General features: G+C 66.0%; 103 protein-coding genes (2 of these 103 running past the window's edge). 49 read left to right on the top strand and 54 right to left on the bottom strand.

The window, feature by feature from the left end; translation table 11 throughout:
• The 7 genes from SR870_RS01065 to hpaR all read right to left on the bottom strand — a co-directional run.
• Window positions 1-520, bottom strand: partial view of a transglutaminase family protein gene (locus SR870_RS01065; RefSeq protein ID WP_322516207.1) — the 5' portion only. The gene continues 359 nt to the left of window position 1, outside the view; the window shows 520 of its 879 coding nt (coding positions 1-520); its start codon is at window positions 518-520; the stop codon falls past the left edge of the window.
• Window positions 517-3,030 (bottom strand): circularly permuted type 2 ATP-grasp protein, encoded by a 2,514-nt coding sequence (locus SR870_RS01060; RefSeq protein WP_322516206.1) that lies wholly within the window; start codon window positions 3,028-3,030, stop codon window positions 517-519. Before SR870_RS01060 ends, SR870_RS01065 begins: the two co-directional genes overlap by 4 nt.
• A gap of 10 nt (window positions 3,031-3,040) precedes the next feature.
• Window positions 3,041-6,385 (bottom strand): transglutaminase family protein, encoded by a 3,345-nt coding sequence (locus tag SR870_RS01055; protein ID WP_322516205.1) that lies wholly within the window; start codon window positions 6,383-6,385, stop codon window positions 3,041-3,043.
• Between the two features lie 427 nt (window positions 6,386-6,812).
• A complete protein-coding gene (locus SR870_RS01050; RefSeq protein WP_322516204.1) occupies window positions 6,813-8,336 on the bottom strand; it encodes an altronate dehydratase family protein in 1,524 nt (507 codons plus the stop codon).
• Between the two features lie 165 nt (window positions 8,337-8,501).
• Complete coding sequence (locus SR870_RS01045; protein ID WP_322516203.1) at window positions 8,502-9,278, bottom strand: HpcH/HpaI aldolase family protein; 777 nt, start codon at window positions 9,276-9,278, stop codon at window positions 8,502-8,504.
• A 154-nt stretch (window positions 9,279-9,432) separates the two neighbouring features.
• Window positions 9,433-10,518, bottom strand: coding sequence for a malate/lactate/ureidoglycolate dehydrogenase (locus SR870_RS01040; RefSeq protein ID WP_322516202.1), 1,086 nt, complete (start codon window positions 10,516-10,518; stop codon window positions 9,433-9,435).
• A 96-nt stretch (window positions 10,519-10,614) separates the two neighbouring features.
• Window positions 10,615-11,172 carry a homoprotocatechuate degradation operon regulator HpaR gene (gene hpaR / locus SR870_RS01035; protein ID WP_416221113.1) on the bottom strand — a complete coding sequence of 186 codons (558 nt, stop codon included), beginning with the start codon at window positions 11,170-11,172 and terminating at the stop codon, window positions 10,615-10,617.
• Window positions 11,173-11,354: 182 nt separating this feature from the next.
• On the opposite strand from hpaR, the gene hpaH reads away from it, so the two are divergent.
• From hpaH to SR870_RS01005, 6 genes are all read left to right on the top strand, one after another.
• Window positions 11,355-12,161 carry a 2-oxo-hept-4-ene-1,7-dioate hydratase gene (gene hpaH, locus SR870_RS01030; RefSeq protein WP_322516200.1) on the top strand — a complete coding sequence of 269 codons (807 nt, stop codon included), beginning with the start codon at window positions 11,355-11,357 and terminating at the stop codon, window positions 12,159-12,161.
• Between the two features lie 19 nt (window positions 12,162-12,180).
• Window positions 12,181-12,579, top strand: a complete 399-nt coding sequence (locus tag SR870_RS01025; RefSeq protein ID WP_322516199.1) for a 5-carboxymethyl-2-hydroxymuconate Delta-isomerase — start codon at window positions 12,181-12,183, stop codon at window positions 12,577-12,579.
• Window positions 12,572-14,131: a 5-carboxymethyl-2-hydroxymuconate semialdehyde dehydrogenase gene (gene hpaE / locus SR870_RS01020; protein ID WP_322516198.1), complete on the top strand. Its 1,560-nt coding sequence runs from the start codon at window positions 12,572-12,574 to the stop codon at window positions 14,129-14,131. The genes SR870_RS01025 and hpaE overlap by 8 nt, the downstream gene beginning before the upstream one ends.
• Window positions 14,132-14,299: 168 nt before the next feature.
• The gene (hpaD, locus tag SR870_RS01015; protein ID WP_322516197.1) at window positions 14,300-15,277 is read left to right on the top strand and encodes a 3,4-dihydroxyphenylacetate 2,3-dioxygenase; all 978 of its coding nucleotides are present in this window, start codon (window positions 14,300-14,302) and stop codon (window positions 15,275-15,277) included.
• 125 nt (window positions 15,278-15,402) lie between these two features.
• The gene (locus SR870_RS01010) at window positions 15,403-16,278 is read left to right on the top strand and encodes a fumarylacetoacetate hydrolase family protein (RefSeq protein ID WP_322516196.1); all 876 of its coding nucleotides are present in this window, start codon (window positions 15,403-15,405) and stop codon (window positions 16,276-16,278) included.
• Window positions 16,279-16,308: 30 nt separating this feature from the next.
• Window positions 16,309-17,934 (top strand): thiamine pyrophosphate-dependent enzyme, encoded by a 1,626-nt coding sequence (locus tag SR870_RS01005; protein ID WP_322516195.1) that lies wholly within the window; start codon window positions 16,309-16,311, stop codon window positions 17,932-17,934.
• A gap of 221 nt (window positions 17,935-18,155) precedes the next feature.
• On the opposite strand, the gene SR870_RS01000 is transcribed toward SR870_RS01005, so the two are convergent.
• The 3 genes from SR870_RS01000 to SR870_RS00990 form a co-directional block, all read right to left on the bottom strand.
• Entirely contained in the window at window positions 18,156-19,406 is a 1,251-nt protein-coding gene (locus SR870_RS01000) for an MFS transporter (RefSeq protein WP_322516194.1), read from the bottom strand.
• Window positions 19,407-19,467: 61 nt separating this feature from the next.
• Window positions 19,468-20,118: a DNA oxidative demethylase AlkB gene (gene alkB, locus SR870_RS00995; protein ID WP_322516193.1), complete on the bottom strand. Its 651-nt coding sequence runs from the start codon at window positions 20,116-20,118 to the stop codon at window positions 19,468-19,470.
• A gap of 24 nt (window positions 20,119-20,142) precedes the next feature.
• Window positions 20,143-21,042, bottom strand: coding sequence for a LysR family transcriptional regulator (locus SR870_RS00990; protein WP_322516192.1), 900 nt, complete (start codon window positions 21,040-21,042; stop codon window positions 20,143-20,145).
• 109 nt (window positions 21,043-21,151) lie between these two features.
• Between SR870_RS00990 and SR870_RS00985 the strand changes: the two genes are divergently transcribed.
• Both SR870_RS00985 and SR870_RS00980 read left to right on the top strand, forming a co-directional pair.
• Window positions 21,152-21,772 (top strand): pyridoxamine 5'-phosphate oxidase family protein, encoded by a 621-nt coding sequence (locus SR870_RS00985; protein ID WP_322516191.1) that lies wholly within the window; start codon window positions 21,152-21,154, stop codon window positions 21,770-21,772.
• A gap of 73 nt (window positions 21,773-21,845) precedes the next feature.
• Window positions 21,846-22,172: a YkgJ family cysteine cluster protein gene (locus tag SR870_RS00980; protein WP_322516190.1), complete on the top strand. Its 327-nt coding sequence runs from the start codon at window positions 21,846-21,848 to the stop codon at window positions 22,170-22,172.
• A 13-nt stretch (window positions 22,173-22,185) separates the two neighbouring features.
• Here the strand turns inward: SR870_RS00980 and SR870_RS00975 are convergent, their stop codons facing one another.
• Window positions 22,186-22,596: a hypothetical protein gene (locus SR870_RS00975; RefSeq protein ID WP_322516189.1), complete on the bottom strand. Its 411-nt coding sequence runs from the start codon at window positions 22,594-22,596 to the stop codon at window positions 22,186-22,188.
• A 233-nt stretch (window positions 22,597-22,829) separates the two neighbouring features.
• Here SR870_RS00975 and SR870_RS00970 point away from each other — a divergent pair, with 233 nt between their 5' ends.
• On the top strand, window positions 22,830-23,213 hold the full coding sequence (locus tag SR870_RS00970) for a hypothetical protein (RefSeq protein WP_322516188.1): 384 nt from the start codon (window positions 22,830-22,832) through the stop codon (window positions 23,211-23,213).
• A gap of 37 nt (window positions 23,214-23,250) precedes the next feature.
• Here SR870_RS00970 and SR870_RS00965 read toward each other — a convergent pair whose 3' ends face one another.
• From SR870_RS00965 to SR870_RS00950, 4 genes are all read right to left on the bottom strand, one after another.
• Window positions 23,251-25,515: a diguanylate cyclase gene (locus SR870_RS00965; RefSeq protein WP_322516187.1), complete on the bottom strand. Its 2,265-nt coding sequence runs from the start codon at window positions 25,513-25,515 to the stop codon at window positions 23,251-23,253.
• 165 nt (window positions 25,516-25,680) lie between these two features.
• Window positions 25,681-26,085: a DUF3307 domain-containing protein gene (locus SR870_RS00960; protein ID WP_322518373.1), complete on the bottom strand. Its 405-nt coding sequence runs from the start codon at window positions 26,083-26,085 to the stop codon at window positions 25,681-25,683.
• Between the two features lie 217 nt (window positions 26,086-26,302).
• Window positions 26,303-27,190, bottom strand: coding sequence for a DUF6537 domain-containing protein (locus tag SR870_RS00955; RefSeq protein ID WP_322516186.1), 888 nt, complete (start codon window positions 27,188-27,190; stop codon window positions 26,303-26,305).
• Window positions 27,191-27,207: 17 nt separating this feature from the next.
• Window positions 27,208-27,882, bottom strand: a complete 675-nt coding sequence (locus SR870_RS00950; RefSeq protein ID WP_322516185.1) for a cyclic nucleotide-binding domain-containing protein — start codon at window positions 27,880-27,882, stop codon at window positions 27,208-27,210.
• Window positions 27,883-28,205: 323 nt separating this feature from the next.
• On the opposite strand from SR870_RS00950, the gene SR870_RS00945 reads away from it, so the two are divergent.
• The gene (locus SR870_RS00945) at window positions 28,206-28,988 is read left to right on the top strand and encodes an enoyl-CoA hydratase/isomerase family protein (protein WP_322516184.1); all 783 of its coding nucleotides are present in this window, start codon (window positions 28,206-28,208) and stop codon (window positions 28,986-28,988) included.
• 57 nt (window positions 28,989-29,045) lie between these two features.
• Here the strand turns inward: SR870_RS00945 and SR870_RS00940 are convergent, their stop codons facing one another.
• Entirely contained in the window at window positions 29,046-30,056 is a 1,011-nt protein-coding gene (locus tag SR870_RS00940) for a pyridoxamine 5'-phosphate oxidase family protein (RefSeq protein ID WP_322516183.1), read from the bottom strand.
• 139 nt (window positions 30,057-30,195) lie between these two features.
• On the opposite strand from SR870_RS00940, the gene SR870_RS00935 reads away from it, so the two are divergent.
• Entirely contained in the window at window positions 30,196-31,038 is an 843-nt protein-coding gene (locus SR870_RS00935) for a helix-turn-helix transcriptional regulator (protein WP_322516182.1), read from the top strand.
• Window positions 31,039-31,043: 5 nt separating this feature from the next.
• On the opposite strand, the gene SR870_RS00930 is transcribed toward SR870_RS00935, so the two are convergent.
• The 8 genes from SR870_RS00930 to SR870_RS00895 form a co-directional block, all read right to left on the bottom strand.
• The gene (locus tag SR870_RS00930; protein WP_322516181.1) at window positions 31,044-31,745 is read right to left on the bottom strand and encodes a nitroreductase; all 702 of its coding nucleotides are present in this window, start codon (window positions 31,743-31,745) and stop codon (window positions 31,044-31,046) included.
• A 168-nt stretch (window positions 31,746-31,913) separates the two neighbouring features.
• Complete coding sequence (locus tag SR870_RS00925; protein WP_322516180.1) at window positions 31,914-33,158, bottom strand: acyl-CoA dehydrogenase; 1,245 nt, start codon at window positions 33,156-33,158, stop codon at window positions 31,914-31,916.
• 147 nt (window positions 33,159-33,305) lie between these two features.
• Window positions 33,306-34,553 (bottom strand): acyl-CoA dehydrogenase, encoded by a 1,248-nt coding sequence (locus tag SR870_RS00920; RefSeq protein WP_322516179.1) that lies wholly within the window; start codon window positions 34,551-34,553, stop codon window positions 33,306-33,308.
• 142 nt (window positions 34,554-34,695) lie between these two features.
• A complete protein-coding gene (locus tag SR870_RS00915; RefSeq protein WP_322516178.1) occupies window positions 34,696-35,823 on the bottom strand; it encodes an acyl-CoA dehydrogenase family protein in 1,128 nt (375 codons plus the stop codon).
• A gap of 170 nt (window positions 35,824-35,993) precedes the next feature.
• Window positions 35,994-37,868 carry an AMP-binding protein gene (locus SR870_RS00910; protein WP_322516177.1) on the bottom strand — a complete coding sequence of 625 codons (1,875 nt, stop codon included), beginning with the start codon at window positions 37,866-37,868 and terminating at the stop codon, window positions 35,994-35,996.
• Window positions 37,869-37,918: 50 nt separating this feature from the next.
• Window positions 37,919-38,725, bottom strand: coding sequence for an enoyl-CoA hydratase/isomerase family protein (locus tag SR870_RS00905; protein ID WP_322516176.1), 807 nt, complete (start codon window positions 38,723-38,725; stop codon window positions 37,919-37,921).
• 225 nt (window positions 38,726-38,950) lie between these two features.
• Entirely contained in the window at window positions 38,951-39,709 is a 759-nt protein-coding gene (locus tag SR870_RS00900; RefSeq protein ID WP_011440580.1) for an SDR family NAD(P)-dependent oxidoreductase, read from the bottom strand.
• Window positions 39,710-40,405: 696 nt separating this feature from the next.
• Window positions 40,406-41,089, bottom strand: coding sequence for a TetR family transcriptional regulator (locus SR870_RS00895; protein WP_322516175.1), 684 nt, complete (start codon window positions 41,087-41,089; stop codon window positions 40,406-40,408).
• 127 nt (window positions 41,090-41,216) lie between these two features.
• On the opposite strand from SR870_RS00895, the gene SR870_RS00890 reads away from it, so the two are divergent.
• The 4 genes from SR870_RS00890 (at window position 41,217) to SR870_RS00875 (ending at window position 47,158) form a co-directional block, all read left to right on the top strand.
• Window positions 41,217-42,392: an acetyl-CoA C-acetyltransferase gene (locus tag SR870_RS00890; RefSeq protein WP_322516174.1), complete on the top strand. Its 1,176-nt coding sequence runs from the start codon at window positions 41,217-41,219 to the stop codon at window positions 42,390-42,392.
• Window positions 42,393-42,565: 173 nt separating this feature from the next.
• A complete protein-coding gene (locus tag SR870_RS00885; protein ID WP_322516173.1) occupies window positions 42,566-44,110 on the top strand; it encodes an acyl-CoA synthetase in 1,545 nt (514 codons plus the stop codon).
• Between the two features lie 147 nt (window positions 44,111-44,257).
• Window positions 44,258-45,133 carry a hypothetical protein gene (locus SR870_RS00880; protein ID WP_322516172.1) on the top strand — a complete coding sequence of 292 codons (876 nt, stop codon included), beginning with the start codon at window positions 44,258-44,260 and terminating at the stop codon, window positions 45,131-45,133.
• Window positions 45,134-45,685: 552 nt separating this feature from the next.
• Window positions 45,686-47,158, top strand: coding sequence for an amidase (locus tag SR870_RS00875; RefSeq protein ID WP_322516171.1), 1,473 nt, complete (start codon window positions 45,686-45,688; stop codon window positions 47,156-47,158).
• A gap of 78 nt (window positions 47,159-47,236) precedes the next feature.
• Here SR870_RS00875 and SR870_RS00870 read toward each other — a convergent pair whose 3' ends face one another.
• Together SR870_RS00870 and SR870_RS00865 are read right to left on the bottom strand one after the other, a co-directional pair.
• Window positions 47,237-47,848: a GNAT family N-acetyltransferase gene (locus SR870_RS00870; protein WP_322516170.1), complete on the bottom strand. Its 612-nt coding sequence runs from the start codon at window positions 47,846-47,848 to the stop codon at window positions 47,237-47,239.
• Between the two features lie 30 nt (window positions 47,849-47,878).
• Window positions 47,879-48,094 carry a DUF1127 domain-containing protein gene (locus tag SR870_RS00865; RefSeq protein WP_322516169.1) on the bottom strand — a complete coding sequence of 72 codons (216 nt, stop codon included), beginning with the start codon at window positions 48,092-48,094 and terminating at the stop codon, window positions 47,879-47,881.
• Window positions 48,095-48,193: 99 nt separating this feature from the next.
• Here SR870_RS00865 and SR870_RS00860 point away from each other — a divergent pair, with 99 nt between their 5' ends.
• Window positions 48,194-49,105: a transcriptional regulator GcvA gene (locus SR870_RS00860; RefSeq protein WP_322516168.1), complete on the top strand. Its 912-nt coding sequence runs from the start codon at window positions 48,194-48,196 to the stop codon at window positions 49,103-49,105.
• On the top strand, window positions 49,105-49,593 hold the full coding sequence (locus SR870_RS00855; RefSeq protein ID WP_322518372.1) for a CinA family protein: 489 nt from the start codon (window positions 49,105-49,107) through the stop codon (window positions 49,591-49,593). Before SR870_RS00860 ends, SR870_RS00855 begins: the two co-directional genes overlap by 1 nt.
• A gap of 6 nt (window positions 49,594-49,599) precedes the next feature.
• On the opposite strand, the gene crcB is transcribed toward SR870_RS00855, so the two are convergent.
• The 3 genes from crcB to SR870_RS00840 all read right to left on the bottom strand — a co-directional run bounded on the left by crcB (window position 49,600) and on the right by SR870_RS00840 (window position 52,144).
• Complete coding sequence (crcB, locus tag SR870_RS00850) at window positions 49,600-49,974, bottom strand: fluoride efflux transporter CrcB (RefSeq protein WP_322516167.1); 375 nt, start codon at window positions 49,972-49,974, stop codon at window positions 49,600-49,602.
• Between the two features lie 164 nt (window positions 49,975-50,138).
• The gene (locus SR870_RS00845; protein ID WP_322516166.1) at window positions 50,139-50,735 is read right to left on the bottom strand and encodes a superoxide dismutase; all 597 of its coding nucleotides are present in this window, start codon (window positions 50,733-50,735) and stop codon (window positions 50,139-50,141) included.
• 173 nt (window positions 50,736-50,908) lie between these two features.
• Complete coding sequence (locus SR870_RS00840) at window positions 50,909-52,144, bottom strand: MFS transporter (RefSeq protein ID WP_322516165.1); 1,236 nt, start codon at window positions 52,142-52,144, stop codon at window positions 50,909-50,911.
• Between the two features lie 453 nt (window positions 52,145-52,597).
• On the opposite strand from SR870_RS00840, the gene SR870_RS00835 reads away from it, so the two are divergent.
• Window positions 52,598-53,971, top strand: coding sequence for an MATE family efflux transporter (locus SR870_RS00835; RefSeq protein ID WP_322516164.1), 1,374 nt, complete (start codon window positions 52,598-52,600; stop codon window positions 53,969-53,971).
• Window positions 53,972-54,093: 122 nt separating this feature from the next.
• Entirely contained in the window at window positions 54,094-54,537 is a 444-nt protein-coding gene (locus tag SR870_RS00830; protein ID WP_322516163.1) for a DUF2147 domain-containing protein, read from the top strand.
• A gap of 37 nt (window positions 54,538-54,574) precedes the next feature.
• Here SR870_RS00830 and SR870_RS00825 read toward each other — a convergent pair whose 3' ends face one another.
• The 6 genes from SR870_RS00825 to SR870_RS00800 form a co-directional block, all read right to left on the bottom strand.
• Window positions 54,575-55,726, bottom strand: a complete 1,152-nt coding sequence (locus SR870_RS00825) for a DUF3095 domain-containing protein (protein ID WP_322516162.1) — start codon at window positions 55,724-55,726, stop codon at window positions 54,575-54,577.
• 75 nt (window positions 55,727-55,801) lie between these two features.
• A complete protein-coding gene (locus SR870_RS00820) occupies window positions 55,802-55,936 on the bottom strand; it encodes a hypothetical protein (RefSeq protein WP_322516161.1) in 135 nt (44 codons plus the stop codon).
• Between the two features lie 146 nt (window positions 55,937-56,082).
• Window positions 56,083-57,279, bottom strand: coding sequence for an amidohydrolase family protein (locus SR870_RS00815; protein ID WP_322516160.1), 1,197 nt, complete (start codon window positions 57,277-57,279; stop codon window positions 56,083-56,085).
• 110 nt (window positions 57,280-57,389) lie between these two features.
• On the bottom strand, window positions 57,390-58,163 hold the full coding sequence (locus SR870_RS00810; RefSeq protein WP_322516159.1) for a ferredoxin--NADP reductase: 774 nt from the start codon (window positions 58,161-58,163) through the stop codon (window positions 57,390-57,392).
• Window positions 58,164-58,362: 199 nt separating this feature from the next.
• Entirely contained in the window at window positions 58,363-61,914 is a 3,552-nt protein-coding gene (locus tag SR870_RS00805; RefSeq protein ID WP_322516158.1) for a molybdopterin cofactor-binding domain-containing protein, read from the bottom strand.
• Window positions 61,911-62,444, bottom strand: a complete 534-nt coding sequence (locus SR870_RS00800) for a (2Fe-2S)-binding protein (protein WP_322516157.1) — start codon at window positions 62,442-62,444, stop codon at window positions 61,911-61,913. Before SR870_RS00800 ends, SR870_RS00805 begins: the two co-directional genes overlap by 4 nt.
• Before the next feature lie 295 nt (window positions 62,445-62,739).
• Here SR870_RS00800 and SR870_RS00795 point away from each other — a divergent pair, with 295 nt between their 5' ends.
• The 10 genes from SR870_RS00795 (at window position 62,740) to SR870_RS00750 (ending at window position 72,536) form a co-directional block, all read left to right on the top strand.
• A complete protein-coding gene (locus SR870_RS00795) occupies window positions 62,740-64,236 on the top strand; it encodes a 6-hydroxynicotinate reductase (RefSeq protein WP_322516156.1) in 1,497 nt (498 codons plus the stop codon).
• 4 nt (window positions 64,237-64,240) lie between these two features.
• The gene (locus SR870_RS00790; protein WP_322516155.1) at window positions 64,241-65,173 is read left to right on the top strand and encodes a UPF0280 family protein; all 933 of its coding nucleotides are present in this window, start codon (window positions 64,241-64,243) and stop codon (window positions 65,171-65,173) included.
• Window positions 65,166-65,750 carry an amino acid synthesis family protein gene (locus SR870_RS00785; protein ID WP_322516154.1) on the top strand — a complete coding sequence of 195 codons (585 nt, stop codon included), beginning with the start codon at window positions 65,166-65,168 and terminating at the stop codon, window positions 65,748-65,750. Before SR870_RS00790 ends, SR870_RS00785 begins: the two co-directional genes overlap by 8 nt.
• The gene (locus SR870_RS00780) at window positions 65,747-66,331 is read left to right on the top strand and encodes an amino acid synthesis family protein (protein ID WP_322516153.1); all 585 of its coding nucleotides are present in this window, start codon (window positions 65,747-65,749) and stop codon (window positions 66,329-66,331) included. Before SR870_RS00785 ends, SR870_RS00780 begins: the two co-directional genes overlap by 4 nt.
• Window positions 66,332-66,429: 98 nt before the next feature.
• The gene (locus SR870_RS00775; RefSeq protein ID WP_322516152.1) at window positions 66,430-67,626 is read left to right on the top strand and encodes an ABC transporter substrate-binding protein; all 1,197 of its coding nucleotides are present in this window, start codon (window positions 66,430-66,432) and stop codon (window positions 67,624-67,626) included.
• A gap of 108 nt (window positions 67,627-67,734) precedes the next feature.
• Window positions 67,735-69,648, top strand: coding sequence for an ABC transporter permease (locus tag SR870_RS00770; RefSeq protein WP_322516151.1), 1,914 nt, complete (start codon window positions 67,735-67,737; stop codon window positions 69,646-69,648).
• Window positions 69,645-70,427, top strand: coding sequence for an ABC transporter ATP-binding protein (locus tag SR870_RS00765; RefSeq protein WP_322516150.1), 783 nt, complete (start codon window positions 69,645-69,647; stop codon window positions 70,425-70,427). Before SR870_RS00770 ends, SR870_RS00765 begins: the two co-directional genes overlap by 4 nt.
• Complete coding sequence (locus SR870_RS00760) at window positions 70,424-71,128, top strand: ABC transporter ATP-binding protein (protein ID WP_322516149.1); 705 nt, start codon at window positions 70,424-70,426, stop codon at window positions 71,126-71,128. The genes SR870_RS00765 and SR870_RS00760 overlap by 4 nt, the downstream gene beginning before the upstream one ends.
• A gap of 26 nt (window positions 71,129-71,154) precedes the next feature.
• Window positions 71,155-71,616 (top strand): MarR family transcriptional regulator, encoded by a 462-nt coding sequence (locus SR870_RS00755; protein ID WP_322516148.1) that lies wholly within the window; start codon window positions 71,155-71,157, stop codon window positions 71,614-71,616.
• A gap of 2 nt (window positions 71,617-71,618) precedes the next feature.
• Window positions 71,619-72,536 carry an alpha/beta hydrolase gene (locus tag SR870_RS00750; protein ID WP_322516147.1) on the top strand — a complete coding sequence of 306 codons (918 nt, stop codon included), beginning with the start codon at window positions 71,619-71,621 and terminating at the stop codon, window positions 72,534-72,536.
• Window positions 72,537-72,612: 76 nt separating this feature from the next.
• Here the strand turns inward: SR870_RS00750 and SR870_RS00745 are convergent, their stop codons facing one another.
• Complete coding sequence (locus tag SR870_RS00745; protein WP_322516146.1) at window positions 72,613-73,134, bottom strand: RNA polymerase sigma factor; 522 nt, start codon at window positions 73,132-73,134, stop codon at window positions 72,613-72,615.
• A 275-nt stretch (window positions 73,135-73,409) separates the two neighbouring features.
• Between SR870_RS00745 and SR870_RS00740 the strand changes: the two genes are divergently transcribed.
• The 13 genes from SR870_RS00740 (at window position 73,410) to SR870_RS00680 (ending at window position 90,128) form a co-directional block, all read left to right on the top strand.
• Complete coding sequence (locus SR870_RS00740; protein WP_322518371.1) at window positions 73,410-75,191, top strand: IucA/IucC family protein; 1,782 nt, start codon at window positions 73,410-73,412, stop codon at window positions 75,189-75,191.
• Entirely contained in the window at window positions 75,175-76,908 is a 1,734-nt protein-coding gene (locus SR870_RS00735) for an IucA/IucC family protein (protein WP_322518370.1), read from the top strand. Before SR870_RS00740 ends, SR870_RS00735 begins: the two co-directional genes overlap by 17 nt.
• Window positions 76,905-78,173 carry an AMP-binding protein gene (locus SR870_RS00730; RefSeq protein WP_322516145.1) on the top strand — a complete coding sequence of 423 codons (1,269 nt, stop codon included), beginning with the start codon at window positions 76,905-76,907 and terminating at the stop codon, window positions 78,171-78,173. Before SR870_RS00735 ends, SR870_RS00730 begins: the two co-directional genes overlap by 4 nt.
• Window positions 78,170-79,480, top strand: a complete 1,311-nt coding sequence (locus SR870_RS00725; protein ID WP_322518369.1) for a DUF6005 family protein — start codon at window positions 78,170-78,172, stop codon at window positions 79,478-79,480. Before SR870_RS00730 ends, SR870_RS00725 begins: the two co-directional genes overlap by 4 nt.
• 82 nt (window positions 79,481-79,562) lie before the next feature.
• A complete protein-coding gene (locus SR870_RS00720) occupies window positions 79,563-80,468 on the top strand; it encodes a siderophore ABC transporter substrate-binding protein (protein WP_322516144.1) in 906 nt (301 codons plus the stop codon).
• Window positions 80,465-81,442, top strand: a complete 978-nt coding sequence (locus SR870_RS00715; protein WP_322516143.1) for an ABC transporter permease — start codon at window positions 80,465-80,467, stop codon at window positions 81,440-81,442. The genes SR870_RS00720 and SR870_RS00715 overlap by 4 nt, the downstream gene beginning before the upstream one ends.
• Window positions 81,435-82,385, top strand: a complete 951-nt coding sequence (locus SR870_RS00710) for an iron chelate uptake ABC transporter family permease subunit (RefSeq protein ID WP_322516142.1) — start codon at window positions 81,435-81,437, stop codon at window positions 82,383-82,385. The genes SR870_RS00715 and SR870_RS00710 overlap by 8 nt, the downstream gene beginning before the upstream one ends.
• Window positions 82,382-83,140, top strand: coding sequence for an ABC transporter ATP-binding protein (locus SR870_RS00705; protein WP_322516141.1), 759 nt, complete (start codon window positions 82,382-82,384; stop codon window positions 83,138-83,140). The genes SR870_RS00710 and SR870_RS00705 overlap by 4 nt, the downstream gene beginning before the upstream one ends.
• 190 nt (window positions 83,141-83,330) lie before the next feature.
• Window positions 83,331-84,317 carry a FecR family protein gene (locus SR870_RS00700; RefSeq protein ID WP_322516140.1) on the top strand — a complete coding sequence of 329 codons (987 nt, stop codon included), beginning with the start codon at window positions 83,331-83,333 and terminating at the stop codon, window positions 84,315-84,317.
• Window positions 84,318-84,462: 145 nt separating this feature from the next.
• Window positions 84,463-86,679 (top strand): TonB-dependent receptor, encoded by a 2,217-nt coding sequence (locus tag SR870_RS00695; protein WP_322516139.1) that lies wholly within the window; start codon window positions 84,463-84,465, stop codon window positions 86,677-86,679.
• A 146-nt stretch (window positions 86,680-86,825) separates the two neighbouring features.
• Window positions 86,826-87,311 carry a GNAT family N-acetyltransferase gene (locus SR870_RS00690; protein WP_322516138.1) on the top strand — a complete coding sequence of 162 codons (486 nt, stop codon included), beginning with the start codon at window positions 86,826-86,828 and terminating at the stop codon, window positions 87,309-87,311.
• Window positions 87,312-87,391: 80 nt separating this feature from the next.
• Window positions 87,392-89,710 carry a TonB-dependent siderophore receptor gene (locus SR870_RS00685; protein WP_322516137.1) on the top strand — a complete coding sequence of 773 codons (2,319 nt, stop codon included), beginning with the start codon at window positions 87,392-87,394 and terminating at the stop codon, window positions 89,708-89,710.
• 139 nt (window positions 89,711-89,849) lie between these two features.
• Window positions 89,850-90,128, top strand: coding sequence for a DUF2218 domain-containing protein (locus tag SR870_RS00680; RefSeq protein ID WP_322518368.1), 279 nt, complete (start codon window positions 89,850-89,852; stop codon window positions 90,126-90,128).
• A gap of 47 nt (window positions 90,129-90,175) precedes the next feature.
• Here the strand turns inward: SR870_RS00680 and SR870_RS00675 are convergent, their stop codons facing one another.
• The 6 genes from SR870_RS00675 to SR870_RS00650 all read right to left on the bottom strand — a co-directional run bounded on the left by SR870_RS00675 (window position 90,176) and on the right by SR870_RS00650 (window position 96,490).
• Window positions 90,176-91,882, bottom strand: coding sequence for an ABC transporter ATP-binding protein (locus SR870_RS00675; RefSeq protein WP_322518367.1), 1,707 nt, complete (start codon window positions 91,880-91,882; stop codon window positions 90,176-90,178).
• A gap of 84 nt (window positions 91,883-91,966) precedes the next feature.
• On the bottom strand, window positions 91,967-92,806 hold the full coding sequence (locus tag SR870_RS00670) for an energy transducer TonB (protein WP_322516136.1): 840 nt from the start codon (window positions 92,804-92,806) through the stop codon (window positions 91,967-91,969).
• Window positions 92,803-93,258, bottom strand: coding sequence for a TonB system transport protein ExbD (exbD, locus tag SR870_RS00665; RefSeq protein ID WP_011440552.1), 456 nt, complete (start codon window positions 93,256-93,258; stop codon window positions 92,803-92,805). Before exbD ends, SR870_RS00670 begins: the two co-directional genes overlap by 4 nt.
• Before the next feature lie 6 nt (window positions 93,259-93,264).
• Entirely contained in the window at window positions 93,265-94,134 is an 870-nt protein-coding gene (gene exbB / locus SR870_RS00660; RefSeq protein ID WP_322516135.1) for a tonB-system energizer ExbB, read from the bottom strand.
• A gap of 535 nt (window positions 94,135-94,669) precedes the next feature.
• Window positions 94,670-95,695, bottom strand: a complete 1,026-nt coding sequence (locus tag SR870_RS00655) for a histone deacetylase family protein (protein WP_322516134.1) — start codon at window positions 95,693-95,695, stop codon at window positions 94,670-94,672.
• 42 nt (window positions 95,696-95,737) lie between these two features.
• Window positions 95,738-96,490, bottom strand: coding sequence for a GntR family transcriptional regulator (locus SR870_RS00650; protein ID WP_322516133.1), 753 nt, complete (start codon window positions 96,488-96,490; stop codon window positions 95,738-95,740).
• 90 nt (window positions 96,491-96,580) lie between these two features.
• On the opposite strand from SR870_RS00650, the gene SR870_RS00645 reads away from it, so the two are divergent.
• The 6 genes from SR870_RS00645 (at window position 96,581) to SR870_RS00620 (ending at window position 103,413) form a co-directional block, all read left to right on the top strand.
• The gene (locus SR870_RS00645; RefSeq protein WP_322516132.1) at window positions 96,581-97,354 is read left to right on the top strand and encodes a class II aldolase/adducin family protein; all 774 of its coding nucleotides are present in this window, start codon (window positions 96,581-96,583) and stop codon (window positions 97,352-97,354) included.
• A 56-nt stretch (window positions 97,355-97,410) separates the two neighbouring features.
• Entirely contained in the window at window positions 97,411-98,961 is a 1,551-nt protein-coding gene (locus SR870_RS00640) for an ABC transporter substrate-binding protein (RefSeq protein ID WP_322516131.1), read from the top strand.
• A gap of 86 nt (window positions 98,962-99,047) precedes the next feature.
• Entirely contained in the window at window positions 99,048-100,019 is a 972-nt protein-coding gene (locus tag SR870_RS00635) for an ABC transporter permease (protein ID WP_322516130.1), read from the top strand.
• Window positions 100,016-100,855, top strand: coding sequence for an ABC transporter permease (locus tag SR870_RS00630; RefSeq protein ID WP_322516129.1), 840 nt, complete (start codon window positions 100,016-100,018; stop codon window positions 100,853-100,855). The genes SR870_RS00635 and SR870_RS00630 overlap by 4 nt, the downstream gene beginning before the upstream one ends.
• Before the next feature lie 2 nt (window positions 100,856-100,857).
• Complete coding sequence (locus tag SR870_RS00625; protein ID WP_322516128.1) at window positions 100,858-102,474, top strand: ABC transporter ATP-binding protein; 1,617 nt, start codon at window positions 100,858-100,860, stop codon at window positions 102,472-102,474.
• Window positions 102,475-102,477: 3 nt separating this feature from the next.
• Window positions 102,478-103,413, top strand: a complete 936-nt coding sequence (locus SR870_RS00620) for a glyoxylate/hydroxypyruvate reductase A (RefSeq protein WP_322516127.1) — start codon at window positions 102,478-102,480, stop codon at window positions 103,411-103,413.
• Window positions 103,414-103,486: 73 nt separating this feature from the next.
• On the opposite strand, the gene SR870_RS00615 is transcribed toward SR870_RS00620, so the two are convergent.
• From SR870_RS00615 to SR870_RS00560, 12 genes are all read right to left on the bottom strand, one after another.
• Window positions 103,487-104,194, bottom strand: a complete 708-nt coding sequence (locus tag SR870_RS00615; protein ID WP_322516126.1) for an ABC transporter ATP-binding protein — start codon at window positions 104,192-104,194, stop codon at window positions 103,487-103,489.
• Window positions 104,187-104,960 (bottom strand): ABC transporter ATP-binding protein, encoded by a 774-nt coding sequence (locus SR870_RS00610; protein ID WP_322516125.1) that lies wholly within the window; start codon window positions 104,958-104,960, stop codon window positions 104,187-104,189. Before SR870_RS00610 ends, SR870_RS00615 begins: the two co-directional genes overlap by 8 nt.
• A complete protein-coding gene (locus SR870_RS00605; RefSeq protein WP_322516124.1) occupies window positions 104,957-105,853 on the bottom strand; it encodes a branched-chain amino acid ABC transporter permease in 897 nt (298 codons plus the stop codon). Before SR870_RS00605 ends, SR870_RS00610 begins: the two co-directional genes overlap by 4 nt.
• A complete protein-coding gene (locus SR870_RS00600; RefSeq protein WP_322516123.1) occupies window positions 105,850-106,734 on the bottom strand; it encodes a branched-chain amino acid ABC transporter permease in 885 nt (294 codons plus the stop codon). Before SR870_RS00600 ends, SR870_RS00605 begins: the two co-directional genes overlap by 4 nt.
• A gap of 15 nt (window positions 106,735-106,749) precedes the next feature.
• Window positions 106,750-107,871 (bottom strand): ABC transporter substrate-binding protein, encoded by a 1,122-nt coding sequence (locus tag SR870_RS00595; protein WP_322516122.1) that lies wholly within the window; start codon window positions 107,869-107,871, stop codon window positions 106,750-106,752.
• Window positions 107,872-108,056: 185 nt separating this feature from the next.
• Window positions 108,057-108,779 carry a pyrimidine 5'-nucleotidase gene (locus SR870_RS00590; protein ID WP_322516121.1) on the bottom strand — a complete coding sequence of 241 codons (723 nt, stop codon included), beginning with the start codon at window positions 108,777-108,779 and terminating at the stop codon, window positions 108,057-108,059.
• 46 nt (window positions 108,780-108,825) lie between these two features.
• Window positions 108,826-109,716 (bottom strand): carboxylating nicotinate-nucleotide diphosphorylase, encoded by an 891-nt coding sequence (gene nadC / locus SR870_RS00585; protein ID WP_322516120.1) that lies wholly within the window; start codon window positions 109,714-109,716, stop codon window positions 108,826-108,828.
• A 13-nt stretch (window positions 109,717-109,729) separates the two neighbouring features.
• Window positions 109,730-110,986 carry an amidohydrolase family protein gene (locus SR870_RS00580; RefSeq protein WP_322516119.1) on the bottom strand — a complete coding sequence of 419 codons (1,257 nt, stop codon included), beginning with the start codon at window positions 110,984-110,986 and terminating at the stop codon, window positions 109,730-109,732.
• 116 nt (window positions 110,987-111,102) lie between these two features.
• Window positions 111,103-112,563 carry an aldehyde dehydrogenase family protein gene (locus tag SR870_RS00575; RefSeq protein WP_322516118.1) on the bottom strand — a complete coding sequence of 487 codons (1,461 nt, stop codon included), beginning with the start codon at window positions 112,561-112,563 and terminating at the stop codon, window positions 111,103-111,105.
• Window positions 112,564-112,565: 2 nt separating this feature from the next.
• Window positions 112,566-113,297 carry an orotidine 5'-phosphate decarboxylase / HUMPS family protein gene (locus SR870_RS00570; RefSeq protein WP_322516117.1) on the bottom strand — a complete coding sequence of 244 codons (732 nt, stop codon included), beginning with the start codon at window positions 113,295-113,297 and terminating at the stop codon, window positions 112,566-112,568.
• A 125-nt stretch (window positions 113,298-113,422) separates the two neighbouring features.
• Window positions 113,423-114,421: a GTP-binding protein gene (locus SR870_RS00565; protein WP_322516116.1), complete on the bottom strand. Its 999-nt coding sequence runs from the start codon at window positions 114,419-114,421 to the stop codon at window positions 113,423-113,425.
• A complete protein-coding gene (locus tag SR870_RS00560) occupies window positions 114,418-114,897 on the bottom strand; it encodes a CinA family protein (protein WP_322516115.1) in 480 nt (159 codons plus the stop codon). The genes SR870_RS00565 and SR870_RS00560 overlap by 4 nt, the downstream gene beginning before the upstream one ends.
• Here SR870_RS00560 and SR870_RS00555 point away from each other — a divergent pair.
• A protein-coding gene (locus SR870_RS00555) for a PLP-dependent aminotransferase family protein (RefSeq protein WP_322516114.1) crosses the window boundary here: on the top strand, window positions 114,857-115,343 show its beginning. The gene runs 1,292 nt beyond the window's last position; only the first 487 of its 1,779 coding nucleotides appear in the window; its start codon is at window positions 114,857-114,859; its stop codon lies off the right edge, out of view. The genes SR870_RS00560 and SR870_RS00555 overlap by 41 nt on opposite strands.

Below are 115,343 nucleotides of genomic sequence, written 5' to 3'. Positions count from 1 at the left end.
CGAGAGGCGTCGAAATGACCGTCGCCTTCGGATCGTATTTGAACTCGGTGTGGATCCGGCGCATCAGATCGGCGGTCGCAGCCAGAATTCCGCGCGCGGGCGCAAAACTCTTTGCCGCGTAGCGCGTGACGGCATGCTGGATCGGGACCAGCGAACTCGGAAAGACGTAGCCGACCGGCGCGCCCGCATCGAGGCTCGCGCAATCCAGCGCCGCCTCGCGCACCCGCTCCCACGCCGCACTGCCGCTGTCGCGCGCCGGCGGAATGCGGTCCACCTCGACGCGCGAGCGGCTGTCGATCCGCAGCATCTTGTGCGGCGTCTCGATCACGATGCTCTCGGTCGGGATGCCGAAAAAATCCACCCGCGATGCGCGCGTCGCCGGCCGCGGCCTGATCTCGATGCCGTGCGAGATCAGCGTCTGGCTGGCGTCGCTCAGCGGCTTCAGCCGCAGCGAGCAGCGCGCGTAGCTGACCTGGCTGCCGTAACTGTAACTGGTGACGTGACGGATATCGTAGATCAAGCCAGCCCCGTCAGCTTCTCAGGCCGTGTCGCGCTGGCGCCGTGCGGGAAGTAGTGCGCCCCGATCGCGTCGGCCAGCGACAATAGATCCTGTTCCAGCGCGAACAGCCAGCGCGCGTCGAGCGCCGACGCTTCGGCCGTGGTCAGCGTCGCCTGCAGCGCGACCGCGAGCCGCTGCGGCCGCTCGATCAGCCCGCCCTCCTTCAGTGACGGCAGGCCCGCAATGTGCTCGTTCAACTCCACCACCTGGAACGCCACCGAGCGGGGATTGTACGGATCGAGCACCGCGAGATCGCGCACCGGCGCCAGCAGCGGCGCCAGCAGATAGCGCGAACGATAGGTGATCTGGCAATCGACCAGCGTCAGCAGCACGTCGAGATCTTCGGCGCTGGCGTCGTCGGGCGCGAACTGCCGCGCGAACCGCGCGGTGTTGACGGCGCGCTCGATCCGCCGCCCCATCCGCAGGAAGCGCCAGCCGACGGCGCGGTTCATGTTTTCCTGCGACAGGCCGGAGAAACTCGCGAGCTCCTGCAAGGTGATCTCCGCCAGGCCCGTCACCGCCTCTTCGTCCTCGGCGGGCTTGCCCAGCCGCTCGGCGGTCTGGGTGATCACCTGCCAGGCGTCCGGCGACAGCCGTTCACGCAACGAGGAGGCGTTGCGTTGGGCGGCGCGGATCAGCGACAGCGCCGAGCCGAACTCATCGCTCTGCAGGGCGTCGGCGGCGATTTTCGCTGTCTGCGCACGCGCGCCGAGCGAGGTTGCGCCCCAACTGATCAGCAGCCGCTGAATCCGTTCGATCGCGTGATGCAGCGGTCCCTTGCCGGGGTCGCGCTGCGGCGCGCTGAGCGCGCGCACCAGCCGCAGCGTCGCTTCGGCGCGTTCGAGATAGCGTCCGAGCCAGAACAGATTGTCGGCGGCGCGGCTCGGCAGCAGGCCGGTGATACGGCGGATGCGGACGTTGTCGACTGCGGGCAACAGTGAGGCGGTCGAGACCGCGTGATCCGAAACGACCCAGACGTCGGCGGCGCGGGCACCCTCACCCATCGACACCGCGCGCGAATCCAGCCGCTCGGCGATCCGGCAGAATCCGCCGGGCATGATCTCCCAGCCGCGCTCGGTCGCGGCGGCGAACACGCGGAGCACGAACGGGCGCGGCGCGAGCTTGCCGTCGTCCCACACCGGCGTGGTCGACAGCCGCACTTGTTCCTGCGCCACGTAGTCGATGCCGCGGGTGGCGATCGCCTCACGCAGCCGGTCGCGCACCGCCGGCGGCAGTTCCGCGGGCAGCACCGCGCCGCTGTGCGAAAATCCGGGCACGGTCGGACCGTAAGCCCCTTCGATCACGAAATCGTCGAGCCGCGACAGCACCTCTTCGCGCGCCGACTGCTGACCGCACCACCAGGTGGCGATGTGCGGCATCGTCAAATCTTCGTCGAGCAGGCGGCGGCTGAGACTCGGCAGAAAGCCGAGCAGCGATCGCGCCTCGATCACGCCGGCGCCCGGCATGTTGGCGACGACGACGCCGTTCTTTCGCAGCACGTCGATCAGTCCGGGCACGCCGAGTTGCGACGAGGCATCGAGTTCGAGCGGATCGAGCGAATTGGAATCGACCCGGCGCAACAGGACGTCGAGCCGCTTCAATCCGGCAACGGTGCGGATGTGGACGCGGTCGCCTGAGACCGCCAGATCGTCGCCCTCGACCAGCAGGAAGCCGAGATAGCGCGCCAGCGTGGCGTGCTCGAAGTAAGTCTCGCTGAAAGGTCCCGGCGTCAGCACGCCGATCCGCGGCTCGTCGCGGTCGGCGCTGGCGCGCAGGCTGTCGCGAAACGCCTCGAAGAACGGCGCGACGCGCTCGACATTCATCGATTTGTACAGATCGGTGAAGGCGCGCGACAGCACCAGCCGGTTTTCGAGCGCATAGCCCGCGCCCGACGGCGCCTGCGTGCGATCGCCGAGCACCCACCAGCGGCCGTCTGGCCCGCGGCCGATATCTGCCGCATAGAGATTCAGATAGCGCCCGCCCGGCGGCCTCACGCCGGATACCGCGCGCAGATATTCCGGGCTGCCGGCAATCGCCGCCGCCGGCACCGCACCGTCCGCGACCAGCCGCCCGTCGCCGTAAAGATCCTGCAAAACATGCTCGAGCAGCGTCGCCCGCTGGGCGATGCCGGCGGCGATCTGCTGCCATTCGGCATCGTCGATCAGCAGTGGGACGTGGCTCAGCGACCAGGCGCGCTCGGCGGCATCGCCCGGCGCCCGATAGGTGACGCCGGCGTCGCGCAGATGCCGGTCGGCCGTGCGGAAGCGGCGTTCGATCTCGTCGGGCGCCAGATTGGCGAAGGCGTCGAAATAACGCGTCCACACCGCCCGTGGCGCGCCGTCGTCGCCGATGAATTCGTCGGGGATGCCGGGCAGCCGTGCATAATCGCGCGTCCACTGCGCGACCTTGCGGTCACGCGGACGGGCGCGTTTCGCCTGACTGTTCTGCTGCGCCAATCCCTCAACTCCCATGCCCCTCGCATCAATGCAGCAGCGGCGTGCGCAAGTCGAGGGTCAGGGGGAATTCAAGTGTGCGTTCTTCCTGCGGCGGATCGATCCGCCCCGGGGTGTGACCGTGGTCCTGGAAGCGCGCCAGCCGCCGCGCCTCGGCCTCGTAGGAATTCACCGGCTTGGTCTCGTAAGAGCGCCCGCCGGGATGGGCGACGTGATAGACGCAGCCGCCGAGCGAGCGGCCGTTCCAGGTGTCGACGATGTCGAACACCAGCGGGGAATGCACCGGTATCGTGGGATGGAGCCCCGACGCCGGCTGCCAGGCCTTGAACCGCACCGCCGCCACCGCCTCGCCGGAACGCGCGGTCGGCGTCATCGGCAGACGACGGCCGTTGCAGGTGATGACGTGGCGGCCCTCGACGAAGCCTTCGGCCTTGACCTGCAGCCGCTCCACCGAACTGTCGACATAGCGCACGGTGCCGCCGGCGCTACCCTCTTCGCCGAGCACGTGCCACGGCTCCAGCGCCTGGCGCAGCTCCAGCGTGACGCCGCCGTGATACACGCTGCCGAACACCGGAAAGCGGAATTCGAGCTGGGCGGTGAACCATTCCGGCTCGAATGCGTAGCCGGCGCGGCGGAGCTCGGCCAGCACGTCGCGGAAGTCCTCCCACAGGAAATGCGGCAGCATGAAGCGATCGTGCAGAGTGGTGCCCCAGCGCACGAACTTGCCGTCGAGCGGCTCCTTCCAAAGCTTCGCGATCAGCGCGCGGATCAGAAGCTGCTGCGCCAGCGACATCCTCGGATCGGGCGGCATCTCGAGCGCGCGGAATTCGACCAGCCCCAGACGGCCGGTCGGACTGTCCGGGGAATACAGCTTATCGATGCACAATTCGGCGCGATGGGTGTTGCCGGTGATATCGACCAGGATGTGCCGGAACAGTCGGTCGACCAGCCAAAGCGGGCCTTTGACGCCCGGCGGCGGCACATGGGCGAGTGCGATCTCCAGCTCGTAGAGCGAATCGTGCCGCGCCTCGTCGATCCGCGGCGCCTGGCTGGTCGGACCGATGAACATGCCGGAAAACATGTAGGACAGCGCCGGATGCCGCTGCCAGAACAGCACCAGGCTCTTCAGCAGATCCGGCCGCCGCAGGAACGGCGAATCGGCGGGCTTGGCGCCGCCGATCACGACGTGATTGCCGCCGCCCGTGCCGGTGTGACGGCCGTCGATCAGGAAGCGGTTGGCGCCGAGCCGCACCTGCGCGGCTTCCTCATACAGGCCGAACGTGGTCTGCACTGCCTCGCGCCAGGTCTGCGCCGGGTGGATGTTGACTTCGATCACGCCGGGATCGGGCGTCACCTTGATGACTTCGATGCGCGGATCGAACGGCGGCGGATAGCCTTCGACATGCACTTGAATTTGCATCTCCTCCGCGGTCGCCTCCACCGCGGAGACCAGTTCGAGATAATCCTCGATGGTCTCGGTCGGCGGCATGAAGGCGCACAGCACGCCTTCGCGGATCTCGATCGACATCGCCGTGCGCACGCCGCCGCGGCGCAGCTTCTGTTCCTCGACGTTCTGGCTCGTGGCCCCCGCGGGCACGGCCGACTGCTCGAACACCGGGAGCTGATCGGGCTCGGCGGCGGGCGGCGGCGCAAAGCTCGGCGCCGCGTAGCTCGGCAGCGGGCCGCGCTCCTCCAGCGGCTCGCGCTCGCTGATGAACGGATAGTCCTCCTCGGGAATGTGCGGCAGCGATGCGATCGGCAGCCGGAGGCCCATCGGCGAATCGCCCGGCATCAGAAACAAATTGCCCCGCCGGAGCTTCCAACGCTCGCTGCGCCAGCGCTTCTTCGGCGTCGGCGCCTCGGCATTCCACGCCTGGATCGGCAGCACGAAGCCCCTCGGCGTGGTCAGGCCGGAATCGAAGATCCGCGCCATCCGCGCGCGCTCCTCGGGGTCCGCGAGCTTGTTGTCGAGCGGATCCACGTTGGGCGGCAGGGTCGCTTCCTTCTGCAGCCAATGGCTCGGGTCCTCGAACGCCGGCAGCACGTAGTCGGTGTCGATGCCGAGCCGCTTCGCCGTGCCGATCGCGAACTGCTCGGCCTGCTCGACCTTCGCCGGGCGCTGGCCGAACACCGGGGCGATAAGGTCGGCGTTCTTCCAGATCGGGACGCCGTCCTTGCGCCAATACAGGCCGAACGCCCAGCGCGGCAGGCTTTCGCCGGGGTACCATTTGCCCTGGCCGAAATGCAGCAGCCCGCCGGGCGCGAACCGGGTCCGCAGCCGCCGGATCAGATCGTCGGCCAGCATCCGCTTGGCGCCGCCGACCGCGGCGACGTTCCACTCCGGCGATTCCATGTCGTCGATCGACACGAAAGTCGGCTCGCCGCCCATCGTCAGCCGCACGTCGCCGGCGACGAGATCGGCATCGACCTTGTCGCCGAGCGCATCGAGCCGCGCCCATGATTCGTCGGAGAACGGCCTGGTGATCCGCGGCGCCTCACGGATGCGCTTGACGCTCATCTCGAAATTGAAATCGACATTGGCGAAGCCGACCACGCCGGATATCGGCGCCGCGGTCCGATAATGCGGCGTGGCGGCGACCGGGATGTGGCCCTCGCCCGCCAGCATGCCCGACGTGACGTCGAAGCCGATCCAGCCGGCGCCGGGCAGATAGACCTCGCACCAGGCGTGCAGATCGGTGAAGTCGTTCTCGACCTCGCGCGGGCCCTCGACCGGATCGATATCCGGCCGCAACTGCACCAGATAGCCGGAGACGAAGCGCGCGGCGAGGCCGATATGGCGCAGCGTCTGGATCAGCAGCCACGCCGAATCGCGGCACGAGCCGGCGCCGGCGGCGAGCGTTTCCTCCGGCGTCTGCACGCCGGGTTCCATGCGGATGATGTAGCGGATGCGCTCGCGCAGCTTCGCGTTCAGATCCACCAGGAAATTGACCGTGCTCTCGGCCTCGCGCGGAATGCCCGCGAGATACTCCTTGAACAGCGGCCCCGGCTCGGTCGTCGCCAGATACGGTGCAAGCTCGACCATCAGATCGTTGCTGTAGGCGAACGGAAAGGTCTCCGCATAACTTTCGACGAAGAAGTCGAAGGGATTGATCACCGTCATCGCCGCGGTGAAGTCGACCTCGATCTTGAGTTCGTTGGCCTTCTCCGGAAACACGAACCGCGCCAGCCAATTGCCCTGCGGGTCCTGCTGCCAGTTGATGAAGTGGTTCGCCGGCGTCACCTTCAGCGAATACGACAGTATCGGCGTTCGGGTGTGCGGCGCCGGGCGAAGCCGGATGGTCTGGGGGCCGATGTCGACCGGGCGATCGTATTTATAGTGGGTGACGTGATGTAGGGCGACGAAGATCGACACAGGGCAACTCCAGCATTCATTTTGAGCAGAACACCGGAATCGAGGGGGATCAAGCGCTAACAAAGGGCAAGGGATGCATCAGGATGGGGCGATTTCAGCCTCGTCCACCACGACAGAAGCGTGCCGCAGCATGCGAACGCAACAAAGGCCGTCGTCGTCCTGCTTGACAGGACGACCCAATATCCCAGAGCGACAGTGTCGGTCCGACGCGGCCGCTCTGGACAATTGGGTTCTTCGCTATCTCGGAGGATGATGGTTGGTCTGATTGATCGGCGTTCCCCGGACAAGCCGCGGCACGAAGTGCCGCGGCGCAGATCCGGGGTCCCGGTTTTCCGCTTCTCGCTCCATGCATCCGGTCAACCGGGGTCCCGGTTCTGCGAAGCGGCACTGCGTGCCGCATCGCGCCCGGGACACAGCGCTGACGTCGTCACATCGTCGCGCCCTGCACCCAGGGCGCGAATTCGGCGGCGCCGAAGTCGAAGCTTCCGCTCTTGGTCGGCTGGCCCGACGCGGTCTTCAGCATCAGGTCGAAGATGCGCTGTCCGCACTGCTCGACACTCTCGCTGCCGTCGAGGATGGTGCCGCAATTGATGTCCATGTCGTCTTCCATCCGGGTGAACATCGGCGTGTTGGTGGCGAGCTTGATCGAGGGCGCAGGCTTGCAGCCGAACACGCTGCCGCGGCCGGTGGTGAAGCAGACCAGGTTGGCGCCGCCGGCGACCTGCCCGGTCGCCGCGACCGGATCGTAGCCCGGCGTGTCCATGAACACGAAGCCCTTGCGCGTGATCGCTTCCGCGTAGTTCACGACGTCGACCAGATTGGTCGAGCCGGCCTTGGCCATCGCGCCGAGCGACTTCTCCAGAATTGTGGTGAGCCCGCCGGCCTTGTTGCCGGGAGACGGATTAGCATTCATCTCGGCGCCCTCGCGCGCGGTGTAGTCTTCCCACCAGCGCATCAGCGCAACCAGCTTCTCGCCGACCTCGCGGCTCACCGCGCGGCGCGTCAACAGATGCTCGGCGCCGTAGGTCTCGGGCGTCTCCGACAGCACCACCGTGCCGCCATGCCGAACCAGCAGGTCACTCGCCGCGCCCAGTGCCGGATTGGCCGAGATGCCGGAGTAACCGTCCGAGCCGCCGCACTGCAGCGCGACAATGAGTTCGCTCGCAGCGACCTTCTCGCGCTTCACCTTGTTGGAATCAGCCAGCGCCTCGCGCACGAAAGCGATGCCGGCCTCGACGCTTTTGCGGGTGCCGCCGAGTTGCTGGATTTCCAATTCGCGCAGACGCCCGGCGAGTTTCTGCTCGGCCATCAGCCCGCCGATCTGGTTGATCTCGCAGCCGAGCCCGAGCACCACGACGTGAGAGAAATTGACGTGCCGGGCGTAGCCGCCGAGCGTGCGGCGCAGGATGGTGAGCGGCGCGTCCTGCGTCATGCCGCAGCCGGTCTTGTGCGTCAGCGCCACCACGCCGTCGACATTGGGAAACTCCGCGAGCGGATCGTGACCCGAAAACGGATTGCGCTTGAACATTTCGGCGACCATCGACGCGACATGCGCGCTGCAATTCACCGAGGTGAGGATGCCGATGTAGTTGCGGGTGGCGACGCGGCCGTCGCTCCGGACGATGCCGTCGAAGCTCGCCGGCTGATCAACAATGGCGGTCGGCCGCGCGTCGACGCCGTAGGCGTAGTCGCGGGCGAAATCGCCCATGCCGCAGTTCTGGGTGTGCACGTGCTGGCCGGGCGCGATCGACTGCGTCGCGAAGCCGATGATCTGGCCGTAGCGCCGGATCGGCTCGCCCGCTTCGATCGGCCGGATCGCGACCTTGTGGCCGGCGGGAATGCGGTCGGCGGTGACCACGCTGTCCGCGACGGCGACGCCCGGCAGCAGCGTCGTCCGCGCGATCAGCACGGCGTCGTCGGGATGCAGGCGGATGGTCGGGGATGGGGACATGATATTCACCTCGCTCGCAACGACGTGCCCCGGATGCTGCGCAGCGCGCCGCCCTTGCGGCGTGATGCGCTGCTGATCGGGGCCCCGCTTGTTTCAACGAACTCTCGACCGGGATCCCGGTTCTGCGAAGCGGCACTGCGTGCCGCATCGCGCCCGGGACACGGCTCACGCCTTCCCGCCCGAGTTCTTCCGCGTCTCGCCGACCCACTGCTTGGCCGCCGTCGCCATGATGCCGCTGTCGTTCAACAGCGTCACCAGCTTGAAGCCCATTGCGATGTTTTTGGCGGCGCCGGTGGGTCCCGAGCAATGGATGCCCGGATAGATCCCGCGCTTGTCGCATTCCTTCAGCAGCTTGTCGTAAATCTTGAGGATCTCCGGCTCGTCGCGATCGAGCTTCGGCACCAGGCCGTAGGAATAGCCGAGATCGCTCGGCCCGACATAGACGCCGGCGATGCCCTCGACGTCGAGGATCGCTTCCATGTTCTCGACCGCGGTGCGGGTTTCGATCATCGGGATGCACAGCGTCTCGTCGTTGGCCGTGTCCTGATAGCTGCCGCCGGCGCCGTACATGCCGGCGCGGATCGGGCCATTGCTGCGGGTGCCGCGCGGCGGATATTTGCAATACTGGACGAAATTCTCGGCCTCTTCCTTGGTATTCACCATCGGGCAGATCACCCCATAGGCGCCGCCGTCCAGCACCTTGCCGATGATGCCCGGCTCGTTCCAAGGCACCCGCACCATCGGGGTCACCGGATGGCCGTTCATCGCCTGGAAGCACGCCACCATCGACTGATAGTCCTGCACGCCGTGCTGGATGTCGACGGTGACGCTGTCGAACCCGCATTGCGCCATCACCTCTGCCGAAAACCCCGATGGAATCGCCAGCCAGCCATTGACCACGACTTTGCCGTCGGCCCAGATCTCTCGCACCTTGTTCGCCATGGTTGCTTCCTTGCTCGACGTTGCAAATTAACGGGGCCTCATGGTGAGGAGGCGCGTAGCGCCGTCTCGAACCATGTGCGGCGGGCGGGCGGCCCATCCTTCGAGACGGCGCTTCGCGCCTCCTCAGGATGAGGTGGGACTTGTGGGAACTGTCTCACGCCACCGCCTGCTGGATCGCGCGTTCGTCGACCCCGACTTCGCGGGCGGTGGCGACGATCGCCGCCCAGGTATCGTCGGGGAGCGGCACGCCGTTCGCGGTGCGCTCGGTGCGGGTTCGCAGTTCCGGATCGCCGGGGATCAGCAGCGCCTCGGTGCCGGCGGTGGTCTTCGCGCTCCTGAAGTAATCGATGTAGCGCGTGACCTCGGCGTCGAACACATGCCCGGGATCGATCCGCTTGGGATCGACATAGATCGAGAACATGCCGTTGGCGAACGGTCGGTCCGGCCCGGTGGCGCCGTTGCCGCTCAATGCGCCGCCGAGCAGCTCGCAGATCAGCGCCAGCCCGGAGCCCTTGTGCTCACCGAACGCGCGGATCGCCCCCGCTCCGTTGACGTGATTGATCGGGCCGTCTTTTTCGAATGGGCCGTAAAGCGTCGCCGGGTCTTCGCTGAATGTGCCGTCGGGATTGATCAACGCGCCCTCCGGCAATTTCTTGCCGCCGCGCGCGGCGACCAGCACCTTGCCCTCGGCGACGATCGAGGTGGCGAAGTCGAGCACCACCGGCGGGGCGCCCGGCCGCGGCACCCCGACGCAATAGGGCGCGGTGGACAGCCGGCGCTCGACGCCGCCATAGGGCGCGACCAGAATCGAGCCGGCCGCCGTAACGAAGTGAATAGACACCAGCCCTTCGGCCGCCGCCATCTCGGCCCAATCACCGATCCGGCCGATGTGACCGGCGTTCTTCAGGCCGACCGCCGACAGCCCCTGCGCCTTGCACTTGTCGATGCCGATCCGCACCGCCTGCGGCCCGACGGTCTGGCCATAGCCGAACTTGCCGTCGACCACCGCGAGCGAGGGCAGATCGACCGGGACACCGACAGTCTGATCCGGATGCACCGCGCCGGCCTTGCGCCAGCGAATGTAGACCGGCACGCGGATGACGCCGTGGCTGTCGTGGCCGGTGAGATTCGCGGTGGTGAGATAGGAGCCGATCCGGCGGGCTTCGTCCTCGGACGAGCCGGCGCGCCCGAACACCTGGGCGACGAAATCGATCAGTCGATCGGCCTGAATCGTCACCATGTCGGCACAGCCACGCCGCGGCGGGCGCGCGCGGCCCTGCCCTGAATCAGATCCATCGTCGTCCTCCCGTCGCGGCCGGGCCTTTGGCAACGGCCGTCACTTGCGCTCGCGAGTTGAGCGAAAATTCTCCGGGCTGTCCACCGCTTCGCCCGCATGGCGCACTGGCATCGCCGACAGGCTCGCTTCCAGCAGCCGCAGCATCTCCTGCAACTCGGCGAGTTTTGCAGCGCCGTAACGTCGCGCGATCGCGGCGTAGATCTCTTCGGAGAAGGGCGCCACCGTTTCGATCAAGGTCAGGCCCTTCGCCGTGATCGACACCATGCTGCGGCGCTGATCCTGCTTCGCAGGCTTCCGCGCGATCAGCTTGCGGGCCTCGAGATCGCGCAGCATCCGCGACAGGCTCGGGCCCAGCAAGCAAGCATTATGCGCCAGTTCCGTGGCTTCGATCGCATCCACCGTCGTCAACGCGCGGAGAATCCGCCATTGCTGCTCGCTCAGGCCGTGGGCGCGCAGCAGCGGCCGGAAATGCCGCATCACCGCCTCCCGCCCGCGCAGCAGCGCCATCGGCAGCGAGCGCGAGAACTCGCGCATCGGCGGCTCCTTGTTCTGCGCCGTCCCTTCACCGTCGTTGCGAGGCGCATCGCGGCGAAGCAATCCAGCTCTGGAACGTACCGCTGGATTGCTTCGCTTCGCTCGCAATGACGGGGGAGACGTTTTTTGCATCGCAATAAGCACGGTTTGGATTTGAGCCCTATCACTTAACATGTTAATCAGTTTTCACGCGAGCGTTTTTGGCGGCGCCGGCGCAGGGATGGAAATCAAGGCGGAAGCCCAACATGGCGTTGTCGACGAACGAAATTCGCGCCGCGGCCGAGCGGCTGCACCAGGCCGAGAAGACCAAGGTCCAGATTCGCCAGCTCTCACTCGATCATCCGGCGATCACGGTCGCGGACGCCTACGCAATCCAGAAGGCCTGGATCGAGATCAAGGTCGGCGAGGGCCGAATCGTCCGCGGCCACAAGATCGGCCTGACGTCGAAAGCGATGCAGAGCCAGCTCGGCATCGACGAGCCGGATTCCGGCGTGCTGCTCGACGACATGTTCTTCGCCGACGGCGGCATCGTGCCGACCGACCGCTTCATCGCGACACGGATCGAGGCGGAACTCGCCTTCGTCATCAAGCATCGCCTCGAAGGCCCGCATTGCACAATCTTCGACGTCCTCAACGCCACCGATTTCGTGGTGCCGGCGCTGGAAATTCTCGATACGCGCGTGCAGCGCATCGATCCCGAGACCAAAGCTGCACGCAAGATCCACGACACCATCGCCGACAATGCGGCGAATGCCGGCATCGTGCTCGGCGGACGTCCGATCCGACCGCTGGATGCGGATCTGCGCTGGATCGGCGCGCTCGCCAGCAGGAACGGTCAATTGGAAGAGACCGGCCTCGCCGCCGGCGTGCTCAACCACCCCGCCACCGCCGTGGCGTGGCTCGCCAACAAGATCGCGCCGCAGGGCCTGGCGCTGGAGCCCGGGCAGATCGTGCTGGCGGGATCGTTCATCCGCGCCATCGAATGCCGCAAGGGCGACACGATTCAGGCCGATTACGGTCCCTACGGCGCCGTGAGTTGTTACTTCGGCTGACCACGAGCGAGTCCGACCCATGCCGCATTTCACCATCGAGTATTCCGCCAATCTCGACGACCGCGTCGACATGGCCGAGATCGTCGAGCTGGTGCGCACCAGCGCGATCGAGACCGGGATCTTTCCGGTCGGCGGCATTCGCGTCCGCGCGATCCGCTGCGAGCATTACGCCATCGCCGACGGCCGCGACGGCTTCGCCTTTCTGGCGATGCTGCTGCGGCTCGGCGAAGGCCGTGACCTGCCCGCCCGCAAGCGCGCCGGAGAGCACATCTTCGCCGCGCTGTCGCATTATCTCGACCCGCTATTCGCCGATGAAGGTTTCGCGCTGTCGTTCGACATGCAGATCAACGACAAGGAAACCTCCTGGAAGCGCAATTCGATTCACGATCTGCTCATCGCCGAGGCCCGCCATGGCTGATGCCGCCCCACCGAACACGAAAGCCGATCCGGCTGCGGCCTTTCAGGCCAATCTCGATCGCGCGACGCCGCTGTTGAAGACGCTGAAAGCCGACGGCATCGGCCACCTGATCGACGGCGCGATCGTGCCATCGTCGTCCGGCGAGGTGTTCGAGACGACCTCGCCGATCGACAATTGCGTGCTGGCGCAAGTGGCGCGCGGCACCGCGGACGACATCGACCGCGCGGCGCAGGCGGCCAAGCGCGCGTTTCCGGCGTGGCGCGACATGGCAGCATCGGCGCGACGCAAGCTGCTGCACAAAGTCGCCGATGCGATCGAGGCGCGCGCCGACGATATCGCCGTGCTGGAATGCATCGACACCGGCCAGGCGCATCGCTTCATGGCGAAGGCGGCGATCCGTGCCGCGGAAAATTTCCGCTTCTTCGCCGACAGATGCTCCGAGGCGCGCGACGGGCTGAACACGCCGAGCGACGAGCACTGGAACGTTTCCACCCGGGTGCCGATCGGCCCGGTCGGCGTGATCACGCCGTGGAACACGCCGTTCATGCTGTCGACCTGGAAGATCGCGCCGGCGCTCGCGGCGGGCTGCACCGTCGTGCACAAGCCGGCCGAGTGGTCGCCGGTGACGGCCGACCTGTTGTCGCGAATCTGCAAGGACGCCGGCCTGCCCGACGGCGTGCTCAACACCGTGCACGGCTTCGGCGAGGAGGCGGGCAAGGCGCTGACCGAACATCCCGCCATCAAGGCGATCGCCTTCGTCGGCGAAACCGCCACCGGCGCGGCGATCATGGCGCAGGGCGCGCCGACGCTGAAGCGGGTGCATTTCGAACTCGGCGGCAAGAACCCGGTGATCGTGTTCGACGACGCCGATCTCGACCGCGCGCTCGACGCCGTGGTGTTCATGATCTACTCGCTGAACGGCGAACGCTGCACCTCGTCGAGCCGGCTGCTGATCCAGCAGGGCATAGCCGACACCTTCGTCGACAGGCTCGCCGCCCGGGGGCGCGCTCTGAAGGTCGGCCATCCGCTCGATCCGGCGACCGAGATCGGCCCGCTGATCCATCAGCGCCATCTCGACAAGGTCTGCTCCTATTTCGATATCGCGAAACAGGACGGCGCCACCGTCGCGGTCGGCGGCGCGCGTTTCGATGGCCCCGGCGGCGGGCACTACGTGCAGCCAACGCTGGTGACCGGCGCGCGCAGCGACATGCGGGTCGCACAGGAGGAAGTGTTCGGCCCGTTCCTCACCGTGATCCCGTTCCGCGACGAAGCCGACGCGATCGCGATCGCCAACGACGTCCGCTACGGCCTCACCGGCTATGTCTGGACCGGCGACATGGGCCGCGCGCTCCGCGTCGCCGACGCGCTCGAGGCCGGCATGATCTGGCTCAACTCCGAGAATGTCCGCCATCTGCCGACCCCGTTCGGCGGCATGAAGCAATCCGGCATCGGCCGCGACGGCGGCGACTACTCGTTCGAGTTCTACATGGAAACCAAACACGTCTCGCTGGCGCGCGGCACGCACAAGATCCAGAAGCTGGGGGTGGTGTAGTGCACAGCCGCTCCACCCGTCATTCCGGGGCGCTCGCGCCAGCGAGCGAACCCGGGATCTCGCCGCGAGCACTGCTCGTGTCCATCATCTCGGGATTCCGGGCTCGCGCTACGCGCGCCCCGGAATGACGTCGCTGAATTCACACCAGAATCACTGGGGACCTCGCCAATGCCTGTGCCGCAGCACGTGTTCGACCCACCGTTCAACATCATCCGTTGCAGTCACGTCGTGCTCGACGTTACCGACCTTTCCGCCAGCGTTGAGTTCTATTCGAACATCATCGGCCTGCATGTCGAGGATCGCGACGACGCCACCGCCTATCTGCGCGGAAGCGAGGAGCATCAGCATCACTCGCTGGTGCTGCGCCAAGCCGCTCAGCCCGCCGCGGCGCGGCTCGGCTTTCGCGTCGGCAACGAGGCCGATCTCGACAAGGCCGGCAGCTTCTTTGCGGAAAACGGGCTGATCTACAGCTTCGTCGATCGGCCGTTCCAGGGCCGCACGCTGCACGTCACCGATCCGTTCGGATTCCGGCTCGAATTCTGCGCGAGCATGGAGAAGCGGCCGCATCTGTTGCGCCGCTACGAACTCTACAAAGGCTGTCATCCGCAGCGGCTCGACCATTTCAACGTGTTCGCCGCCGAGACCCAGGACACCATCGACTTCTACGCCCGGCTCGGATTCCGCCTCACCGAATACGCCGAAGAGGATGGCGAGAACGGTCGCATCGCCGCGGCGTGGCTGCACCGCAAGGGCAACGTCCACGATTTCGCGATCACCAATGGCCGCGGACCGCGGCTGCATCATTTCGCCTATTGGGTGCCCGGTCCGCTCAACATCATCCATCTCTGCGACGTGATGGCGTCGCGCGGGCTCAGCCTCGAGCGCGGCCCTGGCCGCCACGGCATCTCCAATGCGTTCTTCCTCTACGTCCGCGATCCCGACGGCCACCGCATCGAATTGTACTGCAGCGACTACCAGACCATGGATCACGACCACGCCCCGCTGCGCTGGTCGCTGCGCGACCCGCGCCGCCAGACCCTGTGGGGCGCGCCGGCGCCGCGTTCCTGGTTCGAGCAGGGCTCGGACTTCCTCGGCGAGGAGGTTCGCGAGCCGGTTTTCGTGGCCGATGTGATGATTGCGGATTGACCCCGGTCATCGCCCCGCTCGTCCGGGCGATCCAGTATGGCAGAGCGCTGGTTCGAAAAACGACCGCTCTGGGATACTGGGTCACCCGCATTCGCGGGTGACGACTTTTCTAAGGAACGCCGTCCATGACCACTCCCCGCCTTGCCACCTTCACCGTCAACGGCCTCACCCGCTACGGCGCGGTGTGCGACAACGGCGTTGTCGATCTATCGGCGCGCCACGCCAACGACTATCCGACCTTGCGCGAGGTGATCGCCGCGGGCGCATTGCAGCGGATCGTCGACGAAGCCGACCACACCGCGCCGGACTTCGCCCGCGACAAGGTGGTGTTTCAGCCGCCGATCCCGCAGCCGGAAAAGATCATCTGCGTCGGCGTCAACTATCCGGACCGCAACGCCGAATACAAGGACGGCAGCGAACCGCCGAAATTTCCGAGCATGTTCATGCGCACGGCGCGCTCCTTCGTCGGCCACGGCGCCTCGCTGGTGCGGCCGCGCGCGTCGAAGCTGCTCGACTACGAGGGCGAACTGACGCTGGTGATCGGCAAGCCCGGCCGCCACATCGCGGAAGCCGATGCCCTCGATCACGTCGCCGCAATCACGCTGTGCAACGAAGGCACGATCCGCGACTGGGTGCGCCACGCCAAGTTCAACGTCACGCAGGGCAAGAATTTCGATCACACCGGCAGCCTCGGCCCGTGGATCGTGCCGTTCGCGGGCGAAGCGCAGATCGCCGACATCCGCCTCACCACCCGCGTCAACGGCGACACGCGGCAGGACGACCGCACTTCGCGAATGATCTTCTCGTTCCGTTATCTGATCCACTACATCTCGACCTTCACCACGCTGGTGCCGGGCGACCTGATCGTCACCGGCACCCCGGCAGGCGCCGGCGCGCGCTCCGAGCCGCCCGTGTATCTGATGCCCGGCGATATCATCGAGGTCGAAGCCGACGGCATCGGAACCCTGCGCAACGGCGTGGTCGACGAAGCCGCGGCATAGTTATTTGTCTCATCAACAACGGACCTTTCCATGAGCATCATGACCGGCGGCGAAGCGATCGTGCAGGGCCTCGTCGCGCACGGCATCGACACCGTGTTCGGCCTGCCCGGCGCGCAGATCTACGGGTTGTTCGACGGCTTCGCCAAGGCGCAGCTGCGGGTGATCGGCGCGCGCCACGAGCAGGCCTGCGGCTACATGGCGTTCGGCTACGCCCGCGCCTCGGGCCGCCCCGGCGTGTTCAGCGTCGTGCCCGGCCCCGGCGTGCTGAACGCCGGCGCTGCGATGCTCACCGCGCTCGGCTGCAACGAGCCGGTGTTGTGTTTGACCGGACAAGTCCCGAGCGCCTATCTCGGCAAAGGTCGCGGCCATCTGCACGAGATGCCGGACCAGTTGGCCACGCTGCGCAGCTTCCTCAAATGGGCCGAACGCATTGAGTATCCGGGCAACGCGCCGGCGCTGGTCGCGCGCGCGTTCCAGGAGATGACGAGCGGCCGGCGCGGCCCGGTGGCGCTGGAAATGCCGTGGGAAGTGTTCACCCAACGCGCCGAGACGGGAGATGCAATCAAGCTCGATCCGGTCGCGCCGCCTCTCCCAGATCCGGATCGCATCGATGCGGCCGCGAAACTGATCACTGCGAGCAAGACGCCGATGATCTTCGTCGGCTCCGGCGCAGTGGAAGCCGGCGACGCGATTCTCGAACTGGCCGAAGCGATCGATGCGCCGGTCGTCGCGTTCCGAAGCGGCCGCGGCATCGTCAGCAACGCGCATGAACTCGGGCTGACCTTCGCCGCCGCCTATCGGCTGTGGCCGCAATGCGATCTGATCATCGGCATCGGCACGCGGATGGAGTTGCCCACCACGTTCCGCTGGCCGTTCCGGCCGGAAGGCCAGAAATCGGTGCGGATCGACATCGATCCGGCCGAGATGCGCCGCTTTTCGCCCGACGCCGCCGTCGTGGCCGACGCGAAAGCCGGCACGCGCGCGCTGGTCGATGCGGTGAGCAAGCGCGGCTACAGCAAGACCAAGGGCCGCCGCGACGCGATCCGCGACGCCTCCGCGCGGACGCTAGAGGCGATCCAGTCGGTGCAGCCGCAGATGGCTTACCTGAAGATCCTGCGCGAGGTGCTGCCGGACGACGCCATCGTCACCGACGAGCTGTCGCAGGTCGGCTTCGCATCGTGGTACGGCTTCCCGATCTACCAGCCGCGGACGTTCCTCACCTCCGGCTATCAGGGCACGCTCGGCTCCGGCTTCCCGACCGCGCTCGGCGCCAAGGTCGCCTGCCCGGACAAACAGGTGGTCGCGATCACCGGCGACGGCGGCTTCATGTTCGCGGTGCAGGAGCTCGCCACCGCGGTGCAGTTCAACATCGGCGTGGTGACGTTGGTGTTCGACAATTCGGCCTACGGCAACGTCCGGCGCGATCAGGTCACCCAGTTCGAAGGCCGCGTGGTGGCGTCCGATCTGGTCAATCCGGATTTCGTCAGGCTCGCGGAATCGTTCGGCGTCGCCGCGTCGCGCGTCACCTCGCCGGATCATTTCCGCGCCGCGCTCGAGAAAGCCCTGTCGCATGGCGGGCCGTATCTGATCGCGATCGATGTCCCGCGCGACAGCGAAGCGAGCCCGTGGCCGTTCATTCATCCAGCGCAACCGTAGGACTCCGACGAGCAGGCACACCTCTCGATCGTCATTCCGGGGCGCTCGCGCAGCGAGCGAACCCGGAATCCATAACCACAATTTCTCGCGTTGTTCACGGCGTATCGTACGCCGTGCCTGAACGCGCTTACTGGGGGTATGGATTCCGGGTTCGCGCTATGCGCGCCCCGGAATGACGAGCGTGATATCAGTGCCGGCAGCCCCTGCCCCGACCACTGCCCTCATGGTGAGGACGCTGTGCCCGCCTCCGCCCCGCGCAGCCGCGACGCCGCGAGCACCAGAAGCCCCGCGCCCGCCACCGACCAGCACGCCACCGGCGCCCAGTAGAGCAGCGGCGCGTAGTCCGGCAGCTTCTGTAGACCGCCGGCGGCCGCCGCCATCCGGGCAAAGGTGGCGAGCGCGAGCGCCGAGAACACCAGGCCGGTGAGCCGGCCTTCGGCGCCGGTCTGTCCGATCGCCAGCGCCGCCGACACCGCACTCATCAGCATGCAGCCCCACGCCGCGCCGGCAAGGAATTGCGCAGCGATCAGCACGTTGAGGTGGCCGGCATACTCCGCGCCGGCCACCGCCAGCGCACCCAGCAATCCTGCGACACCCATCACGATCAGCCCGCCGCGATGCTTGACCACGACGCTGGCCGGAAACAACGCGACGTTGAAGCCGATCCAGAACACCGGCATAAGCCATTGCAGATCGTCGGGTTTGGCGAAGCGCAGGAACATCGGCGCGCTGTTCAGGCCGAAATGCATCTGATAGCCGAGCGCGAGCAGCACCATCGCCGCGATGAACAACACCGGCAGGCGTCCCGGCGCCTTGCCGGGGGATCGCGGCTTCGCCGCGGGCTGCGCCGTCGAGAGCCCGCGTTCGACCCGCGACAGCGCCAGCGTGGTGATCAGCAGCACGACGCTGGAGATCACGAACGGCAGCCGCGCGTCGATGTCCTTCATCACCACGCCGAGATAGGGCGACGCCGCGCCGGCGAGGCCGTAGCCGAGCATGGTGAGCGCCGACAGCCACGGCAACGACGGCCGCGCGCCGTATTTACCGAACAGCGTCAGCGGCGGCGCGCGCAGCGCCGAGGATGTGGCGGCCCAAACTACGATCAGCGCGATGAACGCCACCTGCGCGGACGGCCCGCCCGAGGTGACGAACGGCAGCGCGATGAACGCGGCGCAGGAAATCGCTGTGGCGATGCCGACGAACAGGCCGATCCGGCCGGCGAGCGATGCGACCTTGTCGGCGGCGATGCCCATTGCGGTGTCGGCGATGGTGAAGATCGCCTGGTCGAGCATCAGGATCAGGATCACCGCGCCCGGCGCAATGCCCACCTCAGCGGCGAGTTTCGGCAAGAACACCACATAGATCGTCCAGCACAGCGCAAACAGCAGTTGCAGCAATGCGATATAGACGCCGGCGCGATTGATGCGGGCGCCGCTCGCGGCGTTGTCGTCGTCGATCGCAAGGTCGGTCATCAGCCCTCTCCCGATGTCAGGATAGAGGAGATCGCGGTGCGGCAAAAGTGATGTAACGCACCTACAGTGCCTTGCGAAATGTCAGGTTGATGCGCTGGCGGCCGAGCAGCGGGTGCTCGCCGTCCTTCAGCGCAAGCACGCCGTGATACACCAGCCGCGTCTCGCCGCCCCACACCAGCACATCGCCGTGGCGCAATTCGAAGCGCCGCGGCTTGTCGCTGCGCGCCATCCCGCCGAACTGGAAGATCGCCGGGAGCCCGAGCGACACCGAGACGATCGGCGCGGTGAAATCCCGCTCGTCCTTGTCCTGATGCAGCGCCATTTTGGCGCCGGGCGCGTAGCGGTTGATCAGGCAGGCGTCGGGGTCGAACCCGGCGAAGCCGGCTTCCGCGGCCGCATTGCGCGCCAGGTCACGCAGCATCATCGGCATCTCGGGCCACGGCTGACCGCTGGCCGGATCGTTCGCCGCATAGCGATAGCCGCCGCGATCGGTCACCCAGCCGGCGCTACCACAACTCGTCATCGCCACGCTCATCGTATAGCCACCCGGCGTCATCATGTGGCGGAACGGCGCGCGCGCGACGACGGCCTCGATCGCCTCGATCAATTCGAGCTCCTGCGCCCGTGCAAAGCCGTGCAGCAGCGTCGCGCCCGGCGCGATGTCCTCACGCCGCGGGCCATCGGACAGAGCATCGAACAGATCGGTTGCCAAGACTGATTTCCTTTCATCACATCGTCATCTCGCGCCGAACCGCCAGTCGCAAGTCTCCGCGGCGAGATCGACAAAGGCGCGGACCTTGGCCGACAACAGCCGCGGCGTCGGGTAGACGATCGCGATCGGCAGCGGCGGCTCTTCATAATCGGCCAATACGATCTGCAGGCGTCCGTCCCGAATCGCGTCGGCGGCCTGATAGGCGAGCACGCGCGTGAGGCCACCGCCCCGCTCGGCATGCAGGATCGCGGCGTCGGCAGAATTGGTGGCGAGGCGCGGCGTACAGCTCACACGGATGTCGCGCCCATCGACGACGAAACGCCACGTCACTGCGGACGCGCTCGTACCGAAATGGAGGGTGTCGTGCGCGGCGATATCCGCCGGCGTGGTCGGCGAACCACGCGCGTTCAGATAGTCCGGTGACGCCACGACGATCCGCCGCATCGCGCCGAGTTGCTTCGCCACCAGGCTCGAATCGGCGAGCCTCCCGATCCGGACCGCGCAATCGACGCCGTCCTCGACCAGATTGATCATCAGGTCCGACAGGCGCAGTTCTCCGGTGATGTCTGGATAACGCTTCAGATAGTCGGACAGCAGCGGCGCGATGTGCAGCCGGCCGAAGCCCACCGGCGCCGACACCACCAGCCGCCCCGACGGTTTGCTGCGCTCCGCGGAAACGGAAGCCTCCGCCTCCTCGATATCGGAGAGGATCCGCTTCGTCCGCTCGAGATAGCGCACGCCGATGTCCGTCAGCGCGACCGAGCGGGTGGTCCGCTGCAGCAGCCTTGCACCGACGCGCTCCTCCAGCGCGGCGACCAGCCGGGTCACCGCGGAAGGCGACAGCCCGAGTTTGCGCGCCGCAGGGGCGAAGCCCCGCAGATCGGCAACCGCCACGAAGGCGGCCATGGCGTCGAGACGATCCATCCTACTATTTCAATACAAGCAACAATGAAGTGTCAAATCAGCTTATTGCCCCAACCAGCGACAATGAGCACTTTCAGGCCTACTCGAGCACATCAGCCAGGAGGCTTCCATGAGTGACGCACTCCATTTCACCAGCGACATCGCCTTCACCCCGCAGGTCAAGGCCGTTCAGGCCCGCAAGGGCTCACGCAGCGCCTACGCCCGGGTTGAACAGAACGGCGGCTGGCGCAACGTGATCGACGACGATCTTGCCGCCTTTCTGGCGGCGCAGACCAGCATTCTGCTCGCGACCGCGAGCGCCGATGGGCAGCCCTACATTCAGCATCGTGGTGGTCCGGCGGGATTTCTGCATGTGCTCGACCGGCAAACGCTCGGATTCGCCGACTTTACCGGCAACAAGCAGTACATCACGCAGGGCAATCTCGCGGAGAATCCGAAGGCGTATATCTTCGTGATCGACTACGCGCATCGCCGCCGGGTCAAGATCTGGGGCCGCGCCCGGGTCGTCGAGGACGACCCTGCGCTGACCGCATCGCTGACGCCGAAGGGCTACAAGGCGCGGCCGGAGCAGGCAATTCTGTTCGAAGTCGAGGCATGGGACACCAATTGCCCGCAGCACATCCCGCAGAAATTCGACGCAGCCGACGTCGCCGAGGCGCTCGCCAAACGCGACGGCCGGATCGCCCAGTTGGAAGCTGAACTCGCTGAAGCGAGAATGCGCCGAGCGTAATCCGTAATCCGTAATCCGGACGAAATCCGGGAAAGCGGTTTCGCGATCGACCGCGTCGAGCTAAAGCGGAGCGATGATCAGCCCCGCGCCGACCGACCCGGTGAGTCCGTGCCAGAGTTGCGGCGCGTGCTGCGCCTATTCGGCGAACTGGCCGCGCTTCACCGTGGAGGACGACGCCGCGCTCGACGCGATTCCGGCGGAACTGGTCAATGCGCGACTGAGCGGGATGCGCTGCGAGGGCGAGCGCTGCTGTGCGCTCAGCGGCAGGGTCGGCGAAGCGACGGCCTGCACGATCTATGCGTTGCGGCCGGAGGTCTGCCGCGAGTGCCAGCCGGGAGATCCCGAATGCGGGATCGCCCGGCGCAGGCACGGGCTGGCGCCGCTGAGGGCCGGAGAGTAATCGATACAGCCGCTCAATTGGACGCCGGCGATATCTCGTCGTCTTCGACATCGTCCTGGTCGAGCGGCGCGATGCTGGACAACGGCTTGGTCGACAGCGTGATCGCCTTGCGATGGCTGTAGTTCGCCGCGGGCGCACGATGTCGCGGCGCCGCGGTCTCGCGCGACAGCGCGACGAGAACGGAACCGACCCGGCCACCGTGGTGAATCAGATCGCGCTCATCGCAGCTCGCGGCGATCGTCAGCGCCAGCGCATGCAAATGGGCGCGGCGATAGCAGAACAGCGCGAGCTGGGCACGAACGTCGGACGATACACTTTCCACCAGCGCCGGCAGACCGTTCTCGTTGGCGCGATACATCGCACCGAGGAGATCGTCCCGGACCGGGCAGTGGTCGTTTTCGAAGGTTTCACGGCTCGACAACATCGGCGTTACTCCGAGGCGATTTCGATAGTGAGGATGCGGCCGAACTTGTTAATGAGCACTTAACTATGCCTTCTGATACCTCTTCTGAGGCTTGCGCGAATCGCATGGAACGAAAACGCGAGCAGGGAATTTCCGATCGCCGGGTTGTGATCACTTGGACGCCGCAATCGGCGTTTAATGTCCCGACTTCGGCCAAGCGATTTTGAGTTCACCGGTCACGACGGAGATTTCAGATGAGCGATCCCGTGACGTTGTTCCCGAACCTGTTGCAGCCTGCAGCCAGAAGCTACGCCCCCGTCGGCGTGAAATTCTGGGAAAGCGAGGAAGCGATCCTCGCCGGAATGAAGGAGTTTTCCGACGGCTGGTTCGAGCGCCGGCGGATTGGAACTCACGCTGCGCTGGAAACGGCGCGCCGGATGGGCGAAGCCGCAACGCCGCTGGATGCCTTCCGCGAGTATCAGGACTGGCTCAGTGGCGCGATGGCCCGAGTTCTGGAAGACGGCATGGCCTGTCAGCAGCAGTTCATGAAAGCCAACGCCCGGCTGGCGCCGCATCTGCCGCACGCCGCAAAGGCAGAGGCCGCCGCGCAGGAAACGGACGGCCGCCTGAGCGCCTGACGTGTCGAATTATCGTCCTGAACGGAGGCATGAACATTCATGTCCCCGTCGGGCTTTTGCGGTCGGCACGTCGTTGCAGATCCCCGCGCTCCGAGGCCGGTGAAAGCGCGACGTTTTCGATGACCGGCGCATCGAGTTCCACGCGATTGCGTCCGTTATACTTGGCGCGGTAGAGCGCGTTGTCGGCGCGCGCCAGCAAGGTTTCGGCCGAATCGCCGAGCCGGTACTCGGCAACGCCGAAGCTTGCGGTGACGGGACCAACCTCGCCGAACGCCGTGCCGGCGAAAAACTGCCGCAGCTTTTCGGCAACCTCGGCGGCAGCGAACAGGTCGGTGTCGATCAGCAGGATCGCAAACTCCTCGCCGCCCCAGCGCGCCAGCAGATCAGTCTGGCGCACGCTGGCGGCCGCCCTCATCGAAAGCCGGATCAACACCTGATCCCCGGTCGGATGCCCGAACCGATCGTTGACCTCCTTGAAGTGATCGACGTCATACATGATCAGCGCCAGCGGCCGGCCGGTGCGGCGCGCGCACTCCAGTTCCTCCTCCAGTCGCTCGTTGAATCCCAGCCGGTTGTGAAGACCGGTCAGCGGATCGGTCGCCGCCTGACGCGCCAGCGTGAAGGCGCGCTCCTGCAATTCGACCCGGTGCAGCCGTTGGATGCGGTCACGGATGCCCCGCTCCCGGCCGAAGAAATAGAACAGCGCAGTGATCGCCATCTGCAATGTGATGATGATGCCGAGCAACCGACTCGCGGCAATTCCGGTGACCGGCTGCACCAACACCAGCGACCAGCGCGTATCGCCGACGTCCCGGCGGATCACATAGGCGCGCCGGCCGGCGAAGCTTGTCCAATCGCCGCCGATGATCTGGCGTCGGAGCATCGGAGGCGAGTCAGGCGCGCCGAGCCTTTGTGTCAGAGCCACTGGCGCAAGCTCCGGTCGCGGCCACAACGTCCGGAATAGTTCGGACGGACGGTTGGTCAGCGCGACGACATCACGGGCATCGATCAGGAAGAATGCCCGATCGAAGCCGCGCGACCGGGAACCCAGCCGATCGAGCGGCACCTCGAGCGCCGCCACGCCCACGATCGACCCAGCCCCATCACGAACCGGCTGACTGGTTACGTAGGAACGCTGGCCGCTCACCGGGTCGAGTTCGAGTTTGCGGCTCTCGCCACCTCTGATCGATTTCTCGAACCATTCGGCCGCCTGCTGATCGGGCGCGCGCAGCAGCGCGGGTTCACGACGGTCGGACCTGTCCACGACGTGCCCCGACGGATCGACGATCAGTCCGCGCGATGCGCCAGCCGCTTCGACATGGAAGTCGAGAACGGAACTTGCTGCCGCGCGGGTGGCGTCGTCCCTCTTCGTCAAGGCCAGCGCGATCGCCGGAGAGCCGGCCAACACCTTGACCATCGCGTTGGTCGCTCCGACCGCGCCGACGATCCCGCTGACCAGCAGATCGGCGTCGGCCGCTGCTTCCTGCTCGACTTCGTCGCGATAGATGCCGCCGAGGAAATTTGTCAGCAGCCACCCGAAGACCAGAACCGCGGCCATCGTCGTCAGCACGCTGAAAAACTGCCGATGCAGGTAGGCCGTATAGCGCGGGGAGTCGAAGGTCCGCATCAGCCGCTGGCCCCACGCCCCCCATATCAGCGTCGCCAGAAGAACGGCGATCAGACCGCGAACCAGTTGAATCGGAATGCCGGTCGCCTCGACGAACCAGGTCTGATTGAGGCGGTTGGCCGGCCAGAACGGAGAGGCTTCGACCACGAAGCCCGCAGCGATCGCATATGCACCGAACGTCACCGCCATCGCGACGATCAGCGGCCGAGCCGCTTCGGATACACTGCCACGCAGCGCGAACAGGACCAGACCGGTGCCGAATGCGCCCGTCGCACCGAAGCCATAGCGGGCCAACGCTTTGGCCGTATCCAGTCCGCCGACATAGCCGACACCGCACAGCAGCGATAAAAGCGGCAGATAAATCCAAGGACCCGGCACCCAGACCCCGAGTTTCGCCGCCCCCCGGCGGGCGAACTCCGTAAGCAATACGTAGGAGAGCGTCAGCACTGCAGCACGAAGAATCGCGAACGCGTCGGAATTGCCCGCAGTCAAGGCGGCCATGTCCATCCACTCGGTTGCTCCGTGAAGACAGCCGAACAGACCGATCAGACGGACGTCGCTAAACGGGCCGGGCACGCCTCGGGCGATAACGAGACTGAGCGTGCCCAGCAAAATGAATGCCAGACCGTAGAAGAAGTAGATAAAATCGAGCTGGGATTCGAGATAACTGGCCATCGGGTCCTGAGCGCAGCCTGCACGCCGACGGGCATACGGCGGACGTCTGCAAGAACGCTACGAGAAGTCGCTGATCCGGCGGTTAATTCCGTATCCCGTAGAACTACCTAGGCGACGGATCGGTCCGGATCAGGCGTAAGCCCGCACGGCGCATCGGCAACGCCGTCACGCGTTCGCGGCCAGCAACATCGACAAGCCGAAGCCGGTGAGATGATGCAACGCCTGGTCGGTTCCGATCAGCCACCAAAACCACCGACTTTCCGGGGTGACGGCGAACGTCGCGACCGTGAAGCCCTTGGCGCGATCGATCGCGAGATGGATGGCGAAGTCGATCAGTCCGATGAACCAGTAGCGCGGGGCGAGGATCAGCATCACAGCGGTGGTGAGGACCAGATGCACAGCGCAATGCGCGAGCAGCGGCAGCGCCCAGCCCGTCTTCTTGTCCTTGCCGAGCGCCATCCAGGCGTTCTGCAAATAGAAATCCGCAAAAACGTGCTTGACGGTGAGTACCAGCATCCATCCGGTGAGCGCACCAACGGCGACCGTCGACGACAATTGGGGAAGGATCAAGCTCACGCCCTTTGCCTGGGCCCGACGGGAGCATCACGACACGGACCGGCGGCGCCGCTGATGTCGTTCGGATTTCCCGTGCGAGCGCTGAGCATCGCAACCAGCCAGGGACCGGCCAGCGTTCCATTATGACATTCTTGGTCCCCAAATGCACGTGGCGGAACGCATCGGCGGGTGTGGACGGTCAATTGCGCGGCAACCGGGCACACCGGCCTGTTCAGGGCATCGCCGACGCCGGCACCGCTTCTGCGCTGGCCTGAGTGCGGATCGTGGCGATCGTCTGTTTCAACGCCGTCTGGCGGCGGTCGGGCAGCGCCGCCGCGCGGGCTTGCGCCATCGCAGCCGGGAGATCGTCCAGCGCGAGCGTGCCGGCGAATACCGGCTTGACGAGACCGTCGATGATCAGGGTCCAGTTCGCCATGCCATAACGATAGGTGTCGCCATAGCCACGGATCATGGTGGCACTCTCGACGATCGTCCAAACCGCCTCGGGCCGCTTGGCGAGACAGCGATCGATCATATGTAGCCAGCGCTCCACCCAGACCCGCTCTCGCGCATAGCGGATCGACAGCATCCGCCAGCGCCGCAGCCAAGCTTCCATCTTCAGCCGGCGAATGCCGAGCCACCACGTGGCGTTGAAGCGCATCTTCACGTGCATGTGCTGCCAGCCGAAGGCGCCCAGCACCCTGAGCATCGGATTGGCCACCACGATCGGGAGCGCCGACACCATCTCGTCGATCCGAAACCGGCATTTGCGGTCGACCTGGACGGCGGCGACGCCACTCGGACCGATGACCGCTTCAATCAGTGCGAGTTGCGCGATCCGGATCGGATCCTCGTACGCCATCCGCTCCGCCATCAGTTCCGCGATCCGGATCAACAGATCGTCGCCGACGTCGCGGCGCCCGACGAAGCGGCGAATACGATCGAGATACAATCGCGCATAGCGCCGGCCCTGATACACGATCAATCGTTCGACCGCATCGCTCACCACGGGCTCGACAGCCGGCGACAGGCCGTCCGGCAGGGCGAGCGGCACAACGGGATCGCGTTCGCCGATGATTTCGGCGAGCGTCGAGCGCATCGCATCGATATAACCTGCCACCGTTGCCGCCCTCGCCGCTACGCCGTATCGCTGACGACCTGTGCCGGCACCGGCACGTGAGCCTGCGCCAGCCGTGCTTCCAGCGTCTCGATGTTCTGGAACAGCCGCGCACTGGCGAGCCGCAGGAAGTAGAAGCCGAATTCCGGATTCTGCACGTAGAGCTCCTCGACCTGGCGATAACTGACGCCGAGCACGACGCCGGATTCGATGCAATCCAACGTCTGCGTCCTTGTATTCGACGGCGACAGCATGCCGAGCTCGCCGACGATCGCACCGACCGGCAGTTCGATGCCGGACTCCACCAGGCGGAAGCGACCGCTGACGATGTAGTACATGTGCTCGGCCTTCTCGTCCTTGTAGAACAGCTCCTCGCCGGTCGCGCATTTGCGCTCGGTCATGAACGGCTTCAGCCACTCCATCGACAAATCGCTGTTGACCGACTTCTTCACGTCGCGCACGAGCTGCAGCATCTGGTGCAGACGCCAGACGTTGAGCGGCAACAACACGGCATGCAGCGCCATCGTCGGATAGTTATGGGTCGGGATCGACACCGCGATCAGCAGGACATTGGCCAGGATGCCGAAAACGCGCAGCGGGATCATGGTCCGCATCGTGGCCGTCGCGACGACGAAGATCGTTGCGAACAGACTGCCGGCCATGCCGGCATGCTGAGCGATGTGGGACATGTCCATGAGAATCAACCTGCCTTCGAGATCAGGATCTTCGACGCCAGCGACAGCGGCGGCAACGGTGGTCGCGCCACGACGAAGTGCACGGAATACACGTTGAAGCCAACGGGATTATAAACAATCCGGCGCCCGGAACGCCACCGCGCCCGGCGCCTGGGGCCGCGCGTCGGCAGCCGGCCGAATCATTGACGACCGCGGTCGGCGCGGGCAATTTGCACGCTGATCGCCATGTCATGACAGCCCGCTGCCCTCGCGGCGGCGTTTTCAGGGGCGTTCAGTTCCACTTCCGACGCCTTCTCACGCGAACTTCCTGGAGATCTCTACCCATGTCGGAGACGGACGGCGCGAGCACGCCGGTTCTCAGCATCGACGGTCCGCGCGCCACCATCCGGCTGAACCGGCCGCAGCACCTCAACCGGCTGCAGCCGGACGACCTCGTGACGCTGCTGGCGCAGTTCGAGCAGATAGAAAACGACGCGTCGGTCCGCGTGCTTGTGCTGACCGGAACCGGTCGCGCCTTCTCGGCGGGGTTCGACCTCGGCAAGGTGGCCGAGCGCGCTGCCAGCGAAGTCGAGGGCGAATCCTCGGGCTCGGCGTTCGAGCTCATCGCCAACCGGCTCGAGGATCTGCGGGTGCCGACAATCTGCCGGCTCAATGGCGGCGTCTATGGCGGCTCGACCGATCTGGCGCTCGCCTGCGATTTCCGCATCGGCGTCGACACTGCCGAGATGTTCATGCCGGCGGCGCGGCTCGGACTGCATTACTATCCGTCCGGCATCAAGCGCTACGTCACGCGGCTCGGCGTCGACAATGCCAAGCGGCTGTTTCTCACCGCGCAACGGATCGAAGCCGCCGAAATGCTGCGGATCGGTTACTTGACCGCAATGGTCTCGATGGATCGCCTCGACCGCGAGGTCGACGCGCTGGCCACGACGCTCGCCGGCAATGCTCCGACGGCCGTCGCCGGGATGAAGCGCGCGATCAACGAATTCGCCAGACAAGCCTTCGACGAGGCCGCAGCGGACACCCGCGCGAAAGCCTCGATGCGCAGCGACGAGATCAAGGAAGGCATCGCCGCGTACAAGGAGAAACGCGCTCCGCGGTTTTGATGGCGGCGCGCCACCTCGGATCGTCCGACATGACCGATGGTCGGCGACGGACGAACGTCAGTACAGATTGTCCTTGTACTCCTTGTCCAGCCCCTTCTTCAGCAGACCGGACACGCCGGGTACGGACAGCGCGGCGCTCGCGAGACGGGCGCCGAAGCCGGCATTCCTGTTCAGCTTGATGTGCTCGACGAAGAGCTTGGCCGCTTCGATCCCGTGGGTCTGCGGCTGCAGCGGCCAAAGCCTGGCGCGGCGAAGCGCGGGACTGTCGTGCAGTTCGATCGTCAGATCGTCGATCACAGTCACCAGCTTTGGGGCTTTGCCGTCGACCGCGAACGCGGCCCGCATGACCGCATCTGATGTAATCCGCGCCCGCCCCGACAACCGCGCGATCGAACACGCGCCGGGGATCAGCAACGCCGCAGCCACGTGCGGTTGAACAAGGATATTACGGAAGCTGTCCGTGCGACGATTGCCTGGACGATCGGCGAACCAGGCGGCGCCCTCATCGAGCCGAAGCAATCCGGCGGGATCGCCCTTGGGGCTGAGATCGGTACGACCCTCTGCGTCGCACGTCACCAGCGCCATCAGGCGGCTTTCAGCGGCGAAGCCTGCCGTGTCCTGCGGCGCAGTCGCGAGCGGCATCGCCGTCCAGAATTCCGAGCGCAGCAACGCCTTGCCGCAATGACCGTAACATTGCTCGACGTCGATACAGATCTCGTGATCGCGCACCTCCGCGATGGTGCCGTTGACGCGCAACATCTCGACGGTGCCGGGCAGCAGGAACAGCGAGCCGAAGCCCTGTCCGGGCCGCGCCAAAGCCGGATCGTCGAGCATGGCCTTGGGCAGCCGCAGCCGATGCGCGTCCCCACTCGCGAAACCGGCATCGCCACCGCCGATAGTGACTGCCACCGCGCCCGCAGAGGCAAAGCCGGCGAACATCACCGGCGAAGCCGCAAGCCAACGCAGCGCGCCACCGTCGAGGTGATCGATCACCTTGAGGTTCATCAGGTCCGGCGTCGTTCCAACAACAGCCTCCAGGTCGGCCACCGAACAGATGCGATCATTCATCACAGCGCTCCCTTCGCGACAACCGCCGGGCGCACCCGGCTTCACATACCTATAAGGTCTAGCGCGATTGGCTGTATCAGGCAGATGTGCCAGATTGTTTCGAGAACCGGCCAAAATCCGACCCGAGCTTGCACCACCGATGCCGATCCTCGACCAGCAGTTCGTTCCCGCCGACTGGATCGACCCCGACGACGCGCCCGGCCGTGTCGTCGCGTACGGAATGACGTTGACCGGTTCGGACCTGGAACTGCCGCCACATCGGCATCGGAAGGCGCAGTTACTGCTCAGCCTGCGCGGCGTCCTGACCTGCGAAGCGGACAGCGGCCTCTGGCTGGTGCCGCCACAGCACGCGATCTGGATCCCCGGCGGCGCAATGCACGCGATTCGAGCCTCCGGACCGATCGAAGGCTACGACGTCTTCGTCGAGCCGGAGATGCTGGCGGGGATGCCGAACGTCTGCTGCACGCTGTCGGCGACGCCACTGCTGCGCGAACTGCTGGTCCGCGCCGCCGGTTTTCCCGTGCTGTATCCCGAAGGCGGCCGCGAGTCCCACCTGTTCGCGGCGATCCTGGACGAGATCGCCGCAAGCTCGGTGCAGCGCCTGTTCCTGCCGATGCCGGTGGACGCGCGCCTGCGGCGGATCGTCGACACGATGATATCGGATCCCGCCGATCGCGGGACCATGGGGAGCTGGGCCAAGCGCGCCGGGATGAGCGAGCGCACCCTCGCCCGCCTGTTGGCGCGCGAAACCGGACTGAGCTTCGGCCGGTGGCGCCAGCAACTGACCATCATGGTCGCGTTGCAGAGGATGGCGGAGGGAGCCTCGATCCAGCGCTTGGCGATCGAGCTCGGCTATGCGAGCACGGCGAGCTTCGTCACCATGTTTCGCAAAACGCTCGGCGTCTCTCCGGGGCGCTACATGGCGACCTTGCGCGGCACGGTGGCCTCCGTGGATGAGGAACGCGCGCCGCGACCGCGCTGAGCCTGCTACGATTCCACGAACGTCGCCACATCGCCGAGTGCGGCGCGGTTGGTGCGGTAGCTGTTGGCCTTGTGCTCGCGGTCGGCGTAGCCGAACGAGATGCCGCAGACCACGCGGCGGTCGTCGCCGAGCCCGAAGTGCTTGCGCACCACGGCGGCGTGGAACGCCATTGCGGCCTGCGGCACGGTGGCGACGCCGAGCGCCTGCGCCGCCAGCATGAACGAGGTGACGTAGCCGCCGCAATCGACCGCGCCGTAGACGCCGAGCGCCTCGTCGGTGGTGATGATGGCGACGTGCGGCGCGCCGAACAGATTGAAGTTCTGCAGCGCCTGCTGGGCGGCGGCAGCCTTGTCGCCGCGGGCGATGCCGACGGCGTTATAGAGCTGAAAGCCACTCTCGCGGCGGCGGTCGAGATACACGCCGCGATATTCGCGTGGAAACTCGAAGTCGCCGGACATCGGCGCGCCACTGGCGGCGACCGGATAGATCGCGTCACGAAACTTCGCGGTCGCCTCGCCGGAGGTGATCAGCACCTGCCACGGCTGGCTGTTGCACCACGACGCCGTCTTCTGCGCCGCGCCGAGGATGCGCTCGATGGTTTCGCGCGGCACCGGATCCGACTTGAACGCCCGGCACGAGTAGCGCGCCGCCATCAGGTCTTCGAGGACATCAATCGGGGTGGGAGATGCGGGCGCGATTATCGTCATGATGGCCTCATTCCTGAATGTCCGTCATTCCGGGGCGCGCGAAGCGCGAACCCGGAATCTGAAACGTGCGCTGCGTGACCTCAGCCGCCAACTACATCGAGATTCCGGGTTCGCGCCAGCTTCGCTGCCGCGCCCCGGAATGACGGTGCAGATGGCAACCATAATTCCTCACCGCCCCCGCGTCGGGATCTGGTTGAACGGCACGTCCTTGTCGACGCGGATGTCGCCGGGCAGGCCCAGCACGCGTTCGGCGATGATGTTGCGCAGGATTTCGTCGGTGCCTCCCGCAATGCGCATCGAGGGCGAGCCGAGCAGCATCGCCTGGAAGCTGCCGCCGGCTTCAGCCTCGGCCGGATCGGTGAAGGCGCCCGCCGCGCCTTCGAGATCCATCGCGAAGGCGGCGATGTCCTGCAGCATCGGGCCTGCGACCAGCTTGCCGATCGAATTCTCCGGGCCCGGCCGTTCGCCCTTCGACAGCGCCGAAATCGAGCGATAGGAGGTGTACTTCAGGCCGCTGGCCTTCACCGCCCAGTTCGCGAGCCTGCTCCGCACGGCGGAATCGTCGATCGCAAGGCCATCGGCGGTGACGAGATTGGTGCACAGTTCGAAGATCTCCGGGAAGCCGGTGGCGAGCCGCGCACCGATCGACATCCGCTCGTTCATCAGCGTGGTCAGCGACACGTTCCAGCCGTCGCCGATATTTCCGAGCCGCTGCGAGTCGGGAATCCGCACATTGGTGAAGAATACCTCGTTGAATTCCTGCATGCCGTTGGCCTGCTTGATCGGTTTCACCTCGACGCCCGCACTCTTCATGTCGAGGAAGAACATGGTGAGGCCCTTGTGCTTCGGCACATTCGGGTCGGTGCGGGTGATCAGCAGGCCGTAGTCGGAATAATGCGCGCCGGAGGTCCAGATCTTCTGGCCGTTGATGATCCAGTCGTCGCCGTCTTTCTCGGCTCGCGTGCGCAGACCGGCGACGTCGGAGCCGCCGGCGGGCTCGGAAAACAACTGGCACCAGATGTTTTCGCCGGAGGCGAGTTTCGGCAGATATTTGCGCTTGTCGTCTTCGCCGCCATAGGCCATCACGGTCGGGCCGCACATGCCCTCGCCGATCTGGAACGGCTGCGTCAGCTTGCTGTAGACGCCCTCTTCCTGCTGCCAGATCACCTTCTCGATCGGCGTCGCGCTGCGGCCGCCATACTCCTTCGGCCAGGTCAGGCACGACCAGCCACCCTCGGCCTTCTTCTTCTGCCACGCCTTGCCGACCTCGACGATGTCGGCGTTCTTCAGGCTGATGCGGCCGAGACCGGACTTCGTCAGTTCCTCTTCGTACTGCTTCGGCGCGTTGGCGTCGATCCACGCGCGAGCCTCGGCGCGAAACTCGGCTTCCTGCGGGGTGTCGTCGAAATTCATCGTGGCTTCCTCTCAATCGGCACTGCCCTCATGGTGAGGAGCGCGCAACGCGCGCGTCTCGAACCATGAGTTGTTCATCTTCATCTCATCCTTCGAGACGCCCGGCTAAGCCGGGCTCCTCAGGATGAGGTTCGTACTTGGGGCGAGCTACGCCCGTCCCCGCGTCGGGATCTGGTTGAACGGCACGTCCTTGTCGACGCGGATGTCGCCGGGCAGGCCGAGCACGCGCTCGGCGATGATGTTGCGCAGGATCTCGTCGGTGCCGCCCTCGACGCGCGTCGCCGGCGAGCGCAGCAGCATCGCCTGGAATTTGCCGGCGACCTCCGCATCCTCGGGTCCGCTCAGCACGCCGCCGGCGCCCTGCAGGTCGAGCGCGTACATCGCGACGTCCTGGATCATCGATCCTGCGACCAGCTTGCCGATCGAATTTTCCGGCCCCGGCCGTTCGCCGCGGGACAGCGCCGAAATCGCGCGGAAGCTGGTGTATCTCAATCCACTCGCCCGCACCGCCCAATTGGCGAGCTTGCTCCGGACTGCGCGATCCTCGATCGCGGGGCCGCCGTCGAGCATCAATGAACTGCAGAATTCGAACAGCTCAGGAAAACCGGTCGCGACATTGGCGCCGATCGACATCCGCTCGTTCATCAGCGTGGTCAGCGACACGTTCCAGCCGTCGCCGATATTCCCGAGCCGCTGGCTGTCCGGGATCCGCACGTCGGTGAAATAAACCTCGTTGAAGTCGGAATTGCCGTTGGCCTGCTTGATCGGCTTGATCTCGACGCCCTTGCTCTTCATGTCGAGGAAGAACATCGTCAGACCCTTGTGCTTGGGCACGGTCGGGTCGGTGCGGGTGATCAGGATGCCGTAATCCGAGTAGTGCGCGCCGGAGGTCCAGATCTTCTGGCCGTTGATGACCCAGTCGTTGCCATCCTTCTCGGCGCGGGTGCGCAGGCCCGCGACGTCGGAGCCGCCGGCGGGTTCGGAGAACAACTGGCACCACACTTTTTCGCCGGAGCCGAGCGGCGGCAGATAGTGCCGTTTCTGCTCTTCGCTGGCGTAGGCCATCATCGTCGGGCCGCACATGCCCTGGCCGATGATGAACATCGCGGTGAGCTTGCCGAACACGCCCTCTTCCTGCTGCCAGATCACCCGCTCGATAGGCGACGCACCACGCCCGCCATATTCCTTCGGCCAATGCGGCACGGCCCAGCCGGCGTCGGCTTTCTTCTTCTGCCAGGCCTTGGCGACCTCGAGGATGTTGGCGCCTTTCAGCACAACGCGGCCAAGCGACGCCTTGCGCAGTTCCTCTTCGTATTGTTTCGGCGCGTTGGCGTCGATCCAGGCGCGCGCCTGCGCGCGGAATTCGGCTTCCTGCGGGGTATCGTCGAAATTCATCGGGTCGAGCCTTTCCAGTCGAGGCGAATTCAGAACCTCATGGTGAGGAGCGCGCCCTTGCGCGCGTCTCGAACCATGGGGATGTACAGCCTCATCCTTCGAGACGCGGCGAAGACGCCGCTCCTCAGGATGAGGGCCGTGCTTACGCCGCGTTCTTCTTGCGCATGCGGTCGATCAACTGATCTTCCCAATACGACTGGCTGCCGAGGCTCAGCGCCAGCGCGTTGGAGCGGCGATAGTACAAATGGCAGTCGAACTCCCAGGTGAAGCCCATGCCGCCGTGGACCTGGATGTTCTGCTTGGCGCAATGCTGGAAGGCCTGCGTCGCGCTGATGCGTGCGGCCGCGGCCGCCTCGGACAGCTCGCCGGCATCGGTCGAGAGCGCCCAGGCGCCGTAGTAACAATTCGAGCGCGCCAGCGTCGCCGAGACGTACATGTCGGCGAGGATGTGCTTGACCGCCTGGAACGAGCCGATCGGCCGGCCGAAGGCGATGCGGTCGAGCGCGTAGTCGCGGCCCATCTCCAGCGCGCGGTCGGCGCCGCCGACCTGCTCGAACGCGATCAGCACCGCGGCCCGGTCCATCACGCGGGACAGGATGCTCCAGCCTTCGTTGGCCGCGCCGAGCGGCTCGGCCTTGGCGCCGGCGAAAGTCAGTTCGGCCTGCTGGCGCGACGGATCGACGTTCTGCAGCGGCTTGGCGGTGACGCCGCCGGCCTTCAGATCGACCAGGAACAGCGAGATATCGGCCTCGCGTCCGCTGTTGCCGCTACGCGCCGCGACGATCGCGAAGTCGGCGATCGCGCCGTCGGCGACCGGCTTCTTGGTGCCGGTGAGCGTGCCGTTCGAGACCGCGAGCTTGACGGCGGCCGGCGACGGATTGCCGGTGCCTTCGAACAGCGCCAGCGTGCCGATCGCCTCGCCCGACGAGATCTTCGGCAGCCACTTCTGCTTCTGCTCTTCCGAGCCGGCCAGCAGCAGCGCTTCGGCAGCGAGATACACGGTCGACGAGAACGGAACCGGCGCCAGCGCGCGGCCGAGTTCCTCGGCGATTACGCAGAGTTCGAGATGGCCCGCGCCGGTCCCGCCGTATTCCTCGGGAATCGCGACGCCGAGGAAGCCCATCTCGGCGAGGCCCTTCCACAGGTCGCGGTCGTAATCCGCCTTGCCTTCGAGCACGGCACGCACCGCCTTCGGCGGGCACTTCTCGGCAAGAAACCGCCGCGCCTGATCGCGCAGTTGCTTCTGGTCGTCGGAGAAATCGAAATTCATGGGCGAAGTCCCGTTGTTGTTAGTCGTTAGCTGAATTCTTCAGAGTTCGTCATTCCGGGGCGCGCAGAGCGCGAGCCCGGAATCCATAACCACCGCAGGGAGTATGGATTCCGGGCCTGCGCCCCGAGGGGCGCATCCCGGAATGACGAACGATGGGTAGTTCACATCTCTCACTGCAACACCATCACGTCCTGGTCGGGATGCTCGGCGTACAGCCGCTCGACCAGCGCGGCGCGGCGGTCGAGGCCGGCGCGCTGGTTGATGTAGCCCTTGTCGGTGAGTTCGTTGCCGTCGATCGACGGCGGCTCGACCATCAGCATCGCCCGCGCGATCCGCATCGAGCTTGCGCCTTCGACCTCGCGGTTGTGCTTCTCCAGGCCGGCCTTCAGCGCGGCGAGCACCGCCGGATGCCTGACCACGTCCTCGAAGGTCGCGCCCGGATCGCCGATCATCACCCGGCAGGCGTTGAGGTTCGGCCACGCCAGCAGGCCGATATAGGCGCGGTCCTGCCCCGCCACGAGCGCGTCCTGGATCACCGGGCTCGCCGCGGCGATCGAGTCGGTGCGCACCGTGCTGACGTGGACGAAGGTGCCGGTCATCAGCTTGAAGTCCTCGGCGACGCGGCCGGCGAAGATGATGCCCTTCACCGGATCGTTCGGATCGACGAACACGCCGGCGTCGCCGATCTTGTAGAAGCCCTCTTCGTCGAACGCCTTCTCGGTGAGATCCGGCTGGCCGTAATAGCCCGGCATGACGTTGACGCCGCGCAGCCGCAGTTCGTACTTGTCGCCGACCGGCAGCATCTTCAGCTCGACGCCGGGGAACGGCAGCCCGATCAGGCCGACGCGCTCGGTGTCCCAATAGGTGCCGGTCGAGGTCGGCGAGGTCTCGGTCGAGCCCCAGCCGGTGTAGAACACCAGCCGATGCCCGGTGGCGCGCACCGCCAGCGCCTGCATCCGCTCGTACAGATCGTCCGGCAGCCGCGCGCCGCCATAGGCCATCAGCTGCATGTCCTTGAAGAACGACCGGCACAGCGCATCGTCCTTCTCCATCGCGCTCGCCAGCGCGGCGTAGCCGGCCGGCACGTTGGCGTAGTAGGTCGGCGAGATCTCGCGCAGGTTGCGCAGCGTCTCCTCGATCTGCCCCGGCACCGGGCGGCCGTCGTCGATGTACAGCGTGCCGCCTTCGATCAGCAGCGGATTGAACGCGGCGTTGCCGCCCATGGTGTGGTTCCACGGCATCCAGTCGAGCTGCACCGGCGGCGGACCGCTCGGATCGCGCGGCCGCACCTGCATCATCATCGCGGCGTTGGCGCACATCATGCGCTGGGTATTGATCACCGCCTTCGGCATCCCGGTCGAGCCGGAGGTGAACAGAAACTTGGCGACGGTGTCGGGCGTAATCTTCGCGATCGAGGCCTCGACGTCGGCGGTCACCTTGGTGGCCGCCATATCGTCGTAGGAAAGGCTGGCGATGCCGTCCGCCGGCCCATCGACATGCACCACTTTGACTCCGGCAAGATCGAGCGCGTGCAGCGCCTTGGTGAAGGGCGCACCGTTCTGCACCATCACCACCGCCGGCTTCACCAGATCGAACAGATACTTCAGCTTGACGTGGTCGTGGCTCATCAGCGAATAGGCCGGCGACACCGGCGCGGTCGGAATCCGCGCCTGCATCGCCGCCATCATCATCAGCGCGAATTCGATCGAATTGCCGGACAGCACGGTGAGCGGCCGGCCTTCCGGCAGCTTCAGGTCGAGCAGCGCCTGGGTGAGCGAATCGACGATGCGCTTGGCCTCGGCGTAGCTGACCTTGCGCCACTGCCGCGCCTCGCCCTTGCGCTGCGCCAGCCAGATGTCGTCGGGGCGCTGCCTGGCCCATTTCGCCAGCGCCATCGGCAGGTGGGGATCGTGATCCATCAGCGGGAAGCGCGACTTCATCACGATGACGCCGCCCTCGCGGCGATCGACCTCGATCTCGCGCGGCAGCCAGTTCACCTTGCGGAATGGTGGCTTGGTCAGCACCGCGGCTGCGCTGGCAGTCATGTCGTCGTCTCCCGTTTTCTCGGCCTCTTGCCGGGCCAACGTTGATAGGGTCAGCGCTTGCCGTAGACCGGCTTGCGCTTCTCGATGAAAGCGGCGACGCCTTCCTTGAAATCCTCCGAGCGCGAGCACAGCACCTGGTTGCGGTCCTCCATCGCGATCACCTGCTCGATCGAACCGGCATCGACCGCCATGTTGAGGCACTCCTTCGACAGCCGCAAACCGACCGGCGACGCAGCCATCATCGCGTCGACGAACGGCTGGGCCGCGGCTTCGAGCTGATCGTCCTCGACCAGTTCCGACACCAGCCCGGTCATCAGCGCGCGTTCGGCGCCGATGAAGCGGCCGGTGAGGATCAGTTCGGACGCCACCGAGACGCCGACCAGGCGCGGCAAAAAGTAGCTGGTGCCGATGTCGCAGCCGCCGAGTCCGAGCTTGATGAAGGCGCAGTTCATCCGCGCACTGCGCCCGGCGATGCGGACGTCGCTGGCCAGAGCGAGCGCGAATCCGCCGCCGGCGGCGGCGCCCTGGATCAGCGCGATGATCGGCTGCGGGCAACGCCGCATCAGCATCACGATGTCGGCGATCCGGCGCTGCGAATCCAGCGACTCGGTGACGCCGGGAGTCGCGTTCTCACCGGCGCGGCGCGCCATCGCGTGCTTGAGGTCGAGGCCGGCGCAGAAATTGGCGCCGGCGCCTTTCAGCACCACGACGCGGGTCTGCCGGTCGCGCTGCAGCCGGCCGAAATAATCGTTGAGAGCGTCGATCAGGCTGGGATCGAGAGCGTTCAGGCTGTCCGGCCGATTGAGCGTCACCCAATCGACCCCGTCACGATGATCGACCAGCAAGGCCTCGGTCACGCCGTCACTCCCGTCAGTTCTTGTTCTTATACGCCACTGCTGCGACGTTTAGTCGGGCCACCGAGCCGGCGACCGGTCGCCCTCCTCCCGAAACCCGAGAGGAACACGATTGTCAGCGCCTCGAATTCCACCGCGCGAAACGTTCACCAGGATGGCGCGAACTACACGCGGCGGAGATCGAAGATCTCACCCTCTCCCGAAATGAAGAGGGTGAGAAGTGCGCGTTTAGCGCGGCGCCATGCGGATGGCGCCGTCGAGGCGGATGGTCTCGCCGTTCAGCATCGGGTTCTCGACGATCTGCACCGCCAGCGAGGCGTATTCCGACGGATCGCCGAGGCGGGCCGGATGGGGCACCTGCGAGCCGAGGCTCTTGCGGGCTTCTTCCGACAGGCCCATCAGCAGAGGCGTCAGGAACAGGCCGGGCGCAATCGTCATCACGCGGATGTTCATCGAGGCGAGGTCACGCGCCACCGGCAGGGTCATGCCGACGATGCCGCCCTTCGAGGCGGAGTAAGCGGCCTGGCCGATCTGGCCGTCGAACGCCGCCACCGAGGCGGTGTTGATGCAGACGCCACGCTCTTCGCCGATGGTCGGCGCGTTCTGCATCCGCTCGGCGACGAGCCGGATGCAGTTGAAGCTGCCGATCAGGTTGACGTTGATGATGCGCGAGAAGTGGTCGAGCGGATAGGCGCCGTTCTTGCCGACGGTCTTCACCGCACCGCCGATGCCGGCGCAGTTCACCAGCACGCGGACGATGCCGTGCGCGGCCTCGGCCTTGGCGATCGCCTCCTTGACCGGGGCTTCCTGCGACACGTCGCCGACGCAGGCGACGCCGCCGATTTCGGCCGCGACCTTCTCGGCATTGTCCTTGTTCATGTCGAGCACCGCGACCTTGGCGCCCTTGGCGGCCATCGCTTGCGCCGTCGCGGCGCCGAGCCCCGACCCTCCGCCGGTGATGAGAACGGAGACGTCTTTCAACTGCATCGTAAAATCCCTTTCCTTGGACTTTCTGAACTCTTTTAGCAGCCGTTGCGGGTGCGGTCCTTGGGCGTTTCTTCGAACGGTTCAACGGACCTCGGACAGATCCTTCGGCGTGGCCTTCTTGCGCTTTCGGGCCGGATTGATCAACGGCCCCCTGGGCGTTTCCCCGATTGTTGTGCTCCGAAGGTACTTCGCGCGGACCGCGCGGCCTTCGGTTTGGATTTCTAGGTCATCGTCTCCGAGGTGCATCCCCAGGTTCGAAGCCCTCATCTAGATGAGCATCGGCATTCCGAATGCCGTCATCCTGAGGAGCATCCGCAGGATGCGTCTCGAAGGATGAATCGTCCTGCTCTGGCCTCGCCTCGCCGCCATCCTTCGTGCCGCTTCGCGGCTCCTCGGGATGAGGGTCTTTGCTTGTTGCGCTGCCCCTCGGATTGGGGCCTCGCGTCCACAAAGAAGCTTGGGCGTTTCCCGATCGTGTTCTTGAAGTCGTCAGCTCAAACGAGGTCCCGGGGGTGCCTGAAGTTCCATTCCGTCTGCCTCTTGCGGGCAGATTCCGTGAACCGATCCTTGGGCGTTATTGTTGTTGTTCGGATTTTCTTTGGCTTTTCCCGGGTCTTGCTTGAAAGTCTCGCAGTTGCTTGGGGTCGTTTCTTGTTATTGTCAGCTCGTTGTCCGGCTCTTCTTGTTGTTAGTCCGTTATCCGGCGGCGGCCTGCTTCGGCTTACCCTGCCGATTGGGCACAAGCAGCCCGCCGAGGATGATCAGTTCGATGTGGCGTATATAGGCGCGGCAGACGTCGTCGGTGACCGGCCCGACGCCGGCCGCCCGCATCATCGTTTGCCGTCCGAAGAACAGATGATCGCAGGCGCCGATCAGCGTGGTGTAGAACAGCACCGGATCGACGTTGCGGAATTCACCGGCCGCGATACCTTCGGCGATCAGCCGCCGATGGAAGTCGAGCAGCGGGCCGACGAAGAACTTGGTGACCTCATCGGCGGCGTCGCGATTGCTGCCGTGCAGCAGATAGTGAATCAGCCGGTTCATGTAGGGAAACTGGTGATACGCCTTGATGATGCCGGCGATGTGCAGCTTCATCTTGGTGGTCGGCGGAAGCGGCTGCGCCAGCAGATAATCGAGATGCGTCATCTCGTTGGCGGCGTCGCGCTCCAGCAGCGCCAGCAGCAGGCCGTCCTTGTTGCCGAAATGATACTTCACCAGCGCGGCGTTGACGCCCGATTTCTGCGCGATGTCCGACAGCGAGATCTCGACCGAGTTGCGCTCGATCATCAATTCGCCGGCCGCGACCAACAGCTTGTCGGCGGTGGAATTCTTCACCGCCGGGAGTCGGGTCGCCAGAGCTGGGGTCGGTTGCGCTGCCATCGACGCAGGAATTAGCCCATCCCGCAGCCGGGCTCAAGCGTTAATTGATTGATTGACTAAATCCATCCCCGCCCCTTAAATCCGCCCGCAGCCCGCCAAACAACACCTCATCAGGGAGAAGAAACGCATGGCCGAGGCCTATATCGTCGCCGCCGCACGCACCGCCGGTGGCCGCAAGGGAGGCCGCCTCGCCGGCTGGCATCCGGCCGATCTCGCCGCTTCCGTGCTGAATGCGCTGGTGGACCGTTCCGGCGCCGCGCCGGACCAGATCGAGGACGTCATCATGGGCTGCGTCGGTCAGGCCGGCGAGCAGGCTGTGAATATCGGCCGCAACGCGGTGCTGGCGTCGAAGCTGCCGGAAAGCGTGCCGGGCACCTCGATCGACCGGCAGTGCGGCTCGTCGCAGCAGGCGCTGCATTTCGCCGCGCAGGCGGTGATGGCGGGCTCGATGGACATCGTGATCGCGGCCGGCGTCGAGAGCATGACGCGGGTGCCGATGGGCTCGCCGGCCATCCTCGCCGCCAAAGCCGGGATGGGCACCTACAAGAGCCCGCAGATGGAAGAGCGCTACCCGAACATCCAGTTCAACCAGTTTACCGGCGCCGAAATGGTTGCGCACAAATACGATCTGTCGAAGGATCAGCTCGACGAATACGCCTATCAGAGCCACCAGCGCGCGATCGCGGCGACTCAGGGGGGCAAGTTCAAGGACGAGATCATCCCGCTGCCGATCACCCGCGCCGACGGCTCGACCGATACCCATGCGATCGATGAAGGCATCCGCTTCGACGTCACGCTGGACGGTATCAAGGGCGTCAAGCTGATCAACGAGAACGGCGGCAGGCTGACCGCTGCGACCGCCAGCCAGATCTGCGACGGCGCCTCCGGGGTGATGGTCGTGAACGAAAAAGGCTTGCGGCAACTCGGTGTCAAACCGATGGCACGCATCCACCACATGACGATGATCGGCGGCGACCCGGTGATCATGCTGGAAGCGCCGCTGCCGGCGACCGAACGGGCGCTGAAGAAGGCCGGCATGACCATCGACGACATCGACCTGTTCGAGGTCAACGAAGCCTTCGCCTCGATCCCGACCGCGTGGCTGAAGGCGACCGGCGCCGATCCGGCCCGGCTCAACGTCAACGGCGGCGCGATCGCGCTCGGGCATCCGCTCGGCGGCTCCGGCACCAAGCTGATGACGACGCTGATCCACGCGCTGCAGCAGTCCGGCAAGCGCTACGGCCTGCAGACGATGTGCGAAGGCGGCGGCATGGCCAACGTCACCATCGTCGAGCGGCTGTAAGCGACAAGCGTCGGCCCTCATCCTGAGGAGCGGCGTTTTCGCCGCGTCTCGAAGGATGAATTGATCATCCTCATGGTTCGAGACGCGCGCTAATAGGCGCGCTCCTCACCATGAGGCGTCGTACCAAGTCAAAATGAGCGGGATCAATCCGCCGCATCACCGAGGACACGCCCATGACGCATCCGTCGATTCACGCCCGCACCCAGCCCGACAAGATCGCCTATCAGATGGCGTCGACCGGCAAGGCGATCACTTATCGCGAGCTCGACGAACTCTCGAACCAGGGCGCGCAGCTATTCCGCGCGCTCGGCCTCAAGGCCGGCGATCACGTCGCGCTGCTGATGGAAAACCGGCTGGCGTTCATGGAGATCTGCTGGGCGGCGCAGCGCGCCGGCCTGTACTACACGGCGATCAGCCGTTACCTGAAGAAGGACGAGATCGCCTATATCGTGCAGGATTGCGGCGCCCGTGTCGTGATCACCTCGCCGCAGGGTGCGGACGCGATCGCGCCGCTGCTCGGCACCCTGCCCGGCGTTGAATTCTTCATGGTCGACGAACCGGCCCCGGGCTTCCGCTCCTGGGACACAGAAGCCGGCGCGCAGCCCAAGACGCCGATCGCCGACGAAGTCGCCGGCTACGACATGCTGTATTCGTCCGGCACCACCGGCCGTCCGAAGGGTATCAAGCGCGAGTTCGAGGGCAACGCCATCGACGTGCCGAGTCCTTTCCTCCGTTTGTTGTGCGAGAAGATGTGCGGCATGAACCGGGACAGCATCTATTTGTCGCCGGCGCCGCTGTATCACGCGGCTCCGTTGCGCTTCAACATGATGGCGATCACGCTGGGCGGCACCTCGGTGATCATGGAGCATTTCGACGCCGAGCAGTTTTTGGCGCTGGTCGAGAAGTACAAGGTGACGCAGTCGCAATTGGTGCCGACGATGTTCGTGCGGATGCTGAAGCTGCCGGACGAGGTCCGCACCCGCTACGACGTGTCGTCGCTGAAGGGCGCGATCCATGCGGCCGCGCCCTGCCCGGTCGACGTCAAGGCGAAGATGATCGAGTGGTGGGGTCCGATCCTGATCGAGTACTACGCCGGCTCCGAAGGCAACGGCGTCACGGTGTCGACCTCGCAGCAATGGCTCAGCCATCGCGGCACGGTCGGCAAGGCGGTGGTCGGCATCATCAAGATCCTCGACGAGGCCGGCGACGAGATGCCGACGGGCGAAATCGGCACGGTGTATTTCGCCGACGCGCCGGCGTTCAGCTATCACAACGATCCCGACAAGACCAAGAACGCCTACAACGACAAGGGCTGGTCGACTCTCGGCGACGTCGGCTATCTCGACGCCGAGGGCTTTCTCTATCTCACCGACCGCAAGAGCTACATGATCATCTCCGGCGGCGTGAACATCTATCCGCAGGAGACCGAGGACGTGCTGTTGACGCATCCCGACGTCGCCGACGTCGCGGTGTTCGGCGTACCGAACGAGGAGATGGGCGAAGAGGTCAAGGCCGTGGTGCAGACCCGCGACGGCGTCACGCCGAGCAAGGACCTCGAGGCCAAACTGATCGGCTTCTGCCGCGACCGGCTCTCCGCGATCAAATGCCCGCGCTCGATCGACTTCGAGGCCGAACTGCCGCGCACGCCGACCGGCAAGCTGGTCAAGCGCCATCTCAAGGACCGCTACTGGCCGAAGAAGCAAGCGGCGCTCGCGTAAACAGCGCGATCCTGAGAGCTGCGGGAACGGCGAGGCGGGCGATCGGTCGGCGATGGCCGCCACCGCGACGACTGCGACCAAGATAACCAGTCCCGCCGGCCGGCCGGGCACGCTATGCTGGGGCTCCCTTGCTCGCTCCCGGTTGCCATGACGTTGCGTTTTCCGATCCGTGCCGGCGTCGCCGCGTCCGTTCTGGCCCATCTCGGGCTGGTCGGCGCGGTGCTGCTGTTCGCGGAGGTGCGCCCGTTCGCCGAAGTGCCCGAACAGCGGATCGAGGTCGACGTCGTCACTGCGGACGAAGCCCCGCCGGTGCCGGAGCCGAAGGCGGAGAGCAAGCCGGCGCTGGAACTGCCCGAATTCAAGATCGAGGAATCCGAGCCGGCTGCGCAACAACCGCCGGCCAGGCCCGAAGCCGCGCAGAAGCCGGAAGCCGCCAAACCGGAGCCTGCAAAGCCGGAGCCTGCCAAGCCTGAGCCTGCCAAGCCCGAGCCTGTTCAGAAACAGGCCGATGCTCCGCAGCCGGAGCCCCCGAAGCCTGAACCGCCGCAGCCATTGCCGCCCGCAGCGACACCGCAGGCGCAGCAAGCCCAGCAGGCGGCGCCTGCGCCGTATCCACCCGCGATTGCGCAGGAGCCGGACCTCACGGTGAAATATTCGGTGGCGCTCGGGCTGCCCACGGACCCCACTTTCGACGCGCCCGCAGAGATCGCGGCCGATATCAGCGCCGACGCGATTGCGGCGTTGCGGCAGCGGCTCAAATCCTGCGCGACATTGCCGGCCGCCATTGCTCCGTCCGACAATGTGAAGATCGTGCTGCGCGTGGCGCTGCTGCCGGACGGCCGGCTGGCACAGGAGCCGATCCTGATCGAGGCCAGCGCCTCGGCGAAGGGCCCGGCGCTGATGCAGGGCGCGATCGACGCGCTGGCGGCGTGCCAGCCCTACGGTATGCTGCCGGCCGACAAATACAGGGAATGGAAAGTGCTCGACATCGACTTCACGCCGCGTGATTTCCGCGGCGGTTAGAGCCGTTCTGTCTCCGATGGAATCAGCACTGGCGCTCAGGGATACTCGCCGCCGGTGCAACCTCATGGTGAGGAGGCGCGAAGCGCTTTCTCGAACCATGCGCCGCCGGCACTGCGTCGCCCCCGTCCTTCGAGACGCCCGGCTTCGCCGGGCTCCTCAGGACGAGGAGTCAGTGCATCTGGCAAGGGCCAGATCGCTTCAATCAATCGATGAACCGCTCACATCTAACGGCGGACCCGCGGGCGGCAACCGCGCGGTCTGCCGGGGTCGGGTCAGCGGCGGTGCCCATAAAGAAAGCTCCGGAACCGCCGGAGCTTTAAGTCAAGGGAGACACGAACCGACCGATCCATTCGGTCGGAATCCGAAACTCGCGCAATCAGAGCATCCGGCGCGGGGTGCATCCTTGATGCACGTCAACAATATCCCGCCTCACGGGATTCGCTATCAAAATGTCACGGATCGGCAAGCCCGGCGCCGCCACTGGCGGTGTCCGGAATTGCAAATCGCCCCTCGGCGGTCATGATGCGCCGCCGCAACAAAGGGAGTCCGGCCTTGACCGCATCACAATGGAGCTTCGCGTCCGCCACCGAACTCAGCGCCGCGCTGAAGGCGAAGAAGGTCTCTTCCGTCGAACTGACGCAGGACGCCATCGCCCGCATCGAGCGGCATGACGGCCAGATCAATGCGGTCTGCGTGCGCGACTTCGACCGGGCGCTGCAGACCGCGCGCGCCGCCGACCTCGCGCTGTCGCGTGGCGGCCGTGGATCGCTGCTCGGAATTCCGATGACGGTGAAGGAGAGCTTCAATGTCGCGGGCCTGCCGACGACCTGGGGCTTCGTCCCGCATAAGGATTTCGTCGCCCAGGACGACGCGCTGGCGATCGAGCGGGTCAAGGCCGCGGGCGCGGTGATCGTCGGCAAGACCAACGTGCCGGTCGCGCTCGGCGACTGGCAGAGCTACAACGACATCTACGGCATCACCAACAATCCGTTCGATCTCGGCCGCACCCCGGGCGGCTCCTCCGGCGGATCGTCGGCCGCGCTCGCGGCCGGCTACGGCGCGCTGTCGCTCGGCTCCGATATCGGCGGATCGCTCCGCGTGCCGGCGCATTATTGCGGCGTCTACGCGCACAAGCCGACCTTCGGGCTGTGCCCCGCGCGCGGCCACACCCCGCCGCCGCTGCCGCCGCTGCCTTCCAACCGCGACCTGTCGGTGATCGGACCGATGGCGCGCTCCGCCGCCGACCTCGCGCTGCTGCTCGAGGTGATGGCCGGGCCGGACCCGATTTTCGACGGCATCGGCTACAAGCTCGACATGCCCGCGCCGCGCCATGCCGCGCTGAAGGATTTTCGCGTACTGCTGCTCGATACGCATCCGCTGCTGCCGACCGGCGCGAGCGTGCGGGGCGCGATCGCGACGCTCGAAGCCGGACTGACCAAGGCCGGCGTCAGCGTCACCCGGCAATCGCCGCTGCTGCCGGATCTTGCGGAAACTTCGCGCGTCTATATGCGGATGCTGCTGTCGTTCCTCGCGGCGGGCTTCCCGCCGGAGATTTACGCCGGCGCCCAGGCGATGGCGGCGCAGCTCGACGCCGCCGACGACAGCCTCGCCGCCGAGCGGCTGCGCGGCATCGTGCTCAACCATCGCGACTGGCTGGTCGCCGACGGCCGCCGCACCGGCCTGCGCGCGCAATGGCAGGAATTGTTCAAGCAGTTCGACGCCGTGATCTGTCCGCTGATGCCGACGCCGGCCTATCCGCACGATCATCACGAACCGCAGGAAGAGCGCCGTATCGAGATCGACGGCAAGCCCTACCCTTACGTCGATCAACTGGTCTGGCCCGGCATCGCGACGCTGCCCGGCCTGCCCGCGACGGCGCTGCCGATCGCCATATCGGCCGAAGGTCTGCCGATCGGCGTGCAGATCGTCGGGCCGTGGCTGGAAGATCGCACGCCGCTGAAACTCGCCGAACTGATCGAGCGCGAATTCGGCGGCTTCAAGGCTCCGCCGGCGTTCGCCGATTAGTTGGCGACTCGGGCCGCCGCCGACAGCGGCGGCGCGGAAGACATCGACAGCGCTGGGCGGGGCGCGAGATTCCAGCGGCTAACGCGCCGGCGCAACGCCGCGCGTTGCCGCGGCGAGCCGCCAGCTCGCACAGGGAATGTCCTGCGGCGCGTAGTCCACCGCCTTGCCGAGGCGGGTCTGCTTCCAGTCGTAGGGCGATGGTTGAAACTCATAGCCGCATTTGCGGGCGAGCCGGATCATCGCCGCGTTGGAGCGCAGCGTGTCGCCGAAGATGCGGTCGGCGCCGAGCGCGGCTGCGCGGCATTCGAGATTCGACAGCAGCGCTATGCCGACGCCCCGGCCGTGCCAGCGATCATCGACCGAGATGCCGAACTCCACCGCGGCTTCGGCCCGATGCAACGCGTAGCGAATCTCGCCGACGACGGTCTCGCCGCTGTCCGACGCGATCGACGCCAGCACGGTGAAGGCGTCGGCCTCTCCGATATGGACGAATCTGGCGAGCTGGCTGTGCGGCAGCTCGGGCGCCGCGCCCATCAGCCGGCTGTAGCGCGATGCGTCGGACAGTGTGCGGAAGTAGTGCTGCAGCAGATCCGTGTCGGCCACCCCGGCGAAGCGGAGAGTCAGCGAAGCGCCCGAACTCAGCCGAACCGTGTCGGTGAAACGGCCCGGATCGTCGACATCGAACGCCATCGCTGGATCTCCCCGACCGTCTTCTCCGGATCAGGCCCGCCAGAACGGCTTCTCGGCCTCGAAGATCATCTCGCCCCAGGACAGGCCGACATCGCGCAGCTCGCGCTCCGAATACTTCGCCAGCTCGAGCCGCTCGTTGTGCCGCTGGCGCCAGCACCGGACCGTCTCCGCAATCCGGGCCCAAACGCTTGAATCATGAAGATTTGTCATCGAATGCTCTGCGCATATGGACATTTCGGCCTCCATTAGTATGCTTGTTTGCAAAATATCAGCGCGATGCGCCGCCCTGACAAACGACATTGCGGCTGGCTTCGGATGAGACAAACTCATGGATGAGGAGGCGTCATGACGTCCCGGCTGCCATCGCTGAACGGGTTGCGCGCGTTCGAAGCGGCTGCGCGGCATCTCAGCTTCACGCTGGCCGCGGCGGAGCTGAACGTGACGCAGACCGCGATCAGCCATCAGATCAAGCGGCTCGAGCAGGAGCTCGGCGTGAAGCTGTTCGTGCGGCAGAATCGGGCGCTGGCGCTGACGCCGCAGGCCCGCGACTATCTCCCCGGCATCCGCGCCGCCTTCAACGATCTGCGGCTCGCCACCGACCGGCTGCTGCGCAAGGACAATGATCGCGTGCTCACCGTCAGCACGCTGTCGTCGCTGGCGGCGAAATGGCTGCTGCCGCGACTGTCGGCATTTCAGGAAGCTCATCCGGGCATCGACGTGCGGATCACCACGTCGACGGCGCTGGTCGACTTCGCGCGCGACGATGTCGACGCCGCGATCCGCTATGGACGCGGGCAATGGCCGGGGCTACGCGCCGACTGGCTGATGGCCGACGAGCTGTTTCCGGTGTGCAGCCCGGCGCTGCTCGCCGCCGGAAAGCCGTTGCGATGCCCGCAGGACCTCGCCGAGCAGACGCTGCTGCACACCACCGGCAGCTATCACGACGACTGGCGGCTGTGGCTCACCGCCGCCGGCCTGCCGCCGGATTTCTCCAGGCAGCCGGGGCTGTCGTTCGACCTGGTGTTCATGACGGTGCAGGCGGCGATCGACGGGCTCGGCGTCGCGATCGGCCGCACCTCCTATGTCGAGGCCGACATCGCCAAGGGGCGGCTGGTGGTGCCGTTCACGATCGCGTTGCCGGACGAATGGGGCTTCTATCTGGTATCACCACAGGCCAGCGCGGATTCGCCGAAACTGTCGGCGTTCCGGCAATGGCTGACGGCCGACACCAGCGGCAAAGCCGGAGACAAACGATGATGAAGGATCTCGTCCCCCTCGCCGAAAAGGTCGCGGTGCGGCTGATCGCGCGGAAGCAGACCATCACGGTGGCGGAATCGTCGACCGGCGGGCTGATCGCGGCGGCGCTGCTCGCGGTGCCCGGAGCGTCGGCCTATTTCCTCGGCTCCGCGGTGGTCTACACCCGCGAGGCCCGGCGCATCCTGATGGATATTCCGGATCCGCAGATGAAGGGGTTTCGCTCGTCGTCGGAGCCCTATGCGGAGCTGCTGGCGCGACGGATGCGCGAGCGGTTCTCCTGCGACTGGGCGCTGTCGGAGACCGGCGCGGCGGGCCCCGGCGGCAATCGCTACGGCGACGCCGCCGGCCACACCTGCATCGCGGTCGCGGGACCGGCGCAGGCGGTGATGACGCTGGAGACGGCGAGCAGCGACCGGCTCGACAACATGCACGTGTTCGCGAACACCGCGCTGACGTTTCTGCTGCACACGATGGCGCAGCAGGACTGAGCAGGATCAGGTGACGGCGCGGACCAGCGCGAGGCCGGCGAACAGCCCGGCGATCGCCAGCACCACCGAGCCGAGCACGTAGAGCGCCGCGAGGCCGACCGCGCCGCGCTCGTACAACAGCGCGGCGTCGAGCGAGAAGGCCGAGAAGGTGGTGTAGCCGCCGAGGATGCCGGTCATCAGGAACAGCCGGACGTGCTGCGACGAGCCGCCCTTGAAGGCGAAATAGCCGGCGATCAGGCCCATCACCAGCGAGCCGGTGACGTTGATGAAGAAGGTGTGATACGGGAATGCGGTGCCCAGCATCCGTGAGCTGAGGGTGTTGATCAAGTGGCGCAACACCGCCCCGAGCCCGCCCCCCAGGAACACCACCACATAAGCCATTCCGTTGTCTCCGCGTCGCGCGATGCCGGCGCGCCGTTGTGCCGCAGCAGGGCAAGTCCTGCAAGGGCTGCGGGGCACGAAAAAGGCGGCCGTGGTGCGGCCGCCTTTTGATTACCAAATCGTGAACGCGCGCGCCCCAGCGGGCGCCGCGATCAGGCCGTCGATCAGGCCTTGGAGTACAACTCCTCGACGTATTCCCAGTTGATCAGGTTGTCGACGAAGGCCTTGAGATAGTCGGGACGGCGGTTGCGATAGTCGATGTAGTAGGAGTGCTCCCAGACGTCGACGCCGAGGATCGGCGTGGCGCCGTGCACCAGCGGATTCTCGCCGTTGGCGGTCTTGGAGATTTCGAGCTTGCCGTCCTTGACCGACAGCCAGGCCCAGCCCGAGCCGAACTGGCCGGCGCCGGCGGCGGCGAAATCGGCCTTGAACTTGTCGAGCCCGCCGAGGTCCTCGTTGATCTTCTTCTCGAGCGCGCCCGGCAGCTTGGTGCCGCCGCCATTCGGCTTCATCCACTTCCAGAAGTGGATGTGATTGAAGTGCTGGCCGGCGTTGTTGAACAGCGGAGCGTTCTTGCCGAACGAGCCCTTGACGATCTCCTCGAGCGACTTGCCCTCGAATTCGGTGCCCTTCAGCAGGTTGTTGCCATTGGTGACATAGGCCTGATGATGCTTGTCGTGGTGATATTCGAGCGTTTCCTTCGACATGTACGGCTGGAGCGCGTCGTAGGCATACGGCAATTCAGGAAGCGTGAAGGTCATGGGTCATCATTTCCACAATGGTGGGGGACTTCGACTTAACGAGCCCCCTTATAGAAGGTTCCGACTACGGACCCAATATCTATTCTGAATTGCAACGGTGTGTCACAGCGGCGCTGCCCCTGCAGATACCGTCGACGCCTGAGCAGGTTAGCTTGTGCGAACGGCGCGACCGCTCACGCGGCGGCCGGCACCACGAGCCCTTCCCGCCGCTGCGGCGGGCGAACGTTCATCAGCATCTGCGCGGTGCCCGCGATCAGGCCGATCAGAACCGCCGCCTGCCAGGCGCGGTCGTAATTGCCGAGATGATCGTAGATCACGCCGCCGCCCCAGGCGCCGATGAACGAGCCGACTTGGTGGCTGAGGAAGGCGATGCCGGTCAGCGTCGCCATGTAGCGCAGTCCGAACAGTTGCGCGACCAGGCCGTTGACCAGCGGAATCACGCCGAGCCACAGCGTGCCCATCACCGCGGCGAACACCAGCGTGGTGGTCGCCGACGCCGGGAAGTAGAAATACGCCGCGATCGCCAGCGAGCGCACGATGTAGATGCCGCCGAGCAGATATTGCTTGGGATAGCGCCCACCGAGCCAGCCGAAGGCGTAGGAGCCGATCACGTTGAACAATCCGATCACCGCCAGCGCGCTGGCGCCGAGCGACGGATCGAGGCCGCAGATCGCCAGATAGTTCGGCAGATGCGTGGTGATGAAGACGAGTTGCAGGCCGCAGACGAAGAACGCGATCGCCATCACCATGAAGCCGGAATGGCCGAGCGCGCTCTGCACCACTTCGCCGGCGGACTGCTGCAGATCGTCGGCCTTCTCGATCTCGATCTTGTCGGCGCGGCCGGCGAACAATGCCGACGGCAGCATCACCACGACGAGGCCGAGAAATCCGATCAGCGCCATCTGCCAGCCCGCGGTGGTGATCAGCGTCTGCGCCAGCGGCGACGCGATCACCAGGCCGAGCGAACCCGCCGCCGACACCGCGCCCATCGCGACGCTGCGCTTGGCCGCCGACACGGTGCGCGACGTGACGGTCATGGTCATGCTGGAGGCGGTGCAGGACAGCGCGATGCCGACGCAGACGCCGGCGCCGAGCGTGAACACCAGCGCCGATTCGGCGACCATCATCAGCACCAGACCTGCGGCGTAGACCACGACGCCACCGAGCATGACCCAGCGCGTGCCGTAACGGTCGGCGATCAGCCCGACCATCGGCTGCGTCACGCCCCAGATGATGTTCTGCAAGGCCGTCGCCAGCGAGAAGTCGGCGCTGGTGATGCCGATGTCGCGAATCACGGACGGCTGAAACAGCCCGAAGCTCTGCCGCATGCCCATCGCGAGGCTGAGCAGCACGGACGCGCCGATCAGAATCGACCAGCGCTGAAACGAGCTGAGCTGGGCTGCCTTCATGGGATCGTTTCCTCTCGCATCGCGATTTTGAGAATACTCATGCCCTGAAATGCAACGTTTGACCATCCTTGCGGCCGGTATCGGGGTTCTGCACGGAGCGCAGGGGTTGGCCGGCACGACCGGATTGATGCGACCGGAAATGGCCCGGCAGTAGCGGTCAGGTCAGCCGGTGAGACCCGAGCCGCCGCTTCCCCAAGGTAAACTCGAGTTCCTGCCTTCGGCTCGTGCGTTGCCCTCGCCTCCCCTTTGTCGTCCCCTCGCAGGCGGGGATCCATACGCCGTGTCGTTTCGGTCCAAGCACAATGGCGAAGGCCTTCCTTCCCGCGAGAAGCCAGGGGTTAGGAGTCCCCGCCTGCGCGGGGACGACCGTGCGGCTTGCGCGCCGATAATATGTTGATCATAATCCAATCATCGACCGCCGCCCGTGAGCGGTCCGCACGGGCAGGAAAGCGCATGACCATCGACGCGCCGGCAGACCAGCGGCGTCCCGCCGCCCCGGCCGAACGGCTGCTGACCGCGCCGATCCTGCCGACGCTGATCCGGCTGGCGATCCCGAACGTGATCGCGATGGTCGGCACCGCGGTGGTGGCGATCGCCGAGACCTCCTACATCGGCCGCCTCGGCACCGAGCCGCTGGCGGCGATCGCGCTGGTGTTCCCGTTCGCGATGCTGACGCAGATGATGTCGGCGGGCGCGATGGGCGGCGGAGTCTCCTCCGCCGTCAGCCGTGCGCTCGGCGCCGGCGATCGCACCCGCGCCGGGGTGCTGGCGCTACACGCGATCATCATCGGCGTCGGCGCCGGGCTGGTGTTCACACTGGCGATGCTGCTGTTCGGGCGGTCGCTCTACGCGCTGCTCGGCGGACGCGGCGAAGTTCTCGAACAGGCCAGCAGCTATTCGGTCGTGCTGTTCTCGGGCGCGGTGTCGATCTGGCTGGTCAACACGCTGGCGTCGGTGCTGCGCGGCACCGGCGACATGGTGCTGCCGTCGGCGACGCTGCTCGGCATCGCGGCGCTGCAGATCGTGATCGGCGGCGTGCTCGGATTCGGCCTGTTCGGCCTGCCGCGGCTCGGCATGCCGGGCGTCGCGTCGGGGCAATTGATCGCGTTTTCGCTCGGCGCGCTGTTCCTGCTGGCCTACATGGCGAGCGGCCGCGGACGGCTGACGCTGCGGCTCGACTCGTTCGTGTTTCAGCGGCCGATGTTCGTCGACATTCTCAAGGTCGGCGCGATGGCCTGCCTCTCGCCGCTGCAATCGGTGCTGACGATCCTGATCTTCACCAAGATCATCGCGACCTACGACGTCGCGACGCTGGCCGGCTATGGCATCGGCTCGCGCCTCGAATTCCTGCTGATCCCGATCGCGTTCGCCTTCGGAGTCGCCTCGATCCCGATGGTCGGCATGGCGATCGGCGCCGGCCAGGTGGCGCGCGCGCGGCGCGTCGCGTGGACCGCCGGTGCGGTGTCGGCGTTGATCCTCGGGCTGGTCGGGCTGGTGCTGGCGATCCGGCCGTCGCTGTGGGTCTCGCTGTTCACCAGCGATCCCGCGGTGGCGACGGCGGCGAGTTCCTATTTCAACTGGGCCGGTCCCGGCTTCGCCTTTTTCGGACTCGGCGTGACGCTGTATTTCGCCTCGCAAGGCGCGGCCAAGGTCGGCGGCCCGGTGCTCGCCGCGACTGCGCGGCTCGTCCTGGTCGCGATCGGCGGCACCGCGCTGGTCGCGTCCGGCGCCCCCGCCTCGGCGCTGTTCGCGCTGGTCCTCGTGGCGATGGTGGTCTACGGGCTCAGCACCGCTGCCGCGATCCGCCTGACACGCTGGGTCAAGTGAATCTCAGGCTGACGACTTGCCGACACGGCCACACCTTTGGCACGAATCTCCTGCTCTGCTATTCAGCGCGACGCGACGCAGTACCGGTCGGCGCGGCGCCTGAACGATACTCTGGAGGACGAATGACGACCCGAACTGCTCTCGTTGTCGCTGCGCTGCTCGCTGTGCTGGCGCCTGCCGCTGCCGACGCGCAATCGGCGCCCGGACCGCAAGGCACCTGGCTGACGCAGGCCGGCGACGCCAGGGTGCGGATCAAGAGCTGCGGCGCCGCGCTGTGCGGCACGGTGGTCTGGCTGAGGCAGCCGACCGACCCGAACACCGGCCGACCGCAGGTCGACGACAAGAACCCCGACCCCGCCCGCGCCGCACGGCCGGTGCTCGGGTTGCAGATCTTCGGCGACATGCAGCCGGTGTCGCAGGGCAAATGGTCGGGCCATATCTACAACGCCGACGACGGCAAGACCTACCAGAGCAGCATCTCCCACACCGGGCCGACGACGCTGTATGTCGAGGGCTGCGTCGGCACACTGTGCGGCGGCGAGACCTGGACTTTCGCCGGGCGCTGAGCGGCTGACGCCGCGGGCCTACGGACGCGCCGCGTGCTCAGGCCTGCATCGCTTTCAGCGTGATCGCCGCGGACGCATAGCCGCCGCCGGCGCCGTCGATGAAATGCACATGATCGCTGCGCATCACCGACGGCGTGAAGCAGGTCATCATCGCGGCCTCCTGCCGGAACAGGCCGTAGCGCGCGACACCCGCCGACGCGGCGGCGGCCAGGAGTTGCTCCAGCGCGTCGGCGAGTTCGGGCGTGCAATCCAGGATCATGCGCAGGCCGTCGTCGTATTTGCGGAAATCGGAATTCTCCACGACTTCCGCGATATAGGTCCGCGGCACGAAGCCGCCGACGGTGATGCGAAGGCGCATGACCACATAGATGAACAGCGTGTAGAGCAGCACGGCGATGCGGCGCTTGAACAACGAACCGCCACGCGCGGCGCGCGCCTCCAGATCGAACCCGGCCGGCGGCCATCGCAACGCGGGGCCGTGCGACGGCACCGGCCGGCCCGCGTCGGGGCTGCGCTCGGTGCGCGCCACAGCCTCCTCGATCAGGCTGCGGAACGCCGCCGGATCGGCACCGGGCGCGGGCACGATCAGCACCGACAGGATCACGCCCTGTGCCGAGGGGATCTCCTCGAACCGGCACGACAGGCCGGTGAGATCCGGCGCCGTACCGGACGGCGCCGGCGCGACCGCGAATTCGCCGCGCTTCATCGCCGCCTCCGCCCAGGCGAGGCCACCGCCCGAGAACATCGCATAGGAGACGTTGGCCGACGGCGCGAAGCGGGCGACACGGACGTCCAGCCCCTGCGGCCGGACGGCAGCGACCGGCACCAGCGCGATCCGCATCGTGAGTTCGAGTTCGTCGCTGACCCAGGCGGCCGAGGCGGCCATCGCCTCGCGCGCACGCTCGAGATCGCCCGGCGCGACCGCGAAGCTCGCGCCGTCGCCGCCGAACACGAATGGGAAGTCGCGGCCGTCGAGCGCGTTGGTGACCGCGGCGATCACCGAGGCGCCGGCCATGTTGACGGCCTTGTAGCGCTGCGCCGCGATCGCGCGGGTGGAGTCGACGATGTCGGCCGTGCCGATGATCCAGTCGTCGGGCAGCGCCGAATACAGTGCCGGGTCCATCAGGCTGCGAAACCCGCTGAACACCGCGACCTTGTCGTAAAATGCGGCGCTGTCGTCCCCGTCCATCGTGGCAGGCCTCTCGCGGCAGATATCAGAGCAGATACGTCGGGCGTCGACCGAGGTTGCAAGACGCGCGAATGTTCAGTCGCCCTTGGCGCACATGCCCAGCATCGCCGTGACCGAGCCGCGAACGCAGCGCGTCATCGTGATGTCCGCGTACAGACCATAAGCGAACGCGGCCAGAGCGAGCAGAACAATGATGCCGAGCGATTTCAAGCGATGCGTTTCCACTTGCGGATGATCTCAGCCGCCGGCTCGGCCGGGCTGACCTGCCCCGTCCGTCCGCGACCAATGGCGGTCGCAGAGACTTAGAGCAGAATCACGGCAGGTCGATCAACCGCGCTGCGTAAAGACCCGCCAGGTCAGGCCTTGACGATGCTGGGCAACCGCGTCGCCGGCGGGGTGTTGCGCGAGCGCTCACTGCGGACGATGCCGTCGATGATGGTCATGCCGATGCCCGGCAGATCGCCGAGGCGCACGCTCTCCAGCAGCGACGAGCTGGCCGAATGCTGAGCCGCGTCCATGATCACGAAGTCGGCGACGCGTCCGACTTCGATCAGGCCGCAGTCGAGTTCGCGCATCCGGGCGGTGTTGCCGGTGGCGAGGCAGAACGCCTGCTCGGCGGGAAGATCGCCGAGCGACGACAATAGCGAGATCATGCGCAGGATGCCGAGCGGCTGGACGCCGGAGCCGGCCGGCCCGTCGGTGCCGAGGATGACGCGGTGCAGATCGCCCATCTCGCGCGCGATCCGCAGCGTGTACAGCGCCGAACGCTCGTTGCCGTTGTGGACCAGTTCCAGGCCGGCCTTGCAGCCCTCGCAGATGCAGCGGATCTGTCCGTCCGGCAGCGCGGTGTGGCCACCGTTGATGTGGCCGACGACATCGGTGCCGGCTTCCAGCACGACGTCCTTGTCGATCAGTCCGGAGCCCGCGATCGACGGGCCGCCGGTGTGGATGGTGGACTGGATGCCGTATTTGCGGGCCCACGCCACCATCTTCTTCGCCGTCGGACCGTCCTTGACGCCACCGAGGCCGATCTCGCCGAGCAGCTTGACGCCGGCCGCCGCCAGTTCCTTGAAGTCGTTCTCCTCCATTTCGTGCTCGATCACCGGAGCGCCGGCATGGACCTTCACGCCGCTGGCGCGGAACGCGGAGAAGCTGCGCTGCGCGGTGATCGCCAGCGCCTTGATGCCGATGACGTCGCGCGGCCGGCCGGGATAGTGCACCTCGCCCGCCGAGATCATGGTGGTGACGCCGCCGTGCAGCGAGGAATCGATCCAGTTGAGCTGGCTCTGCCGCGGCGTCCAGTCGCCCGCCACCGGATGGACGTGGCTGTCGATCAGCCCCGGAGTGACCGCGGCGCCGTGCGCATCGACGATAGTGGTGGCGCCTTCGGTGTCGACGTCCTTCAGCCGGCCGATCGCGGTGATCTTGCCGTTCTCGGCGACGATGGTGTCGGCGTCGAGGATCGGCTTGTCGAGGTCACCGCTGATCAGGAGGCCGATGTTGCGAATGACGAGCTTGGTCGGTCCGGTGGGTGCGGCGGCATCGTGAGCCATGTCTGACGTCTCCGAAAGGTGTGAGCCCGGTCATTTGCGAACATACGAATTCTACGGCCGCGCCACGCTGTTGCAATCCGCGTCGAGGGGATCGCTCCGAAAATTCCGGATCAGCGCTCGGCGAAGGCCTTCTCCAGCACGAAGTCGCCGGCTTCGCCGTGATTGCCCTCTTCGAAACCGAGATCGGCCAGACGGCTCTTCAGATCGACCATCATCTGCGTCGAGCCGCACAGCATCACGCGGTCGCGCGACCTGTCGAGCTGCGGCAGGCCGATGTCGCTGTAGAGCTGGCCGCTGTCCATCAGCTTCGAGATCCGACCCTCGTGGATGAACGGCTCGCGGGTGACGGTCGGGTAGTAGATCAGCTTGGCTTTGACGTCGTCGCCGAGGAATTCGTGATCCTGCAGCGCCGCCACCATCGACTCGCCATAGGCCAGCTCGGCCACCTGCCGGCAGCCGTGAACCAGCACGATCTTCTCGAACCGCTCGTAGGTCTCGGGGTCGCGGATGATCGACAGGAAGGGGGCGACGCCGGTGCCCGTGGCGAGCAGATACAGCGTCGCGCCGTGGCGCAGATTGTCGATCACCAGCGTGCCGGTCGCCTTGCGGCCGACGATGATGGTGTCGCCCTCTTTCAGGTGCTGCAGGCGCGAGGTCAGCGGGCCGTTCGGCACCTTGATCGAATAGAACTCCAGCGTCTCTTCGTAGTTCGGGCTCGCCACCGAATAGGCGCGCAGCAGTGGGCGGCCGTCGATCCTGATGCCGGTCATGGTGAACTCGCCGTTCCGGAAACGGAAGCCGGAGTCACGGGTGGTGGTGAAGCTGAACAGACGATCGGTCCAGTGGCGAACGGAGAGAACGCGCTCTTCCATCAGATTGCTCACGGGAGAACTCCGGAGTTGGTGTGTGATCGGCCGGGAGGGCACGGCAGAACAGTGCGTGCGGGTCGCGGCCAATTCATTTGTACACGAATGAAAATAGGATCGGCGCCCGGCCCCTGTCAACGCGGCAAACGCCCGTGCCGCGCGGACATTTCAGGCAATCGCGCCGAATTAACGGGCAACCTGAAGGGAAAAACGACGATCAGTGAGATCCCCGGTGGGCGCGCAGGCGCGCCACCGCTTGGTCCAGGCCGCCCCAGGCGGGCGCCTGGGGGGCGAAGGAGGCGCGGAGATAACGGACCAGCGCCGCGATCTGGTTATCGTCGAAACTGTGGCGGAACCCAGGCATGTCCCCCAGTTCGGCGGCCGCCGGACTAGGTATTCCGTCTAGAATGACCCTAATCAGATTGTCCGGTTCCGCGGCGTGAACATTGGTGTTGAGCGCCAGCGCCGGGCGAACGCCGAACAAAGTCGGGCCGGCGTCGCTGTGGCAGGACGCGCAGGCGCCTTCGTAGAGTTTGCCGCCGAGCGAATCCAGCGGCCGCAGCGTGGCTGTCGCCGCGGCCTGCAGCGCTGCGGCGCGCTCGGCCGGCTGCGCTTCGGGCGCCGGCGCGAACGAGGCCAGATACGTCGCCATCGCGCGGATATCGGCATCCGGCAGCGCCGCGAGCTGCTCCACCACCGGCGCCATCGGCCCGGCCGCCGTGCCGTGGAATTGCGAGAACCCCGTGCGCAGATAGGAGAACAATTCGGCCTCCGTCCATGGAATCGGCGCGCTGGACAGCGTGTTCAGCGCCGGCGCGTGCCAGCCGTCGACGGCGCCGCCGCTCAAGTAGGACGTTCGCGCCTTCTCGGCACCCAGCGCATTGCGCGGCGTGTGGCAGGCGCCGCAATGGCCGAGGCTTTCGACCAGATAGGCGCCGCGATTCCATTGCGGGGCTTTGGCGGGGTCCGCCTGCATCTGGCCGGTGCGCAGGAACAGCGTATTCCAGCCGGCCATCAGCGGCCGGATGTTGAACGGAAACGCCATCCGCGCCTCGGGCGTCGGCGCTACCACCGGCGTTTGCGACATCAGGTAAGCGTAGAGCGCCTGAAGGTCGGTATCCGAGGTCCGCGTGAACGAGGCGTAGGGAAACGCGGGGTACAGATGCCGTCCATCGCGCGCAATGCCCTCGCGCATCGCGCGCTCGAACGCCGCGTAGGACCAGCGGCCGATGCCGGTCTCCGGATCGGGCGTGAGGTTGGTGGAATACACCGTGCCGAACGGCGTCTCGACCGGACGACCTCCCGCATTGGTCACGCCGCCGATCTCGGTGTGGCACACCGCGCAGCCGCCGAGCGCGGCGAGCTGCCGTCCGCGCGAGATCATCTCGGCCGAAAAGCTCGCCGGATCGGGCGCCGCGATCGGCGCCATGGCACCGCGGATCGGCAGCGCCACCGTCGCCATGCCGAGCGCGCCCACCAGCGCCGCGCCGGCCAGCGCGAACCACGACCGCCTCTTCGGTGCCGGCGCTGGCGGCGGCGGCAGCATCGGATTGCCGAGCGCGGCCCGCACCCGCTCCGGCGTGAACGGCGGCTCGCGCAGCCGCACGCCGGTGGCGTCGAAGATCGCATTGGCGATCGCCGCCGCCGACGGCACCGACGCCGACTCGCCGCTGCCGAGCGGCGGATCGTTCGGCCGCGGCATCAGCACGACGTTGATCACCGGCACGTCCGGGAAGGTGAGGATCGGATACGCGCCCCATTCCTTGTCGGCCACCGCGGTGTCGGTGAAGCTCACCTGTTCCTTCAGCGCGCGGCTGGTCGATTGAATGACGTTGCCGTGGATCTGATGTTCGATCCCGGCCGGATTGATCATCAGCCCGGAATCCTGCCCGACCACGACGCGCTTCACCGCGACGTCGCCGGTCGCCTTGTTGACCTCGACATCGGCGACCCATGCCGACCACGCCGCGCCATAGCCGGGAAATTTCGAATGGACGTACAGCGCATAGGCCATGCCCTGCCCGCGCACGACGTCGCCCTCGACCACCTCCTGACGCGGGCCGGTGCGATGCACCCAGCCGGCGCGCGCGGCGACTTCCTTGACCAGATCGACGGCGCGCGGATCGTGCAGATAGCGCAGCCGATACTCCACCGGATCGACCCCGGCCGCGGCGGCGAGTTCGTCGATATAGCTCTCGTGCGCGAAGGAATTCGGCAGCGCCGAGACGCCGCGCAGCCAGGCGGCGCGCACGATCGGCGCCATGTCGTGCACCTTCACGCGGATGTTGTCGTAGGCATAAGGCGGGATCGCGGTGCGATCGCCCATCTCGAACACCGGATTGTTCGCCGGCACCCGCCCGGTCAGCAGCAGCGCCAGCGTGGTCGCCGCATTCGACGGATAGCGCGTCGCGAAATCATACGCGGCCGGGCTGCCGTCGGCGTTCAGCCCGCCGGAAATCTCCATCAGTTGCGCCGCGCCCTTCGGCTCCCAGGCGTGCTCCTGCTCGCGGGTCAACTGCACCCGCACCGGCCGCCCCACGGCGCGCGAAAGCAGCGCCGCATCCGCAGAAACGTCGTCGGCGCAATTGCGCCCATAGCAGCCCGCTGCCTCGTAGCGCAGGATCTCGATGTCTTGCTCGGGAAGGCCGAGCAGCACCGAAATGTCGAGCCGCAGCGGATAGGGATTCTGCGTGCCCGACCAGATCGTCGCCGCGCCGTCGCGCACATCCGCCACCGCGCAGGACGGGCCGATCGAGCCGTGCATCTGATACGGCCAGACATAGCTGCGATCCATCGGCACCGCGGCGTCGGCGCGGGCGCGATCGACGTCGCCTTTGTCGTGCAGCGTCCGCGTCGTCGCCGGGTTGGCGCGCAGCGCCGTGGCAAGATCATCGAGATCCGGCAGCGGCGGCGGCGGCTTCCATTCCACCTTCAATATTCGCGCGGCTTCGGCCGCCTGCTCCTCGCGCTCGGCGACGACGCCGACGAAGTCGCCCATGGTGATGACGGCGACCATGCCCAAAATATGCGCGACGGACGTCTCGTCGACGCCGATCAGGCTGGTACTGATGAAGTCGCCGGCATCGATTCCGGCATAAGGCGGCCGCACCACGCGGCCGTGCAACATGCCGGGGACGCGCACGTCGTGCACATAGACGAAATCGCCGGTGGCCTTGGCGGGAATATCCGAGCGCGCGATGCGCTGGCCGACGATGCGATGCTCGGCGACCGGCTTCAGCGCGACACCCTCGGCGAGCATCAGGCGGTCGTTGCGGCCCTGCAGCAGCGCTGCGTAGGAGACGCCGATATTGGCGCCGCCGCGCGGATGCACGATGCCGTCGGTGACGGTGAGATCGTCAGGCGCCAGCGCAAGTTCAGCCGCGGCCAGGGTGATCAGATGATGCCGCGCCTGCGCCGCCGCCGTCCGCAGCGGCGCGGCCGAGACCTGGATGCTGTCGCTAGCGATGGTGGCGCCCTGGTTGGGCGTGCCGGAGGTGTGGCCGAGCACCATGGTGACGGCGGCGAACGGCACGTCGAGTTCTTCGGCGACGATCTGAGCCAGCGCAGTGCGGATGCCGGTGCCGAGGTCGACATGGCCGTTGAAGGCGAGCACCTGCCCGGCGTCGTCGAGATACAGGAACAGGTCGAGCGCGCCTTCCGGAGGCGGCGCTGTCGGCACCAGACCCTTGACGTGCTGCGACGGCCGCAGCACCGCCAGCGTGCCGATGCGCGCGAGTAGCTCCGAGGCGACCGGCGTGGGCTCGCTCATCGTCGGCCACCCGACGTTGCATCGCTCGTATCAGGATCGGCGTCGATCGCCGTCAGGCCGGCAGCGGCCATCACGGCGCGCATGATTTCCACATGGGTGCCGCAGCGGCACAGATTGTAGCGCAGCGCCTCGCGCACCTGCTCGAGTGTCGGCGCAGGGTTGCGGGCGAGAAACGACACGGTGGTCATGATCATGCCGTTGAGGCAGTAACCGCACTGCGCCGCCTGCGCCGCGATGAACGCCGCCTGCACCGGGTGCAATGCAGTGAGTTCGCCCAAGCCCTCGAGCGTCGTGACGGCGCGTCCCTCGACGGTCTTGAGCGTCACCACGCAGGACCGCGCCGCAACGCCGTCGATCAGCACAGTGCACGCGCCGCATTCGCCGAGCCCGCAACCGAACTTCGGACCATTGAGACCGAGATCATTGCGCAGCACATAGATCAGCCTGGTGTCGCGCGGCAGATCGAAACTGCACGTGCTGCCGTTGACGGTCAGCACAACAGGTCCGCCGGTGAGAGCCGAGGACGACATTTCAATTGTGCCCTGCAGCAAGCGGCACGTGGCCGGATCGGATAGTGTGCACTGCAAACTCAGTTCGTCCCGACACGTCCGATACCCTGCATTCGCGGTGATCCTGCTGTCCCGATTGTTTCTACACCAATAAAATACGTCAAGCGCCGTTTTGCACCGCGATGATGGTTTGGGCAGACGCTGCCCATTCCTTATGCTTGACTTGGATCGGGTCCGGCTTTTCATTAGTATACATACAAACTGCGGCGGGCGACGACGACGTCGGGCCGGCGACCGGAGCGAAGAGCAGAGCCACATGGCCGACGAAACCACTGCCGGGACCGAGGGAGCGAGCGACGGAAAGATCCGCTGCGATGCCTGTCCGGTGATGTGCTACATCAAGCCCGGCATGAGCGGCGCCTGCGATCGCTACGCCAATCATAACGGCGACCTGGTGCGCGTCGACCCGCATATCGTGCTCGACCGCGCGCTGGCGCATGGCGGCACCGTGGTGCCGTTTCACCGCGACGGCTCCTGGGACGGTCAACTGATCGCACCGCCCGAGACCTTCGTCACCGCGATCGGCGCCGGCACGACCTATCCGGACTACAAACCCGCGCCGTTCATCGTCTCCTCTGAAGTCGACGGCGTCGACATGGTGACGGTCGTCACCGAAGGAATCTTCAGTTACTGCGGCGTCAAGGTGAAGATCGACACCGACCGCTTCCTCGGTCCCGAGCAGTCCACCGTGCGCGCCGCGGGCGAAGCCGTGGGCCACGTCACCACCTCCGAATACGGCTCGCAGATGCTGTCGCTCGGCGGCGTGCATCACCTCACCGGCGGCAGCAAGAAGGAAGGCCGCGTCACCTGCGAGATCCTGCTCGATCTGTGCAACGGCAAGGCGGTCGAGCTCACCATCGACGGCGGATCGACTGTGGTCGTGCAGGCCGGCCAGCCGCCGATCGTCAACGGCGTCAAGGAAGAGCGGATGCGGGTCGGCTGCGGCTCGGCGACCATCGGGATGTTCGCCAAGCAATGGCTCGGCCTCGTCGACGACGTGGTGGTGGTCGACGATCACATCACCGGCGTCTTGTCCGAACATCAGGCCGGCAAGGTGCTCGGCGTGCCCGACACCGGCATCAAGATCAAGGGCCGCCGCTCGACGCCCGGCCGTTACTTCCAGGTCGCCGAGCCCGGCACCGGCTGGGGCGGCACCAACATTTCCGACCCGCTGTCGATCCTCGGTCCGTTCGACCGCAAGGTCGCCTGGCCGGGGCTGCGGCTGTACTTCATCTCGACCACCGGCGAACACGCGGCCTACTACGAACTCGACGAAACGCTCTCTCCCCGCGAGAAGGAGATGCCGGCGGAGCTCGCGGCCTTGTCGCAGCGGGTGAAGGACAATTGCGAGCCGGCGCTGTCCACGGTGCTGTTCATGGCCGGCGCCGGCGGCTCGCTGCGCGCGGGCGTCACCGAAAATCCGGTGCGCCTCACCCACTCGGTGAAGGATGCGCTGACCTACGTCACCTGCGGCGGCGCGCCGGTCTATGTCTATCCCGGCGGCGGCATCACGCTGATGGTCGACGTGACCAAGATGCCGGAGAACGCATTCGGCTACGTGCCGACGCCGGCCCTGGTGGCGCCGATCGAATTCACGCTGCGGCTGTCGGACTACGAAGAACTCGGCGGCCATATGGCCGAGGTTCGGCCGGTGTCGTCGATCGCTCTGAACGACGGCCTGCAGACCGTAGGGCCGCATTCCGACAACCCGTGGCCGCTCGCTCCCAATGCGGCCAAGCGCTTCTTCGGCTGATCCGATGGCCGCCCCGCAGTTCCTCACACCAACACGGGGGCGCGCGCCGCAGGCGGCGATGCTGGCGGACGGACGGCGCTTGCACTTACAGGATGGTCCGATCGACCTGATCATCGAGGCGACCGGCGACCCGCGCGCCGTCCGGCACGCTTATGCCGCGGCGACGCAGCGCTTCGCCGGCCTGCTCGATGCGCTGTGCGGCGAGTTGCCTGCGCTGCGAAAGCCCGCCGGACGCGACGTGCTGCCGCTGGTCCACCCGGTCGCGCAGCGCATGGCTGAGGCGGTGACGCCATTCGCCGATGAACTCTTCATCACGCCAATGGCAGCGGTGGCTGGCTCTGTCGCCGACGACATCCTGAAAGCGCTGATCTGCCCCGGCATCACCCGCGCTTATGTCAACAATGGCGGCGACATCGCGCTGCATCTGGCGCAAGGCGCGCGCTTCACGGTCGGGCTGGTGGATCGTCCGGACCAGCCGCGCCTGCTCGGCCGCGCCACGATCGATGCGAACAGCCCGGTGCGCGGCGTCGCGACCAGCGGCTGGCGCGGGCGCAGCTTCTCGCTCGGCATCGCCGATGCGGTCACGATCCTCGCGCCCACCGCCGCGATGGCGGATGCGGCGGCGACCGTGGTCGCCAATGCGGTCGACCTGCCCGGCCATCGCGGTGTCGTCCGGGAGGCCGCATGCGATCTTCAACCGGACAGCGATCTGGGTACACTGCAGGTTACCCGGCACGTGCCGCGACTCGGCGCAGCCGAGCGTTCCGAGGCGCTCGCCGGGGGCGTGACCGTGGCGCGCGCGCTTCTGTCGCGCGGACTGATCTACGCCGCGGCCCTGCATTTGCAGGGAGACACCGCTTTGCAGGGAGACACCGCGAGCGCCGGCATAACGAATTTCGTTCCTTTGCAACCACAACAAGAGCAGCCTGATGCCTGAGGTCAAAATCCGCAAGAAGCTCCTGATCACCGAGGAGATCTTCCACGAGGGCGGCCCGGTGGCGGCTACGCCGCGGAGGCGCGGCGCGATCATCGCGGTGATCGAAAACCCGTTCGCCGGCCGCTACGTTCAGGACATCGCCGGCTTCATGGACGATCTGACGCCGCTCGGCGTGGCGCTCGCAGGCGAACTGCTGCAGGCGCTCGGCGGCGACGCCAAGGCGATCGACGGCTACGGCAAGGGCGCCATCGTCGGCGCCGCCGGCGAACTGGAGCACGGCGCGCTGTGGCACGTGCCGGGCGGCTACGCGATGCGCGAGATCCTCGGCGACGCCAAGGCGATCGTGCCCTCGACCAAGAAGGTCGGCGGTCCGGGGACGCGGCTCGACGTGCCGGTGACCCATGTCAACGCCTCCTACGTGCGCAGCCATTTCGACGCGATGGAAGTCGGCGTCCCGGACGGCCCCAAGGCCGACGAGATCGCGCTGGTGCTGGTGATGAGCACCGGCCCGCGGATTCACGCCCGCGTCGGCGGGCTCAAAGCGGCGGATATCAAGGGTGAGGACGGGCTGCGATGAGCGCGAAAATCCGCAAGATCGTCGTCGTGGTCGAAGAGACGCTGACCGAGATGGGCCGTGCGGTGACGCCGCCGACGCGGCGGGCGGCTGCGGTGGCGGTGATCGAAAATCCGTTCGCCGGCCGCTATGTCGAGGATCTCTCGGAGCTGATCGCGATCGGAGAAGAACTCGGCGGGCTGCTCGCGCAGAAGGCGGTGGACGCGCTCGGCATCGACGGCGCCAAGGCCGAAAGCTACGGCAAGGCAGCCCTCGTCGGCGAGAACGGCGAGCTCGAACACGCGGCAGCCTTGCTGCACCCTAAGATGGGCGCGCCGGTGCGCAAGGTGCTGGGCAAGGGCGCGGCGCTGATTCCGTCGTCGAAGCGGCGCGGCGGCCTCGGCGCCGAGCTGGACATTCCGCTCGGGCACAAGGACGCGGCCTTCGTCCGCAGCCATTTCGACGGCATGCAGGTGAGCGTGGCGGATGCGCCGCGCGCCAACGAGATCGTGGTGGCGGTGGCCATCACGGATTCCGGCCGACCGCTTCCGCGCGTCGGCGGACTGACGAGCGCCGAGATCAAAGGCGAAGACGGGTTGCGCTGAAGAGACCGCGGTGCGCACGAACTGGGAAGTCAGTTCGCGTGAAGAACGCGTCAAGACGACGAGTGGCTGAGGTTCGTTCAAACAGAGGGCATGAGCGTATGAAACATATCGCACGACTGGCTTTGACGGCACTGCTTTTCGCTTCCGGCGCGGCACATGCGCAGCAAGGCGAGATCAAGGTTGGAGAGATCAACTCCTATTCGGCACTGCCCGGCTTCACCGAGCCGTACCGCAAGGGCATGGAACTGGCGCTGAAGCAGATCAACGATGCCGGCGGCATCAAGGGCAAGAAGCTCGTCGTCATCACCAAGGACGACGGCGGCAAGCCGGGCGACGCGCTCACCGCCGCCAACGAGCTGGTGTCGCGCGACGGCGTGGTGATGATCGCCGGCGGCTTCCTGTCCAATATCGGCCTGGCGCTGTCCGACTTCGCCAAGCAGAAGAAGATCCTCTACGTCGCGGCGGAGCCGCTGACCGACGCGATCGTCTGGTCGAAGGGCAACGACTACACCTTCCGGCTGCGCACCTCGAACTACATGCAGGCCTCGATGTTGGCCGAGGAAGCCGCCAAGCTGCCGGCCAAGAAGTGGGCGACGATCGCGCCCAACTACGAATTCGGCCAGTCGTTCGTGGCCGCGTTCAAGGACCTGCTGAAGAAGAAGCGGCCCGACGTGGAATTCGTGGCCGAGCAGTGGCCGCCGCTGAACAAGATCGACGCCGGCCCGGTGCTGCAGGCGATCGACGCCGCCAAGCCCGACGCCATCCTCAACGCCACCTTCGCCGGCGACCTGGTGAAGCTGGTGCGCGAAGGCAATACCCGCGGCGTGTTCAAGGATCGCGCGGTGGTGAGCTATCTCACCGGCGAGCCGGAATATCTCGACCCGCTGAAGACCGAGACGCCGGAAGGCTGGATCGTCACCGGCTATCCCTGGTACGCGATCGACACGCCGGAGCACAAAGCGTTCCTGGACGCCTATCAGCAGCTCAACAAGGACTATCCGCGACTGGGCTCCGTGGTCGGCTACGCCACGGTGAAGACCATCGCCGCCGTGCTGACCGCCACCGACGATCACTCCACCGACGGCCTGGTCAAGGCGATGAAGAACCTGAAAGTCGACACCCCGTTCGGTGCGGTCGTCTACCGCGCCGGCGATCACCAGTCGACGATGGGCGCCTATGTCGGCAAGACCGCGCAGAAGGACGGCAAGGGCATCATGGTGGACATCCAGTTCAAGAAGGGCGCCGACTATCTGCCGCCCGAGGCCGAGGCCGCCAAGCTTCGTCCGGCGAACTGAAGCCCGGGGCGGCATGAGGCTGCTTTCTCCTCCGCGACTGTCCGCCGCTGACCTCAGCGGCGGGCACCGAGCGCACCACGCTCCTCCTCCAGCACGAAAGGCGTCGCCGTGGAACTGATCTTGGTCCAGGCCCTCAGCGGTCTCGCCAGCGCTGCGTCGCTGTTCCTGGTGGCGTCGGGGCTTTCGATCATCTTCGGCGTCACCCGCATCGTGAATTTCGCGCACGGCGCGTTCTACATGCTCGGCGCCTACGTGGCCTTCACGCTGACCGACCGCTTCTCGGGCCCGCTCGGCTTCTGGGGCGGCCTCGTCGCCGCCAGCCTGATCGTGGCGGTGCTCGGCGCGCTGATGGAGATGGTGCTGCTGCGCCGGATCTATCATGCGCCGGAACTGTTCCAGTTGCTCGCCACCTTCGGCGTGACGCTGATGGTGCAGGACATCGTGGTGCTGATCTGGGGCGCCGACGATCTGATGGGCCCGCGCGCGCCCTACTTCACAGGCGCGTTCAGCCTGTTCGGCCGGCTGGTGCCGACCTACGACCTGCTGCTGATCGTGCTCGGTCCGGCGGTGCTCGGCGCCTTGTGGCTGCTGTTCCACCGCACCCGCTGGGGCGTGCTGGTGCGCGCCGCGACCCAGGACCGCGACATGGTGGCCTGCCTCGGCGTCAATCAGAAATGGCTGTTCACCAGCGTGTTCGCGCTCGGCGTGTTCCTGGCCGCGCTCGGCGGCGCGCTGCAGATCCCGCGCACCACCGTGACCCACTACATGGACCTGTCGATCATCGTCGAGGTGTTCGTGGTGGTGGTGATCGGCGGCCTCGGCTCGGTGACGGGCGCTTTCATCGCGGCGGTGCTGGTGTCGGAATTGAACGCGCTGGGCATTCTGGTGCTGCCGAAGATCTCACTGGTCGCCGTGTTCCTGGTGATGGCGGTGGTGCTGGTGGTTCGGCCCTACGGACTGCTCGGCAAGGCGGAGCGCGGCGTCCGCGCCAGCGCCGGGATCTCGTTCCGGCCGTGGAAGCCGCTGTCGCAATGGGAGCGCATCGGCGCCGCGGTGCTGGTCGTGGCGGCGGCCGGCCTGCCGCTGTTCGCCGGCAACTATCTGTTGAGCGTCGGCGCGGAGATTCTGGTGTTCGTGCTGTTCGCCGCCAGCCTGCACTTCATGATGACGGTGGGTGGGCTGGCCTCGTTCGGCCACGCCGCCTATTTCGGTCTCGGCGCTTATGGCGCGGCGTTCGCCGTCAAGTTTCTCGGCGCCCCGATGGAACTGGCACTGCTGGTCGGCCCGGTGTTCGGCCTGATCGGGGCCGTCGTCGCCGGCTGGTTCTGCGTGCGGCTCTCGGGCGTGTATTTCGCCATGCTGACGCTGGCCTTCGCGCAGATCATCTGGTCGATCGCGTTCCAGTGGGTCGAGGTGACCGGCGGCGACAACGGCATTCTCGGGATCTGGCCGTCGGCCTGGGCGTCGACCCCGCAGGGCTTCTTCTGGCTGACCCTCGGCGTGGTCGTCGCCGGCGTGGCGTTGCTGCGGATGCTGGTGTTCTCGCCCTACGGATTTGGCCTGCGGGCGACGCGCGACAACACGTTGCGCGCGGACGCGATCGGCATCGACCGCAAATCGGTGCAGTGGGCCGCGCTGATCGTCGCCGGCACCTTCGCCGGCGTTGCCGGCGCGCTGTTCGCGTTCCTCAAGGGCTCGGTGTTTCCCGAATCGCTGGCGATCCCGATCTCGGTCGACGGCCTGGTGATGGTGCTGCTCGGCGGCATCGAGACCGTGTCGGGCGCCGTGGTCGGCGCGATCGTCTACAAGGCGCTGGCGATCTGGCTGATGAGCCAGACCGATCTGTCCAAGCTCGTGCTCGGCGCGATCATCGTGCTGCTGGTGGTGGCGGCGCCCAAGGGCATCGTCGGCTTCATCGAGGACTGGCGCCATCGCCGGCCGCCCGCGCCGAACGGCGCCGGACCGGCGGCCGCGGGCAAGTCCGACGCGCTCGGGATCGCCAAGATGGAGGCCGCCGAATGACCGCGCTTCTCGATGTGAAGGGGCTGGTGAAGTCCTATTCCGGCGTGCATGCGGTGCGCGACGTCAGCTTCTCGGTGCGCCCCGGCGAAATCCTGGCGCTGATCGGCCCCAACGGCGCCGGCAAGAGCACCTGCTTCAACATGCTCAACGGCCAGATCCGGCCCGACGCCGGATCGATCAAATTGGCCGATGATGAGATCGTCGGCCTGCCGCCGCGCACGGTGTGGCGGCGCGGCGTCGGGCGCACCTTTCAGATCACCGCGACGTTTTCGTCGATGACGGTGCGCGAGAACGTTCAGGTCGCGCTGCTGTCGTTTCATCGCCGGCTGTGGTCGCTGGTCGGCTATGCGGGCGCGAGCTATCTCGCCGAGGCGAACGAACTTCTCGTCCTCGTCGGCATGGAAGAGCAGGCCGGGCGGCCCTGCGGCGAGCTGGCTTACGGCGATCTGAAGCGGTTGGAGCTGGCCGTGGCGCTGGCCAATCAGCCGCGGCTGTTGCTGATGGACGAGCCCACCGCCGGTATGGCGCCCAAGGAACGCGTCGAGCTGATGCGCCTCACCGCCGGCATCGCCCGCCGGAAGAACATCGGCGTGCTGTTCACCGAGCACGATATGGACGTCGTGTTCGAACATGCGGACGAGGTGATGGTGCTGAACCGCGGCCAACTGGTCGCGCGCGGCACCCCGCAGCAGGTCCGCAGCGATCCGCATGTCCAGGCGATCTATCTCGGCGATGGCCTGCTCTACGATCCCAAGCACCGCAAGGAGGCCGTGCAATGAAGCTCGAAGTCTCCGACCTCAACAGTTTTTACGGGCCGGCCCATATCCTGTTCGACGTCGGATTCGCGGTCGGCGAAGGCGAGGTCGTCGCGATGCTGGGGCGCAACGGCGCGGGCAAGAGCACGACCTTCCGATCGGTGGTCGGGCTGGTGTCACGCCGCGCGGGCAAGGTGACGTTCGAAGGCGAGGACGTCTCGCGGATGCCGCCCTACGAGATCGTGCGTCGCGGCCTCGGCTACGTGCCGGAGGACCGGCGGATCTTCACCGAGCTGAGCGTCGAGGAGAATTTCGAGGTCGGCCGCCAGAAGGCCCGCCCCGGCGTCGCGGCCTGGACGCCGGACCGGATCTACAAACTGTTCCCCAATCTCGGCGAAATGCGCAAACGGCTGGGCGGCGACATGAGCGGCGGCGAACAGCAGATGCTCAGCATCGGCCGCACGCTGATGGGCAACCCCTCGCTCGTGCTGCTGGACGAACCGTCGGAGGGGCTGGCGCCCAAGATCGTCGAGCAGATGGCCGACGCCATTCTGGCGATGAAACGCGAAGGGCTCAGCATCGTGATTTCCGAGCAGAACCTGCATTTTGCCAAGCTGATCTGCGATCGCGCCTATATTATCGAGAAGGGACGAATTCGATTCTCCGGCACCATCGACGAGCTCGAGGCGCATCCCGAAATCCGGGACGCTTATCTTGCGGTGTGACCAGGACGGGGCAGCGGGGCGACGAGTTGGGTAAGAAGAGCCTATCGGACAAGCGGCGCACGAAGAGCAAGAGCGGATCGGCTTATGTCCTCGACGCCCAGGTCGGTTTCGTTCTGCGTCAGGTGCTGCAGCGTCATGCGACGATCTTCGTCGGCCGCATGGGCGAGGATCTGACGATGACGCAATGGGCCGCGCTCGCGAAGCTCCGGGAACTCGGGCCGTGTTCGCAGAACTTGCTGGGCCGGCACACGGCGATGGACGCCGCCACCATCAAGGGCGTGGTCGAGCGCCTGGTGAAGCGCGGCCTGCTGGAAACCAGCGCCGATCCGGAGGACGGCCGCCGCCTGCTGGTGGCGCTCACGCCGGAAGGCACGGCGCTGGCGGAGCGATCCATTCCGCTGGCGCAAGAAATCACCAAAGCGACGCTGTCCCCGCTCGCGAAGGAAGAGCGCGCGCAGTTCCTCAGCCTGCTCGAACGATTGAAATAGCGATGCCTGACGCGCACGAATCCGGAGCGAACCGCCCTGCCGATCCGAGAGCCGGCTGGGCGCAGCTTTCACAGAGCGAGCGCGACGCCGCCTACGACAACAACACCGCGGTCGCGAACAGCCCGGAGCTGATCGCCGAACGCAACGCGACCTCCGCGCGGGCGCGCGCGACGTTGCGATCGGTGCTCGACCTGCCCTACGGCCCGAGGAAAAACAACAAGATCGACCTCTATCCTGCGGCCGACCCGGATGCGCCCTGCCTGTTGTTCCTGCACGGCGGCTACTGGCAGAAGAACACGCGCGAGCTGTTCGCCATGATGGTCGAAGGCGTCGCAGCGCATGGCTGGTCGATGGCGATCCCCGGTTATTCGCTGGCGCCCGAAGTATCGCTCACCGAAATCGTCGACGAGGTGCGGCAGGCGCTGGACTGGCTTGCCGCGCATGCGCCGGACCACGGCGTCGCCGGTCCGGTCGTCACCTCGGGCTGGTCGGCCGGCGGCCATCTCGTGGCGATGACGCTCGACCATCCGCTGGTCGCGGCCGGCCTGTCGATCTCGGGCGTGTTCGATCTCGCGCCGCTTCGCGACACCGGCCTGAACACGGCCCTGCAACTGACCGACGCCGAGATCGAAACGCTGTCGCCGCTGCGGCTGCCGGTGATCGACAAGCGGCTCGACCTCGCTTATGGCGACGACGAACTACCGACCCTGGTGCTGGATTCCATCAATCTTCACGCGCGTCGCAGCGCTGCCGGCGCACCGGGGCTGCTGCTGCCGATCGCCGGGCACAATCACTTCTCGATTCTGGCCGAACTGCGCCGACCGGACGGCGCGCTGGTGCGCGCCGCGCGCGATCTCGCAGGCGAGACCGGAAATGATCGCGCTTCAGCATTGCGATCGGACGAGACCCCTCCGGAATAGAGCCGCTCCCGCGGCCGGAAAACCGGACCATGCTGCGTTGTGGTCTGCACGGGTTCGGGTCGCAACAGAACCCAGCTCAGATCTTCTCGCGACGACGTCGCCAGTTGCGACAGAATTCGAGGGCGGAGATCATTTCCTTTTCGACCGTCGAGACCGAGATATCCAGGCTGCGGGCGATCTGCGGATAGGTCATGCCGTCGATCTTGCTCAGCAGGAAAATCCGCTGCGTGCGTCGCGGCAGGGTCTCCAGCGCACGCAACAGCGAATGCAGGTCCATCCGGCTCGCAACCTCGTCCTCGGGGCATACGACGGAAGCCTGCAACTGCTCGCGCGACACGCTTTCGGCATAGGACATGCGGACGCGTTCCGCGCGCATCGCGTCGCGCGCGAGATTGCGCGCGGTGGTGACGACGAGACCGACATCGCGTTTGCCCACGTCGCGGTTCATCAGCTTGATGAACGTCTCGTGGACGACATCCTCCGCGGTGTGCGTATTGCCCGTGATACGTCGGACCAGCCGCTGGAGATGGCCCTGCTCTGCCCCGAAGATATTGAGCAGTTCTGTCGCAGACGACATGGTACCCTCATCGTCGCGCATCAGCCCGATCCGGACAGCGAACGTCCGGAGATGATCTTAGGGCCGCCGCAGCACTATTTGTAACGATTCAAAAGTGTTGTTTCAGAAGCTATTACCTACCATTCTTCTAACCGCATTCCTCTTGGCGATGTCAACGCCGACGACATCTCAACGAATGGTTGCTAGTTGAATTCTAAACTGCGGATCGAACTCGCAGTTACGGCTTTGACGGCCGCGAACCGTTTATCCCATGAGGCCCGTCAGCCCCGGGGCGTTTCGCGAAAGAAAACATGCCGATGCACGTATCCATGCGCGAGGTCGCCGAGCGCGCTGCATTCCAGAGCTTCGCCAATTGCTATCTCCGAGAGGTCGATCCGGGCGCGCCGTCTGCGCACGGGGCGGAACACGGTGAACCCGTGGACTACATCGAATGGGCCTGCCCGATGGCTGCCGCGGCGCTGCGCGCCGAGATCGAGCGGCACTCGGTATGCGGGCCGCTTCGTTTCGGGCGGGTCTTCATCTGCCGGGCGCAGGAGAACGCCTGGCGCGAGATCGCGCCGCTGCGCGCGCTCTATCTCATGGTGCAGGAATGCTACGCCAGCATGGGTGCGGAGCGGGCGGATGCGTTGCGCCACGAAGAGGCCGAGCTGCTGGGCCGCGTGCTCAACAGCTATGATTGCATGGCCGATGGCCTGGAACGGGGCGCGGAAAATGGGGGGCCGGACTTCCTCGATGGCGAGCAGAGCCTGATATTCGGACACTGGCTGCATCCCACGCCGAAGAGCCACCAGGGGATGACAGGTTGGCAAAGGCCCGCCTACGCACCCGAATACCGCAGCCAGTTCCAACTCGCCTTCTTCGCCGCCGACTCAGCACTGTTGCGGCAGGATGCGACGCCGGGCGTTTCCCTGCCCGACATCGTCGAGACGATGATACCACCGCATGATCGTCCCCTGCTGCAGTCAGGCGAGGTGCTGGTGCCGATGCATCCGCTGCAGGCCGAAGCGCTGATGCTGGATCCCGCGGTCGCAAGGCTGGTCACCGAGGGACGGCTGCGCCCGCTTGGTCGCATCGGCGCCTGCTTTTCGCCGACCTCATCGGTGCGCACGGTCTACAGCGCGGACGTTCCGTGGATGCTCAAATTCTCCCTCCCGGTCAAGATCACCAACTCGCTGCGCGTCAACCAGATGTCCGAGCTCGAAGCAGGCGTCGCCATGTCGCGGCTGTTCGCGCGCACGGATTTTCTCGCGCGCCATCCGCGCTTTCGCCTGATCCGTGATCCGGCCTATCTCACGCTCGAACTGCCGGGACGCAGGGAGAGTGGATTCGAGGTGATCTTCCGAGAGAACCCGTTCACGAGAGGCTTCGAGAACACCGGCGTCACGATCGCTGCGCTGACGGCCGATCCACAGCCGGGCGTCCGCTCCAGGCTCGAGCGGATCATCCGGGATCTCGCCGCGCGCAGCGGCGAGCCGTTGGGAGACGTCTGCAGGCGCTGGTTCGCGGCCTATCTCGACTGCGCGCTCGAACCGATGATCCGGCTCTACGACGAGCTCGGCGTGGCCTTCGAGGCGCATCAGCAGAACGGCCTGCTCGACGTCTCGGCCGGCCTTCCGAGCGCTTTCTACTACCGCGACAATCAAGGGTTCTATCTGTCGAACGCGCACCGCGACCGGCTGATGGCGCTGGTGCCGGAGACCGCCGGAATCGCCGGGCTGTATTTCGACGATTGCATCGTTCAGGAACGCTTCGGTTACTACCTGATCGTCAATCAGATGTTCTCCGTCATCGCGCGCATGGGGCAGGACGGGCTGACCGCGGAAGAGGCGCTGCTTGCGATGCTGCGCGAGCGACTGGAGCTGTTGGCGCACGAACTCACCGGCGTCGGCGGCGAATTCGCCGCGGGATTTCTCAGCCGCCCAACCGTTGCCGCCAAGGCCAACCTCCTCACGCGCCTGCTCGACATCGATGAGCTGGAGGCCGATGACGGCCGGGCGATCTATGTGCAGCTACGCAATCCGCTGTTTTCGGGAAGCCGCACCACCCGGCAGGGAGGCGCCCGTGCCGCTGCCGTTTGACATCGTCGAGCGGCCGGAAGAGCGCGTCGTGCGCCAACTCGTCGAGGCGGCACTCTACGAGAATCTGTTCGAATCGCAGGATTCCGCCAGATGCGGTCCTCGCGAATTCGAATGGTGCATCGACGGCCGCGCCTGGCGGGCGCGCGGCCGCATCGGCGCCTTCGGCCGTCCGCGGCTGGAAGCCGGAACAGTCGCATGGCGCGCGACCACCGAATGGCGGCAGGCGGCGATCGCGGACGTGGTCTCGGCCCTGCCCGGCGCAGAGTGTGAGCGCGAGCGGCTCGGCCGCGAACTGGCGCAGACCGCCGCGTTGATGCGCTGGAATGTCGATCACTTGCCCCGTCGCGACCGGCGGCATTTGCCATTCTCCGAACTCGACGCGGCGATCGACGAGGGACATCCCTACCACCCCTGTTTCAAATCACGGACCGGGTTCGACGAACGCGATCACGGCGCCTACGGGCCGGAGGCAGGCCGCACGTTCCAGCTCGTCTGGCTCGCGGTCGCGCGCAACCTGCTGCATCTGTCGCTGCCGGACAGCGAGGACGGATTCTGGGAGTGCGAGATCGGCGCCGAGGCCAAGCTGGCGCTGGGCGCGCGGGCCGCTGCACGCGGACTCGACGCAGCGGAATTCGGCCTGATGCCGATTCATCCCTGGCAGTGGCGTGACCTGTCTCGGGACCAATTGAAGCCGCTCATCCAGTCCGGGCGCGTGCACGATCTGGGGACGGCGGGAGATCGCTACCGCGCCAGCCAGTCGGTGCGCTCGCTGAGCAATGCGCGGGACCCGCGCGCGAGCGGCGTGAAACTCGCGATGAACATCGTCAACACGTCGACGCGCCGCACGCTCGAACCCCACTCGGTCGGCACCGCTCCGGTGCTGTCGCACTGGCTCGGCGAAGTCCTTGATAGCGACCCGTTGTTCAAGAGCCGCTACCGGCTCGACATCCTGCGCGAATATGCCGGCGCGATCGTCGACCGGGACGGACCGCTCGGCGGGCAGATCGCGGCGATCTGGCGCGAGAGCGTCGAGAGCAAACTCGCCGATGGCGAGGCCGCGGCGCCGTTGAACGCGCTGATGGCGGTGGAGGCGGACGGGCGACCGTTCATTGATCCATGGCTGATCCGCTACGGCATCAAGGAATGGCTCGACCGCTTCATCGACGTCGCCGTGTTGCCGGTCTGGCGGCTCCTCGTCGTCCACGGCATCGCGACCGAAGCGCATGGGCAGAACATGGTGCTGGTTCACCGCGACGGCTGGCCCGAGCGGCTGATCCTGCGCGATTTCCACGACAGCCTGGAATTCGTACCGGGATTTCTGGCCAGCCCGGCGCTGGCGCCGGACTTCGACACGCTCAGTCCCGAATATCGTAGCGCGCAGCCCAATCAATATTACTGGATGCAACGCCCCGAGGATCTGCGTGACCTGTTCGTCGACTGCCTGTTCGTCTTCAACCTCTCCGAAATCTCGCATCTTGTGCAGAGCTTCTATGGATTGAACGAAAGCGCATTCTGGTATCGCGTGACGCAGCGCCTCCTCGCCGATCTCGCCGAGCATCGCCTCGGTGATCGCGCCGCCCGGCTCGGCTTCGGCACGCGCGAGATCGAGACTGAAAGTCTGCTCGCGCGAAAGCTCGGGCTCAGCGGCCCCGATCTCCAGCACAGAGTCCCGAATGCGCTCGCGGGGCTTTCCCTGATGACCCGAGAGCACGCATGATCCATATCGACGACAAGCACTACGATCGCGCCCTCATGCAGGCCATGAGCGAACGCGCCGCGCTGGCCACAGGGCTCGCGGAAGGCGCGGACCTCAGCTACGCGGTGTGCCTGTCCGACACCGCCGAATTCCTGGCGCTGTTGTTCGCGATCCGCGAGGCCGGCGCCAGCATCCTGCCGATCCACCCCTCGACGCCGCGCGCGGCGGCGCGCCGAACGGCGATCGACGCGGGCTGCGATCGGCTGATCTGCGATGGTTACGCGATCGAAAAACTCGAAGGCGGCGCTCCGGGCCCGGGACGTTTGCTGCAGACGACCTCCGGCACCACCGGCGAGCCGAAGCGGATCGCGCGGAGCTGGGCCGAGATCGACCGCGAGATCGAGAGCTACGTCTCGTTCTTCCGTGAGCCGGAGGACATGACTCCCGTGGTCGCCTGCCCGGTCACGCATTCCTATGGCCTGATCTGCGGCGTGCTCGTGGCGCTGAGGCGCGGCCAGGTCCCGCATGTGCTCAACACCGGCAACCCGAAATTCCTGATCGCTCGCCTGCGCGAGACACGACGGCCGCTGCTGTATTCATCGCCCGCCATGCTGCACACGATCGCCCGGCTGCTGCCGGCCGGCGAGACGATCTTCGCCGCCATGACGTCGGGCACGCTGCTGCCGGAAAGCTGGTTCGCCGCGATCCGCGGCCGGACCAGACATCTGTTCCAGCAATACGGCTGCTCGGAAGCGGGATGCATCGCGATCAATCCCGACCTCGCTGCCGCCGATGAGATGGGACATCCGCTGCCACATCTCAGCGTCGACACCGGCACGGCCGACGCCCCGCGGGAGATCGTGGTGCGCGCGGGCGAGCACGAGATTCACACTGCCGATCTCGGTTACTTGAAGGCCGACGGAACCCTCGTCTTCGTCGCCAGGCTCGACGACACGATCAGCGTTTCCGGTCTCAACGTCTATCCGCGCGAGGTCGAGGACGTGGTGATGGCGATGCCGGGCGTGACCGATGCGGTGGCTTTCCGCAAGCTCGACCCGTTCGCGGGCGAGCGGGTGGCCCTCGCCTTCAGCGCCGAGCACGCCATCGCGCCCGCGAGCCTGCGCGAATGGTGCGCGCAGAACCTCGCCGCGCACCAGGTGCCGATGGAAACGATGCGCGTCGCCCGTGTGCCGCGGCAGGCGAACGGCAAGATCAACCGGCGCGCGATCGCGACCCTCTATGCGGATGGCCGGCTGGAGCGGATCGCCGCGGAGGCCATGGCATGACCCGCGAGGAGATCGTCGCCGCGATCCGCACCGTGCTCGCCGAGCGGATGGACAACAAACACCTCGACGGCTTCGGCCCGCAATCGCGGCTGAACGCCGATCTGTATCTCGACTCCGTCTTGATGCTGAACCTGTTTCTGCATCTGGAGCTGGACCACGGCCTTCCCGCACCCGAGGAGATCGTCGCCGGCGCGGACATCGAGACGGTGGGCGATCTCGCGGCCTTGCTGGCCGACGAGATGCCTGCCCCCAAGGACGCGACGACCGCGGCCGACACCGCCGAGCCCGACGTGCACGGCGAGGTCTATCAGGACATCAAGGTCCACTGCTTCGTCTCGTGCCTGTGCGACGCGGTGAAGGCGGCCGGGTTCGATCACCGGCCGATGTATTTCAGCATCTGGGACGCGGACTTCGCCGTCTCCGAGCGCTACCAACTGCTGTATCACACGCCGCAGATCAGCCATGATTTCTTCCGCCGCTGGTTTCAGCGGCTCTACGGCGCGCGGATCACCGAGTGGTACGACCATTCCGCATCGAAGCAAGCCAATCTGGACAAGCTGCTCGGCCTGATGGCCGCTCACCGTCCGACCGAAAGCGTGATGGTGATGCTGGACATGTTTCACCTGCCCGAGCGGGAGAACAAGTTCAACCAGAATCCCTTCCCGCACTATCTCATGGTGGAGCCGACAGAAGATCCCGAGATCTGGCAGGTGCGCGATCCGGATTTTCGCTGGGAAGGCCCGATCGCGCGCGAGCGTCTGCTCAACGCCATCGCCCAGCCGAGCGTCGCGGGCGGCTACGTGTTCGACCGCAGCGCGGTGAGACGGCCCGCGGCCGCGGACATCCGCGATTTTTTCCTCGCGTGCTTCATTGCCGACGACAATCCCTTGATCCGCCGTGTGCGGGATATCGTTACGGCGCATGTCGAGGGTCGCAATGGTCTCTGCGTGGAGGAGCTGGACATCGCTCTGCGCGAGCTGCCGGTGATCTCGATCCGTAAATGGGCCTATGAGCACGGCTTCGCTTACTTTTGGCGAGAACTGCGCCTGCCGAACGGCGAGTTCCTGCATTGGTGCGACGAAATCGAAGAGCTCGCGCTCGGCCTGAAGGGCCTGCATTTCGCGATCCTGCGACTGGCGCAGACCCACGACCATTGCCATGCGGCGAAGATCTTCGAAACGCTCGATCGTCTCGACGCGCTCGAAGCCGCCATCAAGTCGCGGCTGCACGCGGCGTTCCTCGACTGGTGCGTCGACCAGGGCTTCATGCTTGTGCCCTCGTCCGATAGCCGACTGGCAGCAGGATGAGCCTCCCGGTATGCAGTCTCCGCCACGCCGTGATCATCGCCCCTTGCCGCGCTTGCGGCTACGTTCTGTTCAAAGGCAATCCATGTTCATGATCCGGTTGATCGCTATTCTGGCCGCCTTCGTTCTTCCGGCAGCGGCCTTCGCCGAGTCGGTCGATGTCAGCACGGCGCGCGGGGTGGTGGCGCTGCAGGCCAAGCCTCGACGCGTCGCGGTGTTCGACATGGCGGCGCTCGACACGCTCGATCTGCTCGGGGTGAAAGCCGCCGGCGTGCCGGATCGGGTCTATCTGCCCGAGCTGAAGAAGGCCGCCGCCGGCGCGGAAGTCGTCGGCACTCTGTTCGAACCGGACCTCGAAGCCCTCAGCGCACTCGGCCCCGATCTGATCATTCTCGGCGGACGCTCTTCGCCGAAACTGCAACAGACCTCGCGCGTCGCACCGACCATCGACATGTCGATCGACGGACAGGATCTCATCAAGGACGCTGAAGCGCGCCTCGACACCTATGGCCGGCTGTTCGGCCGCGAGCAGGCGGCGCGCGAGGCGCAGCGGACGTTCGTTGCCGCCGTCGCCGCCGCGCGCGAGGCGGCGAAGGACAAGGGTCGGGCGCTGATCCTGATGACGAACGGGCCCAAGATCTCCGCCTTCGGCGTCGGGTCGCGGTTCGGCTGGCTGCACGCGACGCTCGGCATCGAACCCGCAGTGACCTCGATGGGTCCCGGAATACACGGCGAGGCGGTGTCGTTCGAATTCGTCCGCAAGGCCGACCCCGACTGGCTGATCGTGGTCGATCGCGCGCTCGCGATCGGCGCCGGCGACAGCCAGGCGCGTGCGACGCTCGACAATGAGCTTGTGCGGAGCACCAAGGCCTGGAAGCAGGGCCGCGTGATCTATCTTCCCGCGGCCGATCTGTACATTGCGGGAGGCGGCATCCAGGCCATGACCCGCGTGCTCGCGGCGATCACCCGCGGATTTTCGGCCACGCAATGATGCCCGTCGAACAGGCGGTCGGGCGCCCTGTCGGCGCGGCCGCGCTTCTGGTGCTGGCAGGGCTGTTCGTCACGAGTCTGTTCGTGGGCGTCGGCGAGGTCTCACTCGGCGGCGCCTTCACCGATCCCGATGCGCTCTATCTCATCGCGGCCAGTCGCCTGCCGCGAACGCTCGCCGCCGTGCTGACGGGGGCCGGCCTCGCGATCGCAGGCCTCGTGATGCAGACGCTGGCGCGCAATCGTTTTGTCGAGCCGACGACCGCGGGCACCGGCCAGAGCGCCGCGCTCGGCATCCTGCTCGTCACGCTCTTGATGCCGTCGGCCTCGATCGCCCTGAAAACTCTCGTCGCAAGCCTGACCGCGCTCGCCGGGACATCGTTGTTCCTGTCGATCGCGCATCGGCTGCCGCCGACGCAGCCCTTCCTCGTGCCGCTGTTCGGGCTGGTCTATGGCGGTGTCGTCGGCGCCGCCGTCACCTTCGTGGCCTGGCATGCCGATCTTCTTCAGTTCGTCGAGATCTGGACCAGTGGCGAGTTCTCGGGCGTGCTACGCGGGCGCTACGAACTGCTGTGGGTCTCGGCCGCGATGCTGGCGGCGACATGGATCTTCGCCGACCGCTTCACCCTGATGTCACTCGGGCGCGACGTCAGCGTCGGGTTGGGCCTCGACTATGCCCGGATGATGCAGATCGGCCTCGTCATCATTTCGGTCGTCACCGCGCTGACCGTCGTAGTGGTCGGGCTGATTCCGTTCGTCGGCTTGGTCGTGCCCAACATGGTTTCGCGGCTGATGGGCGACAACATGCGGTCGGCGATCCCCTGGGTGGCGGGCAGCGGCGCAGCGCTGGTTCTGGTCTGCGACATCGTCGGCCGGCTGCTGCGCTTTCCCTACGAGATCCCCGTCGGCACCGTGCTCGGCGTGGTCGGCGCCGCGGCCTTCCTCTGGCTGCTGTTTCGCAGGCCGGCCCATGCGTGATCGCTCCACGATCGTGCTGGCGGCCCTCGGCCTGACTGCACTCGCCTGCATCGGCGCCTTCATGACGATCGGACTCCGCGGCAATATAGCCTTCGCACTCGAACTGCGCAGTACACGCCTGCTCGCCCTGGTGCTCGTCGCGATTTCCATCGCCGTCTCGACGGTGGTGTTTCAGACCGTGACGGCGAACCGGATCCTGACGCCGTCGATCATGGGGCTCGACGCGCTCTACGTGTTCAGCCAGTCGCTGCTGGTGTTTGCGGTCGGCGGGCTCGGCTTCGCGTCACTCGACCCACGACTCAAATTTGCCGGCGAGGCGCTGGTGATGGTCGCGCTCGCGGCGCTGCTGTTCCTGCCTTTGCTGAGGTCGCGCGTCGACCTGATCCTGATGCTGCTGGCGGGCGTCACCATCGGCGTGCTGTTCCGGAGCCTGTCGTCGCTGCTCGCGCGCCTGATCGACCCCAACGACTTCGCCCTGCTGCAAGGCGCGAGCTATGCCGGGTTCGGCAAGATTCACGGCGAGCTCCTGCTCGCGGCCGGCGTGTTGTCATCGATCGGGATCGCGATCGCCTGGCGGATGCGCCACGTGCTGGATGTTCTTGCACTCGGGCGCGACACCGCGACGGGCCTCGGCCTCGAATGGACCCGCGTCGTCGCCGGCCTGATCATGCTGGTCGCCGCACTGGTCGCCGTCTCCACCGCGCTGGTCGGGCCGGTAGCGTTCTTCGGCCTGCTCGTGGTGGCGTTGGGCGAGCGGCTGATCGACACCCGCCGTCATGCGATCCTGCTGCCCGCCGCAGCGCTGGTGGCGATCATCGTGCTTGTCGGCGGTCAGACCATTCTGCAGCATGGATTGGGCGGCGTCTCCACGCTGGGCGTCGTCATCGAATTCGTCGGTGGCCTCGTCTTCCTCGCAATGCTTCTCCATGGAGTGCGGCGATGATCGTCGTGAAGAACATCTCGCTCGCCTATCAGGGCGCGGCGATCCTGCGGGACATCAATCTGGAGATTCCAGAGACCGGCGTCACCGCCTTGATCGGCCCGAACGGCGCGGGCAAGTCGAGCCTGCTGTCGCTGATCGCGCGGCTTCAGCCGATCCAGACCGGTTCGATCAGCGTCGACGGGCTGCCGATCGGTCACACTCCCAGCCGCGTGCTGGCGCGCACGCTGGCGATCCTGCGCCAGGATCCGGCGATCGCCAGCCGCCTCAGGGTGCGCGAGCTGGTGGCGTTCGGCCGCTTTCCGCACAACAACGGCCGCGCCACGGACGAGGACCGGGCGCTGACGCAGGCCGCGCTCGAGCGCTTCGACCTGACCGCCTTCGCCGACCGCTTCATCGATACACTGTCGGGCGGACAGCGGCAGCTCGTGCTGGTGGCGATGACGTTCTGCCAGGGCACGCGGTGGCTGCTGCTCGACGAGCCGCTCAACAATCTCGACATGTTCTATGCCCGCGAACTGATGCGCTCCTTGCGCGAAGTCGCCGACAGCGAGCGCCGCGCGATCGTGATCGTGCTCCACGACATCAATCAGGCCGTGACCTATGCGGACCACATCGTGGCCATGAAAGGCGGCGCCGTGATTGCGAATGGCTCCCCCGATCAGATCGCCAATACCGCAAGCCTGCGGCGGATCTTCGGCTATGACATGCCGGTCGAGACCTATTGCGGGAAACCGATTGTGCTGAATCACCTGTAGTGAAAAGATGCTTCGGACAATTCCAAATTGCGAGTTTTCAACTGATCCCATGCCGCGCCGGGATCGGTGATGGCCTCGCGGACCCAGGCCGAACGTCGTCAATCATCCCCGCTTGGGGTCGTTCGCGGTGCGGCATAGAAGAGCGGCGCTTGCCACAACAGCAGACGCTTTTGCGAGAGAACGCGTGGCGATGAATTTCGCATCCGATGACAGCAAGGACCGGGAGCGGACGTCGCGGGAGGCGACCGAGTGGTTCGTGCGTCTCCAGAATCCCCTCGCCTCCGACGACACCCGGCGGGCTTACCGGGACTGGCTGATGGCCGACCCCGCCCATCGCGATGCGATCCGCGACGTATCGGAATTGTGGGGCGCGCTCGATCAGCCCGCCGCGGAACTCGCTGCCACCGGCTGGCATCGCTCCGCCGACGTCGCGCCGCGGCCGCGCAGATGGTTCGCGACGGGATCCCGACTCGCGACTGCCGCCGTCGTTCTCGTGGCGCTGGCGGGCGGACTGGCGGTGTGGCGCGATCCCGGCCTGATCGACCGGGCGTTCGCCGATGTCGCGACGCATCCCGGCGAGCGGATTGAAGTAAGTCTCGCCGACGGCACCCTCGCCTTTCTCGATGGCGACACCGCACTCAAGAGCCGCATGGACGGCGAGCGCCGCGAAGTCACCATGCTGCGCGGCCGGGTCTGGTTCGATGTGACCAGCGATCCGGCGCGGCCCTTCACGGTGCATGCCGGACGCGTCGAGACCCGGGTGCTCGGCACCGCCTTCGAGGTCAACCGAGAGGCCGCCGCGGTCACTGTCGAACGTGGCGAAGTCGCGGTGTCCGCCGTCGAAAACCAACATGGTCGGGTCAAGCTGACGGCCTGGCAGCGCGTTGCGCTTCAGGACGGAATGCTCGGCGCACCGGTGCCCGTCGATCCGGAGCAGATGTTCGCATGGCGGCGGGGGCTGATCATTCTCGATCGCGCTCCGCTCTCCCAGGTTGTGGAAGAGCTCGACAAAATGGCGCCCGGCCGCGTGCTGATCGCCGATCCGGAGCTGAAGCGCCTGACGCTGTCCGGAGCGTTCCGCACCGACGAACCCGGCGCGGTGCTGGAAGCCCTACGCAGCGCGCTCGGGCTCCGCACAGTGTCCGTCCCGGGCTTCGCGACGCTGATCTATCGCTGAGGGTCTCCAGTATTTTTGCGGGGTTTGCCCGACCTGCCCGTTGAACAACGGGAGGGGCCGTCAATTGCGTGCCCCGAGCGGAGTGGGGGACCTCGAGACCATGCGGAAATTCGCAAGTGCTGCCGTGTTGAACTGCGGCGTATCGATGATTGCAGTGGCGCTTGCCGTTGCCGCTGTGCCCGAAGCGCGGGCGCAGGCGAACAACGCCTATAATTTCAGTATTCCGGCCAAATCGCGCCTCGCCGCGCTTGCGGACTTCACGGCTGCGACCGGGATCCAGGTGGTGCATCAGGGCGCGGGCGCGATCGGCGGCACGTCCCAGGTGGTGAGCGGCCGATATCCCGCCGACACGGCGCTGCGGACGATTCTGGCCGGCTCCGGCCTGAACTATCGCTTCACCGGGCCGCGCACGGTCGCGATCGAGGCGCCGGGCGCCGGCGGCGGCGCGGTGGCGGGCGGCGGCATCGCGCTGGATACGATCAGCGTCACGGGCGCCGGCCAGGGGATCGGCCGCGACGGCGTCAGCGAGATCAATATCACGAGCGTCGATATCGAGCGCCGCAATGCGACCGACCTCAAGGGCGTGTTTCGCGGCGAGCCGAGCGTCATCGTCGGCTCCTCGCTGCCGATGTCGCAGAAACTCTACGTGCAGGGCATCGAGGAAACCAATCTCGCGGTCTCGATCGACGGCTCGCGTCAGAACAACAAGGTCTTTCACCACAATGCGACGACGATGATCGACCCCAGCCTGCTCAAGGCGGTGCGGGTCGATGCGGGCGTGGCGCCCGCCGATGCCGGCCCCGGCGCGCTCGGCGGCGCGATCGCCTATGTGACCAAGGATGCGCGGGACTTCCTGCCCAATGACGGCTTCGGCGGCTCGATCAAATCGACGTTCAACTTCAACGGCAACACCTCGACCAACAATCTCACCAGCTACACGCGCCAGGGCGGCTTCGAAGCGCTCGGCTCCTTCACCTATGCCAAGGGAAGCGAGTTCAAGGCCGGCAACGGCCAGGAGGTGCTCGGCACCGCGACCAATTTTCTGAGTGGGCTCGGCAAGATCGCCTATCAGAGCCTCGAGGGCCATCGTTTCTCGCTGAGCCACGAGCAGATGCGTGACGACGCCCTGCGGCCGTTCCGGGCGAATGCCGTGCAGATCATCGGCGGAAGGCCGACCCCGCTGGTGCGCCCCTACACGCTCGACCGGCAGAACACCGTCTTCACCTACACCAACGAATCCCCCGACGGCTGGTGGGACCCCAAATTCGTGCTGGGCTACAATCGCTCGAAAGTCGCGGTGGACCAATACACCGGCGCCACGCTCAACACCTACAGCTACACCAGCCAGGGAATCAGCGACAGCCTCAACGGCAAGCTGGAGAACAAGTTCGCCTTTTCCATCGGCGACGTCATCGCCGGCATCGACTTTTACCGGGACCGCGCCGAATACACCGACGTGAGCTATCGGACGATGGAGAAAGCCGACAATGTCGGCGCCTATGCGCAGGCGCGGCTGCGGCCCTGGGAGCGCACCAAGCTCTCCTTCGGCGTGCGCGGAGACCACCAGGATTTCAAGGGGGTCAACGGCTTTCGCTCGAGCGACCAGGGCTTCAGCGGCAACGCCTCCGGCGAATATGAACTGACCAGCTTCCTCACCGCCAAGGCGGGCTACTCGCACGTCTGGGCCGGTGTTCCGCTCGCCGAGAACTACGTCCAGAACCCGGCATGGGTCTACGGCGTCGGCCCCAAGTCGGTCACGTCCGACAACGCCACCGCCGGACTGGTCGCTCACTACGGCGACTTCCGCTTCGAGGGCGGCGTGTTCCGGACCAAGATCTACGACGCGCGCGTGCCTCTCTGGGCCGCCAACCAGGCGCTGCGCGCCTTCGACGTGCAGACGCAGGGCTTCCACGTCGGCGGCACCTACAACTGGGGCGACGGTTTCGCGCGGGTGCGGTTCGCCCGCACCGACGCCGAGGTCGACGGCAAGCCGGCCGACACCTATCTCGGCCAGTATCTCACGGCGCCGATCGGCGACATCCTGACGTTTCAACTCGCGCATACCGTGGTGCCGTGGAATCTGACATTCGGCGGCGACGTCGAAATCGTCTTCGACTACGACAAGCTGCTGAATCCGGTGACGGGAATCGGCAAGCTCGAAGGCTACGAAGTCCTCAACGCCTTCGTCGAGCATCGCCCGTTCGCGCTGCCGTCGCTGTTGCTGCGGGGTGAAGTCAGAAACCTGTTCAACAGGAACTACGCGGCCCGCGGCACCTACGGCCTCGAGTACGGCACAGGCGTGGTGCGGCCGCTCTACGAGCCCGGCCGCTCCTTCCTGGTCAGCGCCAAGCTCGACTTCTGACGAATGAACGACGCCGTCTTCGGTGGCGAGTATCGCAAGTGGACCGCAATCCGCTGGGTCCGGAGGCTGCATCCCTGCTCGGGGTGCGGCCTGCGGATCAGCGAGATGCGTATCGCGTGATCGTCTGACGGACTTCGGAGATCAAAATGGACGTTACCATCCGCGCGATGCGCAGCGAGGACGCTGCCGACATTTTCGAGATCGTCAATCAGCGTGCATTTCGCTACTGGACGCTCTCCCTCCCCTATGAATCGTTCGACACCATCAAGAAGTGGCTGGAGCCACAATCACCACGGGATCTGCATTTTTCGGCGGAGCTGGACGGCCGCGTCGTCGGCGCGTCCGCGTTGCGCCCGTTCTACGGGCGCCGCGCCCACGCGGCCGAATTCTGGATCGGCGTGCATGAAGAATACGCCCGACGCGGCATCGGCACGCGACTGCTCGCCGCGATGATCGACACCGCCGACAACTGGCTGAACATCAAGCGGATCGAGATGACGGTGTTCACCGACAATGTCAGCGCGCTGGCGCTGTACGACAAGTTCGGTTTCGAGATCGAAGGAACCCACAAGGCCGCGACGTTCAGGGAAGGCGTGTTCGTCGACGCCCATTGCATGGCGCGATTGCGATGATCCGCACGCAATTCGCCGCAAGCGGCCACTTCACACTGAAGCGCACATTTGCATTGAACGGAAATTGATCGGAGGGGTGCATGAAGAAATCAGTTGGTCCGGTTGCTCTCTTTGTCTCGAGCTTCAGCGTGCTGTCCCTTTCCGAAAGTGCATTGGCACAAGCGCTGTCCTCGCCCGCTGCTACGACGCTCGCACCGGTCGAAATCATCGCCCCACAGGTGCGGCCGCGGCCCCCGGGCCGGGTCCGCGCGTCGCAAAATCCCCGTCGGGCAGCAACTCGGCCACGCCCGCGTGAAGTTGCAACCCCGACGCCCACTCCTCCCGTGCCCGCCGTCCCCCCGCAGACTGCAACCGTCGGGCAGCCTCCGGTGCCCTATGTGGGCGGACAGGTCGGAACCGGCGCGCGACTTGGCCTGCTGGGGAACACCTCCGTCTTCACGGCGCCGTTCAACGTCACAGGGTACACATCGAAGCTCATGGAGGATCAGCAGGCGCGCAGTATCGCGGACGTCGTCCTCAACGATCCCTCGGTGCGGAACGACGCGCCGCCGTTCAGCGAACGCGACTCGTTCTTCATTCGCGGTTTTTCGGTGACCAACCTCGACACTGCCTACGATGGGCTGTTCTACCTCGCCAACCCGCGCCGCGCCTTCCTCGAAGGCATCGAGCGTGTCGAAATCCTCAAGGGACCGAGCGCACTGCTCAGCGGCGGCACCGGGCGCGTCGGCGGTACCATCAATCTGATTCCGAAGCGCGCCACCGACGAACCGCTGACGCGCCTGACGACGAGCTACATCAGCAATTCGCAGATCTGGAACCATCTCGATCTGGGTCGTCGCTTCGGAGACAACAAGGAGTGGGGCGTCCGATTCAACGGCTCCTACCGCAACGGCGACACGCCGCTCGATCTCAACTCGGCCGAGGTCGGTGTCGCCGCCCTCGGTCTCGATTATCGCAGCGAACGCTTCCGCGCGTCGCTGGACCTCAACAGCTCGGTTCAGAACATCACGGCACCGACGTCGCTGTTCAATTCTGCGGCCCCCAACATCGTCGTCCCGCCCGCGCCGAACGGCCGCACCAACACAGCGAGCCGCGACGAATTCGTCGACAGTCGCTACAAGATGATCGCCGGCCGCGCCGAATATGATCTTCTGCCGGACACGACGATGTATCTTGCGGGCGGCGGCAGCGTATACAACGAGGATTTTCTGACGTCTTCCTACCGGATCACCAATTCGAACGGAACTGCGACCAACTCGCTCGCGATCCAACCTCAGCGATTGGAGGGATACACCGGCGAGATCGGCCTGCGGTCCAAGTTCCGGACCGGCGTCGTCGGACATCAACTGAATATCTCGGCCGTCGACGCGAACAATGAGCTCTACCGCGGCGGCGTCCTCGGCTTCACGCCGTTCAGTTACGTGACGAATATCTACAATCCCGTCCGATTGCCGCCGGGGTCGTTTCAGACCAGCGGCTTCGCCAAATCCGATGACAGACCTTTGTTGTCCCGGCTCACCGCTCGCAGCGTCGCGGTCTCCGATACGCTCGCTCTGTTCGACGATCGGCTGCTTGTGACCCTCGGTGGTCGCTGGCAGGATATCGCGCTGAACGGCTTCGTGACCGCGCCGGGCCCCACGCTGGGCACCGTGTCGTCTCGTTATCAGGAGGCCCGCTTCAGTCCTGCCGTCGGCGCGGTCTTCCGTGCGACCGATCGACTGTCGGTGTACGGCAACTACATCGAGTCGCTGGAGTCCGGCCCCACCGCGCCCGCACTCGCGAACAATCGCAATACGATCTTTCCGCCGGTGGTCAGCAAGCAACAGGAAATCGGCGCGAAATACGACTTCGGGATCGTGGGGCTGACGGCATCGTTCTTCCAGATCGAGCAGCCGAACGCCTTCACGGATCCGGCCACCAATATCTTCTCCGTCAGCGGGCTGCAGCGTAACCGCGGCGCCGAGTTCAGCGTTTTCGGCGAGCCGATCAAGGGGCTGCGTCTGCTCGGCGGCATCACCCTCATCGATGCCAAGTTGGTTTCGACGATCGGTGGCCGCTACAACGGCAACGACGCTCCGGGCGTGCCGGTCACGGCGCTGAACCTCTACGGCGAATATGATCTGCCACATTGGCTGGGTCCGGGCGTGACGGTGACCGGCCGGGTGATCCACACCGGCGATGTGTTCTACGATCAGGCCAACACGCAGACCGTCTCCGACTGGACGCGGGTGGACATCGGAGCGGGGTATGCGTTCACGGGTCCGTCCGGCAAGCCGGCCGTGCTGCGCGCCGCCATCGAGAACGTGGCCGACAACGCCTACTATCTATCCGCGGCCCGTGGTTACCTCGCGGTCGGTGCGCCGCGAACTTTCGTGCTGTCGGCCACGTTCAACTTCTAATCGCCGATCTGGAAGGATGCCCCTTCGACGACGCCGAGGGGGCATCCTTGCGACAGCCATCGATTGTAACGTGAAGGTCACGATAGAACCGCAATTCGCGTTCACGGGCCTCTTCATGAATCAGAAATCGGACACCGCCATGCAAACCAGCCGCGCAACCGTGAACACGGCGCATGCGAGCCGATATTTGCAGCAGCTCTGCAAGCATTGGTCCCACAAATTCGAAACCGAGTTCGATGCGGTCAAGGGCCGGATCGCGCTTCCGCTGGGAGAGGCGCGGTTGACGGCCGAACCGGAGCGCCTGGTGATCGATCTGACCGCGGGGGACGCGGCCGCTCTCACCACGCTCCAGGACGTCGTGGCCAGTCATATCGAGAGATTTGCGTTTCGCGAGACGCTCCGCTTCGACTGGGAGTAAACGACACTCACGCAGTCGCGAAACTCATCGCATTGTTATTCACCGCACTATTGCAGCACGTGCAGGCTGCTGTACGCCCCGCCCCGTCTCAGCAGTTCGTCGTGGGTGCCCTGCTCGGCAATGCCGCTGTGATCGACCACCACGATGCGGTCGGCGTTGCGGATGGTCGCCAGGCGATGCGCGATCACCAATGTGGTGCGGCCCCGGGAGAGTTCTTCCAGCGAGCGCTGAATTTCCCGCTCGGTGCGGATGTCGAGCGCCGACGTGGCCTCGTCGAGAATCAGGATCGGCGGGTTCTTCAGGAACATCCGCGCGATCGCCAGCCGTTGCTTCTGGCCGCCCGACAGTTTGACGCCGCGCTCGCCGATCACGGTGTCGAGTCCGTCGGGCATCGCCGCGATCATGTCGTCGAGCCGGGCGCGGCGCGCCGCCTCCATGATGTCGGCCTCATCGGCGCCGAGCCGGCCGTAGCCGATATTGTCGCGGATCGAGCCGCCGAACAGGAACACGTCCTGCTGCACGATGCCGATCTGGCTGCGCAGCGAGGCCAGCGTGATGTCGCGGATGTCGATGCCGTCCACGGTGATCGATCCGGCATCGATTTCGTAGAACCGCGGCAACAATGAGCACAGCGTGGTCTTGCCGGTGCCGGACGGGCCGACCACCGCGACGGTCTCGCCGGCCCGAATGTCGAGATCGATGTTCTGGAACACCGGACGCCCCTCGGCGTAGCTGAAGCCGACGCCGCGATAGCGCACCTCGCCGCGCAGTCCGGTGACGCTGATGGCGCCCGGACGATCGACGATCTCGGGCTCGGACTCCAGCAGTGCGAGATAGCGCCGGAAGCCGGCGATGCCCTTCGGGTAGGTCTCGATCACCGACAGCATCTTGTCGATCGGCCGGAAGAACACGTTGACCAGCAACAGAAACCCGATGAAGCCGCCATTCGAGAGCTCCCCGCCCAACACGAAGTAGCTGCCGGCCACCATCACCACAAGCTGGATCAGCCGGGTGCCCATGTAGCTCAGCGCGCTGCTCGCGGCGATGATACGATAGGCGTCGAGCTTGGTCCGGCGATAATTCGCATTGTCGCGGGCGAACAGCCGGCGTTCGTGGTCCTCGTTGGCGAAGGCCTGGACGACGCGGATGCCGCCGACATTCTCGACGATGCGGACGTTGAAGTCGCCGACCCGGCCGTAGATCTGCTGCCAATTGGCGGTCATCCGCGCGCCGTAGCGCGAGGTGATCCAGGCGATCAGCGGCACGATCGCCGCGGTGATCAGCGCCAGCTTCGGGTTGACGGCGAACATCAGCGCGAAGGCGCCGATGAACGTCATCACCGCGATGAACATGTCTTCCGGACCATGATGCGCCACCTCGCCGATCTCCTCGAGATCCTTGGTGACCCGCGCCACCAGATGGCCGCTGTTGTTGTCGTCGAAGAACCGGAACGACTGCTTCTGCAGATGATCGAACGCCTTGCGGCGCATCTCGGTCTCGATGTTGATGCCGAGCGTGTGGCCCCAATACACCACCACCGCCATCAGCGCGGTGTTGGTCAGGTAGATCGCGAGCAGACCCGCGGATGCCATCAGGATCAGGCCCCATTGCTGGGTCGGCAACAGATCGTCGACGAACGCCCTGATCGCCATCGGGAAGCCGAGCTCGAGCAGGGCCGACACCACGGCGCAGGAGAAATCCAAAATGAACAGCGTCTTCCAAGGCCGGTAGTAAGCAAAGAACTTGGCGAGCATGTGCTGGGACATAGCGGCTTCAGCTTCCACGGCTTCGGGGCTTGCCAGCGCCATCGCACGGATACAGAACCCGCGAGGTCGACCTCAGCGGCTGAACCGGATCGGGACCGACAGTGAAATCGACGAGCCGCCGACATTGGCTGGCGGCGGCGGAACCGGACTGGCGCGGCGAACCAGACCGACGGCTTCGGCATCGAGCGCGGCGTCGCCGGACGATCCGACCAGTCGCGCCGAGCGCACCTGCCCGGACCGATCGATGGTGAACGCCACCGACGCGGTGCCCATGCCGCCGCCGGGCGGAAACCGCTTGTGACGGTTGAGATGCGCCATCAGGCTGCCGCGCCACGAGGCGACCGAAGCCGCCGACGGGATCGAGGCGCCCGCCCGCGGCGCAGCCATCTGATCGGATCTTTCCACCTGTGCACTCGGCGGCGCCGAGGTCTGCGTCATTTTCGGCTGGTCCGGGTTGATCGGCTTGGCCCGGTCGGCGGCGCGTTTCTTCTTCGGTTGCGGCTTCTTCTCGGGCTTCGGCTTCGGCGGCGGTGGCAGCACGGCGGCGGAGGGCATCGCGGGCGCCGGCGGCGGTTCGATCGAGGTTTCCTCCGGCTTCGGCTCGATCTCCTGCACCTTCTCCTCGACCGGGGTTTCAGGCTCGGGATCGGTTTCGGGCTGCGCCTCGGCGAGAAGTGGTCCCGGGGGCAGGTCCTGCTGCGGCACGTCGGGCGCGACGGCGAGCGGCGCAAGCTCCAGCATCAGCGCCGCCGGCGGCTCACCCGCCGCCTCGGCGGGCTTCCGGTTCAGACCGATCACGATCGCGGCCGCATGCAGTCCGGTGACCGTCGCCGCCGCAAGCAGCCAGCGCGCGCCGGCGCCTTTCGGCGAGCCGGCAGGCCGCGCGTCCGGATCGTGCCAGCCGAATCTCATGGCCGCGGCGTCGCAGCGATTGCACTGCCCTGCCCGGTGTCTTCGAGGCCGACCAACGCCACCTTGAGATAGCCCGCCCCGCGTAGCAGGTTCATCACCGCCATCAGGTCGCGGTACGGCACTACGCCATCGGCGCGCAGGAACACCCGTTGCTCGCGATCGCCGGAGGTCTGTCCGTCGAGCGCGGCCTGCAACGCTTCGCGCGCCACATCCTCATTGCCGAGCGCCAGTGACAGGTCCGGCTTGACGGTGAGATACAGCGGCTTGTCGGGCCGCGGCTGCGGCTGCGCATTGGAGGTCGGCAGATCGACGCCGACATCGACGGTCGACAGCGGCGCCGCCACCATGAAGATGATCAGCAGTACCAGCATCACGTCGATGAACGGCGTCACGTTGATTTCCGACAGTTCGGCGAGGTCGCCGTCGTGCGGATCCTTCAGCGTCACCGCCATGGCCGGTTACTCCGCCATCCAGCGCGAGCGCGCCGACGACGCGGCGCGGCTGGCGACCGGCTTTTGCTGCCGCTCCAGATCGCGCGACAGGTGCTGCAGCACCTCGCCGGATGCATCCGACAGCAGAGCGCGATAGCCGGCGATGGCGCGGGCGAATACGTTGTAGATGATCACCGCCGGAATCGCCGCGACCAGACCGATCGCGGTGGCGAGCAGCGCTTCGGCGATGCCGGGCGCCACCACCGCCAGATTGGTCGTCTTCGACTGCGCGATGCCGATGAACGAATTCATGATGCCCCACACCGTGCCGAACAGGCCGATGAACGGCGCGGTCGCCCCGATGGTCGCGAGCAGTCCGGTCGACCGTGCCATATCGCGGCCGGCTCTGGCTTCGATCCGGGACAGCGCGATGGCGAGCCGCTCCTTCACGCCGTCGGCCGACAGATCGACGGACCGCTCGGTCTCGCGCATCGCCGCCTGCACCAGTTCGGCCACGGGACCGTCCTTGGTCCACTCGGCCTCGATCTCACGGGTGGCGTCGGACAGATTGTCGGCGCGCTGCAGCTTGCGTAGCGCGCTACGCGCCTTGCGCAGCGCGCTCGTGAGTTCGATGATCTTGGCGAGCCATACCGTCCAGGTTGCGAGCGAGGCGAGCGCCAGCCCGATGATCACCGCTTTGACGATGTTGTCCGCCGCAACAAACATCGCCCAGGGCGACAAGTCGTGCGGCAGGTTGGCGGGCACGGCCTGAGGCGTCGGCATCGGCATCGGCGGTATCGGCGTCTCAGCGGCCGGTGTCGCCTCCCGCGCCGCGGCCGGCAAATGAACCAGCACGAAGATCGCCCCGAGAGCGAGCCGCCGCATCACAACATTCATTCCGAAACGCCTCTTTCGTTCGAATTGCCACCGAGAAAAGCGTGGCCGATCATTGCAAACATCATGCGCGGGGCACCCACGCTCCTGCATCGCAGGGCTCGGCCGAGCCGCCGCACCCGGCAATCCTCGTCGCGACCGCCAATCCAATCCAGTCGCCGCGATGTGTATTTCGCCGCCGGCACAATATGCAGACGACGTGCAAACCCGCGTGTGCCGCGCCGCGCAGCATCCACGGTCTCGAACAGGCCGCCGGGACAAGCAATGATTGATTGTCCCCGGCTGGTGTATCAGGACACGATTAGAGTTCTTCGCCCGGCTCTGCAATCTTGCGGAGTTACAATCCATCTAAGCTCCGACTCGCATTTCGCGCGAAGCTGCAGACGTTCGCACGGCTCGACGACACCGCCATCGCAGCATGCCTTCGACGCCGGACTGCGGGGCCGCGTCGAAGCGGCCCGCGATCTCCCCGACAGCAAAGACCCCGACCGCTAGGCCGGGGGTTTCGAGGCTGACGTCGATGTCGGAAGCCCGCTGCCTAGCGAACCTGCTCGAAGCCGCCGAGTGCAGACGTCAGATTGGGCCCGAGGATCTCGGACAGGTATCCGCCCTCCTGGACGAACACGGTGGGAAGCCCCAGCCGCGCGATCGCCGCACCGATCCGCCCGAATCCGGCGGTGGTCACGGCGAGACCCGCGAGAGGATCGTGCTCGGAGGCGTCGAGGCCGAGGGCGACCACGAGTGCGCCCGGCGCGAACGCGCGGATCGTCTTTTCGGCGACACCGATCGCCTGGATGTAACCGTCATCGTCGGTGCCCTTCGCCAGCGGAATGTTGAGATTAGCGCCGAGGCCCGGACCCTTGCCGCGTTCGTGCGCGTAGCCCCAGACGAACGGATTGAAGAAGGTCGGATCGGCGTGGATCGACACGGTCAGCACATCGGGCCGCTCGTAGAAGATGCCCTGCGTGCCGTTGCCATGATGAACGTCGACGTCGAGGATCGCGACACGCTCGTGCTTCAGCCGCAGATGAGCCGCCGCGATCGCGCTGTTGTTGAGGAAGCAGAAGCCGCTGGCGAGATCGCGATAGGCGTGATGCCCCGGCGGACGACACAGCGCGTAGGTGGCGTCGTCCCCATCCATCACCAGTTGCGCCGCCGTCGCCGCAACGTCGGTGGCGGCGCAGGCCGCAGCCCAGGTGCCGGGTCCGATCGGACAGGACGTATCGATCGTGTGCCAGCCGAGGCGACCGACGATATGCGTCGGGTATGTCGCCTCGTTGCGGACGGGGTGGAGGTTGGCGATCATCTCTGGGCCGGAATCCCCGAGCGCGGCCCAGGCGTCCCAGGCCTCCGCGAGAAAGCTCAGATATTCCGGGCTGTGAACCCTTGCGCGCGGCCCCTGTCCGAAATCGGTCGGCGCGACCAGGTCGTGCTTGCCGGCCTTCAGTCCCGCGAGCAGCCTGTCGGCCCGTTCGGGTTGTTCGGTGGTCCGCTGGACCACGCCGCGGACCAGAAAGAACTGCGGATCGTGGCTGCGATGGTGTTCGGTGTAGACGGCCTTCACACGAATACTCCCATGGCTGGAGATGATAGGTCTGCGCCTTCGTCAGCCTGAGACCGACGGGGCTTTCACGCCGGCGGTCACGGGAGGAATCTCCCGCACCAGTTTCGCGACCTCGCGCCAGGCATGACCGATGTGATAGTCGATATGCGCCACGATCCGCTCGGGGTGGCCCTGCTCGATCGCGGCGAGAACGGGTTCGTGCGTGCGCGCGATTTGGTGCGGATCGTCGTACAGCCGGCCGATCAGGCCGATGACCATGCGTAGTTCGGACGCGAGGTCATCGAACAGGCGCAACAGCCGTCGGTTGCCGGCGATCTCGCAGATCAGCCGATGAAACCGGTAGTCCTCTTCGACCTGCCGCGCCGGGTCATCAAGATCGGCGGTCTGGTGAAGAACATCGATCTGCCGCCGCAACGCGTCGCGCGTCTCCGGAGTCAGTTTGCGCGCGGCCAGCACGCCGGCATGCCGCTCCACGCACAGGCGCAAGTCGAAGATGTCGTCGATATCGTCGGCCGCGAATTGCCGCACGAAGAAGCCGCGTCGTGGACTCGCCACCAGCAGGCCCTGGCTTTCAAGTAATCGCGCCGCCTCCCGCACCGGCGCCCTGCTGACACCCAGCTCCCGGGCGATCCCCGCTTCCACGACTTTCGAGCCGGGCGGCAACCGGCCCTGCAGAATCGCCAGCGTCAAAGCGCGGGCGACCTGACCGACCAGATCCGTTGCAGCGAGGGCCGGCAGCCCGACCGGGGGAGACATAGTGCGCATGAAACGGGGTCCGTTTTGGCGGATGGACAATAATTAAGCGCCGATTGTCGACAGTTTAGCCTTGCGGTTGCGTCTTTGTCGCATCAAAAATTGATCCAGATCAAAACTGGAACTGCGACGATGACAGCTCACGTACCGCCGGCCGCCGTAATCGACCAAACCCGCCAGGCCCGGATCAATCTCGCGGCCGCCTACCGGCTGATCCACCGGCTCGGACTCGACGACAGCATCTACACCCATATCTCAGTCCGGCTGCCCGGCCGCCACGACCGCTTCCTGATCAACCCCTACGGCATGCGGTTCGAGGAGGTGACGGCATCCAACCTGGTGGAAGTCGATATCGACGGCAACATCGTCGACGATCCGCTGGGTCTTGGCATCAATCCGGCCGGCTTCACCATTCACAGCGCGGTCCACGCGGCGCGGACGGACGCGATGTGCGTGCTGCACACCCACACCGTCGCCGGCGTCGCGGTGTCCTGCCAACAGCAGGGACTGCTACCGCTGAATCAATGGTCGATACAGTTCACCGATCGCCTCGCCTACCACGACTACGAAGGGATCGCGCTCGATCTGGACGAGCGCGCGCGTCTGGTCGCCGACCTCGGCGACAAGTTCGTCATGGTTCTTCGTAATCACGGCATGCTCACCTGCGGACGATCCGTCGCGGAAGCTTTCAAGCTGATGCACAATCTCGAACGCTCCTGTCGCGCCCAGCTCGCGATTCAGGCGGCCGGCGCCGAGATCTGCCCGTTGTCCGAGACCGTCGCCCGCAAGACCGCGGGCCAGTACGCCAACTTCTACGACAGCATCGAAGTCCGAGGGCAGCCCGACAGCGAATGGGCCGCCTTCAAGCGGATGCTGGAACGCACCGATCCCGACTTCATCAACTAGCCCGCGCCCAAGTCCATTCCAACGCGCGGATCAGGCGATCGAGAAAGAGAGATGTCATGCTCAAGCGCAGTTTGATTGGTCTTGCGATGATATGCGGTGTGAGCGCCGCGGCCCTGGCGGAAGAACCGAAAGCCGGCGGCGTCGTCAATGCGGTGATCCAGCCGGAGCCTCCGGGCCTGATGCTGGGTCTGGTCCAGAACGGGCCGACCCAGATGATCTCGGGCAACATCTATGAAGGCCTGCTGCGCTACAGTCCGAAGCTGGAGCCGCAGCCCGGTCTGGCCGAGAGCTGGACGGTGAGCGAGGACGGCAAGGTCTACACCTTCAAGCTCAGGAAGGGCGTCAGCTGGCACGACGGCAAGCCGTTCACCTCGGCCGACGTGCTGTTCTCGATCGAATTCCTCAAGCAGACTCATGCCCGCGCCCGCGGCAACCTGGCGACGCTCGACAAGGTCGAGGCGCCCGACGACTCCACCGTCGTGTTCACGCTGAAGGAGCCGTTCGGGCCGTTCCTCGGCATCTTCGAGGTCGGCTCGCTGCCGATGATCCCGAAGCACATCTACGAGGGAACGGATTTCAAGACCAATCCCGCCAACAACACGCCGATCGGCACCGGCCCGTTCATGTTCAAGGATTGGCAGAAGGGTTCGTTCATCCGGCTGGTGAAAAATCCGAACTACTACATCAAGGGCAAGCCGCATCTCGACGAGATCTACTGGCACGTCATTCCGGACGCGGCGGCGCGATCGGTGGCGTTCGAGACCGGCAAGATCGACGTGCTGCCCGGCGGCTCGGTCGAGAACTTCGACGTTCCGAGGCTGAGCAAACTCAAGAACGTCTGCGTCACCGGCAACGGCTGGGAGTTCTTCAGCCCGCATTCGTGGCTGTGGCTCAACAACCGCTCCGGTCCGACGGCGAACAAGAAGTTCCGTCAGGCGCTGATGTACGCGATCGACCGCAATTTCGCCAAGGACGTGATCTGGAACGGCTTCGCCAAGGTCGCGACCGGCCCCTCCGGCTCCACGATCAAATACTACACCAGCGCCGTGCCGAAATACGATCTCGACCCGGCGAAGGCCAAGGCCCTGCTCAAGGAAGCCGGCTACAATGGCGAGAAAGTCCGCATGCTGCCGCTGCCTTACGGGGAAACCTGGCAGCGCTGGGCCGAAGCGGTGAAGCAGAATCTGCAGGACGTCGGCATCAATGTCGAAATGATCGCCACCGACGTCCCCGGCTGGAACAAGAAGGTCTCCGACTGGGATTACGACATCGCCTTCACCTATCTGTATCAGTACGGCGACCCGGCGCTCGGCGTCGCCCGCAACTACGTCAGCAGCCAGATCGCCAAGGGCTCGCCTTTCAACAACGTCGAGGGCTACACGAATCCGGAGGTCGACAAGCTGTTCGCCGAAGGTGCCGTCGCCTTCCCCGACTCCAAGCGCGACGAGATCTACGCCAAGGCGCAGAAGATCCTGGTCGAAGACGTGCCGGTCGCATGGCTGCTCGAGCTGCAGTTCCCCACCATCACCCGCTGCAACGTCAAGAATCTGGTCACCACCGCGATCGGCGTCAACGACGGCTTCCGCGACGCCTGGCTGGACAAGTAACTCCTCCGACAATGCCGGCGGCGGCGCTCCGCGCCCGCCGCCGGTGGACTTCCGAAGCCTCGTCTCGAACGCAATGGAAACCTGAGATGCTCGCATTCATTGCCCAGAGAATCGGCAAGGCCGTTATCGTCCTGCTCGCGATCGTCGTGCTCAACTTCTTCCTGATCCGCCTCGCGCCCGGCGATCCGGCCATCGTGATGGCCGGCGAGGCCGGCGCCAGCGATGAACTCTTCGTCACCCAGCTCCGCGAAAAATTCGGCCTCGACCGGCCGTTGCCGGTGCAGCTCTTCATGTACGTCAAGGGAATCCTCAGCCTCGATCTCGGCTATTCCTTCCGCCAGCAGATGCCGGTGTCCAAACTGATCCTCGATCGGCTTCCGGCCACGATGCTGCTGACCGGCACGGCCTTCGCGATTTCGCTGGCGTTCGGGGTGCTGTTCGGCGCGCTGGCGGCGCGGCGGGCCGGCACCTGGGCAGACACGCTGATCACCGTGCTGGCGCTGATCTTCTACGCCACGCCGCTGTTCTGGATCGCGCTGATGGCGATCCTGCTGTTTTCGGTGACGATGGAATGGCTGCCGAGCTTCGGCTACGAGACCGTCGGCGCGAACTACACCGGCCTCGCCCACGTCCTCGACGTCGGGGCGCACCTGGTCCTGCCGGCGACGACGATCGGCCTGTTCTTCATGGCCACCTATGCGCGGATGACGCGCGCCTCGATGCTCGAGGTCAAACGGCTCGATTTCGTCAAGACGGCGCGCGCCAAGGGCCTGCGCGATGCCGTGATCCAGCGCCGCCACGTACTGCGCAACGCGCTGCTGCCGGTGGTGACGCTCGCCGGCCTACAGGCCGGCACTCTGGTCGGCGGCGCCGTGCTCACCGAAACCGTGTTCGCCTGGCCGGGGATCGGCCGTCTGATGTACGAGGCCCTGTTGCAGCGCGACTACAACCTTCTGCTAGGCGTATTCGTGGTGTGTTCGGCGATGGTGCTGGTGTTCAACCTGATCACCGACCTGATCTATCGCTCGGTCGATCCCCGTATCGAGTTCGCGGCATGAGACAGTTCTGGCGCATGCTGCTGCGCAATCCCGGCGGGCTGATCGGCCTGGTGATCCTGGTGATCGTGATCGCGGTGGCTCTGTTCGGCCCCCTGCTGTTTCCGACCTCGCCCTGGCGCATGGTGCAGCGGCCGTTCCTGCCGCCGTTCACGGTGGCGGGTCTGCCGCTCGGGACCGACGCGCTCGGCCGCGACGTGATGGCCGGCATCATCTACGGCGCCCGCGTGTCGCTGCTCGTCGGACTGGTCTCGACGCTGGCGGCGCTGGCGGTCGGCATTCCGGTCGGCGCGATGGCCGGGTATTTCGGCGGCCGCATCGGCGATGCCCTGATGCGGTTCACCGAATTCTTCCAGACCGTCCCGAGCTTCGCCCTCGCGATCGTGCTGGTGGCGGTGCTGCAGCCGTCGATCGTCTCGATCGTGATCGCGATCGCGATCGTCAGTTGGCCGCCGGTGGCGCGGCTGGTGCGCGGCGAGGTGCTGTCGCTGCGGACCCGTGAATATGTGCAGGCCGCGATCGTCACCGGACAGACCCATAGCTGGATCATCTGGCGCGAGATCCTGCCCAACGCGCTTTCCCCGGTCATCGTGCTGGCGTCGCTGATGGTCGCGACCGCCATCCTGCTGGAATCCTCGCTGTCGTTCCTCGGCCTCGGCGATCCCAACCTGATGTCGTGGGGCTACATGGTCGGCGCCGGCCGCACCGTGATCCGTCAGGCCTGGTGGATCACGGTGTTTCCCGGCATCGCCATTCTGGTTTCGGTGCTGGCGCTGAACCTGATCGGCGAAGGTCTCAACGACGCGCTCAACCCGCGCCTCAGCAGGAACGGACGCTGATCATGTCCGCAGCCGCCGTATCGATCAGGAACCTGAAACTCGCGCTGCCGACCGGCGGCGATCGCGCGCACGCCGTGGATGACGTGTCGTTCGATCTCACCGCCGGCAAGATCCTCTGCGTCGTCGGTGAATCCGGCTCCGGCAAGTCGATGTGCGCGCACGCGCTGATGGGGCTGCTGCCCGACAGCGTGATCGCCGAAGCCGGCGAGATCGTGTTCGAGGGGCAGAACCTCCTGACGCTCGACGAGAACGCCTGGCTCGCTTTGCGCGGCCGCCACATCGCGATGGTGTTCCAGGAGCCGATGACCGCGCTGAATCCGCTGATGCGGATCGGCGACCAGATCGCCGAGATGTTCGAGGCGCACAATCTGCTGACGCCGAAACAGCGACGGCAGAAGGCCGTCGACCTGCTGCGCGAAGTCGGCCTGCCTGATCCGGAGCAGGCGACGCGCGCCTATCCGCATCAATTGTCCGGCGGCCAGCGGCAGCGCGCGATGATCGCGATGGCGCTCGCGCTCGAGCCGGCCGTGCTGGTCGCCGACGAGCCGACGACGGCGCTCGACGTCACCACCCAGGCGCAGATTCTCAAACTGATCCGCGACCTGCAACGCCGCCGCGACATGGCGGTGATGTTCATCACCCACGATTTCGGCGTCGTCGCCGATATCGCCGATCGCGTCGTCGTGCTCCAGCACGGCAAGGTCGTCGAGCAAGGCGCGGCGGACGACGTGCTGCTGCGCCCGCAACATCCCTACACGCAGGCGCTGCTCGCCGCGGTTCCGACCATGCATCCGCCGCAACGCCATGCTCTGCTCGATCGACGCAAGGCAGTGGAAGTGATCGGCATCGACAAGACCTATGTCAGCGGCGGCGGCTGGTTTCGGCCGGAGCGCAGCGTTCAGGCAGCGAACGCGGTGAGTTTCGACATCTTTCAGGGCGAGACGCTGGGGCTGGTCGGAGAATCCGGCTCCGGCAAGTCTTCGGTCGCGCGTCTCGTGATGCGGCTGATCGAGCCGGACCGCGGCACGGTCCGCATCGGCGATACCGATCTCACGCGGACCAGCGGCAAAGAGCTGCGCGAGCAGCGCCGACGGATCCAGATGATCTTTCAGGACCCGTTCGCCTCGCTCAATCCGCGCCGCAAGGTCGGCAGCATCATCACCGACGGACCGATCGCGCACGGCGTCGACCCGGCCACCGCGCGGCAGCGCGCCTGCGAACTCCTCGGTCTGGTCGGCCTCAATGCGAGCGCGATGGAGCGTTTTCCACACGAGTTCTCGGGCGGTCAGCGTCAACGCATCGGGATCGCCCGGGCGCTGGCGCTCGACCCCGAAATTCTGGTTGCCGACGAAGCGGTGTCCGCGCTCGACGTGTCGGTGCAGGCGCAGGTGCTGGATCTGCTCGAGGATCTCAAGACCCGGCTCGGCCTTTCAATGCTGTTCATCACCCACGATCTGCGTGTGGCAGCACAGATCTGCGACCGCATCGCGGTGATGCAGCGCGGCAGCATCGTCGAACTGCGGCCCACCGCCGCGCTGTTCTCCGCTCCGGAGCACCCTTATACGCGCGAGCTTCTCGCCGCGGTGCCCGGGCAGACAGCCGCTTCCAAGGCCGCCTGACCGATGCGTTGCGCCCTCGTCAGCGACCGCCTCGATCTGCGCGGCTTCCTCGGAACGGATTTCGAGCGCATCGCCGATCGCATCACGTTCGTCGACCATCGCACCGACGGCGCGAACGCGGATATCCGCCTGGCGGTCGCCTGGTATCCGCCGGACGACGCTTTCGCGCACTATCCCAACCTGCAGGCGGTCTGCTCGATCGGCGCCGGCGTCGACAACATCACCGCCTGCCCCAGCCTGCGGACGGACATCGACGTCGTTCGAATCGTCGATCCGGCGCAGGCCCAGATGATGTCGGGATTCGTGCTCTGGCACGTGATCTGGCATCAGCGGCGTTTCGCGACCTATCTGGCGCAGCAGCGCGATGCGATCTGGCAGCGGCTCCGTCAGCGCAATCCGCGCGAGGTGCCGGTCGCCATTCTCGGCTATGGCGAGATCGGCCAGAAGGTCGCCGCCGATCTCGCGTCGCTCGGTTTCCCGGTGATGGTGTGGAGCCGCACGCGCAAGCCCACGCCGGCCGCGATCAGGGGATTCCATGGGCGCGAGGGCCTCGCCGCCATGCTCGGCGAAACCGAGGTGCTGGTGAATCTGCTGCCGCTGACGCAGGAGACCCAGCGCATTCTCGACGGTGAACTGTTCGGCCGGATGCGCCGCGGCGGCTACCTCATTCATGTCGGGCGCGGCGAACATCTGGTCGAGCAAGACCTGCTGGCGGCGCTGGACAGCGGCCAGCTCGCAGGCGCCGCGCTCGACGTGTTCGCCGCGGAGCCGTTGCCGGCGGCACATTCGTTCTGGCGTCACCCCAAGATCGTCGTCACGCCCCACGACGCCAGCGATGTCAGCGTCGAAGCCGTGGCGGCGACGCTGCTCGCGGCCGCCGATGCAATCAGAGCCGGTGAAAGACCACCGCACGCGATCGACCGCGAACGCGGCTACTGATCGATCGCAATTCGGAATGATCGACTGAGCTCGAACCGGATAAGCCGCCGCTGCGGGGAGCTTCAGTCGTCGCTCAGGAAGCGTCGCCGAGATAGGCGGAGACGATCTGCGGCGACGTCATCAAGTCGCGGGCCGTCCCCTCCGTCTTGATCATGCCGGATTCGAGTACGTAGCCGTAGCTCGCAATCGACAGCGCCTTGCGGGCGTTCTGCTCCACGAGCAGCACCGTCGTGCCGGCCTCGTTGATCTCGCGAATGGTCCGGAAGATGTCGTTGACGATCTGCGGCGCCAGACCCATCGACGGCTCGTCGAGCAGCAGCAGCTTCGGCCTCGCCATCAGCGCGCGGCCGATCGCCAGCATCTGCTGTTCGCCGCCGGACATTTGCCCGGCGAACTGCTTGCGGCGTTCGCGCAGCCGGCCGAAGCGGCGATAGACGCTCTCCAGATCCGTCCCGATCTGGTCGTCGTGCCGCGTATAGGCGCCGACCAGAAGATTGTCCTCGACGCTCATGTTCGACACCACGCGGCGGCCTTCCGGCACCAGGCTGACGCCGCGCCGCACGATCGAGTCGGTGGGTACGCGGCGGATGCTCTCGCCTTCGAGCAACAGATCGCCCGAGGACGCCACAACCAGCCCGCAAATCGCCGACAGCGTCGTGGTCTTGCCGGCGCCGTTGGCGCCGATCAGGCAAACGCAGGCGCCGGTGGGCACGCGCAGCGATACGCCTTCGAGCACGTCGACGGGCCCATAGCCGGCGCTGATGTTGCGGAGTTCAAGCATCCTCGTCGCGCCCCAGATAGGCTTCGATCACGGCCGGACTGCTGCGCACGTCCGCCGGTGTCCCTTCGGCGATCTCACGACCGAAGTTCAGACAGACGATGTGGTCGCTGACCTTGGAGACCAGGTCGATGTCGTGCTCGATCAGCAGCACGGTGATGCCTGAGTTCCTGATCTGGAGAATTAGTTCGCCGAGCCTGGCACGCTCGCTGTGATTCATGCCCGCCGCAGGCTCGTCGAGCAGCAACAGCCGCGGCCGCGCCGCCAGCGCCCGCGCGATTTCCACTCTTCGCCGATCGCCGTAAGACAGATCGCCGGCGGCGACATCGGCCAGATGGTCGATCCGCAGATCGGCCAGCAGCCCACGACATCGCTGTTCGGCCTCCATTTCCTCGCGCTTGACGCCGGGCCCGCGGAACATCACCGCGAGAACGCCGAGGCTGCGACCGAGATGTGTCCCGAGCAGAACATTGGCGAGCACCGTCTGGTCGGGTAGCAACCGGATGTTCTGAAACGTCCGCGCGACGCCGAGCGCGGCGACGCGATGCGGCGGCAAACCGGTCAGTTTCTCTCCATCGAGCGCGATCCGCCCGGCATCGCTGTGGTACAGCCCGGTGATCATGTTCATCGTGGTGGTCTTGCCGGAGCCGTTCGGCCCGATCAGCCCGGTGACGCGACCGGCCTTGGCGACGAAGGACACGCTGTCCACGGCGACGATGCCCTGGAAGCGCTTGCCGATCTGCCAGATCTCCAGTTCGGCGCCGATCATGTCTTTGCCGATCCGGGCTGCGCCGCCAGCTCGACGCCGCGCGCGCCTGTGCGCCGCCTCCGCAGGTTCAGCACCGACATCGCCCCACCCGGCAGATACAGCACGATCGCGACCACCAGCGCGCCCATCAGAATCTCGCGAAGCTGATTGGAGAAGCGTAGCGCTTCGGGAAGGATCGTCGTGAAGATCGCGCCGACGACCGGGCCGACCAGCGAGTTGACCCCGCCGAGGATCGGATAGATCAGCGCATCGACGCTGCGCAGCAGCCCGAAATCGCTCGGCCCGATGAAGTAGTTGAGATGCGCCGCGAGCGCACCTGCTGCTCCGCAGATGAACCCGCTGGCTATGAACAGTGACAGCCGGTGCGCGAATACGTTCACACCCATCGACTGGGCGACGACGTCGTCCTGCTTGATCGCTGCGATCGCCCTGCCGAAATACGACCGCCGCAGCGTGTACGTCACGTACAGGATGACGACGACAGCGAGCGCGAGGTGCCAGGTTTCGGTGTAGCGCGGAATGCTGACGATGCCGATGGCGCCGCCGGTCACGCTGTCCCAGTTCAGCGCGATCACCCGGACGACTTCGGTGAAGGCGAAGGTCGCCAGCATGAAGTAGTCGCCGCGCAATCGCAGCACCGGCGCGCCGATCAAAGCTGCACCCAGCGCGGAGAGCAGCGAACCGGCGATCACGGCCGGCGCGAACGGCCAGCCGAGCTCCATCGTGCAGTAGACGCTGCAATAGGCACCGAGCGCCATGAAACCACCGGTCGCCAGCGAGAACATGTTGGCGCTCAATGCCAGGAACAGCCCATAGGCGATCAGCGAATTGAGCAGGCACAGATCGATGATGTTCGAATAGCTGGCGAAGAACTGGCCGATCCATGCACTCATGCGCGGCGCTCTACGAAGCCGGAGAACAATCCGTTGGGCTTCACCAGCAGGATGAAGAAGATCAGCCCGAAGCCGATCGCATCGCGGAACGAGGACGAGACATAGGCCACGCTGAACACCTCGATCAGCCCCAGCACGAAGCCGCCGGCGACCGCTCCCGGCACGTTGCCGAGACCGCCGAGGATGATCACGGTGAGCCCCTTGACCAGCATCTGCTCGCCCATGAATGGCGAGACCACATTGAACAGATTGCCGAGCAGCATGCCCGACGCGCCGGCCAAGGCGCCGGCCAGAAAGAACGTGATCAGGATGGTGCGCCCCACCGGCACGCCGACGATGCGGGCGACGTCCTCGCTGAACGCCACCGTGCGAATGGCGCGCCCGGTGCGGCTTCGCTGCAGCACGAATGCCAGCAGCGCCATCAGCATCAGCGACACCACGAGGATCACGACCTGCAACAGTTGAATGCGGACGCCGCCGATCTCCCAGGAAATCTCCAACACGCCGCTGGCAGGATAGCGTTGCACCTGGGTGCCGAACACTTCCTGCGCCAGACCGACCATCATCCGCGCCAAAGCGAGACTCGCCACCAGCCCCATCCAGCGATGCCCGCCGCGCGCCCGCAGAGTCCGGAAGATCACGAGTTCGCTCACGACGCCGAGCAGGCCGCCGCCGATCAGCGCGACGACCAGCACCAGCGGTGCCGGCAGCCCGAGCCGCGCCGCTTCGAGGCCGAAATAGGCGCCGCCCATGAAGAAGGCGCCCTGCGCCATGTTGACGATGTTGAGCACGCCGAAGATCAGCGTGCACCCCATCGCGAACACCGCATAGGTCGACCCGAGCGAGATGCCGTTGACGAGCTGCTGCAGGAAGGTGGACATCACCGACGCCGCCGATCAGTCGCTGGCCAGCGTGAACTTGCCGTCCTTCATGATCAGCACTTTCGGCTGGATCACCGGCTCGCGGTGGTCATCGAACGAGAACTTTCCGTTGTTGGCGTCGATGTCCTTGGTGGCGGCGATCGCATCACGAAATTTCTTGGGATCCGAAACTCCGCCGGCTCGCTTCACCGCATCGGCCACGATCTCGACCGAAGTGAAGGCCTGGGCCGCGAAAGTGTCCGGATCGGAGTTGTACTTCTTGCGATAGGCGTCGACGAAGGCCTTGTTCTTCGGGCTGTCGTAGTTGATGAACCAGCCCGCGCCGACGGTGAAGCCGTCCGCGGCCGCGCCGGCCAGTTCCGCGAGCTTGGTCGAGATCGCCGCGTTGGCGCCGACGACGATCGTGGACGGCGGAATCCCGAGCTGGCGGGCCTGGCGGACGATGTTGGCGGTCTCCTCGGCGAGCCCGCCGATCACCAGCAGGTCGGGATTGGCCGCTTTGATCTTGGTGATCTGAGCCGAATAGTCGACGTCGCCCTTCTGGAAGGATTCAGTCGTGACGATCTTGATGCCTTCGGCTTCGAGCGCTTTTTTGTGCACCGCATAGGCCGACTTCATCAGCACGTCGTCGATGCCGTAAATCTGCGCCGCGGTCTTCGGCGCATACTTCTTCTTGACGTAGGCCAGTACGCCCGGAAACACCATCGCCTCCGGCGGGCTGGTCCGGAAGATGTGGTCGCCCATGTCGGTCACGCCGGGCGCCGTGTTCGAGCTCGCGATCACCGGCACGCCCGCCTTCTGCGCGATCGGATCGGCCGCGAATGCGGACGTGGTCAGCGTGGGTCCGAGGATGACGGCGACCTTTTCCTGATTGATCAGCCGCTGGAAGATGTTCACCGACTGACCACGATCGCCGGCGTCGTCCTGATGAATGCCGACGAGTTTGAAGTCGCCGAGCTTGCCCGATGCGTTGATTTGCTCGATCGCGAGTTCAGCGCCGTTCTTCTGCATCAGGCCGTACAGCGCGGCGGACCCGCCCGACGTCGCCTGGACGATGCCGATCTTGACCGGCGTCTCCGATCGGGCCGCACCGGACAAGGCCATCGCCCCGGCCGCGGACAACAATAACGCAACCATCGTTCTGTTCATCGACACGTCCCCTTTTGCGTAGATATGTCGCGCTGATGCGCCGCGCGCTTGATTAAGACAGTATAACTACATCGTTTTCGGTTGATCGCGAGAGTAAAGATAGGACATTTTATGCTTACTTATTGAACTGATCTTCTACTTATCGCGCAGTCGCCGCGATGAACCTTTCCTCATCACGTTCGAGCCGCAACTTCATCGAGAAACATCACCAGGTTCGATACCACGACATCGACATGAGGCGGCTGCTCGGCGCCGTTCAGCGGATCGACATGCAGGATCGGATCGACCACCAGCACTGTCTTCATGCCACGCTGGTGCGGCACCATGAGATTCCCGGGTCGATCCTCGAACATCGCCGACGTCGACGGCGCAATGGCGTGGCTCAGAAACAGCCTTTCGAACGCGCTCAGATGAGGCTTCCCGACGAAGCCGCTGTCCTCGATGCTGACAATGATGTCGAACACGCCGGCGAGCCCCATCGCCGCCAACGCCGCATCCGCGTGCCCGCGCGACGCATTGGTGAACACCGCCCGCCTGCCCGGCAGCGCCGCGATAGCCGCGATCAGACGATCGTTGGGAACGAGCGCCGACAGGTCGATATCGTGGACGAAGTCGAGAAAGTCGGCCGGCTCGACGCCGTGCAGTTCGACCATCCCCTGCAGCGTCGAGCCGAACCGCTCGTAGTAATCGAGGTGGAGCGCCTCTGCGGCAGCGTGTTCGAGCTGCATGTGCCGGGCCACGAACGCGACCACGCGGCGGCGGAGCTGTTCGTGCACGCCGATCGAGCGCGGATACAGCGTGTCGTCGAGATCGAAGATCCAGTTGTCGACATGCGCGAATGCCGCGCGCATGTCGCCGTCGTTGGGTACGTCCCTGGCACGCATCGAGACGATCATTCTGGTCGCTCTCAGGCTGGAACTCGAAGCGCCCGCTCCGTTCGGCTCAGGATACGGCTTCCTGCAGCCGCTTGATCGTGCGGTGCGCGCTCGGCTTGATGTCCTTGACGTCGAGGCTGATATCCAGCGCCCGGATCGAATGCGTCAGGTCGCCGACCGAGATGATGTCGACGCCGGTCTCCGCGATCGGCACGATCGTTTGCTCGTTGATGCCACCCGAGGCTTCGGTCATGGCGCGGCCGTCGACCAGCTTCAGGCCCTCGCGCATCTCGTCGAGATCCATGTTGTCGAACATGATGATCTCGACGCCGCAGGCCAACGCTTCTTCGACCATCTCGAGCGTCTCGCACTCCACCTCGATCTTGAAGGTGTGCTGCGCGGTGGCGCGCAGCGTCTCGATCGCGCTGGTAATCGAGCCGGCGATCTTGATGTGGTTGTCCTTGACCAGAATGCAGTTGGCGAGGCTGAAGATGTGGTTGTGCGCGCCGCCGACGCGGACGGCGTATTTCATGATCATCCGCAGGCCCGGCCAGCCCTTGCGGGTGTCGGTCAGCCGCACTTTGGTGTGCTTGACGAGATCGACGTAGCGGCGCGTCTTCGTGGCGATGCCCGACATCTGCTGCAGCCAGTCGAGCGAATTACGTTCGATGATGAAGAAGGTCGAGGCCCTCGCCTGAACGCGCAGCAGCACGGTGCCCGGGCTCACCAGATCGCCGTCCTGCACGACGTATTCGATCCGCGCATCGGGGTCGATCTGCTTGATCGTTTCATCGGCCAGCAGCAGGCCGCAGACGATACCATGGCCCTTGGCGTAGATCTGCGCGGTCTGGACCGGATCGTCGCCGACCAGGAAACCGCCGGTGGTGTCGCCCGGCCCGAGTTCTTCGCGCAGTGCCTGTTCGACCAGCGGCCGGATCATGAAGCGGTTCAATCTCATCGGAACGGTCCTCTCAGGAAGAAAGCTTGTTGGTGAACGCCTTGCCGGCCTTCATGACGAGATGCAGTCGCGACCGGTCCTCCATCACGCGGATATCCGCGAGCGGATCACCGTCGACGACCAGCACGTCTGCGATCTTGCCCGGCGCGAGCGCGCCGAGTTCCGGACGCTCGATGCATTCGGCGGCCTTGCTGGTGGACGCGACGATCACGTCCATCGGGGCCATGCCGAGCCAGTCGACCATGAATTTGAGTTCGGTCATGTTCTCGCCGACCAGCAGGCGATGCGACTGATCGGTGCCCATCGCGACCTTGACGCCGCGCCGCACCGCATCCTTCCAGATCGGGATCTGGTCCTGCATCAGATCGTAGATCTGCTTGTCCTTGACGTCTTCCTGGCCCATCTGGTGGCCGGCCCACGACTTGTCGTCGGCGCGCTTCTTCACCGACAGCGGCACCAGTGCCAGCGTCGGCACCCACCAGGTATCGGACTTGATCATCTCGTCGGCGCATTCCTCGTCGAGGAACCAGCCATGCTCGAGCGTGTGGACGCCGGACTTCACCGCGTTGCGGATGCCGTCGATGCCTTCGGCATGCACCGCGACGCGCCGGCGCTTGGCGGCGGCCTCCTCGACGGCGGTGCGGATCTCCTCGATGGTGAATTGCGGCTCGTCCCAGCTATCGGTCACCGAGGTGATGCCGCCGGTCGCGCAGATCTTGATGAAGTCGGCGCCGCGCATCAGCAGCTCACGCACCAGGCGACGGATGTCCTCGACGCCGTCGGCCACGGTGTCGGGCAGCCAGGCGCGCTTCTTGATCCGCATGTCGGCCGGCACCCAATAGTCGCCGTGGCCGCCCGTCTGCGAAATCATGCCGAGCGAGATCAAGAGCCGCGGGCCGTCGATCAGGCCCTCTTCGATCGCGGTGCGAAACCCGGCATCGGCGCCGCCCATGTCGCGTGCGGTGGTGATGCCGCAGGCCAGCGTCTCGCGAAAGATATCGATCGATCGGAGGACGTTGTAAGTGGGTGTGTTGAGCAGATGCTGACGCATGTCGCGTGCGCGGTAGGTGCCGTGCACGTGGCAATCAATGAAGCCCGGCAGAATTGTGCGTCCCGACGCGTCGAGGCGCTCGGCACTGGAAGGAATTGCTACTTTGTCGGCTGATCCCGCAGCGATTATTCTCCCGTTCTCGATCACCACGACGCCGGACTTGATCGGATCGCCTCCGAGTCCATCAATCAAGGTGCCGCCGACAATTGCAGAGAGCATACGCAAGACATCCTTTCATTCGCATCGAAGGCTAACAGGGCCGGAACAGCGGCGTAGTACCAAGCGACGATCAATCCATGGGTCCACCCGCCGACCCGGTGCGACCAGTTGTCTCTTCACGACAGGTCGACGGTGACCGTCTTGATTTCCGTGTAGAACGCCAGCGCGCTCATCCCGAGTTCGCGCCCCAGTCCGGACCGCTTGGTGCCGCCGAACGGAGCGAACAGGCTGGTCGAACTCGCGCTCGGCAAGCCGTTGACGGCGATCATGCCCGTGCGCACCGCCTTCGCCACCCGCAGCGCTTGTCCGATATCGCGCGACCACACCGATCCGTTGAGGCCATAGGCCGAAGCATTTGCCATGCCAACAGCATCGGCCTCGGTGTCGAACGGCGTGATGCTGCACACCGGACCGAACACCTCCTCGCGATACAGCGCCATGTCCGGTGCGACGTCTGCGAACACGGTCGGCAGATAGAAATTGCCGCCCGGCAAATCGTCGGGGCGATGCCCGCCGGTCAGCAGCCGGGCCCCCTCGATTTCCGCGCGGCGCACGTTGTGATCGACCCGGCTCCAGTGCGCTTGTGAGATCAGCGGCCCCAGCGTCGTCGCGGCATCGAGCGGCGAGCCAGGCTTCAGCCCGGCCAATTCCCGCACCAGCGCCTCCGTGAAGGCTTCGACCGCGGAGCGCTGCACCAGCAGTCGGGAGCGGGCCGAGCAGGATTGTCCGGCATTGCCGAACGCGGCTCCGACCGCGCTCTTCGCCGCCTTCGCGATGTCGGCATCGGCGAACACGATGCAGGCATTCTTGCCGCCGAGCTCGAGCGCGACGCTCTTCACCGTGCCCGCTGCGGCCCGCATCACCGCCGCGCCGACCGCGGTCGATCCGGTGAACGAGATGCCGTCGATCGTATCATGCTCGGCGAGCAACTGCCCGATCTCCCCGCCACCCGGCAGAATGTTCACGACACCGGCGGGAACTCCGCAAGCGGCGATCACTTCCGCGAGCAAAAGCGTCGACATCGGGGTCAGCGGCGACGGCTTCAACAGGCAGGTGCAGCCCGCAGCCAGCGCCGGAGCGAGCTTCCAGGCTGCGGCCAGCAGCGGGAAATTCCACGGGGTGATCTGGGCGACGACGCCGAGCGGCTCCCGGAGCGTGAAGTTCAGCAGATTGTCGGAGATCGGAATGGTGTCGCCGAAGAATTTGTCCATCGCGCCGGCGTAGTAATTGAACACGCGCGCTGCGCCCGCGACTTCCCGCCGCGCGCCGGAGATCGGCTTGCCCCCGTTGACGGCCTCCAGTAGGGCGAAATCCTCGGCGCGCGCCAGGATGCCGTCGGCGATCGCCCGCAGAATCTGGCCCCGTTCATAAACAGGCATCCGCGGCCAGTCGCCGTGATCGAATTCCCGCCGGGCGGCGGCGATGGCTTCGATCGCCTGCGCCGGTGTGGCAGGCGCAACCTGGCCAATCGGATCGTTGGTGGCAGGATCGAAAATCGGCTCTCGGGGCCCGCCCGTGGTCTGGAACACGCCGGCGATGAAGGGCGTTTGCCGAATGGGCGGGAGAGCGCGGGTCATGCTCAGGCCAGCGCCTTGGACGCCTGCATCTGCTGATACATCCGGGCCGCGGCGTCGCCCGGCGATGTCGCGCCGGTGATCAGCCGACCGACGATCGCGAAGCGACGCGGGCAGACGGCGGAGGCCGCGAACGACGTCTCGATGCTGCCGCCGAGCGCGCCGAACCCGGTCAGCAGCACCACCGGCGAAGTCACGTTCGCGGCGATCCATGTCGACCAGCGTCCGATCTTGCCCAGATCGTGCGCCGGGAGAACGAAATGATCGGCCTTGTTGGCGACGGCCCGCACCAAGATGCGATCGAGCGCGTCGTCGAGCATGTAACCGCCCCCGGACACACCGTAATCCGGCACGGGAATCTCGCCGCCGACCACCGCGACGATGTTGGCGCGGATCGCCTCGCCGACAAAGCCGTCCACCGCGGTCGGCCCCGCGACCGGAAACAGGATCAGACCATCGACGTCGGCATCCTTGCACATCGCGGTGTACTTCACCGCCATGTCGGGCATGTCGGGTCCGGCTTTCTGGTGGTCGTACAGGATCGGCAGATCGGTGAGATCGCGCAGCCGGCGCATCGACTCCTTCAGGCCGAACCGCATCACCGAGGTGAGGCCGAGCTTGTAGCCGGCGACACCCTCGCGCTTCGACGTCTCGCGCACCACGAATTCGAGTTGTTCGTGGGAATCGATGTCCAGCGCGGGCACAATGCCCATCGCGCCCTCGAGTAGTTTCGCCATTCGGTCCTCGTCGATATCTATCGGAAGAACGCTAGGCCGACCTGTCACCGCCCCCAAGGTCCGGCTGCTGTCGTGTTGTTGGTACCAGAGCGGAGGAAGCCCCCCCGGCGAGGCGACCTTGCGGATCAGTGAAGAGCCACAGTTGTCCTCACCTGCCGCCTGGCCGCGATCGCCAGTCGATCGATCGCGTCGACCAGCACCTGCTGATCCACGTCCCGGCCGATCAGCACGATGCGGTTGCGCTGCCCGGCGACCGGCCAGGCCGCCAGATCGGCGGGTTTGTGGAGCAGGCCCTGCACCGCGTGCAGGACGGTGGGGCTGTTCGACCCGACGATGTCCAGCATCGCTTTCATCCGCAGCAGCATCGGCCCGAGCAAGCCGAGCGTGTGATCGAGCCACGCGTCCAGCAGGTCCGGATCGATCGCGCCGTCGAAGGCGTGCGAGGCCGTCACGATCGGTGGCGGCTCTCCGGTGCATGCCGGGCCCCGCGTCCGCGTCGCGGCCCGCGGCAGGTCGAGCGCATCCGGCCAGACCATCTCCAACGTCGCTGCGCTCGGATGGACGACGATCTGCTGCGCGTGCGGATTGATCGCGGTGAGTTCGCGCTGCACCGCCGCCACGTCCGCCTCTCCAACAATGTCCGCTTTCGAAATCAGCAATCGATCCGCCAGCGCCACCTGCATCCGCGCTTCGGGATGATCCTGCACCGTTTGCAGAAACACGCGGGCATCGACGACAGTGACGACGCCGGCGAGCGCGATGCGGTGGTTGAAGAAACCGTCCGGGATCAACTGCTCGAGCACCGCCGCAGGATCGGACAGACCACTGGTCTCGACCACCATTCGCCGAAACGGCGGCAGGCTGCCATTGCGGCTGCGCCGCAGCAGCCCTTCCAGCGTCGGCGCCAGACTTCCTTTGGCGCGACAGCACAGGCATCCGCCGTCGAGCAGGGTCACCGTGTCGGCGCCCTGCTCGACCAGCAAATGATCGAGGCCGACATCGCCGGCCTCGTTGATCACCACCGCGGTATCGCAGAAGTCGTCGCCCGCCAGCAGCGCGTTCAGCAGCGTGGTCTTGCCCGAGCCGAGAAAGCCCGTCAGCAGCACCAGCGGGATTCGAGTCATGCCTCGATCTGCCGCGTCAGCAGCCGGATCGCGGCCGCGACGGCCGAAAGCCGGACATTGTCGCGGCTGCCGAGAAAGACGTGACGTTCCGCCAGCAGCGGCGCGTCCTTGCGGGCGGCTGCGACGTAGATCGTACCGACCGGGTTGTTGGCATTGCCGCCGCCTGGACCCGCATAGCCCGTGACCGCGACGGTGACCGCCGCACCGGAGTTCGACAGCAGACCCTCGGCCAGTCCCTTCGTCACTTCGGCGCTCACCGCACCGTGCTGCGCGGACACTTCCTCGGCGACGCCGAGGCCGGTCGCCTTCGCACTTTCATGATACAGCACGTAACCGCGATCGAAGATCTGCGACGCGCCGGACACCGAGGTCAGGCAGGAGCTGACCAGACCCGCAGTCACCGTCTCCGCAGCAGCCAGGCGAATGCCCTTGCGCTTGGCCGCCTCGAGCGCAGCCGTCGCGGCTTCGAGCAGCACGGCGGGAAAAATCGTTTCGCTTTCGCTCAGGAACAGTTCGTCTGTTTGCATGATCAGCTCGTTCGCAGTCGACTTTTCTCGACGATGCTTGCCACCAGCCCGCGAAGTCAACGTCTTCGCCGGCGTGGTTCCAGAAGGTCGTTACGAACTGGACCTCCGCGCCCCGGCTATGACTTGCTGCAATGCCCGGAATAGTCTTTGCTGGGCCGGGCGCAATTTGATGGGGACAAAGGTGCTTATCACGCTCGACCGCACCGGCGCGGAAAGTCTGCAGGAACAGATCTATCAGCGGATCCGCGAGCAGATCGTCAACGGAACGCTCCGCGTCGGCGCTTCCGTGCCGTCGTCGCGACTGTTGGCAACCCAACTCAAAGTCTCACGCAATTCGGTCATCTTCGGCTACGAGCGCCTGATCAACGAAGGCTATTTGATCGCGCGGCCTATGG

Source organism: Rhodopseudomonas palustris (assembly GCF_034479375.1).
Classification (GTDB): Bacteria; Pseudomonadota; Alphaproteobacteria; order Rhizobiales; family Xanthobacteraceae; genus Rhodopseudomonas; species Rhodopseudomonas palustris_M.
This window is presented reverse-complemented; position numbering and strand designations above follow the sequence as displayed.

What these genes read in the sequence shown, in the direction of transcription:
- SR870_RS00625 (WP_322516128.1), top strand. Translation starts at nt 100,858, where the DNA reads ATGTCCGCAGCCGCCGTATCGATCAGGAACCTGAAACTCGCGCTGCCG.
- SR870_RS00985 (WP_322516191.1), top strand. Translation starts at nt 21,152, where the DNA reads ATGAGTGACGCACTCCATTTCACCAGCGACATCGCCTTCACCCCGCAG.
- SR870_RS00845 (WP_322516166.1), bottom strand. Translation starts at nt 50,735, where the DNA reads ATGACCTTCACGCTTCCTGAATTGCCGTATGCCTACGACGCGCTCCAG.
- SR870_RS00950 (WP_322516185.1), bottom strand. Translation starts at nt 27,882, where the DNA reads ATGGACATGTCCCACATCGCTCAGCATGCCGGCATGGCCGGCAGTCTG.
- SR870_RS00675 (WP_322518367.1), bottom strand. Translation starts at nt 91,882, where the DNA reads ATGCTCGCCAAGTTCTTTGCTTACTACCGGCCTTGGAAGACGCTGTTC.
- SR870_RS00885 (WP_322516173.1), top strand. Translation starts at nt 42,566, where the DNA reads ATGACGCATCCGTCGATTCACGCCCGCACCCAGCCCGACAAGATCGCC.
- SR870_RS00760 (WP_322516149.1), top strand. Translation starts at nt 70,424, where the DNA reads ATGAAGCTCGAAGTCTCCGACCTCAACAGTTTTTACGGGCCGGCCCAT.
- SR870_RS00835 (WP_322516164.1), top strand. Translation starts at nt 52,598, where the DNA reads ATGACCATCGACGCGCCGGCAGACCAGCGGCGTCCCGCCGCCCCGGCC.
- SR870_RS00705 (WP_322516141.1), top strand. Translation starts at nt 82,382, where the DNA reads ATGATCGTCGTGAAGAACATCTCGCTCGCCTATCAGGGCGCGGCGATC.
- SR870_RS00785 (WP_322516154.1), top strand. Translation starts at nt 65,166, where the DNA reads ATGCCTGAGGTCAAAATCCGCAAGAAGCTCCTGATCACCGAGGAGATC.
- SR870_RS00670 (WP_322516136.1), bottom strand. Translation starts at nt 92,806, where the DNA reads ATGAGATTCGGCTGGCACGATCCGGACGCGCGGCCTGCCGGCTCGCCG.
- SR870_RS01050 (WP_322516204.1), bottom strand. Translation starts at nt 8,336, where the DNA reads ATGTCCCCATCCCCGACCATCCGCCTGCATCCCGACGACGCCGTGCTG.
- SR870_RS00790 (WP_322516155.1), top strand. Translation starts at nt 64,241, where the DNA reads ATGGCCGCCCCGCAGTTCCTCACACCAACACGGGGGCGCGCGCCGCAG.
- SR870_RS00710 (WP_322516142.1), top strand. Translation starts at nt 81,435, where the DNA reads ATGCGTGATCGCTCCACGATCGTGCTGGCGGCCCTCGGCCTGACTGCA.
- SR870_RS00630 (WP_322516129.1), top strand. Translation starts at nt 100,016, where the DNA reads ATGAGACAGTTCTGGCGCATGCTGCTGCGCAATCCCGGCGGGCTGATC.
- SR870_RS00940 (WP_322516183.1), bottom strand. Translation starts at nt 30,056, where the DNA reads ATGAATGATCGCATCTGTTCGGTGGCCGACCTGGAGGCTGTTGTTGGA.
- SR870_RS00800 (WP_322516157.1), bottom strand. Translation starts at nt 62,444, where the DNA reads ATGTCGTCCTCGGCTCTCACCGGCGGACCTGTTGTGCTGACCGTCAAC.
- SR870_RS00865 (WP_322516169.1), bottom strand. Translation starts at nt 48,094, where the DNA reads ATGGAGGCCGAAATGTCCATATGCGCAGAGCATTCGATGACAAATCTT.
- SR870_RS00935 (WP_322516182.1), top strand. Translation starts at nt 30,196, where the DNA reads ATGCCGATCCTCGACCAGCAGTTCGTTCCCGCCGACTGGATCGACCCC.
- SR870_RS00990 (WP_322516192.1), bottom strand. Translation starts at nt 21,042, where the DNA reads ATGGATCGTCTCGACGCCATGGCCGCCTTCGTGGCGGTTGCCGATCTG.
- SR870_RS01060 (WP_322516206.1), bottom strand. Translation starts at nt 3,030, where the DNA reads ATGGGAGTTGAGGGATTGGCGCAGCAGAACAGTCAGGCGAAACGCGCC.
- SR870_RS00880 (WP_322516172.1), top strand. Translation starts at nt 44,258, where the DNA reads ATGACGTTGCGTTTTCCGATCCGTGCCGGCGTCGCCGCGTCCGTTCTG.
- SR870_RS00700 (WP_322516140.1), top strand. Translation starts at nt 83,331, where the DNA reads ATGAATTTCGCATCCGATGACAGCAAGGACCGGGAGCGGACGTCGCGG.
- SR870_RS00580 (WP_322516119.1), bottom strand. Translation starts at nt 110,986, where the DNA reads ATGCTCTCTGCAATTGTCGGCGGCACCTTGATTGATGGACTCGGAGGC.
- crcB (WP_322516167.1), bottom strand. Translation starts at nt 49,974, where the DNA reads ATGGCTTATGTGGTGGTGTTCCTGGGGGGCGGGCTCGGGGCGGTGTTG.
- SR870_RS00740 (WP_322518371.1), top strand. Translation starts at nt 73,410, where the DNA reads ATGCACGTATCCATGCGCGAGGTCGCCGAGCGCGCTGCATTCCAGAGC.
- SR870_RS00595 (WP_322516122.1), bottom strand. Translation starts at nt 107,871, where the DNA reads ATGGTTGCGTTATTGTTGTCCGCGGCCGGGGCGATGGCCTTGTCCGGT.
- nadC (WP_322516120.1), bottom strand. Translation starts at nt 109,716, where the DNA reads ATGAGATTGAACCGCTTCATGATCCGGCCGCTGGTCGAACAGGCACTG.
- SR870_RS00615 (WP_322516126.1), bottom strand. Translation starts at nt 104,194, where the DNA reads ATGCTTGAACTCCGCAACATCAGCGCCGGCTATGGGCCCGTCGACGTG.
- SR870_RS00575 (WP_322516118.1), bottom strand. Translation starts at nt 112,563, where the DNA reads ATGACCCGCGCTCTCCCGCCCATTCGGCAAACGCCCTTCATCGCCGGC.
- SR870_RS00565 (WP_322516116.1), bottom strand. Translation starts at nt 114,421, where the DNA reads ATGACTCGAATCCCGCTGGTGCTGCTGACGGGCTTTCTCGGCTCGGGC.
- SR870_RS00780 (WP_322516153.1), top strand. Translation starts at nt 65,747, where the DNA reads ATGAGCGCGAAAATCCGCAAGATCGTCGTCGTGGTCGAAGAGACGCTG.
- SR870_RS00725 (WP_322518369.1), top strand. Translation starts at nt 78,170, where the DNA reads ATGACCCGCGAGGAGATCGTCGCCGCGATCCGCACCGTGCTCGCCGAG.
- SR870_RS01010 (WP_322516196.1), top strand. Translation starts at nt 15,403, where the DNA reads ATGACCACTCCCCGCCTTGCCACCTTCACCGTCAACGGCCTCACCCGC.
- SR870_RS00775 (WP_322516152.1), top strand. Translation starts at nt 66,430, where the DNA reads ATGAAACATATCGCACGACTGGCTTTGACGGCACTGCTTTTCGCTTCC.
- SR870_RS00720 (WP_322516144.1), top strand. Translation starts at nt 79,563, where the DNA reads ATGTTCATGATCCGGTTGATCGCTATTCTGGCCGCCTTCGTTCTTCCG.
- SR870_RS00860 (WP_322516168.1), top strand. Translation starts at nt 48,194, where the DNA reads ATGACGTCCCGGCTGCCATCGCTGAACGGGTTGCGCGCGTTCGAAGCG.
- SR870_RS00600 (WP_322516123.1), bottom strand. Translation starts at nt 106,734, where the DNA reads ATGTCCACCTTCCTGCAGCAGCTCGTCAACGGCATCTCGCTCGGGTCG.
- SR870_RS00840 (WP_322516165.1), bottom strand. Translation starts at nt 52,144, where the DNA reads ATGAAGGCAGCCCAGCTCAGCTCGTTTCAGCGCTGGTCGATTCTGATC.
- SR870_RS01005 (WP_322516195.1), top strand. Translation starts at nt 16,309, where the DNA reads ATGAGCATCATGACCGGCGGCGAAGCGATCGTGCAGGGCCTCGTCGCG.
- SR870_RS00690 (WP_322516138.1), top strand. Translation starts at nt 86,826, where the DNA reads ATGGACGTTACCATCCGCGCGATGCGCAGCGAGGACGCTGCCGACATT.
- SR870_RS00975 (WP_322516189.1), bottom strand. Translation starts at nt 22,596, where the DNA reads ATGTTGTCGAGCCGTGAAACCTTCGAAAACGACCACTGCCCGGTCCGG.
- SR870_RS00645 (WP_322516132.1), top strand. Translation starts at nt 96,581, where the DNA reads ATGACAGCTCACGTACCGCCGGCCGCCGTAATCGACCAAACCCGCCAG.
- SR870_RS00855 (WP_322518372.1), top strand. Translation starts at nt 49,105, where the DNA reads ATGAAGGATCTCGTCCCCCTCGCCGAAAAGGTCGCGGTGCGGCTGATC.
- SR870_RS00620 (WP_322516127.1), top strand. Translation starts at nt 102,478, where the DNA reads ATGCGTTGCGCCCTCGTCAGCGACCGCCTCGATCTGCGCGGCTTCCTC.
- exbB (WP_322516135.1), bottom strand. Translation starts at nt 94,134, where the DNA reads ATGAATGTTGTGATGCGGCGGCTCGCTCTCGGGGCGATCTTCGTGCTG.
- SR870_RS01040 (WP_322516202.1), bottom strand. Translation starts at nt 10,518, where the DNA reads ATGGTGACGATTCAGGCCGATCGACTGATCGATTTCGTCGCCCAGGTG.
- SR870_RS00730 (WP_322516145.1), top strand. Translation starts at nt 76,905, where the DNA reads ATGATCCATATCGACGACAAGCACTACGATCGCGCCCTCATGCAGGCC.
- SR870_RS00605 (WP_322516124.1), bottom strand. Translation starts at nt 105,853, where the DNA reads ATGAGTGCATGGATCGGCCAGTTCTTCGCCAGCTATTCGAACATCATC.
- SR870_RS00970 (WP_322516188.1), top strand. Translation starts at nt 22,830, where the DNA reads ATGAGCGATCCCGTGACGTTGTTCCCGAACCTGTTGCAGCCTGCAGCC.
- SR870_RS00825 (WP_322516162.1), bottom strand. Translation starts at nt 55,726, where the DNA reads ATGGACGGGGACGACAGCGCCGCATTTTACGACAAGGTCGCGGTGTTC.
- SR870_RS00830 (WP_322516163.1), top strand. Translation starts at nt 54,094, where the DNA reads ATGACGACCCGAACTGCTCTCGTTGTCGCTGCGCTGCTCGCTGTGCTG.
- SR870_RS00915 (WP_322516178.1), bottom strand. Translation starts at nt 35,823, where the DNA reads ATGAATTTCGATTTCTCCGACGACCAGAAGCAACTGCGCGATCAGGCG.
- SR870_RS00965 (WP_322516187.1), bottom strand. Translation starts at nt 25,515, where the DNA reads ATGGCCAGTTATCTCGAATCCCAGCTCGATTTTATCTACTTCTTCTAC.
- SR870_RS00815 (WP_322516160.1), bottom strand. Translation starts at nt 57,279, where the DNA reads ATGGCTCACGATGCCGCCGCACCCACCGGACCGACCAAGCTCGTCATT.
- SR870_RS00635 (WP_322516130.1), top strand. Translation starts at nt 99,048, where the DNA reads ATGCTCGCATTCATTGCCCAGAGAATCGGCAAGGCCGTTATCGTCCTG.
- SR870_RS01045 (WP_322516203.1), bottom strand. Translation starts at nt 9,278, where the DNA reads ATGGCGAACAAGGTGCGAGAGATCTGGGCCGACGGCAAAGTCGTGGTC.
- SR870_RS00715 (WP_322516143.1), top strand. Translation starts at nt 80,465, where the DNA reads ATGATGCCCGTCGAACAGGCGGTCGGGCGCCCTGTCGGCGCGGCCGCG.
- hpaH (WP_322516200.1), top strand. Translation starts at nt 11,355, where the DNA reads ATGGCGTTGTCGACGAACGAAATTCGCGCCGCGGCCGAGCGGCTGCAC.
- hpaE (WP_322516198.1), top strand. Translation starts at nt 12,572, where the DNA reads ATGGCTGATGCCGCCCCACCGAACACGAAAGCCGATCCGGCTGCGGCC.
- SR870_RS00930 (WP_322516181.1), bottom strand. Translation starts at nt 31,745, where the DNA reads ATGACGATAATCGCGCCCGCATCTCCCACCCCGATTGATGTCCTCGAA.
- SR870_RS00870 (WP_322516170.1), bottom strand. Translation starts at nt 47,848, where the DNA reads ATGGCGTTCGATGTCGACGATCCGGGCCGTTTCACCGACACGGTTCGG.
- SR870_RS00795 (WP_322516156.1), top strand. Translation starts at nt 62,740, where the DNA reads ATGGCCGACGAAACCACTGCCGGGACCGAGGGAGCGAGCGACGGAAAG.
- SR870_RS00640 (WP_322516131.1), top strand. Translation starts at nt 97,411, where the DNA reads ATGCTCAAGCGCAGTTTGATTGGTCTTGCGATGATATGCGGTGTGAGC.
- SR870_RS00765 (WP_322516150.1), top strand. Translation starts at nt 69,645, where the DNA reads ATGACCGCGCTTCTCGATGTGAAGGGGCTGGTGAAGTCCTATTCCGGC.
- SR870_RS00945 (WP_322516184.1), top strand. Translation starts at nt 28,206, where the DNA reads ATGTCGGAGACGGACGGCGCGAGCACGCCGGTTCTCAGCATCGACGGT.
- SR870_RS01000 (WP_322516194.1), bottom strand. Translation starts at nt 19,406, where the DNA reads ATGACCGACCTTGCGATCGACGACGACAACGCCGCGAGCGGCGCCCGC.
- SR870_RS00805 (WP_322516158.1), bottom strand. Translation starts at nt 61,914, where the DNA reads ATGAGCGAGCCCACGCCGGTCGCCTCGGAGCTACTCGCGCGCATCGGC.
- SR870_RS00680 (WP_322518368.1), top strand. Translation starts at nt 89,850, where the DNA reads ATGCAAACCAGCCGCGCAACCGTGAACACGGCGCATGCGAGCCGATAT.
- SR870_RS00980 (WP_322516190.1), top strand. Translation starts at nt 21,846, where the DNA reads ATGATCAGCCCCGCGCCGACCGACCCGGTGAGTCCGTGCCAGAGTTGC.
- SR870_RS00900 (WP_011440580.1), bottom strand. Translation starts at nt 39,709, where the DNA reads ATGCAGTTGAAAGACGTCTCCGTTCTCATCACCGGCGGAGGGTCGGGG.
- SR870_RS00610 (WP_322516125.1), bottom strand. Translation starts at nt 104,960, where the DNA reads ATGATCGGCGCCGAACTGGAGATCTGGCAGATCGGCAAGCGCTTCCAG.
- SR870_RS00920 (WP_322516179.1), bottom strand. Translation starts at nt 34,553, where the DNA reads ATGAATTTCGACGATACCCCGCAGGAAGCCGAATTCCGCGCGCAGGCG.
- SR870_RS00590 (WP_322516121.1), bottom strand. Translation starts at nt 108,779, where the DNA reads ATGATCGTCTCGATGCGTGCCAGGGACGTACCCAACGACGGCGACATG.
- SR870_RS00890 (WP_322516174.1), top strand. Translation starts at nt 41,217, where the DNA reads ATGGCCGAGGCCTATATCGTCGCCGCCGCACGCACCGCCGGTGGCCGC.
- exbD (WP_011440552.1), bottom strand. Translation starts at nt 93,258, where the DNA reads ATGGCGGTGACGCTGAAGGATCCGCACGACGGCGACCTCGCCGAACTG.
- SR870_RS00745 (WP_322516146.1), bottom strand. Translation starts at nt 73,134, where the DNA reads ATGCGCGACGATGAGGGTACCATGTCGTCTGCGACAGAACTGCTCAAT.
- SR870_RS00570 (WP_322516117.1), bottom strand. Translation starts at nt 113,297, where the DNA reads ATGGCGAAACTACTCGAGGGCGCGATGGGCATTGTGCCCGCGCTGGAC.
- SR870_RS00750 (WP_322516147.1), top strand. Translation starts at nt 71,619, where the DNA reads ATGCCTGACGCGCACGAATCCGGAGCGAACCGCCCTGCCGATCCGAGA.
- SR870_RS00685 (WP_322516137.1), top strand. Translation starts at nt 87,392, where the DNA reads ATGAAGAAATCAGTTGGTCCGGTTGCTCTCTTTGTCTCGAGCTTCAGC.
- SR870_RS00910 (WP_322516177.1), bottom strand. Translation starts at nt 37,868, where the DNA reads ATGACTGCCAGCGCAGCCGCGGTGCTGACCAAGCCACCATTCCGCAAG.
- SR870_RS00895 (WP_322516175.1), bottom strand. Translation starts at nt 41,089, where the DNA reads ATGGCAGCGCAACCGACCCCAGCTCTGGCGACCCGACTCCCGGCGGTG.
- hpaD (WP_322516197.1), top strand. Translation starts at nt 14,300, where the DNA reads ATGCCTGTGCCGCAGCACGTGTTCGACCCACCGTTCAACATCATCCGT.
- SR870_RS00695 (WP_322516139.1), top strand. Translation starts at nt 84,463, where the DNA reads ATGATTGCAGTGGCGCTTGCCGTTGCCGCTGTGCCCGAAGCGCGGGCG.
- SR870_RS01025 (WP_322516199.1), top strand. Translation starts at nt 12,181, where the DNA reads ATGCCGCATTTCACCATCGAGTATTCCGCCAATCTCGACGACCGCGTC.
- SR870_RS00925 (WP_322516180.1), bottom strand. Translation starts at nt 33,158, where the DNA reads ATGAATTTCGACGACACCCCGCAGGAAGCCGAGTTTCGCGCCGAGGCT.